The organism is Aeromonas sp. FL131, from assembly GCF_049860615.1.
Classification (GTDB): Bacteria; Pseudomonadota; Gammaproteobacteria; order Enterobacterales; family Aeromonadaceae; genus Aeromonas; species Aeromonas hydrophila.
Genome location: NZ_CP187595.1, coordinates 5,064,589 through 5,175,913, shown reverse-complemented (window position 1 = coordinate 5,175,913; position 111,325 = coordinate 5,064,589). Strand labels below are relative to the sequence as shown.

Annotated in this window: 112 protein-coding genes, 3 tRNA genes and 1 riboswitch (2 of these 116 running past the window's edge); of the genes, 59 read left to right on the top strand and 56 right to left on the bottom strand. The window is 62.5% G+C overall.

The window, feature by feature from the left end; all coding sequences use genetic code 11:
- Both recA and pncC read right to left on the bottom strand, forming a co-directional pair.
- Positions 1-883: the 5' portion of a recombinase RecA gene (gene recA / locus ACPW75_RS24145; RefSeq protein ID WP_011707431.1), read on the bottom strand. It extends 182 nt beyond the left edge of the window; the window shows 883 of its 1,065 coding nt (coding positions 1-883); its start codon is at positions 881-883; the stop codon falls past the left edge of the window.
- 79 nt (positions 884-962) lie between these two features.
- Complete coding sequence (gene pncC / locus ACPW75_RS24140) at positions 963-1,454, bottom strand: nicotinamide-nucleotide amidase (RefSeq protein ID WP_077095157.1); 492 nt, start codon at positions 1,452-1,454, stop codon at positions 963-965.
- A 234-nt stretch (positions 1,455-1,688) separates the two neighbouring features.
- Between pncC and mutS the strand changes: the two genes are divergently transcribed.
- Positions 1,689-4,271, top strand: coding sequence for a DNA mismatch repair protein MutS (gene mutS, locus ACPW75_RS24135; RefSeq protein WP_077095158.1), 2,583 nt, complete (start codon positions 1,689-1,691; stop codon positions 4,269-4,271).
- A 93-nt stretch (positions 4,272-4,364) separates the two neighbouring features.
- Here the strand turns inward: mutS and ACPW75_RS24130 are convergent, their stop codons facing one another.
- Together ACPW75_RS24130 and ACPW75_RS24125 are read right to left on the bottom strand one after the other, a co-directional pair.
- Positions 4,365-5,963, bottom strand: a complete 1,599-nt coding sequence (locus ACPW75_RS24130) for a BCCT family transporter (RefSeq protein WP_077095159.1) — start codon at positions 5,961-5,963, stop codon at positions 4,365-4,367.
- Between the two features lie 9 nt (positions 5,964-5,972).
- Positions 5,973-6,500, bottom strand: coding sequence for a hypothetical protein (locus ACPW75_RS24125; RefSeq protein WP_011707435.1), 528 nt, complete (start codon positions 6,498-6,500; stop codon positions 5,973-5,975).
- A gap of 163 nt (positions 6,501-6,663) precedes the next feature.
- On the opposite strand from ACPW75_RS24125, the gene ACPW75_RS24120 reads away from it, so the two are divergent.
- Entirely contained in the window at positions 6,664-7,143 is a 480-nt protein-coding gene (locus ACPW75_RS24120) for a MarR family winged helix-turn-helix transcriptional regulator (RefSeq protein ID WP_011707436.1), read from the top strand.
- Positions 7,144-7,191: 48 nt separating this feature from the next.
- Here the strand turns inward: ACPW75_RS24120 and ACPW75_RS24115 are convergent, their stop codons facing one another.
- Complete coding sequence (locus tag ACPW75_RS24115; RefSeq protein ID WP_077095160.1) at positions 7,192-7,773, bottom strand: YjaG family protein; 582 nt, start codon at positions 7,771-7,773, stop codon at positions 7,192-7,194.
- 162 nt (positions 7,774-7,935) lie between these two features.
- On the opposite strand from ACPW75_RS24115, the gene ACPW75_RS24110 reads away from it, so the two are divergent.
- Positions 7,936-8,880, top strand: coding sequence for a D-2-hydroxyacid dehydrogenase (locus ACPW75_RS24110; protein WP_017411249.1), 945 nt, complete (start codon positions 7,936-7,938; stop codon positions 8,878-8,880).
- 66 nt (positions 8,881-8,946) lie between these two features.
- Here ACPW75_RS24110 and mepM read toward each other — a convergent pair whose 3' ends face one another.
- On the bottom strand, positions 8,947-10,284 hold the full coding sequence (gene mepM / locus ACPW75_RS24105; protein ID WP_016352056.1) for a murein DD-endopeptidase MepM: 1,338 nt from the start codon (positions 10,282-10,284) through the stop codon (positions 8,947-8,949).
- A gap of 260 nt (positions 10,285-10,544) precedes the next feature.
- Here mepM and ACPW75_RS24100 point away from each other — a divergent pair, with 260 nt between their 5' ends.
- On the top strand, positions 10,545-11,837 hold the full coding sequence (locus ACPW75_RS24100; RefSeq protein WP_077095161.1) for a LapD/MoxY N-terminal periplasmic domain-containing protein: 1,293 nt from the start codon (positions 10,545-10,547) through the stop codon (positions 11,835-11,837).
- Positions 11,837-12,778 (top strand): TAXI family TRAP transporter solute-binding subunit, encoded by a 942-nt coding sequence (locus ACPW75_RS24095; protein WP_077095162.1) that lies wholly within the window; start codon positions 11,837-11,839, stop codon positions 12,776-12,778. Before ACPW75_RS24100 ends, ACPW75_RS24095 begins: the two co-directional genes overlap by 1 nt.
- Here ACPW75_RS24095 and ACPW75_RS24090 read toward each other — a convergent pair.
- Both ACPW75_RS24090 and znuA read right to left on the bottom strand, forming a co-directional pair.
- A complete protein-coding gene (locus tag ACPW75_RS24090; protein ID WP_077095163.1) occupies positions 12,773-13,447 on the bottom strand; it encodes a transglutaminase-like cysteine peptidase in 675 nt (224 codons plus the stop codon). The two genes, ACPW75_RS24095 and ACPW75_RS24090, sit on opposite strands and share 6 nt — an antisense overlap.
- Positions 13,448-13,532: 85 nt before the next feature.
- Positions 13,533-14,447: a zinc ABC transporter substrate-binding protein ZnuA gene (gene znuA, locus ACPW75_RS24085; RefSeq protein ID WP_045525532.1), complete on the bottom strand. Its 915-nt coding sequence runs from the start codon at positions 14,445-14,447 to the stop codon at positions 13,533-13,535.
- Between the two features lie 94 nt (positions 14,448-14,541).
- Between znuA and znuC the strand changes: the two genes are divergently transcribed.
- Positions 14,542-15,306 carry a zinc ABC transporter ATP-binding protein ZnuC gene (znuC, locus tag ACPW75_RS24080; RefSeq protein ID WP_077095164.1) on the top strand — a complete coding sequence of 255 codons (765 nt, stop codon included), beginning with the start codon at positions 14,542-14,544 and terminating at the stop codon, positions 15,304-15,306.
- 21 nt (positions 15,307-15,327) lie between these two features.
- On the top strand, positions 15,328-16,107 hold the full coding sequence (gene znuB / locus ACPW75_RS24075; RefSeq protein WP_011707445.1) for a zinc ABC transporter permease subunit ZnuB: 780 nt from the start codon (positions 15,328-15,330) through the stop codon (positions 16,105-16,107).
- A 92-nt stretch (positions 16,108-16,199) separates the two neighbouring features.
- Here the strand turns inward: znuB and ACPW75_RS24070 are convergent, their stop codons facing one another.
- Positions 16,200-17,117 (bottom strand): LysR substrate-binding domain-containing protein, encoded by a 918-nt coding sequence (locus tag ACPW75_RS24070; protein ID WP_011707446.1) that lies wholly within the window; start codon positions 17,115-17,117, stop codon positions 16,200-16,202.
- A gap of 91 nt (positions 17,118-17,208) precedes the next feature.
- Between ACPW75_RS24070 and ACPW75_RS24065 the strand changes: the two genes are divergently transcribed.
- Positions 17,209-18,066, top strand: a complete 858-nt coding sequence (locus tag ACPW75_RS24065; protein ID WP_425904375.1) for a DMT family transporter — start codon at positions 17,209-17,211, stop codon at positions 18,064-18,066.
- Between the two features lie 10 nt (positions 18,067-18,076).
- Here the strand turns inward: ACPW75_RS24065 and ACPW75_RS24060 are convergent, their stop codons facing one another.
- Positions 18,077-18,658, bottom strand: coding sequence for a uracil-DNA glycosylase family protein (locus ACPW75_RS24060; RefSeq protein WP_077095165.1), 582 nt, complete (start codon positions 18,656-18,658; stop codon positions 18,077-18,079).
- 102 nt (positions 18,659-18,760) lie between these two features.
- Between ACPW75_RS24060 and rarD the strand changes: the two genes are divergently transcribed.
- The gene (rarD, locus tag ACPW75_RS24055) at positions 18,761-19,669 is read left to right on the top strand and encodes an EamA family transporter RarD (protein WP_077095166.1); all 909 of its coding nucleotides are present in this window, start codon (positions 18,761-18,763) and stop codon (positions 19,667-19,669) included.
- Here the strand turns inward: rarD and ACPW75_RS24050 are convergent.
- Positions 19,651-20,385, bottom strand: a complete 735-nt coding sequence (locus ACPW75_RS24050; protein ID WP_077095167.1) for a substrate-binding periplasmic protein — start codon at positions 20,383-20,385, stop codon at positions 19,651-19,653. The genes rarD and ACPW75_RS24050 overlap by 19 nt on opposite strands.
- Before the next feature lie 44 nt (positions 20,386-20,429).
- Between ACPW75_RS24050 and ACPW75_RS24045 the strand changes: the two genes are divergently transcribed.
- A complete protein-coding gene (locus ACPW75_RS24045; RefSeq protein ID WP_077095168.1) occupies positions 20,430-20,831 on the top strand; it encodes a GIY-YIG nuclease family protein in 402 nt (133 codons plus the stop codon).
- A 223-nt stretch (positions 20,832-21,054) separates the two neighbouring features.
- Here ACPW75_RS24045 and pspG read toward each other — a convergent pair whose 3' ends face one another.
- From pspG to ACPW75_RS24025, 4 genes are all read right to left on the bottom strand, one after another.
- Positions 21,055-21,273, bottom strand: coding sequence for an envelope stress response protein PspG (gene pspG / locus ACPW75_RS24040; RefSeq protein ID WP_010636066.1), 219 nt, complete (start codon positions 21,271-21,273; stop codon positions 21,055-21,057).
- A 42-nt stretch (positions 21,274-21,315) separates the two neighbouring features.
- On the bottom strand, positions 21,316-21,522 hold the full coding sequence (locus ACPW75_RS24035) for a PspC domain-containing protein (protein WP_077095169.1): 207 nt from the start codon (positions 21,520-21,522) through the stop codon (positions 21,316-21,318).
- Positions 21,523-21,524: 2 nt separating this feature from the next.
- Positions 21,525-22,187: a phage shock protein PspA gene (gene pspA, locus ACPW75_RS24030; protein ID WP_077095170.1), complete on the bottom strand. Its 663-nt coding sequence runs from the start codon at positions 22,185-22,187 to the stop codon at positions 21,525-21,527.
- A gap of 206 nt (positions 22,188-22,393) precedes the next feature.
- Positions 22,394-23,122 (bottom strand): 1-acylglycerol-3-phosphate O-acyltransferase, encoded by a 729-nt coding sequence (locus tag ACPW75_RS24025; RefSeq protein WP_011707454.1) that lies wholly within the window; start codon positions 23,120-23,122, stop codon positions 22,394-22,396.
- A gap of 176 nt (positions 23,123-23,298) precedes the next feature.
- Between ACPW75_RS24025 and ACPW75_RS24020 the strand changes: the two genes are divergently transcribed.
- The 10 genes from ACPW75_RS24020 (at position 23,299) to ACPW75_RS23975 (ending at position 30,818) form a co-directional block, all read left to right on the top strand.
- Positions 23,299-23,679, top strand: coding sequence for a hypothetical protein (locus tag ACPW75_RS24020; RefSeq protein ID WP_043164617.1), 381 nt, complete (start codon positions 23,299-23,301; stop codon positions 23,677-23,679).
- Between the two features lie 55 nt (positions 23,680-23,734).
- Positions 23,735-25,777 (top strand): protein-disulfide reductase DsbD family protein, encoded by a 2,043-nt coding sequence (locus ACPW75_RS24015; RefSeq protein ID WP_179101290.1) that lies wholly within the window; start codon positions 23,735-23,737, stop codon positions 25,775-25,777.
- A gap of 10 nt (positions 25,778-25,787) precedes the next feature.
- On the top strand, positions 25,788-26,543 hold the full coding sequence (locus ACPW75_RS24010; protein WP_077095172.1) for a DsbA family protein: 756 nt from the start codon (positions 25,788-25,790) through the stop codon (positions 26,541-26,543).
- 3 nt (positions 26,544-26,546) lie between these two features.
- Entirely contained in the window at positions 26,547-27,074 is a 528-nt protein-coding gene (locus ACPW75_RS24005) for a protein disulfide oxidoreductase (protein WP_143238947.1), read from the top strand.
- Positions 27,075-27,353: 279 nt separating this feature from the next.
- Entirely contained in the window at positions 27,354-27,638 is a 285-nt protein-coding gene (gene atcJ / locus ACPW75_RS24000) for a cold adaptation protein ActJcold adaptation protein ActJ (protein WP_005305278.1), read from the top strand.
- A 23-nt stretch (positions 27,639-27,661) separates the two neighbouring features.
- Positions 27,662-28,204 carry a cold adaptation protein AtcA gene (gene atcA / locus ACPW75_RS23995; protein WP_045525544.1) on the top strand — a complete coding sequence of 181 codons (543 nt, stop codon included), beginning with the start codon at positions 27,662-27,664 and terminating at the stop codon, positions 28,202-28,204.
- A gap of 12 nt (positions 28,205-28,216) precedes the next feature.
- Entirely contained in the window at positions 28,217-28,984 is a 768-nt protein-coding gene (atcB, locus tag ACPW75_RS23990; RefSeq protein WP_005343119.1) for a cold adaptation protein AtcB, read from the top strand.
- A gap of 11 nt (positions 28,985-28,995) precedes the next feature.
- The gene (gene atcC / locus ACPW75_RS23985) at positions 28,996-29,898 is read left to right on the top strand and encodes a cold adaptation protein AtcC (protein ID WP_077095173.1); all 903 of its coding nucleotides are present in this window, start codon (positions 28,996-28,998) and stop codon (positions 29,896-29,898) included.
- Positions 29,899-30,134: 236 nt separating this feature from the next.
- Positions 30,135-30,386: a hypothetical protein gene (locus ACPW75_RS23980; RefSeq protein ID WP_026080289.1), complete on the top strand. Its 252-nt coding sequence runs from the start codon at positions 30,135-30,137 to the stop codon at positions 30,384-30,386.
- A 57-nt stretch (positions 30,387-30,443) separates the two neighbouring features.
- On the top strand, positions 30,444-30,818 hold the full coding sequence (locus tag ACPW75_RS23975; RefSeq protein WP_042064827.1) for a hypothetical protein: 375 nt from the start codon (positions 30,444-30,446) through the stop codon (positions 30,816-30,818).
- A 181-nt stretch (positions 30,819-30,999) separates the two neighbouring features.
- On the opposite strand, the gene ACPW75_RS23970 is transcribed toward ACPW75_RS23975, so the two are convergent.
- Positions 31,000-32,244, bottom strand: a complete 1,245-nt coding sequence (locus ACPW75_RS23970) for an MFS transporter (RefSeq protein ID WP_077095175.1) — start codon at positions 32,242-32,244, stop codon at positions 31,000-31,002.
- Between the two features lie 87 nt (positions 32,245-32,331).
- Between ACPW75_RS23970 and ACPW75_RS23965 the strand changes: the two genes are divergently transcribed.
- Complete coding sequence (locus tag ACPW75_RS23965) at positions 32,332-33,240, top strand: LysR family transcriptional regulator (RefSeq protein WP_077095176.1); 909 nt, start codon at positions 32,332-32,334, stop codon at positions 33,238-33,240.
- 93 nt (positions 33,241-33,333) lie between these two features.
- Here the strand turns inward: ACPW75_RS23965 and ACPW75_RS23960 are convergent, their stop codons facing one another.
- The 12 genes from ACPW75_RS23960 to nudF form a co-directional block, all read right to left on the bottom strand.
- Positions 33,334-34,350, bottom strand: coding sequence for an alpha/beta hydrolase family protein (locus ACPW75_RS23960; RefSeq protein ID WP_256821905.1), 1,017 nt, complete (start codon positions 34,348-34,350; stop codon positions 33,334-33,336).
- 122 nt (positions 34,351-34,472) lie between these two features.
- Positions 34,473-36,764, bottom strand: coding sequence for a DNA topoisomerase IV subunit A (gene parC, locus ACPW75_RS23955; protein ID WP_077095178.1), 2,292 nt, complete (start codon positions 36,762-36,764; stop codon positions 34,473-34,475).
- A gap of 160 nt (positions 36,765-36,924) precedes the next feature.
- Positions 36,925-38,820, bottom strand: coding sequence for a DNA topoisomerase IV subunit B (gene parE, locus ACPW75_RS23950; protein WP_077095179.1), 1,896 nt, complete (start codon positions 38,818-38,820; stop codon positions 36,925-36,927).
- A gap of 114 nt (positions 38,821-38,934) precedes the next feature.
- Positions 38,935-40,944 carry an FUSC family protein gene (locus tag ACPW75_RS23945; protein ID WP_077095180.1) on the bottom strand — a complete coding sequence of 670 codons (2,010 nt, stop codon included), beginning with the start codon at positions 40,942-40,944 and terminating at the stop codon, positions 38,935-38,937.
- A 1-nt stretch (position 40,945) separates the two neighbouring features.
- The gene (locus ACPW75_RS23940) at positions 40,946-41,812 is read right to left on the bottom strand and encodes an efflux RND transporter periplasmic adaptor subunit (RefSeq protein WP_077095181.1); all 867 of its coding nucleotides are present in this window, start codon (positions 41,810-41,812) and stop codon (positions 40,946-40,948) included.
- Positions 41,805-42,023 carry a DUF1656 domain-containing protein gene (locus ACPW75_RS23935; RefSeq protein WP_005305321.1) on the bottom strand — a complete coding sequence of 73 codons (219 nt, stop codon included), beginning with the start codon at positions 42,021-42,023 and terminating at the stop codon, positions 41,805-41,807. The genes ACPW75_RS23940 and ACPW75_RS23935 overlap by 8 nt, the downstream gene beginning before the upstream one ends.
- A 117-nt stretch (positions 42,024-42,140) precedes the next feature.
- Positions 42,141-42,542: a GFA family protein gene (locus ACPW75_RS23930; protein WP_077095182.1), complete on the bottom strand. Its 402-nt coding sequence runs from the start codon at positions 42,540-42,542 to the stop codon at positions 42,141-42,143.
- 37 nt (positions 42,543-42,579) lie between these two features.
- Complete coding sequence (locus ACPW75_RS23925; protein WP_077095183.1) at positions 42,580-43,203, bottom strand: NUDIX hydrolase; 624 nt, start codon at positions 43,201-43,203, stop codon at positions 42,580-42,582.
- A 2-nt stretch (positions 43,204-43,205) separates the two neighbouring features.
- Positions 43,206-43,793 carry a YqiA/YcfP family alpha/beta fold hydrolase gene (locus tag ACPW75_RS23920; RefSeq protein WP_077095184.1) on the bottom strand — a complete coding sequence of 196 codons (588 nt, stop codon included), beginning with the start codon at positions 43,791-43,793 and terminating at the stop codon, positions 43,206-43,208.
- Between the two features lie 9 nt (positions 43,794-43,802).
- Positions 43,803-44,621, bottom strand: a complete 819-nt coding sequence (gene cpdA / locus ACPW75_RS23915; RefSeq protein ID WP_011707475.1) for a 3',5'-cyclic-AMP phosphodiesterase — start codon at positions 44,619-44,621, stop codon at positions 43,803-43,805.
- A gap of 26 nt (positions 44,622-44,647) precedes the next feature.
- On the bottom strand, positions 44,648-45,094 hold the full coding sequence (locus tag ACPW75_RS23910; RefSeq protein WP_017409511.1) for a DUF1249 domain-containing protein: 447 nt from the start codon (positions 45,092-45,094) through the stop codon (positions 44,648-44,650).
- Positions 45,095-45,202: 108 nt separating this feature from the next.
- The gene (gene nudF / locus ACPW75_RS23905) at positions 45,203-45,844 is read right to left on the bottom strand and encodes an ADP-ribose diphosphatase (protein ID WP_179101291.1); all 642 of its coding nucleotides are present in this window, start codon (positions 45,842-45,844) and stop codon (positions 45,203-45,205) included.
- 306 nt (positions 45,845-46,150) lie between these two features.
- Between nudF and tolC the strand changes: the two genes are divergently transcribed.
- A complete protein-coding gene (tolC, locus tag ACPW75_RS23900; RefSeq protein ID WP_029302135.1) occupies positions 46,151-47,476 on the top strand; it encodes an outer membrane channel protein TolC in 1,326 nt (441 codons plus the stop codon).
- A gap of 151 nt (positions 47,477-47,627) precedes the next feature.
- Here tolC and hldE read toward each other — a convergent pair whose 3' ends face one another.
- Positions 47,628-49,055, bottom strand: coding sequence for a bifunctional D-glycero-beta-D-manno-heptose-7-phosphate kinase/D-glycero-beta-D-manno-heptose 1-phosphate adenylyltransferase HldE (hldE, locus tag ACPW75_RS23895; protein WP_016352090.1), 1,428 nt, complete (start codon positions 49,053-49,055; stop codon positions 47,628-47,630).
- Positions 49,056-49,360: 305 nt separating this feature from the next.
- Between hldE and lpxL the strand changes: the two genes are divergently transcribed.
- Positions 49,361-50,284: an LpxL/LpxP family Kdo(2)-lipid IV(A) lauroyl/palmitoleoyl acyltransferase gene (gene lpxL / locus ACPW75_RS23890; protein WP_077095186.1), complete on the top strand. Its 924-nt coding sequence runs from the start codon at positions 49,361-49,363 to the stop codon at positions 50,282-50,284.
- A gap of 152 nt (positions 50,285-50,436) precedes the next feature.
- Positions 50,437-50,904, top strand: coding sequence for an energy transducer TonB (locus ACPW75_RS23885; RefSeq protein ID WP_042064773.1), 468 nt, complete (start codon positions 50,437-50,439; stop codon positions 50,902-50,904).
- A gap of 111 nt (positions 50,905-51,015) precedes the next feature.
- On the opposite strand, the gene ACPW75_RS23880 is transcribed toward ACPW75_RS23885, so the two are convergent.
- Positions 51,016-51,975 (bottom strand): inorganic triphosphatase, encoded by a 960-nt coding sequence (locus ACPW75_RS23880; RefSeq protein ID WP_077095187.1) that lies wholly within the window; start codon positions 51,973-51,975, stop codon positions 51,016-51,018.
- A 169-nt stretch (positions 51,976-52,144) separates the two neighbouring features.
- Here ACPW75_RS23880 and ACPW75_RS23875 point away from each other — a divergent pair, with 169 nt between their 5' ends.
- The 3 genes from ACPW75_RS23875 (at position 52,145) to ybaK (ending at position 54,722) form a co-directional block, all read left to right on the top strand.
- Positions 52,145-52,825: a TIGR00153 family protein gene (locus ACPW75_RS23875; protein ID WP_005305357.1), complete on the top strand. Its 681-nt coding sequence runs from the start codon at positions 52,145-52,147 to the stop codon at positions 52,823-52,825.
- Between the two features lie 23 nt (positions 52,826-52,848).
- Positions 52,849-54,114 carry an inorganic phosphate transporter gene (locus ACPW75_RS23870; protein ID WP_016352095.1) on the top strand — a complete coding sequence of 422 codons (1,266 nt, stop codon included), beginning with the start codon at positions 52,849-52,851 and terminating at the stop codon, positions 54,112-54,114.
- 146 nt (positions 54,115-54,260) lie between these two features.
- On the top strand, positions 54,261-54,722 hold the full coding sequence (gene ybaK, locus ACPW75_RS23865; RefSeq protein ID WP_011707484.1) for a Cys-tRNA(Pro) deacylase: 462 nt from the start codon (positions 54,261-54,263) through the stop codon (positions 54,720-54,722).
- Positions 54,723-54,770: 48 nt separating this feature from the next.
- On the opposite strand, the gene ACPW75_RS23860 is transcribed toward ybaK, so the two are convergent.
- From ACPW75_RS23860 to ACPW75_RS23845, 4 genes are all read right to left on the bottom strand, one after another.
- Positions 54,771-56,033 (bottom strand): DUF1479 domain-containing protein, encoded by a 1,263-nt coding sequence (locus tag ACPW75_RS23860; protein ID WP_077095190.1) that lies wholly within the window; start codon positions 56,031-56,033, stop codon positions 54,771-54,773.
- A 223-nt stretch (positions 56,034-56,256) separates the two neighbouring features.
- Entirely contained in the window at positions 56,257-56,979 is a 723-nt protein-coding gene (locus tag ACPW75_RS23855) for a GNAT family N-acetyltransferase (protein ID WP_077095191.1), read from the bottom strand.
- Positions 56,969-57,406, bottom strand: coding sequence for a rhodanese-like domain-containing protein (locus ACPW75_RS23850; protein ID WP_077095192.1), 438 nt, complete (start codon positions 57,404-57,406; stop codon positions 56,969-56,971). Before ACPW75_RS23850 ends, ACPW75_RS23855 begins: the two co-directional genes overlap by 11 nt.
- 17 nt (positions 57,407-57,423) lie before the next feature.
- The gene (locus ACPW75_RS23845) at positions 57,424-57,891 is read right to left on the bottom strand and encodes an OsmC family protein (RefSeq protein WP_077095193.1); all 468 of its coding nucleotides are present in this window, start codon (positions 57,889-57,891) and stop codon (positions 57,424-57,426) included.
- 128 nt (positions 57,892-58,019) lie between these two features.
- On the opposite strand from ACPW75_RS23845, the gene ACPW75_RS23840 reads away from it, so the two are divergent.
- Positions 58,020-59,447: a PLP-dependent aminotransferase family protein gene (locus tag ACPW75_RS23840; protein ID WP_077095194.1), complete on the top strand. Its 1,428-nt coding sequence runs from the start codon at positions 58,020-58,022 to the stop codon at positions 59,445-59,447.
- A 15-nt stretch (positions 59,448-59,462) separates the two neighbouring features.
- Here the strand turns inward: ACPW75_RS23840 and ACPW75_RS23835 are convergent, their stop codons facing one another.
- On the bottom strand, positions 59,463-60,356 hold the full coding sequence (locus ACPW75_RS23835; protein WP_077095195.1) for a LysR family transcriptional regulator: 894 nt from the start codon (positions 60,354-60,356) through the stop codon (positions 59,463-59,465).
- Positions 60,357-60,483: 127 nt separating this feature from the next.
- Here ACPW75_RS23835 and ACPW75_RS23830 point away from each other — a divergent pair, with 127 nt between their 5' ends.
- The 4 genes from ACPW75_RS23830 (at position 60,484) to ACPW75_RS23815 (ending at position 63,533) form a co-directional block, all read left to right on the top strand.
- Positions 60,484-60,885 carry a CidA/LrgA family protein gene (locus ACPW75_RS23830; RefSeq protein ID WP_041216456.1) on the top strand — a complete coding sequence of 134 codons (402 nt, stop codon included), beginning with the start codon at positions 60,484-60,486 and terminating at the stop codon, positions 60,883-60,885.
- The gene (locus tag ACPW75_RS23825) at positions 60,878-61,567 is read left to right on the top strand and encodes an LrgB family protein (protein ID WP_077095196.1); all 690 of its coding nucleotides are present in this window, start codon (positions 60,878-60,880) and stop codon (positions 61,565-61,567) included. Before ACPW75_RS23830 ends, ACPW75_RS23825 begins: the two co-directional genes overlap by 8 nt.
- Positions 61,568-61,663: 96 nt before the next feature.
- Positions 61,664-62,578 (top strand): hypothetical protein, encoded by a 915-nt coding sequence (locus tag ACPW75_RS23820; RefSeq protein ID WP_077095197.1) that lies wholly within the window; start codon positions 61,664-61,666, stop codon positions 62,576-62,578.
- A 76-nt stretch (positions 62,579-62,654) separates the two neighbouring features.
- Positions 62,655-63,533, top strand: a complete 879-nt coding sequence (locus ACPW75_RS23815; protein ID WP_077095198.1) for a hypothetical protein — start codon at positions 62,655-62,657, stop codon at positions 63,531-63,533.
- A gap of 83 nt (positions 63,534-63,616) precedes the next feature.
- Here ACPW75_RS23815 and ACPW75_RS23810 read toward each other — a convergent pair whose 3' ends face one another.
- Positions 63,617-64,855, bottom strand: a complete 1,239-nt coding sequence (locus ACPW75_RS23810) for a multifunctional CCA addition/repair protein (RefSeq protein ID WP_016352105.1) — start codon at positions 64,853-64,855, stop codon at positions 63,617-63,619.
- Positions 64,856-65,127: 272 nt separating this feature from the next.
- Here ACPW75_RS23810 and exeA point away from each other — a divergent pair, with 272 nt between their 5' ends.
- The 5 genes from exeA (at position 65,128) to mltC (ending at position 70,188) form a co-directional block, all read left to right on the top strand.
- Complete coding sequence (gene exeA, locus ACPW75_RS23805) at positions 65,128-66,774, top strand: type II secretion system protein ExeA (RefSeq protein WP_179101292.1); 1,647 nt, start codon at positions 65,128-65,130, stop codon at positions 66,772-66,774.
- Positions 66,774-67,454 carry a GspB family T2SS assembly factor variant ExeB gene (exeB, locus tag ACPW75_RS23800; protein WP_077095199.1) on the top strand — a complete coding sequence of 227 codons (681 nt, stop codon included), beginning with the start codon at positions 66,774-66,776 and terminating at the stop codon, positions 67,452-67,454. The genes exeA and exeB overlap by 1 nt, the downstream gene beginning before the upstream one ends.
- Before the next feature lie 197 nt (positions 67,455-67,651).
- The gene (gene mutY, locus ACPW75_RS23795; protein WP_077095200.1) at positions 67,652-68,713 is read left to right on the top strand and encodes an A/G-specific adenine glycosylase; all 1,062 of its coding nucleotides are present in this window, start codon (positions 67,652-67,654) and stop codon (positions 68,711-68,713) included.
- A gap of 8 nt (positions 68,714-68,721) precedes the next feature.
- Positions 68,722-68,994 (top strand): oxidative damage protection protein, encoded by a 273-nt coding sequence (locus ACPW75_RS23790; RefSeq protein ID WP_005305420.1) that lies wholly within the window; start codon positions 68,722-68,724, stop codon positions 68,992-68,994.
- Positions 68,995-69,087: 93 nt separating this feature from the next.
- The gene (gene mltC, locus ACPW75_RS23785; RefSeq protein ID WP_005305423.1) at positions 69,088-70,188 is read left to right on the top strand and encodes a membrane-bound lytic murein transglycosylase MltC; all 1,101 of its coding nucleotides are present in this window, start codon (positions 69,088-69,090) and stop codon (positions 70,186-70,188) included.
- Between the two features lie 67 nt (positions 70,189-70,255).
- Here the strand turns inward: mltC and ACPW75_RS23780 are convergent, their stop codons facing one another.
- Positions 70,256-70,636 (bottom strand): YgiW/YdeI family stress tolerance OB fold protein, encoded by a 381-nt coding sequence (locus tag ACPW75_RS23780; RefSeq protein WP_011707500.1) that lies wholly within the window; start codon positions 70,634-70,636, stop codon positions 70,256-70,258.
- Between the two features lie 237 nt (positions 70,637-70,873).
- Here ACPW75_RS23780 and ACPW75_RS23775 point away from each other — a divergent pair, with 237 nt between their 5' ends.
- Positions 70,874-71,890 (top strand): SGNH/GDSL hydrolase family protein, encoded by a 1,017-nt coding sequence (locus ACPW75_RS23775; RefSeq protein ID WP_124251899.1) that lies wholly within the window; start codon positions 70,874-70,876, stop codon positions 71,888-71,890.
- A 58-nt stretch (positions 71,891-71,948) separates the two neighbouring features.
- Here the strand turns inward: ACPW75_RS23775 and ACPW75_RS23770 are convergent, their stop codons facing one another.
- Positions 71,949-72,683 (bottom strand): substrate-binding periplasmic protein, encoded by a 735-nt coding sequence (locus tag ACPW75_RS23770; protein ID WP_043160294.1) that lies wholly within the window; start codon positions 72,681-72,683, stop codon positions 71,949-71,951.
- 233 nt (positions 72,684-72,916) lie between these two features.
- Between ACPW75_RS23770 and ompA the strand changes: the two genes are divergently transcribed.
- Positions 72,917-73,975, top strand: coding sequence for a porin OmpA (gene ompA / locus ACPW75_RS23765; RefSeq protein WP_077095263.1), 1,059 nt, complete (start codon positions 72,917-72,919; stop codon positions 73,973-73,975).
- 84 nt (positions 73,976-74,059) lie between these two features.
- Here ompA and ACPW75_RS23760 read toward each other — a convergent pair whose 3' ends face one another.
- The 3 genes from ACPW75_RS23760 to ACPW75_RS23750 are packed head-to-tail and all read right to left on the bottom strand — an operon-like array spanning position 74,060 to position 77,548.
- The gene (locus ACPW75_RS23760) at positions 74,060-74,629 is read right to left on the bottom strand and encodes a PqiC family protein (RefSeq protein ID WP_029304753.1); all 570 of its coding nucleotides are present in this window, start codon (positions 74,627-74,629) and stop codon (positions 74,060-74,062) included.
- Positions 74,629-76,275 (bottom strand): intermembrane transport protein PqiB, encoded by a 1,647-nt coding sequence (gene pqiB, locus ACPW75_RS23755; RefSeq protein ID WP_077095203.1) that lies wholly within the window; start codon positions 76,273-76,275, stop codon positions 74,629-74,631. The genes ACPW75_RS23760 and pqiB overlap by 1 nt, the downstream gene beginning before the upstream one ends.
- Positions 76,268-77,548 (bottom strand): paraquat-inducible protein A, encoded by a 1,281-nt coding sequence (locus ACPW75_RS23750; RefSeq protein ID WP_077095204.1) that lies wholly within the window; start codon positions 77,546-77,548, stop codon positions 76,268-76,270. Before ACPW75_RS23750 ends, pqiB begins: the two co-directional genes overlap by 8 nt.
- 177 nt (positions 77,549-77,725) lie before the next feature.
- Here ACPW75_RS23750 and hfq point away from each other — a divergent pair, with 177 nt between their 5' ends.
- Positions 77,726-78,088, top strand: coding sequence for an RNA chaperone Hfq (gene hfq, locus ACPW75_RS23745; protein ID WP_011707507.1), 363 nt, complete (start codon positions 77,726-77,728; stop codon positions 78,086-78,088).
- A 139-nt stretch (positions 78,089-78,227) separates the two neighbouring features.
- On the opposite strand, the gene ACPW75_RS23740 is transcribed toward hfq, so the two are convergent.
- From ACPW75_RS23740 to dapA, 4 genes are all read right to left on the bottom strand, one after another.
- Positions 78,228-78,818, bottom strand: coding sequence for an HAD family hydrolase (locus ACPW75_RS23740; RefSeq protein WP_016352117.1), 591 nt, complete (start codon positions 78,816-78,818; stop codon positions 78,228-78,230).
- 65 nt (positions 78,819-78,883) lie between these two features.
- Positions 78,884-79,987 (bottom strand): EAL and HDOD domain-containing protein, encoded by a 1,104-nt coding sequence (locus ACPW75_RS23735; RefSeq protein ID WP_011707509.1) that lies wholly within the window; start codon positions 79,985-79,987, stop codon positions 78,884-78,886.
- Positions 79,988-79,991: 4 nt separating this feature from the next.
- The gene (locus ACPW75_RS23730; protein WP_043160301.1) at positions 79,992-81,632 is read right to left on the bottom strand and encodes a GGDEF domain-containing protein; all 1,641 of its coding nucleotides are present in this window, start codon (positions 81,630-81,632) and stop codon (positions 79,992-79,994) included.
- Positions 81,633-81,726: 94 nt separating this feature from the next.
- Positions 81,727-82,599: a 4-hydroxy-tetrahydrodipicolinate synthase gene (gene dapA, locus ACPW75_RS23725; RefSeq protein WP_043127035.1), complete on the bottom strand. Its 873-nt coding sequence runs from the start codon at positions 82,597-82,599 to the stop codon at positions 81,727-81,729.
- Positions 82,600-82,879: 280 nt separating this feature from the next.
- On the opposite strand from dapA, the gene rsmC reads away from it, so the two are divergent.
- From rsmC to ACPW75_RS23690, 7 genes are all read left to right on the top strand, one after another.
- Positions 82,880-83,908 carry a 16S rRNA (guanine(1207)-N(2))-methyltransferase RsmC gene (gene rsmC / locus ACPW75_RS23720; protein ID WP_077095205.1) on the top strand — a complete coding sequence of 343 codons (1,029 nt, stop codon included), beginning with the start codon at positions 82,880-82,882 and terminating at the stop codon, positions 83,906-83,908.
- A 149-nt stretch (positions 83,909-84,057) separates the two neighbouring features.
- The gene (glgC, locus tag ACPW75_RS23715; RefSeq protein WP_011707513.1) at positions 84,058-85,275 is read left to right on the top strand and encodes a glucose-1-phosphate adenylyltransferase; all 1,218 of its coding nucleotides are present in this window, start codon (positions 84,058-84,060) and stop codon (positions 85,273-85,275) included.
- Positions 85,265-86,725 (top strand): glycogen synthase GlgA, encoded by a 1,461-nt coding sequence (gene glgA, locus ACPW75_RS23710; RefSeq protein WP_077095206.1) that lies wholly within the window; start codon positions 85,265-85,267, stop codon positions 86,723-86,725. The genes glgC and glgA overlap by 11 nt, the downstream gene beginning before the upstream one ends.
- Positions 86,726-86,841: 116 nt before the next feature.
- A tRNA-Leu gene (locus ACPW75_RS23705) sits at positions 86,842-86,927 on the top strand.
- 55 nt (positions 86,928-86,982) lie between these two features.
- Positions 86,983-87,068, top strand: a tRNA-Leu gene (locus tag ACPW75_RS23700).
- A gap of 71 nt (positions 87,069-87,139) precedes the next feature.
- Positions 87,140-87,225: transfer RNA gene (locus tag ACPW75_RS23695), tRNA-Leu, on the top strand.
- 109 nt (positions 87,226-87,334) lie between these two features.
- Complete coding sequence (locus tag ACPW75_RS23690; protein ID WP_016352123.1) at positions 87,335-87,607, top strand: late competence development ComFB family protein; 273 nt, start codon at positions 87,335-87,337, stop codon at positions 87,605-87,607.
- On the opposite strand, the gene ACPW75_RS23685 is transcribed toward ACPW75_RS23690, so the two are convergent.
- Positions 87,602-87,811 carry a hypothetical protein gene (locus tag ACPW75_RS23685; protein ID WP_011707516.1) on the bottom strand — a complete coding sequence of 70 codons (210 nt, stop codon included), beginning with the start codon at positions 87,809-87,811 and terminating at the stop codon, positions 87,602-87,604. The genes ACPW75_RS23690 and ACPW75_RS23685 overlap by 6 nt on opposite strands.
- 299 nt (positions 87,812-88,110) lie before the next feature.
- On the opposite strand from ACPW75_RS23685, the gene nhaC reads away from it, so the two are divergent.
- From nhaC to ACPW75_RS23650, 7 genes are all read left to right on the top strand, one after another.
- The gene (nhaC, locus tag ACPW75_RS23680) at positions 88,111-89,520 is read left to right on the top strand and encodes a Na+/H+ antiporter NhaC (protein ID WP_017409482.1); all 1,410 of its coding nucleotides are present in this window, start codon (positions 88,111-88,113) and stop codon (positions 89,518-89,520) included.
- A 106-nt stretch (positions 89,521-89,626) separates the two neighbouring features.
- Positions 89,627-90,550 carry a LysR family transcriptional regulator gene (locus ACPW75_RS23675; RefSeq protein ID WP_043164498.1) on the top strand — a complete coding sequence of 308 codons (924 nt, stop codon included), beginning with the start codon at positions 89,627-89,629 and terminating at the stop codon, positions 90,548-90,550.
- Between the two features lie 191 nt (positions 90,551-90,741).
- Complete coding sequence (locus tag ACPW75_RS23670) at positions 90,742-91,887, top strand: ABC transporter substrate-binding protein (RefSeq protein ID WP_077095207.1); 1,146 nt, start codon at positions 90,742-90,744, stop codon at positions 91,885-91,887.
- A 72-nt stretch (positions 91,888-91,959) separates the two neighbouring features.
- Positions 91,960-92,973, top strand: coding sequence for an ABC transporter ATP-binding protein (locus ACPW75_RS23665; protein ID WP_077095208.1), 1,014 nt, complete (start codon positions 91,960-91,962; stop codon positions 92,971-92,973).
- Positions 92,970-93,938, top strand: coding sequence for an ABC transporter permease (locus ACPW75_RS23660; RefSeq protein WP_024944801.1), 969 nt, complete (start codon positions 92,970-92,972; stop codon positions 93,936-93,938). Before ACPW75_RS23665 ends, ACPW75_RS23660 begins: the two co-directional genes overlap by 4 nt.
- Before the next feature lie 110 nt (positions 93,939-94,048).
- Positions 94,049-94,864: an ABC transporter permease gene (locus ACPW75_RS23655; protein ID WP_011707522.1), complete on the top strand. Its 816-nt coding sequence runs from the start codon at positions 94,049-94,051 to the stop codon at positions 94,862-94,864.
- A gap of 29 nt (positions 94,865-94,893) precedes the next feature.
- On the top strand, positions 94,894-96,324 hold the full coding sequence (locus ACPW75_RS23650; protein ID WP_077095210.1) for a gamma-aminobutyraldehyde dehydrogenase: 1,431 nt from the start codon (positions 94,894-94,896) through the stop codon (positions 96,322-96,324).
- Between the two features lie 156 nt (positions 96,325-96,480).
- On the opposite strand, the gene ACPW75_RS23645 is transcribed toward ACPW75_RS23650, so the two are convergent.
- Entirely contained in the window at positions 96,481-96,813 is a 333-nt protein-coding gene (locus ACPW75_RS23645) for a hypothetical protein (RefSeq protein ID WP_077095211.1), read from the bottom strand.
- 335 nt (positions 96,814-97,148) lie between these two features.
- Positions 97,149-98,015: an EamA family transporter gene (locus tag ACPW75_RS23640; RefSeq protein WP_179101293.1), complete on the bottom strand. Its 867-nt coding sequence runs from the start codon at positions 98,013-98,015 to the stop codon at positions 97,149-97,151.
- A 103-nt stretch (positions 98,016-98,118) separates the two neighbouring features.
- On the opposite strand from ACPW75_RS23640, the gene ACPW75_RS23635 reads away from it, so the two are divergent.
- Positions 98,119-98,577, top strand: a complete 459-nt coding sequence (locus ACPW75_RS23635; RefSeq protein WP_016352133.1) for an Lrp/AsnC family transcriptional regulator — start codon at positions 98,119-98,121, stop codon at positions 98,575-98,577.
- A gap of 119 nt (positions 98,578-98,696) precedes the next feature.
- On the opposite strand, the gene ACPW75_RS23630 is transcribed toward ACPW75_RS23635, so the two are convergent.
- The 4 genes from ACPW75_RS23630 to treR form a co-directional block, all read right to left on the bottom strand.
- A complete protein-coding gene (locus ACPW75_RS23630; protein ID WP_077095213.1) occupies positions 98,697-99,302 on the bottom strand; it encodes a sugar O-acetyltransferase in 606 nt (201 codons plus the stop codon).
- Positions 99,303-99,305: 3 nt separating this feature from the next.
- Positions 99,306-100,967, bottom strand: a complete 1,662-nt coding sequence (gene treC, locus ACPW75_RS23625) for an alpha,alpha-phosphotrehalase (protein WP_077095214.1) — start codon at positions 100,965-100,967, stop codon at positions 99,306-99,308.
- A gap of 68 nt (positions 100,968-101,035) precedes the next feature.
- Positions 101,036-102,466 (bottom strand): PTS trehalose transporter subunit IIBC, encoded by a 1,431-nt coding sequence (gene treB / locus ACPW75_RS23620; RefSeq protein ID WP_179101294.1) that lies wholly within the window; start codon positions 102,464-102,466, stop codon positions 101,036-101,038.
- Between the two features lie 191 nt (positions 102,467-102,657).
- Complete coding sequence (gene treR / locus ACPW75_RS23615) at positions 102,658-103,605, bottom strand: trehalose operon repressor TreR (RefSeq protein ID WP_077095216.1); 948 nt, start codon at positions 103,603-103,605, stop codon at positions 102,658-102,660.
- Between the two features lie 139 nt (positions 103,606-103,744).
- On the opposite strand from treR, the gene ACPW75_RS23610 reads away from it, so the two are divergent.
- From ACPW75_RS23610 to ansB, 3 genes are all read left to right on the top strand, one after another.
- On the top strand, positions 103,745-104,695 hold the full coding sequence (locus ACPW75_RS23610) for an AEC family transporter (RefSeq protein ID WP_077095217.1): 951 nt from the start codon (positions 103,745-103,747) through the stop codon (positions 104,693-104,695).
- A gap of 67 nt (positions 104,696-104,762) precedes the next feature.
- Positions 104,763-104,957 carry a heavy-metal-associated domain-containing protein gene (locus ACPW75_RS23605; RefSeq protein ID WP_024944793.1) on the top strand — a complete coding sequence of 65 codons (195 nt, stop codon included), beginning with the start codon at positions 104,763-104,765 and terminating at the stop codon, positions 104,955-104,957.
- 132 nt (positions 104,958-105,089) lie between these two features.
- A complete protein-coding gene (ansB, locus tag ACPW75_RS23600; protein ID WP_011707533.1) occupies positions 105,090-106,148 on the top strand; it encodes an L-asparaginase 2 in 1,059 nt (352 codons plus the stop codon).
- Between the two features lie 90 nt (positions 106,149-106,238).
- Here the strand turns inward: ansB and ACPW75_RS23595 are convergent, their stop codons facing one another.
- Positions 106,239-107,225, bottom strand: a complete 987-nt coding sequence (locus ACPW75_RS23595) for a sodium:calcium antiporter (protein WP_043126998.1) — start codon at positions 107,223-107,225, stop codon at positions 106,239-106,241.
- 88 nt (positions 107,226-107,313) lie between these two features.
- Positions 107,314-107,421: riboswitch (yybP-ykoY riboswitch) on the bottom strand.
- Between the two features lie 194 nt (positions 107,422-107,615).
- Here ACPW75_RS23595 and ACPW75_RS23590 point away from each other — a divergent pair.
- Positions 107,616-108,203 carry a superinfection exclusion B family protein gene (locus ACPW75_RS23590; RefSeq protein WP_010635988.1) on the top strand — a complete coding sequence of 196 codons (588 nt, stop codon included), beginning with the start codon at positions 107,616-107,618 and terminating at the stop codon, positions 108,201-108,203.
- 60 nt (positions 108,204-108,263) lie between these two features.
- Here ACPW75_RS23590 and ACPW75_RS23585 read toward each other — a convergent pair whose 3' ends face one another.
- The 3 genes from ACPW75_RS23585 to bfr all read right to left on the bottom strand — a co-directional run.
- Positions 108,264-108,722 carry a methylglyoxal synthase gene (locus ACPW75_RS23585; RefSeq protein ID WP_010635987.1) on the bottom strand — a complete coding sequence of 153 codons (459 nt, stop codon included), beginning with the start codon at positions 108,720-108,722 and terminating at the stop codon, positions 108,264-108,266.
- Positions 108,723-108,810: 88 nt separating this feature from the next.
- Entirely contained in the window at positions 108,811-110,916 is a 2,106-nt protein-coding gene (locus tag ACPW75_RS23580; RefSeq protein WP_077095219.1) for a DUF885 domain-containing protein, read from the bottom strand.
- Positions 110,917-111,118: 202 nt separating this feature from the next.
- Positions 111,119-111,325 carry the 3' portion of a bacterioferritin gene (gene bfr / locus ACPW75_RS23575; protein ID WP_011707537.1) on the bottom strand. 273 nt of this gene lie beyond the right edge of the window, so only the last 207 of its 480 coding nucleotides appear in the window; the start codon falls outside the window, past its right edge; it ends in the stop codon at positions 111,119-111,121.

Below are 111,325 nucleotides of genomic sequence, written 5' to 3'. Positions count from 1 at the left end.
CGCCGTTGTAGCTGTACCAGGCACCGGCCTTGTCGATCAGCTTGTGCTTGACGCCCAGATCCACCAGCTCGCCCTCTTTGGAGATACCAGCGCCATAGAAAATCTGGAACTCGGCCTGCTTGAAGGGCGGGGCCACCTTGTTCTTGACCACTTTGACGCGGGTCTCGTTACCGACCACTTCGTCACCTTCCTTGATGGCACCGATGCGACGGATATCCAGACGCACGGAGGCGTAGAACTTGAGGGCGTTACCACCCGTGGTGGTCTCCGGGCTGCCGAACATGACGCCGATCTTCATCCGGATCTGGTTGATGAAGATACACAGGCAGTTGGCGTTCTTGATGTTGGCGGTCAGTTTACGCAGCGCCTGGGACATCAGACGGGCCTGCAGGCCGACGTGGGAATCCCCCATTTCGCCTTCGATTTCCGCTTTCGGGGTCAGGGCCGCCACAGAGTCGACGATGATGACGTCAACGGCGTTGGAGCGCACCAGCATGTCGCAGATTTCCAGCGCCTGTTCACCGGTATCCGGCTGGGAGATCAGCAGGTCGTCGACGTTGACGCCCAGCTTGGCGGCATAGATGGGATCCAGCGCGTGCTCCGCATCGACGAAGGCACAGGTCTTGCCCTTCTTCTGTGCTTCGGCGATCACCTGCAGGGTCAGCGTGGTTTTACCGGAAGATTCCGGGCCATAGATCTCGACGATACGACCGCACGGCAAACCACCGATGCCCAGCGCCACATCCAGCGAGAGAGAACCGGTAGAGATGGCTTCGATATCCATGGTCTTGCTGTCGCCCAGACGCATGATGGAGCCTTTGCCAAACTGCTTTTCGATCTGACCCAGCGCAGCCGCCAGTGCCTTCTGTTTGTTCTGATCCATGCCAATCTCCGCTGGAAATCGTGAGTAAAAATGAAGTTGAGCTAAGTATACTGTCTATTCATACAGTATCAAGCCCAATTTATCTGAGCAGGGCCAACAGACCCGACAAGGCCTGTCTCACCGCCTGCTGGCGCACCTGCCGGCGATCCCCGTCGAAACGGGCCAACAGGGAGTGATGACGGCCGGAGCGGTCCGCCCAGGCAAACCAGACGGTGCCGACCGGTTTGCCCGGTGTCGCACCGCCGGGGCCGGCGATGCCGCTGATGGCAACACTGATGGCGGCAGAGGAGTGCGCCAGCGCACCGCGGGCCATCTCCAGCACCACGGTTTCGCTCACCGCGCCGTGCTGCTCAAGGCTCTCGCCGCTCACCCCCAGCATCTGCTGCTTGGCTTCGTTGGTGTAGGTGACAAAACCGCGATCGAACCAGCCTGAGCTGCCCGCGATGTCGGTGATGGCCGTCGCCACCCCGCCACCGGTACAGGATTCGGCGGTCGCCGCCAGCCAACCGCGCTGACCGAGGGCCTTACCCAGCTCGATGGCAAGGTGCTCTATCTCTGCATCCAGTTTCATCACGGCTCCTGCTGATTCGTTGAAGAGGCACATTATGCGATCCCGTCACTGTCGCCCGCAACCGCCGGGCAGCCCCCCACCGACATCGATGTGCAGCACCAAGACCCGCTCAGCCAGAGACAACCCCGGAACCCGACCTCCCCCGCCGCCCTGCTTATGTGTAGAATGGCGCCATCAAGTTCAAGGCTCATCACCGCAGACACTGGCCCGCAGAGGCCCCTTCTGGAATCGCACATGACCGCACAACACCAATCTACCGGCACCGCGCCAGGTGCCAATCTCAGCGCCCACACGCCCATGATGCAGCAGTATCTGACCCTCAAGGCCGAGAACCCGGAGATCCTGCTGTTCTACCGGATGGGCGACTTCTACGAGCTGTTCTACGACGATGCCCGCAAGGCCTCCCAGCTGCTCGACATCTCCCTGACCAAGCGTGGCCAGTCGGCCGGCAGCCCCATCCCGATGGCGGGGGTGCCCTATCACGCCATCGAGGGGTATCTGGCCAAGCTGGTGCAGCTCGGCGAGTCCGCCGCCATCTGCGAGCAGGTGGGGGATCCCGCCACCAGCAAGGGGCCGGTGGAGCGCAAGGTCATTCGCATCATCACCCCGGGCACCGTCTCCGACGAGGCGCTGCTCAGCGAGCGGCAGGACAACCTGATCGCCGCCGTCTACCACGATGGCCGCCGCTTCGGCTACGGCACCATGGACATCGGCTCCGGCCGCTTCTTCATCAACCAGTTCGAGAAAGAAGAGACCCTGCTGGCGGAGCTGCAGCGCACCAATCCGGCGGAGCTGCTCTACCCCGAATCCTTCGCCTTCCTGCACCATGTCGAGGGTCGCCGCGGTCTGCGCCGCCGCCCGGAGTGGGAGTTCGAGCTCGGTACCGCCCGCAAGCTGTTGTGCCAGCAGTTCGGCACCCAGGATCTGGTGGGCTTCGGCGTCGAGCAGAGCGAGACCGCCCTGTGCGCCGCCGGCTGCCTCATGCAATACGTGAAAGACACCCAGCGCACCGCCCTGCCCCACATTCGCAGCGTGCGCCTCGAGCAGCCCGATCATGCGGTCATCATGGATGCGGCCACCCGCCGCAATCTGGAGCTGACCCAGAATCTGGCCGGCGGCCACGACAACACCCTCTCCGCCGTACTGGATTGCACCGCCACTCCCATGGGCAGCCGCTTGCTCAAGCGCTGGATCCATCAGCCGATCCGCGATCGGGTGATCCTCAAAGGCCGCCAGAGCACCATCAAGGAGCTCATCGAGCAGAACCTCTATGACGAGCTGGGCGGCTTGCTGCGTCAGGTCGGCGATGTGGAGCGGGTGCTGGCGCGCCTGGCACTGCGCTCGGCCCGCCCGCGCGATCTCACCCGGCTGCGGCAGGCCTTCGCCCAATTGCCCGAATTGCAGCGCCTGCTGGCGGAGAGCGAACACGAGGCGGTGCAGCAGCTGCGCGAACGCGCCAGCACCTTCCCCGAACTGCTGGACCTGCTGGAGCGCGCCGTGATGGAGGTGCCGCCGGTGCTGATCCGCGATGGCGGCGTCATCCGTGACGGCTTCAACCAGGAGCTGGACGAGCTGCGGGATCTGGCCAACGGTGCCACCGCCAGTCTGGCCCGCATCGAGGAGCGCGAGCGGCTGCTGACCGGCATCAACACCCTCAAGGTGGGCTACAACAAGGTGCACGGCTTCTACATCGAGGTGAGCCGTGCCAACAGCCACCTGGTGCCGGCCCACTACATCCGCCGCCAGACCCTCAAGAACAACGAACGCTACATCATCGACGAGCTTAAAAAGTACGAGGACAAGGTGCTCACCGCCCAGGCCCAGGCGCTGGCGCTGGAAAAACGCCTCTACGAAGAGCTGCTCGATGCTCTGCTGCCGCACCTCGGTGATCTGCAGGAGTCCGCCGCCGCGCTGGCGGAGCTGGACGTGCTGGCCAACCTGGCCGAGCGGGCCGAGACCCTGGACTACCGCTGCCCGACGCTCATCGACGAGGATCAGATCCTGATCGAGGCGGGCCGCCATCCGGTAGTGGAGCAGGTGATGACCGACCCCTTCATCGCCAACCCGATCCGGCTTGAGCGGGAGCGGCGGATGCTGATCATCACCGGCCCCAACATGGGCGGTAAATCCACCTACATGCGCCAGACCGCGCTGATCGTGCTGCTGGCCCACATCGGCGCCTTCGTGCCGGCCGACAGCGCTCGCATTGGTCCCATCGACCGTATCTTCACCCGCATCGGGGCGTCGGATGATCTCGCCTCCGGCCGATCCACCTTTATGGTGGAGATGACCGAGACCGCCAACATCCTCAACAACGCCACCGCCCGCAGCCTGGTGCTGATGGACGAGATAGGTCGCGGCACCAGCACCTACGACGGCCTCTCGCTGGCGTGGGCCTGCGCCGAACAGCTGGCGAGCAAGATCGGTGCCTACACCCTGTTCGCCACCCACTACTTCGAGCTGACCCGTCTGCCGGAGCTGATGGACGGGCTGGCCAACGTCCACCTCGATGCGGTGGAGCACGGCGACACCATCGCCTTTATGCACGCGGTGCAGGAGGGGGCAGCCAGCCGCTCCTACGGGCTGCAGGTGGCGGCGCTGGCGGGAGTGCCGAAATCGGTGATCCAGCAGGCCCGTCACAAACTGCACGAGCTGGAAAGCGCCACCCCGGTGGCCGCTGGCGAATCTCGCCCGGTCCCGGTGGCCATGGCGCCCCAGAGCCATCCGGTAGTCGATGAGCTGGAAGCGGTGCGCCCGGACGAGCTCACCCCACGGCAGGCGCTGGATCTGCTCTATCGCCTCAAACAGATGCTGTGACCAGCGGCAGCTGATCAGCCATGAAAAAGGGGAACCGCGAGGTTCCCCTTTTGTTTAGCTGCTTGATGGCGGCCGCAACAGGATGAAGCAACGTCAGGCCGGCCCGATCCGCTCCAGCAGGCTCATGTGGGTTGAACCGTCGTGGCGCTTGAGCTTTTGCCGGTATTCGAACTGATGCTGGCTCTCCTGCTTGAGGCCCAGCATCAGCGAGTAGCACATGGCCAGCATGATCACCGAGAAGGGCAGCGCCGCTATGATGCTGGCGGCCTGCAGGGCGGCCAGCCCGCCGGAGACCAGCAGGATGGCGGCCACCAGCCCCTGGCCCAGCCCCCAGATGGCACGGTGCAGCACGGGAGGATCCTGATCGCCGATGGAGAGCAGGGTCGTGATCACCAGGGTGCCCGAGTCGCTGGAGGTGATGAAGTAGGTACAGATCAGCAGGGTCAGCACCCCCTTGGCGATCCAGCCGAAGGTCTCCCAATGCAGCAGTTCCACCGTCTGGTAGAGCGCCAGGGTCACGTCCTGATTGACCGCGGCCACCACGCCGCCACCGCCGAACAGCTCCAGATTCATGGCGGTACCGCCGAACACGGTGAGCCAGAACATGCCGAGCAGCGAGGGCACCAGCAGCACGCCGAGCACGAATTCGCGGATGGTACGCCCCTTGGAGATACGGGCGATGAACATGCCGACAAAAGGCGCCCACGCAATCCACCAGCCCCAGTAGAAGGCGGTCCAGCTCGACTGCCAGGCCGAGGTGCCGTTGGCCTCGGTGTTGGTCCAGAAGCTCAGCTTGACGATGTTTTGCAGGTAGTCACCGATGTTCTGCACATAGGCGTTGAGGATGTAGGTGGTCGGCCCCAGCACCAGAAAGAGGCTCAGCACGAACACGCTCAACCAGATATTGAGCTCGGAGAGCAGCTTGACCCCCCGCCCGACCCCGGAGACCGCCGACAGGGTGGCGATCAGGCTGATGCCGCCGATGAGCCAGAGCTGGTTCGCTTGCGATACTTCCATGCCGAACATCTGGTTGAGACCGGTATTCATCTGGGAGACCCCCAGGCCAAGGGAGGTGGCCACCCCGAACACGGTACCGAACACCGCCAGCACGTCGGCGGCGTGGCCCCAGAAGCCGTAGATGCGATCGCCGAGCAGCGGATAGAGCACGGAGCGGATGGCCAGCGGCAGCTTGCGCCGATAACTGAAGAAGGCGAGCGACAGGCCGACGATCACGTAGATGGCCCAGGGGTGCAGGCCCCAGTGGAAGAAGGTGAGGCGCATGGCGATCTGGGCCGCCTCCGGGGTCATCCCTTCGGTGATGAAGGGGTTGCCCTGCAGGTGGTTCATCGGCTCGGCGATGCTCCAGAACACCAAGCCTATGCCCATGCCGGCGCTGAACAGCATGGCAAACCAGGCGAAGTAGCCGAACTCCGGTACCTGGTCGTCGTCACCCAGCCGGATGCTGCCAAAGCGGCTGAACATCAGGTAGACAGCGAAGAACAGGAACAGGGCGACCACCAGAATGTAGTACCACTTGAACCCGGCAATGATCTGATCCTTGGCGCCGACAAACCAGCTGGCGGCCGTTTCGGGGACGAACACCCCGAACAGCAGGAACAGGGTGATGACGGTGAGCGCCGTCATGGCCATGGTCGGGTTGAGGCCTTTGAATAGCCCTTTGCTTGCTCTCATCTGGCCTCCTTAGTCGTTGTTGAAAAAGTCTTCACCCACGTGATCGCCGGCACCGCCGATGGCGCGGTAGACCAGCTTGCCGGCCGTCTGCACCCGGTGGTCCACCAGGCTGACCGAAGGCTGGCCATTCACCGCATGACGCTTGCCGAGGAAGATGGCCATGGGCACGCCCAGGTTGGAGATGCCGCTGGTGATCCAGAGCCGGTTGAAGTCGTAAGAGCCGCCGATGAACTCCAGCTGGGCCAGACCGGTATCAAGGCCGGTCAGATAGAAGTTCATCGCGCTCTCGTCCGGGAAGAGGTGCACCAGCACATAGGCGTAACGCAATTCATTCACCAACTCCTTTAGGTTGAAAGAACCGGTCTCACTGCAGGAGAGAGGCAGCTCACCATCGTAGTGGTGCACCTTGAGGTTGTTGGGGTCTTCGTCATAGGCAGGCTGGTAACGCACGAAAGCCGAGGTGTCAGGCAGCTCATAACGCACTCTGACCACCCGAAGGTCGGCCGCCAGCGACTTGATGTCCAGTTCGTCACTCATCATCTTGCTCCTCAAAGGTCGGGTCAAAATTCGGAAAATGCCCGCTAACCTAACACAAAAATGATTAGAGCAGAAATCATTACAGTAAAAACCATATTGACCTTGTGACGAATTAGGCGGAGAATTTTGCGCCTCTCAACAGCCCCTCGACGATTCGTTCCCCATGGAAAAACATGATGAAGTGCTGGTCGCCCTGCGCCAGATAATTCGTGCCATCGACATGCACTCCAAGCGCTTGATCAAGGAGGCCGGCCTGACCTCGCCCCAGCTCTTGCTGCTCAAGGGGATCGACGAGCTGGGCCAGATCTCCATGCGCCAACTGGCGGATCACACCAACATGAGCCAGGCCACCGCCACCACCATCATGGACCGCCTCGAGAGCCGCCAGCTGGTGCAGCGCATCCGCAGCGAAACCGACAAGCGCAAGGTGCATGCGACGCTGACTGACGCAGGCCGTGCCCTGCTGGCCCAGGCGCCCACCCCGCTGCAGGAGCGCTTCATCCAGCGCTTTCAGGCACTTGAGGTCTGGGAACAGACCCTGTTGCTCTCTTCCCTGCAGCGCATCTCGGCCATGATGAATGCCGACGAGATAGATGCGGCCCCGGTGCTGAGCGTCCGGCCCCTCACCGAAGAGCGGGCATAAAAAAAGCTCCCGAACGGGAGCTTTTTTTATGGGCCGGGAAGAGTGCGCTCACTCTTCCAGACTGATGCCGATATTGGAGACACCATCCTGGGCGGCAAAGGCCTTGACGGCCAGAATACGGTCGCTGTCGCGCTCATGGGCAACCCGCTTGAGCAGCTCGACCTGGAACTCCAGCTCGGCTTCCATGTATTCGTGTTCGTAGAGCTCCTCGTCGGTGAGGTCGCGCTCTTCCAGCATCTCGATGAAACCGGCCACGGTACCGACCGACGCATGGCTGGCATCGTTGGCCTCTTCACCCACCCGGCAGATCACCGAGTTGTAGGCACAGCCCAGCGCCACGCAGGCATCCAGCGCCGGATAGGCACCGTAGGACTCGAATTTGCCAGGTTCGGGAATATAGACTTCAAACGCCTCCAGGATCGCCCCCAGATTGACGCGGGATCCCTTCACCGTCAGGTAATTCCACATCTGATCCAGGGCGTGGCGAAATGCCTTCGCATCCCCGAAACCGGAGGCCTGGGAAAACAGCGCATAGTTGGGGTACATGCGCTCTGCCAGCGCCAGGGTGTAGACGGTCTGTTGCCAAGGCTGTAGCTCGGCCAGTCGCTTATAAAACTTGTCACCAAACACTGGAGTCGGATCCTTTGCAAAATGTGGGGCAGATTGTAGCCCACGAGGGGCCGCGCGAAAACGAAAAAGCGGCCTGGTCGGCTATGTTGGCCGGTCAACTCGGGTAAGATGAGGACAGAGCGGCCTCTCTCCCGCGCCGCAAATCTGATAAGGAACAAGAGTATGAGTCAACGTACCCTTCTTTTGCTCAGCCAGGACAATGCTCACTACGAGCGCCTGCTCAAGGCGGCCCACCTCCCCCATTTGCGCATTCTGCGGGCCGACAACCAGGGCGAGGCCGAAAAATTGATCGGCGAAGCCCACATCCTGATGGCAGAGCCGGCGCGAGCCAAGCCGCTGCTGGCCAAGGCCGGCAAGCTCAGCTGGCTGCAGTCCACCTACGCCGGGGTCGACGTGCTGCTGGATGCCAGCTGCCGCCGCGACTATCAGCTCACCAACGTGCGCGGCATCTTCGGTCCGCTGATGAGCGAATACGTGTTTGGCCATCTGCTCAGCCTGATGCGCCAGCTGCCACTCTATCGGGAGCAACAGAAGCAGCGGCTGTGGCAAAGCCACCCCTATCACGGTCTCAAGGGACGCACCTTGCTGATCTTGGGTACCGGCAGCATAGGCCAGCACATTGCCCACACCGGCAAGCACTTCGGCATGAAGGTGCTTGGCATCAGCCGCAGCGGCCGCGAGCGGGCCGGTTTCGATCAGGTGTATCAGCTGCCGGCCCTCAACAAGGTGCTGGCGCAGGCCGACGTCATCGTCAGCGTCCTGCCCGCCACCCGTGAGACGCATCACCTCTTCACCGCTCCCCGTTTCGAACACTGCAAACCGGGCGCCATCCTGTTCAACGTGGGGCGCGGCAACGCCATCCACGAAGGTGACCTGCTCACGGCGCTGCGCACCGGCAAGCTGGGCATGGCAGTGCTGGACGTGTTCGCACAGGAGCCGCTGCCCGCCGACAGCCCGCTCTGGGGCCAGCCCAACCTCATCATCACGCCGCACAACAGCGCCTACAGCTTCCCCGAGGATGTGGCCCAGATCTTCGTGCGCAACTACATCCGCTTCATCGACGGCCAACCGCTGGACGGCAAGATAGACTTCGACAAGGGCTATTGATGGCCATCAGCCAATAAAAAGGCCCCGCCAGAGTGGCGGGGCCTTTTTATGTCGGCGAGAGAGGCATCAACCGGCCTCCATCTCCTTGCGATAGCTCTTCACCTTGGCGAGGAACTGGCGCTTCTCCTTGCCGGAGAGCGGTTCAGCCATCGGCAGCTTGACCTTCATGGCATCGACCGGACGATTGTTGATCCGCACTTCGTAGTGCAGGTGGGCACCGGTGGAACGACCTGTGTTGCCGGAGAGCGCAATCTTGTCACCCATCTTCACCTTCTGGCCCGGCTTGACCAGCAGCTTGCTCAGGTGCAGGTAACGGGTCATCAGGGTACGACCGTGCTTGATCACCACATAGGTGCCGGCCAGCGGGTGGCTGGTCGCCTTCAGCACCACACCGTCGCCGGTTGCCATCACGGGGGTACCGACCGGCAGGGCAAAGTCGGTACCCTCGTGGGGACGCACCTGGCCGGTGATCGGGTGACGTCGGTTCGGGTTGAAGCTGGAGCTGACCCGGTAGCGGCTGTGGGTCGGATAACGGCGGAAGCCGCGCTCCAGGCTGTTGCCCTGGCCATCGTAGTAGTTGCCATCTTCAGACAACCAGGCAGACACGCTCTGGCCCTGGCTGAACACTTCCACCCCCAGCAACTGGGTATTGCCGGTGCTCTTGCCCTCGACCGTCTCCTGGCGCACCAGCACCTTGAACTTGTCGCCCTTTTTCAGATCCTTGGCGAAGTTGAGCCGCCACTGGAACAGGTTGGCAATCTTCTGGATGTGGTTGGCCGGGATCCCCGCATTGCGAGCACTGACGTAAAAGCTGCCGTTGATGACCCCGTCATACCCTTTCTTCTGCCACTCCACCTCTTCATTGAGCATGTTGGCGCTGTAGGTGTCGTCGGTGCGCTCCAGGATCAGGGTCTGCTTGATGTTCAGACGAATCTTCATCTGCTGCAGTATGTTGTCCTGATCAATCAGCAGCTCGATGGTTTGACCGGGCTTGAGACGTGCCAGATTGTTCTTGGTATCGGCATCCAGCACCTTGTAGAGGGTGGTGGTGGAGAGACCCAGGTTGTTGAAGATGGTGGTCAGGTTTTCGCCGTTTCGTACCCGATAATCCTGCCACTGGGGGGTGGCATCGGTCGGGATGTCATCTTCCGGGGTCGCGGCTTCCACCAGCTCGTGATCCGGGATGTCGTTGAAGTCCGTATTGTCTTCGTTGGTTGCGGTGCCGTTGGTGGCGATCGGCAACTCCAGACGCAATGGCCGCTCCAGGATGTCACCCGGCGCTGGCAATATGGCTACCGCTGACAGCGTCATGGCGGTCAGCAATAGCATGGCGTAAAAGTGTTTGCGGGGAACCGGGGGTTCCCAATTGGCGGCCTGCGCTACCAAGGGACGGAGACGTTTCATCCGCTATCCTGTCATTAGATCTAAGGGTGTTAGTGGTCAGTTTGTTTGTTATGAAACCGTATAAAACTGATTGTTTGACCTAAATACTCACAATTAGTTCATAGCAATCTGCATGAACCTCACATTTTATGCATAACATTCCTTTATGGGCAGAAATGATCGTCTTTTTTAACCATTTTTTTCCTATTTTTAAGAGCCGGGTCCGCTCGCATCAGACCCAAGGTTTCAGCATGTTGCGATAACTTTTCCATGGAGTGGATATGTCGTTAGCGAAACTGTTAAATCGAATCATCCTGATCTTGTTCCTGGCCGGGGCCATCCTGCTGTTCATGCTGGAGGTCACCACGGTACGCCAGTCCATCCTCGATCAGATGTCTGCCAATCTGGAAACCGCCATCACGGCCCTCGGCCTGGTGCTGCAGGGCACCCTGCTCAACGATGACAAGGTACTGGCCGAAACCATCGTCAACGCCATGTTCGACGGCGGCTTCGTCAGTGCGGTCACCTTGCTGGATCCCGATGGCCAGGTGTTGTTTCAGAAGGTCTTCCACACGGCGCAGCAAAACGTGCCGACCTGGCTTCCCTCTGTTATCGACATGCCGCCGGTAAAAATTGAGCAGGAGCTGACCGATGGCTGGCGCATGCTGGGCACCCTCACCCTGGAAGGGCACACGGGTTATGCCTACCAGCACCTGTGGAATGCCATCAGCCGTACCGGTACGGCGCTGCTGGCCGGTCTGCTGGTATTCACCCTGGTGATCTCCTGGGTCTGCAACCGGCTGCTGCGCCCGCTCGAGCAGATCAACCAGCAGTTGGTGAAGATCCGCAAGCGCCAGTTCAGCGGCAATCTGGCCTCCCCCTGGCTGCAGGATCTCAAGGAGCTGGTGGCCTCGGTCAACCAGCTGGTGTCCGAACGAAAACGGGATCTGCTGCAACAGCGGCTCAAGATAAGCCAGCTCAGCAAACAGGTCGCCATATCAAATCAGCCGCTGCAAACCCTGACTGAGGCGGGCGAAGGCCTGCTGCAGCAACATTTCTTCTCGACCCAGGGCAGCATTCGCCTCTACAGCCGTCTCATTCCAGAGGTCACCCCCTCGCTGGACAGCTCGCCGGACGAGATCCGGCACCTGCTCGATCTCTGGTTGCACCACACGGTCGAGGGACTGCAACTTCCGCTCAGCCTGCTCGGCCACGCTGACTGGACGCAATTTTCCCCCTTGCTTGCCAAGGGCAGAGGCAAGACCCTCGACTGGCGCTGGGATCAGGAACATGTGCCGCCCCTTGCCCAGGAGCGGCTGGCCGCCTTGCAGGAACAGGGCGTGGAGATGGCTTTCAGCGCCATCCCGATGACCAACGAGACCTTCAATCAGCTAGACCCCATCAACCCTGTCTTCATCAGCTGCCAGCCGACCCAGGCCCCGCTCTACTGGAATCTGGTAGCCCAGTGCCTGCACAGCGCGGGCTACACCCTGCTGGCGGAGGCCGGCGACATTCAGGATATCGGTACCCTGCGCAACTGGGGCATCGATGGCTACGCCAGCAAGGAGGCATGATGAACAAGACCGGATTGTTGCTCGCTCTGCTGTGCCCACTGCCGCTGCTGGCCGACACTATGACCATCGCCACCGGCGGTGAGCAGGGGATCTATCACCAGATCGCCAAAGAGTTCTGCCGGCTGGCCAACAAGAGCGATGCCGGATTGCAGTGCAAGCTGCAGGCGACCTCGGGCTCCATCGAAAATTTGCGCCAGCTGAAAAGTGGCGAGACCCGCTATGCGCTGGTGCAGTCGGACTGGCTTTATCAGGCCAGTCACGGCCTGGGTCCGTATGCCAGTCAGCCGCAGCCAGAGCTCAGAGCCATCTTCGCCACCCACGCCGAACCTTTCACTATCGTGGTGAGGGCCGACGGCGATATCACCAGCCTGGAGCAGCTCAAGCTGGCCCCCATCGACATGGGGCTCAAGAGCTCAGGCACCCGCCAGACGGCGCTCGCCCTGTTCAACGTGCTGGGCACCAAGGAGCAGGATCTTGATCTCAAGAGCGTGGCCAATCTGGCCGAGTCGCTCTGCAGCAAGCAGATCGATGCCTATGGCCTGGTGATGGGTCACCCCAACCGCATCGTGCTGGATACAGCCAAACGCTGCGCCGTGCGTTTTCTGCCGATCGAGGGGGCGACCCGAGATCAACTGCTCAAGGGGGTGAAGTATTACCAGCGCAGCCAGGTGCCTGCGCGCATCTATCCGGGCAACCTCAAGGCGACGCCGACCTTTGCCATCGCAGCCACCCTGGTGACCACCGCCAGCACGCCGGAGGCCGATGTTTACCGCCTGACCAAGGCCATGCTGACCCAGCAAACCAAGTTCAATGAGCAGACCTACGGCTACGCCAACCTGTTCCACCAGGCACGCAATAAGACCGGCCCGGTACTGAGCATCGATCAGCATCCGGGCGCGGCCAAATATTTCGAGGAGTTGAAAACCGCGGGCAAGCTATAGCTCGCGGCGGGGGGAGCGCAGTTGCTCGCTGGAGAACCGGGTCTTCATCGACGTCCACTGTGCCAACCTGTCGGCACTGCCTGCCAGCGTCCCTTCACGGCGGGACTTCATGATCCAGATGCTTTTGGCATCAAAGCTGTAAACGGGGATAAGGTCAGTTCGCTTGCTGCCGGGCAGGATCCGGCTGTTGATGTTGTCGAGTACCATTGGATCCGACTTGGGGGTCGCGAAGTAGAGCGTCACCATGTGGAACTGGTTGTAACGTACCGCCTTGACGTAGGCCAGCCGCAGCTTCTTCTCATCCACCCCCAGCTCCATCAGGGTGTAGTACTTGGAGATGCTGTAATCCTCGCAGTCGCCACCGCGGGCGCCGATAAACTCCAGCGGATTGGCCCAATAATCCGTTTCTCCCCACAACCTGGGATCATCGCTATAGGTCAGGTTGTTGAAGTAGTTGTTCACCAGCTCGATCTTCTGCTGATCCGTGGTGCCGGCCCTAGGCGTGAGCAGACGAGAGAATGCCTCGGCCCGCTGAATGGCACGACCACCATACACTTCCTGCAATTTTGCCCGCAACTCGGGGCTGGCGATGTATTCGGAGAGGCGGGATGCCTGCACGCTGGCACAGCATAGTGCCAACGTGCAGGTGGGAACGAGCAGCCATTTCATACAAGACACTCCCTGTCAGATGCTGGAAGTCAGTATAGTTGGCTGTGCTCGTCCCATCGATGAGCACGACGGCTCGGCGGGTCTGTCAGCGGCACTCGGCGAAAGCGTCGGCCAGTTGCTGCATGAACCGGGGATAGCCATCCGGGCCGAGCGGCACCTGCTCACCCACTTCGTCTAGCAGCAGTACCTTGGCACCGGTATTGCGAGCCACCGACTCGATCACCGCCGGCGAGAACTGCGGCTCGGCATAGATGCAGCTCGCCTTTTTCTCTTCCAGCGCCTTGCGGATCTCCACTAGAGTCTTGGCGCCGGGGCGTCGGTCCGGGCTCACGGTAAAGTGGCCCTTGGAGCTCATGCCGTAGTGGCGCTCCCAGTAACCATAGGCCTCGTGGAATACGAAGTAGCCCTTCTGGTTCACCGCCTTCATCTGCTCGGCAATCACCTTGTCCTTGGCCTCCACCTTGGCCTTGAACGCCAGCAGGTTGGCGCGATAACGCTCGGCGTTGGCCGGATCCTGAGCGCTCAAGGTTTCGCTCAGGGCATTGGCAATGACCAGCGCCTGGGTCGGTCCCAGCCAGATGTGGGGATCGACACCCTCGTGGTGGTGCCCCTCATGACCGTCGTGGTCATGGCCTTCATGCCCCTCGTCGGTGTGTTCTTCGTGACCGGCCTGCTTGCTGTAATCGAACAGCGGCATCCCTTCGACCCGGGTCAGGGTCAACACATGGGGATGCTTGGCCAGCGGTTTGGCCATGAAGCCTTCCAGCTCGGGACCGACCCAGACCACCAGGTCGGCCTCATTGATGTTGCGAATATCGGAGGGGCGCAGGGAGAAATCATGGGGCGAGGCGCCGGTCGGCAGCAGCACCTTGGGCTCGCTTACGCCGTCGGTGATGGCGGCCGCGATGAAACCCAGCGGCTTGATGGTGGTCAGCACCTCGAGGGCACGGACAGGCAGACTCACCGCCAGCAGGGCAGTGATCAGGGCAAGAATTCGCATAGAGATCTCGTCAGGAAGTGTGTGTGTGATAATATAACAAACCAACGTTATTGTTATATTATAACTCTCACAGGCTGTAAACCCCGGAGCTGTCATGACCCAACTGGTGGAGCTGAAAGAGGTCTGTCTTTCATTTGATGGACGATCCGTGCTCGACAAGGTCTCCTTTACCCTGAACAAAGGCAAAATCACGACCCTGGTCGGTCCCAACGGGGCGGGCAAAAGTACCCTGAGCAAGCTGGTACTGGGCCTGCTCACGCCGGATTCGGGCCAAATCACCCGCAGCCGCGACCTGCGGGTCGGCTATGTGCCCCAGCGCCTCTATCTGGATCCGACCCTGCCGCTGACGGTGCGCCGTTTCCTGCAGCTTGGCAAGAATGGCCGCCTCTCCATCGAGGAGGCGCTGAACCGGGTCGGTGCGGAAGATCTCTTGAACAACCGGATGCAGAAACTCTCCGGCGGCGAGATGCAGCGGGTACTGCTGGCCCGTGCCCTGCTGGTCAAACCCGAGCTGCTGGTGCTGGACGAGCCGGTGCAAGGGGTGGACATCAACGGCCAGATCGAGCTCTACGCCCTCATCAGCCAGCTGGCCGCCGAGTTCAACTGCGCCGTGCTGATGGTCTCCCACGACCTGCACCTGGTGATGGCCAGCACCCACGAGGTGATCTGCCTCAACCGCCACGTCTGCTGTCACGGCGAACCGGAGAGCGTGGCCCGTCACCCCGAATTTGCCCGTCTGTTCGGCCGACCGGAGCAGGAGGTGCTGGCGGTCTACACCCACCATCACCACTGCGACGGCGAACACCATCATCATGAACCGCAGGCCCCCGTCATTCGCCTGCCCTCCCGCAATCAATAACGTACCCGACAGGATCATCAAGTGGACAGCTTTCTGTTATACGCCCTCGCGGCCGGCCTCGGCATCGCCCTGCTGGCCGGCCCTCTCGGCAGCTTCGTGGTGTGGCGCAAGATGGCCTATTTTGGCGACACCCTCTCCCACGCCTGCTTGTTCGGCATCGCGCTCGGCATCCTGCTGCAGGTGGATCTCACCCTGGCGGTGGTGGTCTGCTGCCTCGCCATGGCCATGCTGCTGGTGATCATGAGCCGCAACCAGCAGGTGGCCACCGATACCCTGCTCGGCATCCTGGCCCACAGCGCCCTGTCGCTCGGCCTGGTTACCTTGAGCTTCATGGACAACGTGCGGGTGGATCTGATGGCCTACCTGTTCGGCGACCTGCTCTCGGTGCAGCCGATGGACCTGCTCTGGATCTATGGCGGCGGCGCCCTGGTGCTGCTCACCCTGTGGCGGCTGTGGGATCCCCTGCTCTCCATGACCATCTCGGAAGAGCTGGCCCGGGTGGAAGGGGTAAGAGTCGATGTACTGCGCTGCGTGCTGATGCTGCTGATCGGGCTGGTGATCGCGGTGGCGATGAAGTTCGTCGGGGCGCTGATCATCACCTCCTTGCTGATCATCCCTGCAGCAACGGCCCGTCGCTTCAGCCGGACACCGGAACAAATGGCCGGCTTTGCCGCTCTCATCGGCTGCCTTGCCGTGCTCGGCGGACTGCTGCTCTCCTGGTATCAAGACACCCCGGCCGGCCCTTCGGTGGTGGTCTGCGCCACCAGCCTGTTTATCTTGAGCCAGTTCAAAAAAGCCTGAACCTAGCGTGGCCTGAGCCTTGCCGTCAGGCCACTCCATCTCTCGACCCTTCGCTGGATCTCCACCACCAGCCCTGCTCGTGCTGAGCCTATTCAAACGCGCCTGAGCGGTTCATTCTCGCCGGGGCGCAGGCTGGCTTGCGCCTCCTGCCAGAGCCACTGGCGCAGCCGGCTGATGGCGGGCTCATGGACACGCGAACGCTTGCAGACGAAATAGAAGTTGTCTCCGGTCTCCAGTGCATGCAGCGGCAGTCGCACCAGACCGGGATCCTCCGGCTGCAGCATATAGTCGTTGATGAGCGCCACCCCCTGATCCCAGTTGGCCGCCTCCAGTGCCAGCAGAATGTGGCTGAAATGATGCATCCTCGCCTCGGGGGCGATCGTCAGCCCGCCCACGTCGGCCCAGCGCCGCCAATCCTCCCCCTTCTCCTTGTAGATCGCCTGGATGGAGAGCAGCGGCAGTTGCCACAGGGCCGCGGGCCACTCCCCCTCCACCTGCTGCCACAGCCGCCGGCTGCACACCGGCATCAGCCGCTCCCGATAGAGCAGATCGTGCATATAACCGGGTCCCTTGGGGGAGACAGTGATGAAGCAGTCCGCCACCCGATCGGAGAGCTCGGGATCCTCCGCCACCATCTCCAGGCTGAGATCCAGCTCTGGATAGAGCTGACGCAGCCCCGCCAGTCGCGGGATCAGCCACTTCACCGCAAACGAGCTGTAGACCGCGAGCCGGATCCGCATTTCGCCACCGCCGCGCAGCTGCTCGCTGCTCTGGGCAATCTGGCCGAGCCCGGCGGAGATCCCTTCGAAATAGACCTCCCCCTGCGCCGTCAACGACAGCAGCCGGCCCTGGCGCAGCAGCAACCGCTCACCCAGAAAATCCTCCAGCAGGCGGATCTGGTGGCTGACCGCACTCTGGCTGACGTTGAGCTCAACCGCGGCGCGAGAAAAGCTGAGCAGGCGGGCAACCACTTCGAAGTATTGAACGGCACGCAGGGGGGGCAGCTTCATTATCCAAAATTCTCATGCATGGTGATTTTTTATCATTTTACTGGATAACATAGCGCGGGCTACCCTTCCCTCATCAAACATGGGAGGTGGTATGAATGCAGTGGGGATCGGCATCCTTTATCTGGTGCTGGGCAATATGGTGGCGGTCTTTTCCGACGCGCTGGTCAAGGTGCTGGAGCCGGACCAGCCGGTGTTCCAGTTCGTCTTCTTCCGCCAGCTCTCCGCCGCCATCCTGCTGGCCCCCTGGCTGCTCTGGTCATGGCGTCGCAACCCGCCGGTGGCGCTCAAGTGGCATCTGCTGCGGGCTCATATCTGGGCGATCGGCGTCTGCCTGATGGTGATCGCCCTCACCCGGCTGCCGCTGGCCACCGCCAACGCCCTCTTCTATGCGGCGCCGCTGATGATGGTGCCGCTGGCGGTGTGGCTGGCGGGGGAAGCGATCTCGCGCCAGAAGGTGCTGACCGCCTTCATCGGCTTTGTCGGGGTGCTGATCGTGCTGCGCCCCACCGAGGTGAACTGGGCGGCACTGGCGGCGCTCGGGGTGGCGCTCTCCATGGCGCTCAACAATCTGCTGATCAAGCGGATCCCGCTCCAGCAGCCCATCGCCCAGACCCTGTTCTTTACCAACGTGTTGAGCATGCCCTTCATCATGGCGCTGGCCTGGTGGGAAGGGGGCGACTGGCAGTGGCAGATGTGGTGGCCCGCCTTCGGCTCTTCGGCGCTGATCATGGTCTATGCGGGATTGTGCGTGGTGGCCTATCGCAAGGCGGAGGCGAGCAAAATAGCCTCGGCAGAGTACACCGGCCTGCTGATGGCGGTCGCCATCGGGGTATGGCTGTTCGATGAGCAGCCGGGCCTGCCGCTGCTGCTGGGGTGTATCTGCATCATACTGCCGCTCATCGCCATGGCCCGCAGCAAGCCCAAACCGCAGGTCGAACCGGCACTCTAGCCAACGAGGGTCACCCCAGCAGCGGGGCGACCCTTTGTTGCAGATGGGGGATCACATCCTGCTCGAACCAGGGGTTCTTCTTGAGCCAGAAGGTGTTGCGAGGTGACGGGTGCGGCAGCGGCAACCAGGCCGGGCCGTAGTCAGCCCAGCAGCGTACCGTCTCGGTCAGCGACCCTTTCGCCGCATCCCGCAGGTAGTAGGCTTGCGCATACTGGCCGATCAGCAGGGTCAGCTCGATGTTGGGCAGCAGCATCAGCACCTTGTCGTGCCAGGTAGGTGCACATTCGGGGCGCGGCGGCAGATCTCCCGACTTGCCCTTGCCGGGGTAACAGAGCCCCATCGGCATGATGGCGATACGGGATTCATCGTAAAAGGTGGCCTTGTCCACCCCGAGCCACTGACGCAGGCGATCGCCGGAGGGATCGTCCCAGGGGATACCGCTGGCATGCACCCGGGTGCCAGGCGCCTGGCCGATGATCAGCAGACGGGCGCGCTCGCTGCCGCGGATCACCGGTCTGGGCCCAAGCGGCAAGTGTGCCTCGCACAGGCGGCAGGCCCGGATCTGTTCAAACAAACTGTCGAGTCGGTTCATGGGCCCGATAGTAGCAGAGTTTTCCGCCTGATCCTGCTTGTGAAAGATTCAGCAGATACTTATCATGCAGCCACATTTGTTTAATTTAATAAACGGAGCGAGATGAAGAACTGGATGGGCACCGGCAGCGCGGCCCTCTCATTCGTGCTGTGGGGCATGCTGCCCCTCTATTACCAGTTCATGCCCGCGGTCAACATGTGGGAGCTGCTCTCCCACCGGGTACTCTGGTCGGCGGTGCTGCTGGGCCTTCTGTTCCTCCTCATCGGCTACCGGGTGCCCTGGGCGCGGCTGCGCAGCGAACCGCGCCAGCTCGGCCTCATCCTGCTGGCCGGCCCCGTCATGTCCATCAGCTGGTGCATGTTCACCTGGTGCCTCACCACCGGCCAGGTGCTGGCCACCAGCCTCGCCTTCTTCATGACGCCGCTGTTCAACATCGTGTTTGCCGTGTTGTTCCTCAAAGAGAAGCTCACCCCGCAAAAACACCTGGCGGTGGCGCTGGCACTGGCCGGGCTGGCCTACATGCTCTTTTCTTACGGCCAGCTGCCCTGGTTCTCTCTCATCATGGGGGCCAACTTCGCCCTCTACGGTCTGCTCAAGAAGAAGGTCCACTATGACGCCGGCGTCAGTCTCTATCTCGAGGCGCTGGTGCAACTGCCCGTCGCCCTGCTGATCATCGGCGCTCTGGCGGTGAGCGGCGCCAGCCAGTTCGTGGCCGGTGACTGGACCGAGCGTCTGCTGCTGATGGGTAGTGCCCCCGCCACCCTGCTGCCGGTGGGGCTGTTCTGCTACGGCATGATGCGCACCCGCATGAGCACGGTGGGTCTGCTGCAGTACATTGAGCCCAGCCTCGCCTTCCTGCTCGCCATTTTCTGGTTTGGCGAGACGCCGGATCCGGTGAAATCGGTGGGGTTTGCCTTCGTCTGGGCCGGCCTGCTGGTGAGCCTTCTGCCGCTGCACAAGCTTGGGCGCCATCTGCGCCGCAACACCGACGCTCAGGGTCTGCCGCGGTAGGATTCCAGGATGGCGTGCCACTTGGGATCCCGGTCCATCTGCTCGGCGATGTCATTCAGCCGGCTGTGCAGTGCGCTGCGGGATTTTGGCAACAGGATGTGGCGGGTATAGCTGGACTGGGCAAAGGGCGAGACGAACAGCTTGCCCTCGAAGGCCGGGTCATGGGTGAAGAAGGCGAGCGCCGAGCCCGGCACCAGGGTCACGTCGATGCGACCGCGCACCAGCAGGCTGAAGTTGGTCTTGACCTTCTTGGCATCGACCCGCACCAGATCGCCCCTGGCCGCCGCCTCGTCGATGCCCTGATAGCGATACCCCTCGATGCCGCCGAAGGTCATCCCCTTCAGTGAGTCGGGCCCGCGATAGATGACCGGCCTGGCAACGCTGGAGATGAGCTCGTTGGTATCGCGCATGATGGGAAAGGTCCAGAGGTAGAGCTCGCGCTGGGGATCTCCCACCCAGGCGGGATTGACCCAGGCCACCAAGCCATCGAAGCCGGGATCCGACATTTCCAGCGCCAGTCTGGCCCGATTCACCAGCCAAAGTTCCAGCCTGGGTTCTCCGCCAAGCTTTTCATTGAGATACTTGACCAGATCCCGGCTCAGACCAGTCTGCTCCCCGGTCATGAAGGGGGGGTGCTGATGATAGTCGTAGAGACGCAGCGTCTCGCCATGAGCCGATATCGACAGCAAACACCACAACCACCACCACGCTCGCATCGCACCTCCTTGAGCTGCTCTTGAGTGTGGCACAGAGAGATCGAATGAGAGAACCCGCTCCCGGCGCCGAACCGGCTGTCAGTCCACCCGCCAGCCACTGGTTCATCTACATGGTGCGCACCGCCAGCGGCCTGCTCTATACCGGGATCAGCACGGACCCGCTCCGCCGCCTGCGCCAGCATCAGAGCGGCAAGGGATCCCGCGCCCTGCGTGGCAAGGGGCCGCTGACCCTGGCATGGCAGCAGGCCATCGGCGAGAAAGGGGCGGCGCTGCGCCTCGAATACCGGCTCAAGCAGCAGAGCAAGGCCTTCAAGGAGCAACTGATCACCCAGCCGGAGCGCTGGCTCGCCTGCAGCCAGTCCTGGCTGGCCGACACCCGCACACAAAAAAGACCGCTGCACGCAGCGGCCAAGGAAGGATCCGGTAACAGGGACTGTCAACGGTAGGTGTTGATTAGCTTGCTTGCGCCGGCTGCTGAAACCAGCACACCGCCCGCACGCAAAAAAGGCCGCGGTATGCAGCGGCCAAGGAAGGATCCGGTAACAGGGAGTGTCAACGGCAGGTTGATTAACCTGCTTGCACCGGCGGCTGAAACCAGCACTCCACCACCCAGACACAAAAAAGGCCGCGGTACGCAGCGGCCAAGGAAGGATCCGGTAACAGGGAGTGTCAACGGTAGGTATTGGCCTGTTTGCGCCGGCTGCTGATGAACCAGCACACCACCAGCAGCACCAGCAACCAGGGCGCCAGCTTGATGATGAGGGCAAACATGCCGGCCAGGGCGCCAAACAGCACGAAGACGCCGCTCACCAGCAACATGGCCAGCACGGTGAATCCGGCCAGCGCCATGCCGACCAGAACCAGCATCAAGACGATAAATTCCAGCATGTTTTGCTCCTCACTGGGTTAATGCGGCTGAGTGACCCGGGGTCAATCCAGCCAGCGCTTCAATTCACGACGGGGCGGCATGATCAGCACCGCCAGCAGATAGGCGGCCAGCGCCAGGGGCGGCATCAGGATCAGCGCCATCAGGGCCGCGACCCGCACCGTCACCCTGGAGAGCCCCAGCCCGTTGGCGATGCCGGCGCAGACCCCGGTCAGCTTGCGATGGGTAAGATCCTTCGGCCAGGGCGTCATGGTTATGCCTCCACCTTTTGACCCTTGAGGCGGGCCAGCTCCCGTTCAATCTCGTCGTTCAGCTCCAGCTCGCGGAACTGGGCCTCCAGCGAGGGGTTCTGCCCCAGGGTTGCGGCCTCCAGCTGAGCTTCCAGCTGATCGACCCGGCCCTGAAAGCCGTCAAAACGGGCCATCAGCTCATGCATGCGCTGGTTGTCCACCTGAGCACGGGCCCGCAGCCGGCTGTGGGCGGTCTGCTCGCGCAGGGTCAGCAGCTTCTGCTTCTCGCGCGCCTCGGTCAGCTTGGCGGCCAGCCGCTCGCTGTCGGCGGTGAGCTGAGCCAGCACCTCGGCGACCCGCGCCTTGTCCTGCTCCAGCTGTTCGCATTTTTTGGCCTCGGCCAGCTTCTCGGTCAGCGCGGCCCGGGCCAGGTCCTCGCGCCCCTTCTGGATGGCGAGTTCGGCCTTGGCCGACCACTCCAGGATCTGGTGTTGCAACGCCTGCTGATGACGCTCCAGCTGCTTCTGTTCGGCAATGACGCGGGCGGCCTGGGTTCTCATCTCGACCTGGACCTGCTCCATCTCCTCGATCATCAGCCGCAGCATCTTCTCCGGCTCTTCGCTCTTGTCGAGCAGGCTGTGCAGGTTGGCATTGATCACGTCGGTCAGGCGGCTAAATACGCTCATGGTCTGGCTCCTTGTTGATGGGATGGCTATCTCTTCTCATGACATTACAAGAGCCGTGCCAAGATAATTTTTCCTTTACTTACATATAGATGAGGTTTTATCAGGTATTTTCAACATCGTCTTGGTGGCGAAAAATACCGTTCAAGTGGTGATTTTTACCAATAAAAAAGGGAGCCGGCGGCTCCCTCATGCAATCAGCGGCGTACTCAGGCGGCCCGGGGATGACCGAGCTGGCTGTCCAGTTCGGCCAGCTTGGCCTCCATCCGGGCACGGCAGTTGTCGGAGAGGTCGCGAATGCCGGCGGCACCGTGCTCCTTGCTGCAGACCGGGGCCATCACTTCCAGCAGCACCTCGCCGTTGTCCCAGCGGTTGAGATCGATCTGGCCGAAGTAGCTGGAGCAAACGATGGGCACCACCGGCACCTCTGCCTGTACTGCGGTATGGAAGGCGCCCGCCTTGAACGGCAGCAGGCCGCGTCCCTTGGAGCGGGTCCCCTCCGGGAACATCCAGATGGAGGTGCCGCGATTCTTGATGCGCTCCACCACCTGGCCAATGGTGCCGATGGCGCGGGAGCGGTTGGAGCGGTCGATCAGCACGTTGCCGGAGAGCCAGAAGATGAGACCGAAGAAGGGCAGCCACAGCAGGCTCTTCTTGCCCACCGCCACCACGCCGGGCTGCACCGCGCCGGTCACGGTGAAGATGTCGTAGTTGCTCTGGTGGTTGCAGACGTAGACCGCCGGCCCCACCGATTTGACCTCGTCGGCCACCGTCACCCGGACCTTGAGGCCGATCAGCGGGCAGACAGCATGATACATGCGGGCGAAGACATAGACGTTGTTGGGATGGCGCGGACGCACCAGGCAAAGCAGCAGACCGAACAGGAACCAGAAGATGAGCAGCAGACCAAGCAGCAGCACACGGGCAAGTTTGAGCATCGAACACCTCGGATTTTGACTCGGCGCAGTATACTGGTCCCCCTTTTAGCGAACAAGCGTTCGCCAAACAGAACCGACCACCCCTGCCACCCGCCCCTCTGCCTTAAAACGGACGGCGGCTTGCCCCACCCGGCGTTGGCCGTTAGGATGTGGCCATCTTGATGAACGGGGCGAGCATGATTCACCAACAACGCGTGGCGAAACGACTCCTGCTGCTGGTCTGCCTGCTGGTGCTCAATTGCGCTGCCCAGCCGCTGGCCCGGCTGGCCCTGCTCGATCACGCTCTCAGCTGTCAGGCCCTGCCCTCCTTCGTCACGGCCGACGACCAAGCCGACAAGGGCACGCCCGCCAGCCCGCAGCCCAACAGCTGCCAGCTCAACGGCAAGTGGCTGAGCGCCACCACCCTGCTCTGCCTCGAGCAGCTGTTCTTTGCGGTGGCCCTGCTCATCGCCCTACTGGCCCCGCTCTGGCGCTACACGCCGCCACTGCCGCCGCCACGGGCCGTCTCCCCTCCCGAACGACGACTTCACCTCACCTTCTGTGTCTGGCGGGAATGAGTTAAGCCGCGCTTTTTTCAGCCTGCTGTCATTCATTTTTTGCGAGACAACATTTATGTCAACTCTCTTCAAGGCGAGCCTGCTGCTGGGCTGCCTGCTGTGGCAATCCAGCGGATTGGCCAGCGATACGGGCTGGCTCACCAGCCCCCAGAACGATCACGCCAAGGTCAGGCTGCAAGCCGACCGCAGCGCCCCTGACCATACCCGCATCCTGCTCGAGGTGGCCCTCGAATCCGGCTGGAAAACCTACTGGCGCAGCCCGGGTGAAGGGGGCATAGCGCCCCAGATCCTGTGGGATCAACCGGTCGGCGACTTCCAGTGGCACTGGCCCACGCCGCGCCCCTTCGAGGTGGCCGGGCTCAGCACCCAGGGTTATCAGCAACAGGTGCGCTTCCCCCTGAGCCTCAACTACCCGGCGGGGCAGCCACTCAAGGGCACCTTGCGCCTCTCCACCTGCAGCAACGTCTGCATCCTGACCGACTACCCCTTCACCCTGGCGGTGGATGGGCAGGCGCCGGCCGGTTTCGACTTCGCCTGGGCCCAAACTATGAGCACCCTGCCGCAGACGCTGCCCGCCGACACCCGGGTCGAGCTCGGCTACCAGCACAACCAGCTGCAGCTGCGCGCCGAGCGGGCAGAGGGCTGGCAGGCGCCTGCGCTCTTCATCGATGCGCTGGAAGGGGCCGAGTTCGGCAAGCCCGCGCTCGAGGTAAGCGGCAACACCCTGATTGCCCGGGTCCCGGTCAGCGATGGCTGGCAGGGGGATGCCCCTGACTTGCGTGGCCAATCCCTCAGCCTGTTGCTTGGCAACGGCGATGAGGCCTGGCAGACCCGCGCCACCATCGCCGATCCCCTCGCCCTGCCGGCACCAAGCCAGCCTCTCATCTGGCTGCTGGGGGCGGCGCTGCTCGGCGGCCTCATCCTCAACCTGATGCCCTGCGTGCTGCCGGTGCTGGCCCTGAAACTGGGTACCGTGCTGCAGCAGCAGGAGAGCGAACAGCGACAGGTGCGCAAGCAGTTCCTTGCCGCCAGTGCCGGGATCATTGCCTCCTTCTGGGTGCTGGCGGCCATGAGCAGCCTGCTGCGCGCGACTCAGGGCGCCGTCGGCTGGGGGATCCAGTTCCAGAGCGCCGGTTTCATCGGCTTCATGGTGGCGGTGACCCTGCTGTTTTGTGCCAACCTGCTGGGGCTGTTCGAAATCCGCCTGCCCAGCAATCTCAACACTCGCCTCGCCACCAGCGGCGGCCAGGGGCTCGGCGGCCACTTCCTGCAAGGGAGTTTCGCGACCCTGCTGGCCACCCCCTGCTCGGCCCCCTTCCTCGGCACCGCTGTGGCCTTTGCGCTGGCGGCACCGCTCGGCCAGCTCTGGCTCATCTTCACGGCGCTCGGCCTTGGCATGAGCCTGCCCTGGCTGCTGGTGGCGGCCCTGCCGCGCCTCGCCCTCTGGCTGCCCAAACCGGGCTGCTGGATGGGGCGACTGCGCATCCTGCTCGGGCTGATGATGCTGGGCTCCAGCCTCTGGCTGGCGAGCCTGCTTGGCAACCATCTGGGCAGCACGGCCACCGGCTGGCTGATGGCCGCCATGCTGCTGGCGCTGCTGATTGGCATCATCTGGCGCTATGGCATGCGCGGTTTCACGCTGGCCCTCTCTCTCTCGGCACTCATCGGCGGCGCCCTGTTGCTGGGGGGCGCCCTCACGGCGCAGGGGTCGGGCAGCGTCGATCGCATTGCCTGGCAGCCGCTCTCCGAACAGGCCATCGTCGATGCACTGGCCCAGCGCAAGCGGGTCTTCGTCGACGTCACCGCTGACTGGTGCGTCACCTGCAAGGCCAACAAGTACAACGTGCTGCTGCGTGACGAGGTGCAGAGCGCCCTGTCGGCCCCGGACGTGGTGGCCCTGCGCGGTGACTGGAGCCGGCCGAGCGATGCCATCTCCGCCTTCCTGCGCCAGCGCGGCGCGGCCGCCGTCCCCTTCAACCAGATCTACGGGCTCGGCCTGCCAGAGGGAGAGATCCTCTCGCCCCTGCTGGACAAGGCCGACTTGCTCGACGTGTTGCATCAGGCCGGCCTCGTCCAGGCCGATGCCCCCCATTTTTAAGGAGAATCCCATGACCCTGCGTACCCTGAAACTGCGCACCCTGACCCTCTGCACCGCCCTGCTTGCCGGCACCCTGAGTGCCCCCTTGTTGCAGGCGGCCCCCTTCACCCCGGAGCAGGAGGCGCGCATCAAGGAGCTCATTCGCGAGACCCTGGTCGCCAACCCCAAGATCCTTGACGAGGCGGCCGAATCCTGGGAGAAGCAGAACGCCGCCGCCCAGGAGGCCCAGCTCGGCGACTTCATCAAGGGCAATCAGGATGTGCTGTTCAACAGCGCCACCAGCCCGCGCCTCGGCGCCAAGCACCCCAAGCTGACCCTGGTGCTGTTCACCGACTACAACTGCCCCTACTGCAAGCAGTTCGACCCCCAGCTGACCAAGCTGCTCAAGGCCTATCCCGACGATCTGGGGCTGGTGATCAAGCTGCTGCCGTTCAAGGGGCAGAGCTCCGCCAAGGCGGCCCAGTACAGCCTGACCCTGTGGCAGCAGGAGCCGGCCCGCTTCCTCGCCCTGCACGACAAGCTGATGAGCAAGCAGGGGATGCTGACCGAAGCGGACATCAACAGGGCACTGGCGGCCACCGGCAACACGGCCCTCAAGCCCGATGCCAAGGCCACCGAGGAGCTGCGCAACAGCCTTCGCATCGGCACTCTTCTTGGTGTGCAGGGCACCCCGGCGACCCTGATTGGCAACCAGCTGGTACCGGGTGCCGTGCCCTATGACGAGCTGGAGCAGCTGGTGAAGGCCGAGCTGGCCAAGCGGAGCTAAACCATGGCGGAGGATGCAGTCGTAAAGCCACCCCGCTGGCGCCGCTGGGGCAAGGAGGCGCTCTGGCTGCTGCTGATGGCGCTGGTCATCTCCACTCTGCTGGATCTGTGGCGCAGCCCCACCCTGCCGGCGGGAGCCATGGAGGCCCCCTTCACCCTGCAGGATGGCACCACCACCAGCCTGGCCGAGCAGAGCCGCGGCAAGCCTCTGCTGGTCTACTACTGGGCCAGCTGGTGTGGCGTCTGCCGCTTCACCACCCCCACGGTGGAGCAGCTCTGGCAGCAAGGTGAAAACGTGCTGACGGTGGTGCTGCGCTCCGGCAGCGATGACCAGTTGCGCGCCGGGATGGCGAAGAGGGGGCTCGCCTTTCCCACCCACAACGATGAGCGGGGGGATCTGGCCGCTCGCTGGCAGGTGGGGGTCACCCCCACCTTCCTCATCATCAAGGATGGGAAGCTAGTGAGCACCACCACCGGCTGGAGCTCATGGCTCGGGCTCAAGGCCCGTCTGCTGTGGGCCAGCCTGCGCTGACCCCTGACCTCGACGCCCGGCCAGTCCGGGCGTTTTTTCAACCCCTGTCACACATGGGTCGCCATGGAACTGACAAAATAGTCACAAACGGCCCCAAACCTCCCCTGACGAGGCCCCGCACGACGCCACCCGCACGCCCATCTGTTCGCTTCCTATCCATGGCGATGGCGGCCTGTTTGCGTTAAAATGTCGGGTTTTTGCCGAGCCTGGTTTGCCAAGAGCCCCGCCGCCAGGCCAGCGCAGGGTCAATTCCACGATGCCAGTGAGGCAGGATCCGTCATGAACAACTACTTCCGGGTGTTGGGCGTCAAGTCCAACGCCAGTGAAAACGACATCAAGAAAGCCTATCGACGGCTGTCGAACCAGTACCACCCCGACAAGCTGCACGGGGCGAGCGAAGAAGAGAAAGAGCAGGCAGCCCTCAAGCTGCACCAGGTAAAGCAGGCTTATGAAGTGCTGTCCGATCCGAAACAGCGGGCCGCCTTTATCAAGGATTTCAACAACGTCATCGTGACCGATCCCGCTGCTGCCATGCAGGAGATGTGGGACCAGTTCTACCCCTGAGCCACCAGGCAAGAAGAGCGACTATGCAAAATAAATGGGACCAGGCACGGCTCAAGGCCCTGCAAAGCGATGCCAGTGAAAACATCGAATCCTACCGGGATCAGGACGACCCCAAGGGACTCGAGCAGTTCACCGACCAGATGAAGGCCCTGCTGCTGGCCGACATGAGCATGCTGGAGTTCATGCCCGAATACCTGCCGCTCGCCCTCTATGGCCGGGTGCAGTTCCCGGCCAAGGCCAAGTCGCAGTGGAACAAGTGGCTCGCCAGCGGCGAGCAGCCTTCCTGGGACGAGTTCAAGGTGAGCGTCGGCTTCAACAACGCCGTCCTGCCGCTGGTCAAGGCGGTGCGGGCCCAGAGCGAAGATCAGCTGATGGAAGCCTGCGCCGTGCTGTTCCTGCTCGACAACCCGCTCCCGCGCGGCAGCCACCGCGGTGATGACGACTATGAGCTGCGCGATGAAGAAGAGGAAGACGGGGAAGATGCCGACGCCGACTACCACGGCGGCAGCGACCGCTATGGTGATGACCAGGGCGAGCAGGATATGTACGACGAAGTCCGTTTCTAATTGGGGCAAGGCATGAGCAACAGTCTGATAGAAATTACCGCCATCGAGATCAAAGAGCTGGCCGTTATCGAGCCGAAGCAGGCCAGCGAAAAGTTCGAGCTGATCGCCAAGACCATGTCTGACGACCAGCTGGCAGAAGTGATTGAAAATATTGATATCGTTACCCTGACCCAGATTAACGGCCAGCACGATATCTCCTTCCCCTCCATCATCTCCGAGCTGATGACCCCGGAGCGGATCCGCGACATCGTCTGCCAGCAGCCGCTCTACTGGGAAGAGGCGATCAAGAACAACGCCGATGAGCTGCAACAGCACACCTTCGACTTCCTCAACTACCTGATCCGCACCCAGGATAGCGAGGCCAAGCAGCGCGAGATCCTCGAGTGCGTGGCCGAAGACCCGGCAGGTCTCTTCTACCTCGCCATCCCCTTTATCGAGTTCTATCGCGGCGATCGCTATGAAGAGGACGAGGGCTATCGCGACGTGCTGCACGCCGAAGAGGAAGACCTTGAAGAGTCCCTGCGCTACAGCGAGCGCCAGCAGAGCGAAGATGTCCACGACTATGCGCTGGACGACCCGCGCAGCCTCTTGATGCTCATTCGCGAGCTGGCCCCCGAGGTGGAGAAAGCCATCAAGGCGCTGCTGCGCAATGAGCACTCCAGCTGGGACGGCATCATCAACAAGTTTGCCGCCGAGCTGGTGATGCAGGCCAAAGAGAAGAACAAGGTCGAGGAAGACGAGTACGGCGACGTCGACGACATGTTCAGCTTTCTGGATTAAGGAGCCCATTCATGCAGTTAGTCATTCGCGATGCCAACCTGGGCCCCTTTCTGACCCAGGTGCTGCGCTTTGGCCGCGACAATGAACGTTTGACCGAGCAACAGCTGGCCGCCATCAAGGGCAAGGCGGTGCTGATGAGCCTCAAATTTGCCGACAAGTACTACAACAAGTACAAGATGCACCTGCTGGAGCAGGCCGCCCACGACGTCATCGGCGTGGTGAGCCTCGGCCTGCAGGAGCTCTCGGCGCGGGATCCGGCCAAGGCGCTGGCGCTGCTGCAGGCGCCGGAAGGCCCCATCAAGCCGTTTCAGAAGGGCTGGTCAATGCTCATCACCGTCAGCCCCAAGCAGGCTGGCAACAGCCTCTACGGTGACGTGGATGCGCGGCTCTTGGACAAGATCTCGAGCCCGCCCGATGTGGAGGAGTGGCAAGGGTGGCAGGAGTACGAGAAGGCGCTGACCGAGCACAACAAGAGTCGCCTGATGGCACTCATCGACCAGCACTTCTTCGCCTGCGAGAGCGACCACCCCACCATGGAGGACAAGCTGGCCGAAGCGCTGCTCTACCGCATCCTCTGCGGCAAGGGCAGTGGCGCCGCCCCGCTCAAGGTGAAGCAGGATCTCAAGCGCAAACTGGCGCGAGAGATTGAGCTCGACGAGAGCTGGTATGACACCGACTACCTCGCCGCCCAGCTCGCCCTGATGCTGAATGCGCTGCCCGCCGACATGGCCGCCGCCCTGCGCCAGGAGCTGAGCCCGGGCTTTGTGCCCAACCTGCTGCACACCCTCGGCTTTGTGCGCCAGTACCAGCTGCTGCAAAAAGAAAACGCCTCACCGGAGAAGCTCGACAACATGGAGATGCGCGCCGGTCTCAAGCACCCGCTGCTCGGCTGGCCGCTCTATCACGACTTCTAAGGGGCCATGCACCCTGCAGGACGGCCCCCACCGCTCCTCCCCACAACGCCCGGCTTGCCGGGCGTTGTGCTATCCGCCATCCCGCTGGCAGCAGAAACCCTTGTCATGGCCGCCGCCCTCGGTAGAAAACTACCCCGTAAGCGTCATTGGCCCCATTTTTGGCAAGGATATAATGACTCCCCCATACCAGAGCCGGGGAACGAGCAGTGAGTAGAAAGCCGGACCGCATTACCGCGATGCAGCAGATCATCGACGCCGTGAAGGCGGAATTTCCCCTCTATCAACCGGATACCTTCAAATGCGGGCCGGACAACACCTGCATCGGCTGCCCCAAGAAGCTGATGGAGCTGGTGGATACGGACCTCTGCTACTGGCAATATCAGATCGATCGCGGCATTCCGCCCTCCTTCGACGAGATCCAGCGCTTCGGCAAGATGTGCAAGAACATCCGCCGGGCCCTGGTGCGCAATGGCCGCATCCCCGCCTGAGCGCCCCATCGCAGCCAAGGGAGAAGCGCCCGCCGGCAACCCCGAGAGGAACAGTTTATGACCCAGGAAAGGATACAGACCCGCTACACCCTGAATGGCACCCTTGCCAGCCACGCCGAGCTGGAGCAGGCCATCGCACGGGCGATAGAGACCCACAAGCAGGATTTCTTCCCCCTGCTGGAGCGGCTGGTGGATGTGGGTGACAGCCGGGTCAAGCTCAGTCAGAAAGACCCGCTGCGGGTACTGGTGGTGGAACTCGACGGGGCTCACACCGGCGGCAGTGCGCGCCTCAGCTACGAATCCAACTTCGCCGAGAGCTGCCGGCTGATCGATGAATATGACCAGCACCAAACCAGCGTGGCCTTTCGCCTCGACGGGGATCAGCTGATATTCGATCTTGAGCTGCCCATACAGTGGAATTTCGACAACTGATTTGCGGCAGTGCAATTCGCCTTGTTGACGGCGCCCAACGGTTACTTTCCTTCACGCTGCCCCTCTCCAAACGAGAGAGGGGCACTAAACATATTGCAGCAACCGGCTTTCACGCTTATCTGATCACGCTTCGCCAATCAAACCTGCGGCCCTGCCACTTCGTTATAAATAAAACATGACGCTAAGCGGTCACCACACATAACCGTTTAAGCAGCCGATAAAGAAAGACGGGTTGCACCAGCGTCAGCGCTATCACCAGCCAGGCCAGGGTAGCCATATTGCCCAAGTGACCATCGACATCCGTCAACAGCATCGAAGAGACGACGGCGGCCGAACCGCTGAATATATGCTGGAACACATTCTGCAATGACATAAACCCTGCTCGTTCCCCGGGCTCTGCGACCTGGCTATTAACAGCAGCAGCCGTGATCGTCCGTGTCGATGTCACCACCATGAACAAGGTAAAAATGACCATGGTCGGCAACAAGGGGGACCCCAAGAAACCATCCCAGACAATGGCGATAATCAATCCCCCTGCCCACAACGTGATACGCACTGCGCCAACGCGGTCCATCAAATAACCACCCAACTGCATCGCGATCACGCTGAGAACACCGCCCATGACATAGTACTGACTCATATCGCTGCGAGGCACACCGAGATTGAACTGAAAATAGGCCGCCATGTTCGGAACAATAAGGAAGGTGCTGAAAATAGCCAATCCGATTGCCATAAATGCATGCCACACCACGGCTCGTTTCAACATAGCCGTGATTGAAAAAACCTTTTGGTGTTGCCCTAAGTGGGAAGTCATATTCGGCAGCCGCATAAATACCATCACGCTGACGCACAAGCCCACCCCCCCGACGACATAAAAAGGTGCGCTCCACCCTTTCAACATGGCCAATTCCAATCCCAAGGGCACACCGGCAATGGCTGACAACGAGAAAGCCCCCATCACTATCGCCATCGCTCGACCACGTTGTGGTACTGGCGTGGCATCCACGACGATCGCCATTGCTATCGACGTTGCCGGACCGGCAAATATACCTGCCAACAAACGGGTAAAGAACAAGCTTTCCATATTCCACGCCAAGGTGCAGGCCCAGGTGGATAGTGTGACGCCCAGCAATGAGAGCAATGCCACCTTTTTTCTATCAAATCGATCAATATATCTGGCACATAATAAAGATGATAATGCGGCGGCAAGTGCATATCCTCCCCCCAAATATCCTATATAGGTTGGACTGATATCTAGCGCGCGAGATAAATCAGGTCCAAGCGGCATGATCATCATAAAGTCCAGCGCACTCACCAATTGAATAAAGGCAGCCAGCCAAACGCTACCCACATCCATCACTGCACCATTAAAATAAGGTGTCTTACCTGCCTTGTCTTTTTCTGACATCATAGTGTCCATGCTCAATATTTGGAGACAGACAGCATACCTACTACCATCATCTATTTTTATCCTTTAGAATGGCACAGACTGTTATCACATCAGGGACAATAGATGCGCACCGGCCTGGACTTTACTTCATCAAGAATATTTATTGCGGTAGTTGAACAAGGCAGTTTTGTCGGCGCATCCAAAACCCTTGAAATACCGACCTCAAACATCAGCAGAAGTATTGCTCAGCTGGAAGAGAGACTGTCACTCCAGCTTATTGAACGCAGTACTCGGCATATGAAACTCACTCAGGCTGGTCAGCTGCTCTATACCCGAGTAAAACCCTTGCTGGAATCACTGGAGCAAACCGAGGCTGAATTGACATCACAGCAGATTCAGCTGAAAGGGCCACTGCGCCTGTGCATTCCCAATGAAGCCGGCCCCAGACTGCTCGGTACCGCGATAGCGGACTTTGCCTGTCAGCATCCCGAAATAAAGATCAGCTGTATTACCAACCTGTCAGGATTTGAGACATTAAGAGAAGACCTGGACATAGCCGTCATCATTCACAGAGGAAAGCTGGATGACAGCGATTATATCGCCAGCCATCTGACCACCATTCCTTGTACCGTGGTTGGCTCTCCGGCTCTTATTCAGCGGTGCGGGCTTCCCAGCCACACGACACAGCTACAAGACCTTCCCTGTATCACCACGGTAAACGCCCTGAAGGGAATGCCTTGGCAGTTCGCTCGTCCCGACGTTGAATTTTCCACCGTTCAGGTCAATGAACATTACCGTGTCAATAGTGGTGAACTGGCGCTAAAAGCCGCGCTCGCCGGGGTCGGATTTGCCATTCTTGCCAAGATGTCTTGCCAGGAGTTTATTGATGATGGCAGCCTGGTTGAGATTGAACTTGAATTACCCGCTGCCCCATTGCAGTTGTTTGCTGTTTATGCAAATCGACAATATCTACCGGCTAAAACGCGCGTATTTATTGACTTTATACGGCAAAACATCATTAGTTATCAGTAACTAATACCGGTAAAGCCTCAGTTGGTAACATCGGCTTTGCAAGATACCAAAACCCGGCGGCCATCGTTCTCGAACGCTGATTACTCTTTCCCATCAGACCCGCGGCTCTTTCACTTTAAGCCACGCTCTGCTGAGAAATTCAGAAATTTTACCGTTAATTATCGTGTGTATATCATCTCTGTTTACTCCTGGTGCATCATTACAAATAGCTGGTGCCAGTTTATTTAATTGAGCAGAGCATGGAGAGAGAAAAACAAAATGACCGGCATTGTGTATTACCTGAAATTCTTTTTCTGCAGCCAACGTGGTGGCCAGGTCTCTGGCATTTTCTTTCCAAGAAAGCTCTTCATCCTTATCACCAGTAAAAATAAGGGTAGGGGCAATCACTCTTCTGAGTGAGCCGGGAGCGAATGCCATGCTCACCGGAGCCATGAAAACCCATGCCTTTATCCTAGAATCGGGGTGCACAACTAGACCAGGATGGTCATTTATCATTACCCCTTTGTTTGAACATATGGCACTCATGTCATATTTACGACAATAATTTTCATAGCGTCCTGCATCAATATCTCCTCCTCTCAACAACAATCCTGTTGCTCCACCGGCAGAGAAACCAATAAATGCTATCTTATCTTTATCAATATATTTAGCTAGTTCAATATCATTGGTCGCAGCAGTAATAACGGCAGATATTTGTAATGGACGACCATACCAGGAACTAATGGCCCCTGCCCCTGTCTGATCCTTGTAGTTATCACCAGGATGCGTGAGGGTAATAACAATATTTCCCTGCCGAGCCAGAGTCGTGGCAAGGTCATGATGACTCCATAAACTACCGGCGTTGCCATGTGAGATCACTATGGCTGGATAGCGGCCTGGTACTATATTCAGCGCCTTTTGTGCCGCTATTTGATAAGGGCCTATCGTACTTGGTGTTTTTTCTGCGGCCACACCGGGATAGAAATATACGGCATCCATAGGCTTTTCACCTACAGGATCAGTCACTATGAGACGCTTAAACCCTGTATATTCAGCCGATACGACGAAGGATGGCAAGGCACTGCACGTACATATTGCACAAAGTAAAAAATAACGAAAAAGAAGCCTCATCAGATATCCTTTCTGATCCAATCGACATTGGGACGACACGCTACCACTATCCCCATGAGGAGTCATTTTTCACAAAAAAATGGGAGCGAATAATTCGCTCCCATCTTGTATAGATCCGTTGACTACCCTTCCTGATTTTCCCCGGCTGCCGGTTCTGCGCCGGCGACGGTTTCAATCTCGATGCGATCGACCCGCTGCAGACCACGAGGCAGTTTGGCACCACGGCGGCCGCGCTCGCCGCGGTAGTAATCAAGGTCAGCTGGCTTGAGGGTCAGCTTGCGCTTGCCGGCAAACAGGGTCACCGACTGGCCCTGCGGAATGACGGCGGCCATCACCACAAACTCCTCTCGCGCCTTCACCCGTGCCGAGGGGATGCTGATCAGCTTGTTGCCCTTGCCTTTGCCGAGCACCGGCAGGGTATTGAGCGGGAACAGCAGCATGCGCCCTTCGTTGGAGATGGCCATGCAGAGATCGGTGTCCGGCGCGCCTATCTTCTGAGGTGCCATCACCAGACCCCCTTCCGGCACGGTGAGCAGCGCCTTGCCGTTCTTGTTCTTACCGATCAGGTCGTCATATTTGCAGACGAAGCCGTAACCGGCGTCGGAACAGATCAGATACGGCTCGCCTTCGTTCCCCATCACCAGATGACGCACCTCTTCACCAGCCCCCAGCGCGAAGCGGCCGGTGAGCGGCTCACCCTGACTGCGGGCGGAGGGCAGGGTATGGGCCTCCAGCGAGTAGGTTCTCCCCAGGGTGGAGAGGAACACCGCCTGCTGGTTGCTGCGGCCATGGGCGTGGGCCAGATAACCGTCCCCCGCCTTGTAGGAGAGACCCTCCACATCCACGTCGTGGCCCTTGGCGGCGCGCACCCAGCCCTTGTCAGAGAGGATCACGGTGACCGGCTCGCTCGGGGTGAGCTCCTTCTCGGTCAGAGCCACGGCGGTGGCGCGCTCCACCAGCGGGGTGCGGCGATCGTCACCGTACTTCTCGGCATCTGCCAGGATCTCTTTCTTCAGCAGGGTGCTGAGACGGCGCTCGGAACCCAGGATCAGTTCCAGCTTGTCGCGCTCTTCGGCCAGTTCGTTCTGTTCGGCGCGCAGCTTGAACTCTTCGAGCTTGGCCAGGTGGCGCAGTTTCAGCTCGAGGATCGCCTCGGCCTGGGTCTCGCTGATGTTGAAGCGCTCCATCATCACCCGGCCCGGCTCTTCCTCGGTGCGGATGATCTCGATCACCTCGTCGATGTTGAGGTAGGCAATGAGCAAACCTTCGAGGATGTGCAGGCGGGCCAGCACCTTGTCGAGGCGATACTGCAGGCGACGGCGCACCGTCTCGCGGCGGAAACTCAGCCACTCGGTGAGGATGGTCTTGAGGTCTTTCACCTGGGGCCGGTTGTCCAGACCCAGGATGTTGAGGTTGACCCGGTAGTTCTTCTCCAAGTCCGTGGTGGCGAACAGGTGGGCCATCAGCCCCTCCACGTCCACCCGGTTGGAGCGCGGCACTATCACCAGACGGGTCGGGTTTTCGTGGTCCGACTCATCGCGCAGATCGGTGACCATGGGCAGCTTTTTCGCCACCATCTGGGCGGCGATCTGTTCCATGATCTTGGCGCCGGAAGCCTGATGGGGCAGCGCGGTGATGACGATGTCGCCATCCTCTTCGCTCCACACCGCCCGCTGCTTGATGGAGCCCTTGCCGGTCTCGTAGATTTTGCGGATGTCGTCGCGCGGCGTGATGATCTCGGCGTTGGTCGGGTAGTCCGGTCCCTGCACATGGGCCATCAGGGCATCCAGGCCGGCATTGGGGTTGTCCAGCAGCTCCACACAGGCGTGGGCCACTTCCCGCGCGTTGTGGGGCGGGATGTCGGTCGCCATCCCCACCGCGATGCCGGTCACCCCGTTGAGCAGGATGTGCGGCAGGCGGGCGGGCAGCACCACCGGCTCCTTCATGGTGCCGTCGAAGTTCGGCGTCCACTCCACCGTACCCTGGCCCAGCTCGGAGAGCAGCAGCTCGGAGAAGCGCGACAGCCGCGCCTCGGTATAACGCATAGCGGCGAAGGATTTGGGATCGTCCGGCGCACCCCAGTTGCCCTGACCGTCCACCAGCGGGTAGCGGTAGGAGAAGGGCTGGGCCATCAGCACCATGGCTTCATAACAGGCGCTGTCGCCATGGGGGTGGTACTTACCCAGCACGTCACCCACGGTACGGGCGGATTTCTTGTGCTTTGACAGCGCCGACAGACCCAGCTCGCTCATGGCGTAGATGATGCGCCGCTGCACGGGCTTGAGGCCGTCGCCGATATGCGGCAGGGCCCGATCCATGATGACGTACATGGAGTAGTTCAAGTAAGCCTGCTCGGTGAAGGTGCGCATTGGCTGGCGCTCTACCCCGTCCAGACTGAGCTCTAGATCGCTCATAGATTTGTTCTCTTTCGGTTATAGAGCCGGTTGGCGCTCTACTTCATCCACAGACTGAGCTCGATAGCATCACTCATGTGATTATCTCTTTCGGTTTGGGAGCCGCCACAGGGCGACTCCGGCTAAATGCTTGCCGGCCCCGACAGGGCCGGTCAACGGCTTAGATGATGGCGAGGTTGCCCTTCTCTTCGAGCCACTCGCGGCGATCGCTCGCCCGCTTCTTGGCCAGCAGCATGTCCATCAGCTGCAGGGTCTCGTCCCCCTCGGCCTCTGGCCCCATGGTGAGCTGCACCAGACGGCGGGTGTTGGGATCCATGGTGGTTTCTCTCAGCTGTTTCGGGTTCATCTCACCCAGCCCCTTGAATCGGGTCACCATCACCTTGCCTTTCTTCTTCTCGGCTTCGACCCGCTGCAGCACGCCGTTCTTCTCGTCCTCGTCGAGGGCGTAGTAGACCTCCTTGCCGATATCGATCCGGTAGAGGGGCGGCATGGCCACATAGACGTGGCCCTGATTGACCAGCGCGCGGAAGTGTTTCACGAACAGGGCGCAGAGCAGGGTGGCGATGTGCAGACCGTCCGAGTCCGCATCCGCCAGGATGCACACCTTGCCGTAGCGCAGGCCGGAGAGATCTTCCGAGTCCGGGTCGAGCCCGATGGCCACCGAGATGTCGTGCACTTCTTGCGAGGCGAGCACCTGACCGGCCTCCACCTCCCAGGTGTTCAGGATCTTGCCGCGCAGCGGCATGATGGCCTGAAACTCGCGATCCCGCGCCTGCTTGGCACTGCCGCCCGCGGAGTCACCCTCCACCAGGAACAGCTCCCCCTGCATGGGGTCGGCGCAGTTACAGTCGGTGAGCTTGCCGGGCAGGGCCGGGCCCTGGGTTATCTTCTTGCGCACCACCGTCTTGGCGGCGCGCATCCGGCGCTGGGCGCTGGAGATGCAGAGCTCGGCCAGCTGTTCGGCCAGCTCGGTGTTGCTGTTCAGATAGAGGCTGAAGGCATCCTTCACCACGCCGGAGACAAACGCCGAACTCTGGCGCGAGGAGAGCCGCTCCTTGGTCTGGCCGGCAAACTGCGGATCCTGCATCTTGATGGAGAGGATGTAGGCGCAGCGATCCCAGATATCTTCCGGGGTCAGCTTGACCCCGCGCGGCAACAGGTTGCGGAACTCGCAGAACTCGCGCATGGCGTCGAGCAGGCCCTGGCGCAAACCGTTGACGTGGGTACCGCCCTGGGCGGTGGGGATCAGGTTCACATAGGATTCGGCGAGGCATTCCCCCCCTTCCGGCAACCAGCACAGGGCCCAGTCCACCGCCGACTGCTCGGTGCTGAAGGCGCCGACAAAGGGCTGCTCCGGCAGGCAGGTGAACTGCTTGACCGCGTCGACCAGGTAATCCTTGAGGCCGTCTTCATAGCACCACTCCAGCTTGATGCCGGTGTTCTTGTCGAGGAACTTGATGGTCAGACCTGGGCAGAGTACCGCCTTGGCCTTGAGCAGGTGTTCCAGCTTGGAGACCGAGAACCTAGGAGAATCGAAGTAGTGGGCTTCCGGCCAGAAGCGCACCCGGGTGCCGGTGTTACGGCGCCCGCAGGTGCCGGTGATGGTCAGCTCCTGCACCTTCTCACCCTTCTCGAAGGCGATGTCGTAGACCTGGCCGTCACGGCGCACCGTCACCTCGACCCGCTCGGAGAGGGCGTTCACCACCGAGATGCCCACCCCGTGCAGACCGCCGGAGAACTGGTAGTTCTTGTTGGAGAACTTGCCGCCCGCGTGCAGCTTGCAGAGGATCAGCTCCACCCCGCACACCCCTTCCTCCGGGTGGATGTCGACCGGCATGCCGCGACCGTCGTCGATCACCTCGAGGGACTGATCTTCATACAGGGTCACCTCCAGAGTACGGGCGTGGCCCGCCAGCGCTTCGTCGACGCTGTTGTCGATGACCTCCTGACCGAGGTGATTGGGCCGGGTGGTGTCGGTATACATGCCGGGGCGGCGACGCACCGGTTCAAGGCCATTGAGGACCTCAATGGCATCCGCATTGTATTGAGTAGACATGGAGGGCCTTGCGAATTGACGTTTGGGGAGAATCTTACTCGTTGGGAGGGTATTGGACAAACCCGGCGGCGGCAAAGCTTGATCCGGACGGGGTAAGTTGCCCCGCCGGCCCGTTCAGCGCGCCTCGGCCGCCACCGGCAGCGCCTGCTGCAACTGGGAGAGCGAGCTGTGCAGCCGCCACACCATGCCGGCCAGCTCCCGCGCCGTCGACTCCCTGTGGTTGGCCAGGGCTGCGCTGATCCGCTGCAGCTCGGCCAGGGTGCGATCTAGGGAGGCGTGCTGCACCCCCTGCTCGGTGAGGATCCCCTGCAGAGAGCGGATGCAGTTGTCGCGCACCAGGTAGAGGGGCTGATCCTCGCCGCGCCACTGGCGCAGCTGCCAGACGATGTGGCTGCAGTTGAGCAGCACCACGCCCCAGCGCAGCACCCAGAGGCGGGCGGTCTGATCCTGACTCTGGCTGAGCTGGCTGATGCAGTGATAGATGAGCGATTCGAACTGGCTCTCGCTCTGGCGCGGGGCCGGCTCCAGCTGATCCATGAAGTGGCGGCGCAGGGAGCGGATGAGGCGGCGGCTCTTGCGCCGATCCGAGCTCGGTCGCAGCAGCTGGAATGCCAGTCCGGCACTCATCACCCCCAGCGCCTGCCCCAGGCTGCCGTTGATGTACTGCAGATAGTCGTAGCTCGGCGGATTGGTGATGGCGAGAAAGGAGCCGAGCAGCACGATGAGCTGGCCCCACAACACCGCCTGCCTGGGCTGTTGCTGCTTGAACAGCTGCATGGTGATGAGCACGGGGAACAGCAGGGCGCAGAAGAGCCAGAAGTCGTCGAGGCGGATCATCAGGCCGAACTTGACCGCGAAGCAGATGAGGCTCAGCAGCAGGATCGCCTTGAGCATGGTGTTGGCCCCCTTGGCGGGCGCCGGGGTGGCCGAGTAGAGCACGCAGCAGATGGAGAGCAGGGTCAGCGCCGAGCTGCCCGCATCCCACTGGCTGTGGATCCAGAAGGCGCAGCCCAGCAGCACGCAGAGGAAGGTACGCCCGCCGTTGTAGGCCGCCTCCAGCGTGTCGGTGTGGCTGGTGAGCGAAGAGTGGCGCGGCGGTGCCGGCCACTCCTGATCGTCGTAATGGGCCAGCCGATCCAGCCAGCGCTGACACTCCAGATAACTCCAGCAGAAGTGGCGCAGCCGTCGCCAGAAGGTGTGCAGCCGGTAATCGCTGGCCGCCGTCGGCACCAAGGGGGCCAGCAGCCGGGCGATGCGGTACTTGTCGCAGCCGGGCTGGCCCAGCTCGACCAGCAGCCGCTCCAGCAACGCCTGCAGCCCCTCCGGTTGCTCCGGCCAGTTGTGCAGCATGCGGCGCTGGCTGGAGATGAGGCTGATGAGCCGCAGCTGGCGGTGCAGCAGGAAGTTGAGCAGCCGGTTGTGGCGACGCAGCCGATGGTGGCTCCAGACCGCCTGGATGCGCAGCACGTTCATGGTGAGGATCTGGCCGATCAGCCCCTCGTGGGCAGTGCGCACCTCCGGGCTCGCCTCCCCCAGCCAGAGCAGCTGGGCATGTTCCAGCAGGCGGGCCTGGGTCTTGTGCAGCGACTGCAGCAGGGTTTCCCCATCCGAGGTGCTGGGCAGGATCATCATCAGCAGGCCACCGCAGAGGATGCCGACGATCACCTCGCTCACCCGCGCCTGGGCGATGTCGAAGATGTGCTGCGGGTCGGTCACGTTGACGCAGGAGAAGGCGATGATGGCGGCGGTGTAGCCCGCCAGCGCAAAGGCGTAGGAGACGTTGTTCTGATGGTGGTTGGAGATGTAGGTACAGAGCGCCAGCCAGAGCGCGATGAGGAAGCTGAACAGCCAGGGATCGCTGATGCCAAGGCCGGTGATCACCACCGCCGCCATGGCACCGATGAGGCTGCCCACCACCCGCCCCAGACTCTTGCTGATAACGCCGCCCACGGTGGGAAAGCTCACCACCGCGGCTGAGGTCATCGCCCAGTAGGGGGAGTCCAGCTCCAGCACGAAGGCCAGCCAGAGCGACAGGCACATCGCCAGGCTGTTGCGCAGGGCGTAGCGCCACTGGCCGCCATTGGCCTTGCCCCAGGGGGTCTGGCGCCAGAGCGAGGCGGCCACCTTACTCCCCTATGGAGATGGTGCAGGTGGTGCCTGCAATCAGCGTCAGCCCGGGCGGCACCTCCAGCAGCTTGATCCGCACCGGCACCCGCTGGGCCAGCCGCACCCAGGGCACATTGGGTTTGACGTCCAGCAGCAGGTTGTCGGCCCCCTCCACGCTCTGATCGTGGATGGCGCGCCCTATGCTCTCCACTTCGCCGCGCAGCCGCTGCTCCCCGCTGTAGAGCACTACCTCGGCCGGTTTGCCCGGCGCTATGTGCCTGAGCTTGGTCTCCTCGAAGTAGCCCTGCACGTAGAAGGAGTGGATGTCCACCAGTGCCACCAGCGGCACCCCGGCGCTGGCATAGTTGCCGACCCGGGTCTGCAGGTTGGTGATGTAGCCATCGCTCGCGGCATGTACCCGGGTCTTGGCCAGCGACCATCTGGCCTGCTCCAGATTGGCCTGGGCCACCTGGTAGGCCGCCTTCATCGCCTGGGCATTGAGGCGGGCCTCGTCCACCGCCTCGGCGGAGATGACGCTGCGCGACAGGCCGCTGCGCCGGTTCGCCTCGTGCTCTGCCTTGTCGAGATCCGATTTGGCCTTGGCCAGCGCCGCCTGGGCGTTGTCCAGCGCGATCCGGTAGGGCTCGGGATCCAGGGTAAAGATCTCCTCCCCCGCCTTCACCAGCTGGTTGTCCTTCACCGCTATCTTGATGATCTTGCCCGACACCTCGGGGGTGATGCTGACCAGCTCGGCGCGCACCTTGCCATCCCGGGTCCAGGGCCCCTGCATGTAGTAGTTCCACAGCCACCAGCCCGCCGCCAGCGCCAGCGCGCAGACCAGCAGGGTAGAGAAGTATTTGAGGGTCGCGAGGGGTGATTTAGCCATGTAGCAATATCCATAGGGCGCCGCTGACGGCGAGGATAAACAGGGAGAGATCCATCAGCAGGGGATGCCAGACATCCCCGCCGTAGAGCCAGTCACGCAGCAGGTGGTGCACGGGCAGCCAGCCCAGCAGGCCGAGCAGAACCGCCTTGAACAGGGGCGGAAAGTAGAGAGAGGCGCCCAGGATCAGATCCGGCAGTGCTGAAGTTGTCACAAGCGGGCTCCCTGTTGGCAAGCGAGATTATGCGGACTCAAGGCCCGCCATGCGGCGGGTCTGGCAAGATTATCACAGCCCCGCAAGGCGCTACAGGAGCAGATGAGACCCTGTCGGTCAGACCAGCCGATCCGCCGGATGGTTGATGCCATCGAGCAGTGGCACCTCGCCCAGTTCGAACGGATTGACGCCTTCGAGGCAGGCGAGGTTGTAACCATACTGGGCCGGATTGGAGCGGCGCTGATGGTGGGTGTAGATGCCGCAGATGCTGCAGAAGTAGTGCTTGGCGGTGCGGGTGTTGAACTGGTAGCAGCGCAGCGCCTCCTCCCCTTGCAGGATGCGGATGCCGGACAGCGGCACCGAGGCGACGATGGCACCCCGGCGTCGGCAGAGGGAGCAGTCGCAGCGGCGCGGATCCACCACGCCGTCCGGCAGGGTCAGCTCCAGCACCACGGCGCCGCAGTGGCAGCTGGCTTTGTGCCGCTCCTGAATGGGGGTATTGCCGATGCGCTTGATCATGCTACCTCCTTGCAGACGGGTTCAGGTTCCGAGCCAATCAATCGAACAGGGTATCCTGCCGCCCCTGTAAAAGATGGTCATACAGGGTGCGCAGCTGGGACGCCACCACCCGATGGCGGGAGAGCGGGGGCAAGTCGTCGATGGGGAAGTACCCCGCCCCTTTGGTTTCATCGGTTTCGCCCAGCAGCTGGCCGCCGGTCACCTCGCACAGGAAGAACGCCTTGTGAGCGTGGGGCAGCTGGGGTGGATGAGGGTGTTTCAGCTTGTCGAACAGTGCCAGCAGTTGCACGGCACGACATTCGAGGCCGGTCTCCTCCACCACTTCGCGCACCACGGCCCCCGCCGGCGAGTCACCGATGTCGCACCAGCCCCCCGGCAGGGTCCAGCAGCCGTCGCTGCGCTCCTGCACCAACAGGATATGGCCCGCATCGTTCTGAATGAAGGCCCGCACATCGAGCTTGGGAGTGGGATAACCGCGATCGAGGGCGATCCAGTCGCTGATGGCTTCCGGTGCCAGCTCGCTCTGGCTGGCGATGAGCGCCACCGTGGCCGCTCGCAGCGCCTCGAAACGGCCGATATCGAAGGGATCGTTGGAGTAGGTGAGGCCCGCTTGCGCCGTGGCCAGCACCTGTTCCAGAAAGGTGGCCAACGGCGGCTGCATGGCTAGAGCCCGAGGAAACGGACGATCTGGGCGGGGTAGCGCTCGAACGCCACGAAGGCGTGGTCGCCGCCGCACTCCAGCGAGAGGCGGGCAAAACGGTATTCGTCCAGCGCCTTGCGGTAGTCGAGCACCTCGTCTTCCTGCTGTTGCAGCACCCAGAGTCGCTCGGGGGCCCTCACCGGCACCGCCAGCGCCCGCAGCTCATTCATGTGTTCAGGCAGCAGTTGATACTGCTCCCCCGTGTAGGGGTTGGTCTGGGGGCCGAGGTAGTCACAGAGCAGCTCGTGCGGGCGCACCGCCGGGTTGATCAGGGCGGCGCGACAGCCGTATCGCTCGCTGACCCGGGTCGCCATAAAGCCGCCGAGGGAGCTGCCCACGGCGCCAAGCTTGAACTCGTTGCCATAACGGCTCTGCAGATCGGCAATGGTCTGCTCGATGGCCGCCCAGGCCGCCGCCGGGGTGTTGGGCTGGGCCGGGATCACCACCTCGATATCGGGTCTGTGCTCAGCCACCCAGGCAGCCATCTGCTGCGCCTTGGCGGAGCCCGGCGAGGAGTTGAAACCGTGCAGGTAGAGGAGTACGGGCTTCATCGCGACTCCTCAATAACCGGTGGCATTGGGGTCGGGCACGAACTGCCCCACCGGCAGACGCCACACCTGGCTGGCGATGCGGCCATCCGGGTAGAGGGTGAGGTAGCGCCAGCCCGGGCCGGATTCGTCCAGCGCGAAGCCATCGGAGAGCGGTTTGAACTGGATGCAGGTGGAGGGGCTGGCGATCAGCCGCACCCCGCGGTGCACCTCGTCAAACTCCTGGTGGACGTGGCCGAACAATATGGTCTTCTGCTGCGGGTGGCGGGCCAGCACGGCAAACAGGTCATCGGCATTCTTGAGATTGTGCTGATCGAGCCAGGCACAACCCACCGGCACCGCCTGATGGTGCAGGGCGATCAGGGCATGGCGCTCGGGATGCTGGCGCAGTGCCTGATCCAGCGCCGCCAGCTGGTGATCCCCCAGCACCCCGTGAGGTTTGCCGCGCACCTGGGTATCCAGCAGGATCACCTGCCAGTGCTCGCCTACCAGCTGCTTGGCCTCGCTGATGCCGGCCGCGTGCAGGTATTCGGTCATCAGGGGGCCGTCATCGTGGTTGCCGGGCAGCCAGTAGATGGGGCGCGCCAGCGGCGCCATCATGGAGGCGAAGCGCTGGTAGGACTCCGGACTGTGATCCTGGGAGAGATCCCCGGTGGCGAGGATCAGATCGAACGGATGGTCATTGGCCTGCACCCGTTCCAGCACGGCAGCCAGGCTCTCGGCTGTGCGCACGGCCAATAGCCGCCCCTCGGCACTCGCGAAGAGGTGGGTGTCGGTAATTTGCAACAGGCGCACACTGCCGTCCTGCGCCTGGGGTAGCTCTGTTTCCAAAATCACGCTTCTTTTTATGAGTTCAACTAGAGGATGTTTATCAGGCTGGTACCATGTCTGAGACAAAATTTTAGCCAATCGGCCAGAAACAGGTTTACCTGCTCCTTTTCATCCCGCTGGTGCATATTTTTATTGGGATAATCATAACGTGGTTGCAACCTTGAAATCTGTTGCGCCGCACACACTTCCGCCATCCGCACGTCATGGTACAAACGAATCTCTATCCGGGCCTGCAAATAACTCGGCAATTCCGGGTTGTGCTGGGCCAGGATCACCTGGCTGGTGAAGCGACTCTCCTCGCTCACCGTGAGCTGAAACTGCAGGCCGTTGCCCACCTGATAGCGGCGTTCGGCACCGACACTGCCGCCCGGGGGCAACAGCTTCATCAGGGTCATGTAGTTGACCTCGCAGGTACGCTGCAAGGACATCAGATCAGGCACATAGCGCTTCATCGGGCTCTGGACTAACGACATTTCTCAGCTCCATCAATCCGAGCACATGGATAGTTGACCTCACAAGTACGCTGCAAGGACATCAAATCAGGCACATAGCACTTGGCCTGAGAACGAACGAGCGCCACCTTAGCGCTCCGCCAGCCAGCGGGCACGCAGCTCGCCGTGATTGAGAGCCAGCCACTGCAGGGCGATGACGGAGGCGGCGTTGTCGATGAGCCCCTCTATGAGCCAGGCATAGGCCTGCTCGCGGCTCACCACGTGAACCCGGATGTCTTCCCCCTCTTCCGCCAGACCGTGGATCCCCTCGGCCTTGCTGGCATCCACCTCGCCCACGTAGACCTCGATACGCTCGGTGCTGCCGCCCGGGCTCACCAGATAGCTGATGGCGTGCTCGCAGCGGCCGACCTCGATGCCCGCTTCTTCCACTGCTTCGCGCCGCACCACCTCTTCAGCGACCTCGCCCGGGTCTATGATGCCGGCCACCAGCTCCAGCAGCCAGGGGGTGGCACTGGTCTCGATGGCGCCGATGCGAAACTGCTCCACCAGCACGATCTGGTCGCGCACCGGGTCGTAGGGCAACAGGGCGGCGGCATGGCCGCGCTCGAACAGCTCGCGGACGATGGGCTCATTCCAGCCACCTGCAAATAACCTGTGCTGCAGACGATAGACGTTCACTTTGAAGAACCCGTTATATCCTGCTGATTTATCGATGATTTTCACGTCATCGGCAGAGTAGTGACGGGTTTGGGGCAAGGCTTGCTGCGACATACGAGACTCCCGCCAGCTTGACTTGGCTCGGTTAGACCATAAAATCCGGGAACATGAATGAACATTCATTCACTCGCTCCCGTCGGAGATGAGGGATGGATTTTAGCAGCCACAGGACATTTGGCTAGGCACGAGGGGGAGAAAACTCACCCTCGTTCTTGACGTTCCTGTCGCTGGAAAAGAGACAGTTATCATAAAATTTTGCTTATAGTAGAGTGATTAAGCTGAAATCAAGCTTGCTCAGTGACAATACCCCTCCTTCATCCAGCGACAGCTTTGGGTTAATACATAAGGTTAAAACGATCTATGAAAAGAACACTCTTGTCAGCCATGGTGTTGCTGGGCGTCAGCGCCGGCGCCCATGCCGAAAACCTGCTCGATATCTACCAACAGGCCCAGATCAAGGACACCCAGCTGCTGGAATCCAAAGCCAAGCGTGACCAGGCCTTCGAGAAGATCAACGAATCCCGCGCCGCCCTCTTGCCGCAGATCAACCTGGGCGCCGGTCTGAACTACCTGCAGAACAAGGGTGATACCCAGACCAACAGCAACGCCACCGGTTCCCTGTCGCTGGACCAATCCATCTACCGCCGCAGCAACTGGGTCAACCTGAGCCTGACCGAGAAGAGCGCCACCCAGTCCGACGTGACCTACAACCTCGAAATCCAGAACCTGATGCTGCGTACCGCCCAGGCCTATTTCGACGTGCTCAAGGCGATGGACACCCTTGAGTTCGTGCGCGCCAACAAGGCCGCAGTGGAACGTCAGCTGGAACAGACCCAGCAGCGCTTTGAAGTGGGCCTGACCGCCATCACCGACGTGCACGAAGCCGAGGCCGAGCGCGATCAGGCGCTGGCGGACGAGATCAACGCCGAGAACACCCTGGACAACAGCTACGAGAGCCTGCGCGAGCTGACCGGTATCGACCACCGTCAGCTGGACGTGCTCAACACCGAGCGCTTCAGCCCGCAGAAGACTCCGTTCAACTCCGACAAGTGGCTGGAGCTGGCGCTGGACAAGAACCTGCAACTGCACAGTGCCCGCATCGGCAAGGACATCGCCAAGGAGCAGATCGATCTGGCCAAGACCGGTCATGAGCCGACCCTGGATCTGGGTGCCGGCCTCTCCAGCACCTACAGCGACTACAAGGACGAGATCCGCAACCCGGAGAGCAACGCCAATCAGGCCAACATCGGTCTGAACTTCAAGCTGCCGCTCTACAGCGGCGGGGCAACCACCTCCCAGGTCAAGCAGTCCCAGTTCAACTACGTGGCCGCCAGCGAACAGCTGGAGCGCAGCTTCCGCAACGTGCAGAGCACGGTACGCTCCTCCTACAACAACGTGAACGCCAGCATCGGCTCGGTGCGCGCCTACGGCCAGTCCGTTATCTCCGCCGACAGCGCCCTCAAGGCGACCGAAGCGGGTTACGAAGTGGGTACCCGTACCATCGTCGACGTGCTGGACTCCACCCGCAAGCTGTACCAGGCCAAACAGAAGCTCTCCGAGGCCCGCTACAACTACATCCTCAGCATCCTCTCCCTCAAGCAGGCCGCCGGCACGCTGGAACAGAAGGATCTGGAAGACGTGAACCAGGGGCTGATGCCCGCCGCTCAGGCCAAGAACAAATCCTGATCCGGTTCATGACGACAAAAAGGCGACCAGAGGGTCGCCTTTTTCATCTCTGTTCGCCGCCGGGAGTGCATTGGTAGGAGTCAGCCAGGCAACATCATGTCACCGGCCCGGCTGCCCCATCAAAAAACCCGGCCTTGGCCGGGTTTTGCGCTTAGCCGCGTTCGCGGATGGTCTTGATGATGTCGCTGGTGGAGCAGCCATCCTCAAAGTTGAGGACCCGCACCTCGCCACCGTTGGCGGTCACCTCGGCGTAGCCGGCAATCTCTTCCGGCTTGTAGTCGCCGCCCTTGACCAGCAGGTCCGGCAACACCTCGGCGATCAGCCGCTGCGGGGTGTCCTCGGCGAAGGGCACCACCCAGTCCACGGCACCCAGCGCGGCCAGCACGGCCATCCGGCGCTCGGTCGGATTGACCGGACGACCCGGCCCCTTGAGGCGACGCACCGACTCGTCGGTGTTGACCGCCACGATCAGGCGATCCCCCAGCTTGCCGGCATTGGCCAGGTAGGAGACGTGACCGGCGTGCAGGATGTCGAAGCAGCCGTTGGTCATCACCACCTTCTCGCCACGCAGACGGGCGGCCTGCACGGCAATCTTGAGCTGGGCTTCAGACATGACGCCAAAGCCGGTCTCCTGCTCGGTGTAGAGGGCATTTGCCAGCTCGACCGGGCTGACGGTGGAGGTCCCCAGTTTGCCGACCACGATACCGGCGGCGGTGTTGGCCAGGGCACAGGCTTCGTCCAGGCTCTTGCCGGCGGCCAGCGAGGTGGCCAGGGTGGAAATGACGGTATCACCGGCACCGGTCACGTCATACACCTCGTGGGCCTGGGCCGGCAGGTGCAGCTCGGGCTGGCCTTCACGGATCAGGGTCATGCCGTTCTCGGAACGGGTGACCAGCAGGGCCTCCAGCTCGAAGCGCTTGACCAGCTCCAGCCCCTTGGCAACCAGCTCCTCTTCACTCTTCACTTTGCCCACCACGGCCTCGAACTCGGACATGTTGGGGGTCAGCAGGGTGGCACCGCGGTACTTCTCGAAATCGGTCCCCTTGGGATCGACCAGCACCGGGATGCCGGCGGCGCGCGCGCGCTGGATCATGCCGGGCACGTCGTTGAGGGCGCCCTTGCCGTAGTCGGAGAGGATCATCACGTCGCTGTGCGGCAGCGCCTGCTCGACCTTGCCCATCAGCAGGGTGGAGTCCACATCGTGGAAGGCCTCTTCAAAGTCCAGACGCAGCAGCTGCTGGTTGCGCGACAGTACGCGCAGCTTGGTGATGGTCGGGTAGTCGGCCAGACGAACGAAGTCACAGGCGACCTTGACGCCGGCCATCTGGCCAGCTAGGGCATCGGCGGCCTCATCCTGACCGGTCAGACCCAGCAGCACGGCGTGGGCGCCCAGCGCGGCGGAGTTGAGCGCCACGTTGGCGGCGCCCCCCGGGCGCTCCTCAATGTGTTCGACCTTGACCACGGGCACCGGTGCCTCGGGCGAGATCCGGCCGGTGGGGCCATGCCAATAACGGTCCAACATGACATCGCCAACGACCAGAACGCGGGCTTTTTCAAACTCGGGCAGGGTGATCTTCATCTGTATCGACTCTCAAAACCTGAAAAATCAGTCGCCGATTTTATCACACTCTTTTATTTGAGGGAGAAAAAGCAAACCTGCGGTTTCCATTTAAAGAAACCGGTAGTGACGATTCCCATCACGCCAGTGAACCACCATCAGCCCCTCTGACCAGCACATAGCCATTCGCTCCCGACCCCGCTTTTCGGCTAGAATCCCCGCTTGCGAATAAAACGATCCGTTCAGGATCCCCACGTGCCTTTATCGCCTTCCCTTATTCGACCGGGCTTGCCCGGTGCATGGCGATTGCGAACAAGAGACTTTTCATGGCCCACGACAATGCTCCCCGCCTCGAACCCCGCCTGTTTCATCCCCGCTACTGGGCCAGCTGGTTCGGCCTCAGCCTGCTCTGGCTGCTGGTGCTGCTGCCCTGGCGCAGCCAGATGTGGCTGGGACGCCAGCTCGGTAGCCTGGCCCGCAAGCTGCTGAAATCCCGCGTCAAGATTGCCCGCCGCAATCTGGAACTGGCGATGCCCGAGCTGACCAAGGATGAGCGCGAGAAACTGCTCAAGCAGAATTTCGAGAGCGTGGGCTGCGCCATCTTCGAAGTCGGCATGGCCTGGTTCTGGCCAGACTGGCGGATGCGCAACCTGATGAAGGTGGAAGGGGAAGAGCACGTCATCGCCGCCATGGAGAAGGGTCAGGGCATGCTGCTGCTCTCCTGCCATTTCCTCACGCTGGAGCTCAACGCCCGCTGCTTCGGCCTGGTACGGCCCGGGGTCGGCGTCTACCGTCCCAACACCAACCCTGTGCTGGAGTATGCCCAGTACCACGGTCGCTGCGCCTCCAACAAATACCTGGTGGACCGGATGGACGTGAAAGGGATGATCAAGGCGCTGCGCAACGGCGATGCGCTCTGGTATGCGCCGGATCATGACTACGGCAGCCATGCCAGCGTGTTCGTGCCCTACTTCGCGGTGGAGCAGGCCGCCACCATCACCGGCACTGCCACCCTGGCGCGGGTGAAAAATACCGTCACCCTGCCCTGCTACAACATTCGCACCAGCGAGGGTTACACCCTGCATATCGGGGCGCCGCTCGCCGACTATCCGAGCGGTGACGACCTGGTTGATGCGACCCGTGCCAACCGCGAGATAGAAGCCGCCGTGCGCAAGGCGCCGGAGCAGTACATGTGGCTGCACCGCCGCTTCAAGACCAGGCCCAACCCGGACGATGCGGGCTATTACTGAGTGGGAAAAAACCGAAAAAGCCGCCGAAAGGCGGTTTTTTGTGGCCTGTTGCCGGTAAAGGGTTTTCATTCGTGGCTGAATATTTTATTAATGGCCCTGCCGAGCGGCGGGCCCCGGCCCGCCAGCAATACCAATAACGAAGGGAAGCGAACATGAAAGCCACTCTTTTGCTGGGCGCCCTGTGCGCATTGACCGGCTGCAGCCAGCAGACCCATAACGTCCATCTGACCTCCCTCCCCTTAAGCGATCTCAAGGAAGTGAACGCCCAGTGGAGCCCGCTCACCCGGATGGAGTCCCGCTACCCCAAAGAGGCCATCCTGGCCGGGCAGACCGGTTGCAGCTCGCTCGAGTACGTGATCAACCCGGCGGGACGGGCCGAACAGATCCGGGTGCTGGACAGCAGCGACCCGCAGTTCAGCGACGCCGCCATCGCCGTGCTGCAGCAGTGGCAATGGCAGGCCACCCCCACCAACTCGCAGCACATCCCGGTCAAATCCCGTACCCGCTTCGAATTCTGCATCGAGCACAACGGCCAGCCCTGCGACACCAGCGAACTGGAACTGCGCTGCCAGGGGGAAGACGTGGTGCGCAGTACCGGGCTGATCTACACCCAGGTCTGAATCAGCCGCGCAGGCCTCCATTGCCAGCCCCGCTGGCCCCATCGACAGCCAAAGAAAAAGGTGAGCCAGGCTCACCTTTTTTAAATTGCAGGCGCGACACAGCTCGGCTCATCACTCTTGCCGATGCAGCCAGGCGGCGATGGCCAGTTGCAGGCGCACATAGTCGGCCTGAAGGAACAGGGCCGGCAACGCCTGCTGCCAGTCGGCCTGTCCGGCGGCCGAGGCCAGCCGCGGCCCGAACCGGGTCAGCTCAACCAACCAGTCCACGGCCGGCAACCTGCCGGCCGCCTCGGCAATAAGGTCCATGCCCAGGCGCAGCTGCTGCAACGCCAGCCCCTGCGCCTCGGCGTCCGTCTGTTCCAGCCAGTACTGCTCGTGATGCTGCCAGTGCTGCAGGCCGAGAGCGATCCGCTCGGTCGCACTCAGGTCGGTCAATGCAGGCAAGGCCTGCAGCGCCAGCGGCTTGCCGAGCCCAGCCAGCCGATAACCGCGCTGGGCCTTGGACTGAGCCCCGAGCCGCAGGCCGCCAAGCCCGGCCAGCTGCTCTGCCAAGCCGAACAGGGCGCTCGCCTCGCCGGATTTGAGCTCCAGCTCCAGCTCGTCGATGCGGCTCTTGCCGAGCACGCCGACGATCTCCCCCTGATCCCAGGCCAGCTCGATCTCAGCCCCCGCGAAGGCGATCAACCAGTGGCGGCGCAGGAAGTCGGTACGAAACTGGGCCACCAGGGCGCTCTGGATTGCATCCCGTGTGGAAAGACTCGGCCAAATCTCGTCAGGAAAAGCGTCAAGCGCGGGCATATCGCCAGCGACCGGGGCATTGTATTCGGGTCTGGCATGCAATCCGCCCACCGCCTGGCCCCGACATTTAATCGTCTGTTCGGCGAAATCATCGCTGCGACGGATCCGCAATCCCATCTCCAGGCGGCGCAAATCCAGCGCTGGCGTATCAAAATAGACATTGCCGAGCTCGGCTTGAGAGTTGGATATAATTTCCAGTGAATTCAGAAGGTTGAAAAAAGGCTGTCGAATATCTCGGGAGACAAAAAACTTTATCTCGATCTCAGTTTGCATAGTCATTCCGGGCTGGCAGGCAACTTTGGGGGGCGTGATGCTAAGCGCGAGGATATAATGCCTGCGATACATCAGGATTAATTCACGGTTTTATTGATGGCGCAGTTCGGTTACCATGCGCCCCTCATAAAATCGTATCGAGTGTTTTTTCACCGACACAGGTTTGGCCATGCCAGTAAATACTATTTTGGGGCTTTTTGCCAAGTCCCCCATCAAGCCGCTGCAGAAGCATATCGTCAAGGTTCACCAGTGCTCCCAGCAGTTGGTCCCCTTCTTTGATGCCGTTGCCGAAGACCGTTGGGAAGATGCCGAGAAGATCCGGCAGCAGATTGCCCAGCTGGAAAAAGAAGCGGACATCCTCAAGCGTGAAATTCGTCTGAAGCTGCCTCGCGGTCTGTTCCTGCCGGTTGCCCGTACCGACCTGCTCGAACTGCTGACCCAGCAGGACAAGATTGCCAACCGTGCCAAGGATATTTCCGGCCGCATGCTTGGCCGCAAAATGGAATTTCCTTCCGAGATGCGTGCCGATTTCATGGCCTATCTCAAACGCTGTATCGATGCGACCGCCCAAGCCGAGAAAGCCATCGGAGAACTCGATGAGCTGCTCGAAACCGGCTTTAAAGGACGTGAAGTTGAAATGGTTGCCGAGATGATCCACCAGCTGGATCTTATCGAGGACGATACTGACACCATGCAGATCGGGCTGCGCCAACAGCTGCAAGCCGTTGAGCAGAAATACAATCCGATCGACGTTATGTTCCTCTACAAGATCCTCGAATGGGTAGGTGACCTGGCAGATCAGGCCGAGCGCGTTGGCGCCCGTCTGGAACTGATGCTGGCTCGTTCGTAATCGACTGACTGGGTAAACACTAAATGGACATTATCGCGAATTACGGCACCACCCTGGTGCTCGTGGCGGCCTTGTTCGGCTTTTTGATGGCCTGGGGTATTGGCGCGAATGACGTTGCCAACGCCATGGGCACGTCGGTCGGCACCAAATCCCTGACCATCCGTCAGGCCATCATCATCGCCATGATCTTCGAGTTTGCCGGTGCATATCTGGCCGGCGGCGAAGTGACCGCGACCATCCGCAACGGCATCATCGACAGCAACGCCTTTGCCGATACGCCGGATCTGCTGGTGCTCGGCATGATCGCCTCCCTGCTGGCCGCCGGCGCCTGGTTGATCCTGGCCTCCTACTTCGGCTGGCCCGTCTCCACCACCCACTCCATCATCGGTGCCATCGTCGGTTTCGCCGTGGTGAGCATTGGCCCGGAAGCGGTACAGTGGAGCAAGTTCGGCGGCATCGTCGGCTCCTGGATCATCACCCCGGCCATCTCGGGCGTCATCGCCTACTTCATGTTCATCAGCGTGCAGAAGCTCATCTTCAACACCGATGATCCCCTCAACAACGCCAAGCGCTACGTACCCTTCTACATGTTCCTGACTGCGCTGGTGATCTGTCTGGTGACCATCAAGAAGGGGCTGACCCACGTCGGTCTGCACCTGACCGACGGCGAAGGCATCCTGCTCTCCATCGCCATCTCCATCGCGGTGGCGTTTGCCGGCTGGCTCTACATTCGTGGCCAGCAGTACAACCCACAGGATGACAGCAAGATGCACTTCGCCAACGTGGAGAAGGTATTCGGCATCCTGATGATCATCACCGCCTGTGCCATGGCCTTTGCCCACGGCTCCAACGACGTGGCCAACGCCATCGGCCCGCTCTCCGCGGTCGCCTCCATCGTGGCGGCCGGCGGCGAGATCGGCGGCAGCTCCCACATCGCTTGGTGGATCCTGCCGCTCGGCGGCATCGGCATCGTCATCGGTCTGGCCACCATGGGCGAGAAGGTGATGGCCACCGTCGGTACCGGCATCACCCACCTGACCCCGAGCCGTGGCTTCGCCGCCCAGCTGGCCACCGCCGCCACCGTGGTGATCGCCTCCGGCACCGGTCTGCCCATCTCCACCACCCAGACCCTGGTCGGTGCGGTCATGGGCGTGGGTCTGGCGCGCGGCATCGCGGCGCTGAACCTGGGTGTGCTGCGCAACATCGTGGTCTCCTGGGTCATCACCCTGCCCGCTGGCGCCATCCTGGCCATCGCCATCTTCTACGTGCTGCAGATCTGCTTCTCCTGAGGCGCGCTGCAATGAAAAGCCCGGGTCATTGACCCGGGCTTTTTTATCTCGGCACGCTCATCCGCACCTTGGGGACGCGAGCAACTTGCATCACCCGCCCCACAGGCGCAGACTGTTTGGCCTTGTTTCGACTCAAGGCACCCATCATGACGCCAGCCATCAACCTGCTGAAGAAGCTCAAGATCCCCCACAAGCTCTACCCCTACGAGTGCGAAGCCCACGACGACTTCGGCAAGCATGCCGCGACCCAGCTCGGCCTGCCGGAGGCCCAGGTGTTCAAGACCCTGATCGCCCATCACGACAAGCAGGCGGTGGTGGCCATCGTCCCCTCGTCCGGCCTGTGCAGCCTCAAGCAGCTGGCCAAGGCCACCGGTCTCAAGAAGGTGGAGATGATGAAGCCGGCGGAGGCGGAGAAGCTGACCGGCTACAAGGTCGGTGGCATCAGCCCGCTGGCCCAGAAGAAGCTCTTGCCCACCGTGCTCGACGACTCGGCCATGCAGTTTGACGAGATCCTGGTGAGCGGTGGCAAGCGCGGCCTCTCGGTGGGGGTGGCGCCTGCTGACATGCTGCGCCTGATGCAGTGGATCGCCGCCCCCATCGGGGAATAGAGGCGTGAGCGGACCTGCCACTGCGCAGGCCCGCCCGGCCACTCTCGTTTACGGGAGCATGCCCAGTGCGCGGCGGCCATGGTCGTTCAGATCGGCCAGGGTGAAGCGCCCCTGCCAGTCGGCCTCGTAATCTTCGCGGGGGAAGTCGCCAGGCGAAGCCCCCTGCTCCAATGCCTGCCGCACCAGGCGCGCATAGGCCAGGTTCTTCTCGCAGCGGGGCGCCGCCGGAATATACATGACGTTGCCCCACCCCTGCTGCTGCTCCACCGGCGCCACGCCGTGGATCAGGTCGCAGTGCCACCAGACCGAATCCCCTGCGGTCACCGCCGGGATCGAGCTCATCGCCCGCAGCAACAGCGGATGCCAGGTCTCGGAGACCGGCAGCACCTTGCCCGGCGCGACACCGCACAACTCATCTTCCGGCACGTCCGGCTGCAGCGGCCGCAGCAGCACGTAGGCCATCGCCTCGGGGATCGGCACCACGTGCAGCAACCCCTGCCCCGGCAACATGTCGGAGAGCGCCGTCCACCCCTGGAAGGTACGAAATACCGAGCACTTGGTGGTGTTCTCCACACTGTACTCCTCGACCTCGGTGCGATGGGCCGCATCCCAGGGATCGTAGGCGGCTATGTCCCCCCGGAAAATCGGTGCGAACACCTGCTGGTAGGCCGGCAGCAACCAGCGCTCGAGGGCCCCCGAGTCGGTATGGGCCCCCAGCCCGCGAGAACTAGTGCCGGGCGGACGGCGGCGAATACGATCGGGATAGATGATGCTCACGTCCGGGTCGAACCAGGGTATCCCATCCGGTCGCTCGAACTGCCACAGGCGGTTCAGGAACGACTGCACGGTCGCCATCTCGTCGCTCTGGCGCGCCTCCATCTGGGCCCGTGACCAGTAGATGGGATAGATCTCGGGGCGCGACGCGGCAAGGGAGCCGAAGAAACTGTCGCCGGGACCGCGATACAGCTCATCAAAACGGTTGAGATCCAGGTAGTCGAGCATGTCGCGATCCCAGGCCAGCGCCCGTTCCCGTGCAAAGTGCCCGCGGATCACCAGGCAGCCGCGCCGCCGTATGGCTGCACGCTCGGCCTCGCCGACCTGGCCCGCCGCCAGCGCCTGGTAATCCAGTTCTGGCCACACCGGCTCACCACGGGCTCGCAACGCTTCCACCTCGGCCACCCGCGCCTCGATGCGGCGGCTGACCTCGGCAAAGACCGCCTCCACGTCGCCGAGTTGTGCGCGCAGGGCTTGTTTCATCTGACGGATGGCCGCCTTGTGATCGGCGGGCAACTGGGTATGGGTGACGCTCATCTTGCCTCCTGGATAATGGACGAAAGCCAGCAAAAACTTTCGTTCGAAACAACATATAATTTCAAAAACAAGATACATTAAAAAAATGTTAATACAATCTTCTCCGCACCCGGGCAGTGAAGACGCAGCGAAGAAGCAGTGCAGAGAGAGAAGCGAAGGGAGATCAGCAGAGAGCAGACAAGACGGCAAAAACAACAGGGCGGCCATGGCCGCCCTGGTTTATTCAAGCGCCGCGCAAGGCGGCCGTGAGGGTCGAGAGGCGCAGGCGCTGGTGCCCCTGCGCATCGAAGTTGTCAGGCGCCAGCCAGCGCGCAAAGCAGGCCTGCAGCGCCGGCCACTCACTGTCGATCACCGAGAACCAGGCGGTATCGCGCGTGCGCCCCTTGTCCACCCGGCTCTGGCGAAAGGTCCCCTCGTAGCTGAAACCAAGGCGCAACGCCGCTTGCCAGGAGGGCTGGTTGAAGGCATTGCACTTCCATTCGTAACGCCGATAGCCGAGGGCAAAAGCATTGGCCATCATCAGCGCCATCGCCGCCGTCGCCAACCGCGAGCGCTGCAAGGCGGGGGAAAAGTGCAGCCAGCCCACCTCGATGCTGCCGGCCAGAGGGTCGATGCGCAGGTAGCTGGCCAGCCCCAGCGGCTGTTCACCATGCTCGTCGAAGATGGTGTAGAACTGGGGGTCGCTCTTGGCGGCGCACTCTCGCAGCCAGACCAGCATGTCAGCCTCTGTTGCGTAAGGGCCTGTGGTCAGGTAGGTCCACATGGCCCCGCTGTCGGCGCTGAAGGCCTGCCACAGGCCGGGGCCATGACGCTCAGGATCCAGCGGCGCCAGCCGGCAACCCCAGCCGTTGAGGGGGCGACGGGGCGGGAACTCGGCGCCCCGCCAGTCGGGCAGCGGCGCACCGACCGGCTGGCCGAACTCATTCAGATGGATGTCAGCAGCCACAGGCAATCCCTCCCGTTTGCAGCACGCCCGGTTCGCTACCGGTGGCGACGGCAAAGCCGTCCTGCCGCCACCAGTGCAGCCCACCGATCAGCTCCTTGACCTGAAAACCGAGCGCCGCCAGCTTGTAGGCACCCCGGGTCGAGCCGTTGCAACCGATGCCGTCGCAATAGCAGACATAGACCTTGTCCCGCGCCAGCGCGGCCGTGGTGGCCGGGTTCATGGTGGCGTGGGGGAAGCTGATGGCACCAGGGATGTGTCCCTCGGCATAGTGACCGGCAGAGCGGGTGTCGATGACGACGATCCGCTCTTCACCGGCCAGCAGATCGGCGGCCAGATCCGCCGGATCAGTGCGCAAGGCCAGCTGGGCCTCGAAGAAGAGGCGGGCTTGTTCGGCACTGGCCAGCCCGCTGCTCAATACATGACTCATAGTGACGCTCCTTGTACTCAAACCCGGATCCGGGTGGTGATGTCGGTGGTGACCGAGTTGGCGATGAAACACTCCTCGTGTGCCTGATGGTGCAACTGCTCCAGCGCGGCCAGATCCGGCTGCCGTTCACCGCCGAACTGCGCCAGCGGCTGCAGGGTGACCCGGGTGATGGCCTGACGACCGCGGGCATTGGCTTCCATGATGCCCACCGCCTCGTCCCGGTAGCTCTCCACCAGGTAGCCCGCCCTGGCCGCCAGCCAGAGAAAGGTGAGCATGTGGCAGCTGGAGATCGCCGCGACGAAGGCCTCTTCCGGGTCGACGTTCTCGGCCACCGACCAGGGCAGCGACACCACGTGGGGAGACGAGGAGGCGGGCACCCTGACGCCGCCGTCGAACTCCCACCAGTGGGCCCGGCTGTAACCTTGATCAACGAAGGGCTCGCTGGCCCCGCGCTGCCAGCTGATGGTGGCGCTGTACTCCGACATGCAGACTCCTTTCATTGCCAATAGTTGTGAATCCCGAACCTTGAGCCTCAATGTAGCGACATAATGGCCTTGCCACGCCGACCAATTTTGCCAATATGAGCAGACCAATTAGCGCCCGGGAGATCCCCATGCCTGCCCTGCCCACCCTGTTTGCCACCCAGCAAGCCAGCGATCTGCCGCTGCACGAACAGCTGGTCCGCACCCTGCGCTCGGCCATGCTGGCCGGCCACCTGCCCCAGCACAGCCGGCTGCCCGCCAGCCGCATGCTGGCCGCCGATCTGGGGGTCTCCCGCAGCACGGTGGAGCTGGCCTATGGCCGGCTGGAGGCAGAGGGCTATCTGGTGCGCAAGGTGGGGGCCGGCAGCTTCGTGGCACTGGCCGCGGTCTCCCCGACGCCGCGCCCACCCCAGTCGGCGGCCGGTCTGTCGCGCCGAGGTCAGGAGATGGCCGACAGCGGCGCCTGTCACGACGTGCCCGAGGTGGGCCGCTCCTTTGCCTCCAGCCAGCCGGATCCCCGCCTCTTCCCGCAGACCCTGTGGGGCCGGTTGATGCAGCAGCAGTGGCGCCGGCACGCCGGTGACTGGATGAATTACGGGGAGCCGCAGGGGCTGGAGGCGCTGCGCGGCGCCATCAGCAGCTATCTGGTGCAATCGCGCGGCGTGGTATGCGAGCCGGACCAGATCCTGATCCTCACCAGCTCCCAGCAGGGGATCCTGCTGGCGACCCAGCTGCTGATCGATGCCGGCGATACCGTCTGGGTGGAGGATCCCGGCTACCCCGGGGCCCGCACCGCCATGGAGAGTGCCGGCGCCCGGGTGCACCCGGTGCCGGTGGATGAAGAGGGGCTCAACCCGCAGGGGGCACACCCGGCACCGCGGCTCATCTACACCACGCCCGCCCACCAGTATCCGCTCGGCGTGCCCATGAGCCTGCCGCGGCGGATGGCGCTGCTGGCCGAGGCCGAGCGGCACGGCGCCTGGATCCTGGAAGACGACTACGACGGCGAGTACCAGTACGATCAGCGGCCGCTCCCCGCCCTGCAGGGGCTGGATGGTCAGGGACGGGTGCTCTACGTGGGCACCTTCAGCAAGGTGTTGTTCGGCTCGCTGCGCCTCGCCTACCTGGTGCTGCCCAGGCCGCTGATGGAGTCCTTCTGTCGGGCCCGGGCCGCGGTCGATGGCCACAGCAACCAGCTGCTGCAGGCGGTGACCGCCGACTTCATCCGCGCCGGCCACTTCGCCACCCACCTGCGCCAGAGCCGGCTGGTCTACCAGAGCCGCCGCGACCTGCTGCTGGCCGAGCTGGCCAACCACTGCCCCGCCCTTACCCCCATCCACAGCGGGGCCGGCCTGCAGTGCGCCGTGCGGCTGCCCCCCGGCGGCGAGGCGCGCTGGACAGAGGCCGCCAACGCACAGGGGCTGGGGCTGCGCCCCCTCGGCCAGTTCTACCTGGCCCCGCCGACGCAGGAGGGGTGGCTGCTCGGCTTTGCCTCCCTCGACAACCAGGCCCTGCGCCGTCTCTGCCGCCAGCTGGGCAGCCTGCTGGCCGCCCGCTGAAGGCGGCCCGTCCACTCAGCCTTGGGAGCCGGTTTGCCCCTGCTCGCGGCAGAGCGCCAGCCAGGCCTCGGCGGTGCGGGAGAGGTAGCGTTCGCTCGGCCAGATCACCCCGAGCCGCCAGCTCAGCTCGGGCACCAGCGGTCGCAACACCAGGCCGTCCGGCGCCAGCCGCCGGCAGATGGGGTCGGGCAGAAAGGCGACCCCCATGCCGCTGCGCACCATGGCGGTGAGAAAGTCCCACTGGCTGCTGCGTGCCGCCACCTGGGGCTCGAAGCCGGCCGCTCGGCACGCCTGCTCCAGCCGCTCGCTCAGGGTGAAGGCCTGGGTGTAGAGCAGGAAGGGCTCGTCGCAGAGCGCCTCCAGCCGGATTTCAGAGCTATCGCGCCAGCGCGGCAGGTCGGGCAGCACCACCTGGATCGGGTACTGGTCCAGCTCCAGCGCACTGAGGGCGCCCCCCTCTTTGGTCGGCAGCATGGTGATGGCGAGATCCAGCTCCCCTTCCAGCACCGCCTGCTCGATGCGCCGGCCGCCGTACTCGACGATGGAGAGCTCGACCTTGGGGTAGCGACTGCGGTAGGCGCGGATCAGATCGGCATAGACGTGGCCCACCATGGGCGGAATGCCGAGCGCCAGCCGGCCGAATTGCAGACTCTGCAGATCGGCGAGCTCCGCCTCCAGCTGCTGCATCTCGGCCAGGATGGTCTGGGCCCGGTTGAACAGCACCCGGCCGCTGTCGGTCAGGGTGAAGCGGCGCCCCGCGCGGCTCAGCAGGGGCTGACCCAGCTCCTCCTCCATGTTGCGGATCATCTTGCTGATGGTGGGCTGGGTGACGAACAGTTTCTCGGAAGCGCGGGTGAAGCTCTGTTCCCGCACCAGTTCGACAAAGTAACGCAGGGCGCGGATGTCCATGGCTCTCTCCTGGCGGACGGCAAAACCTGATCATGCCTCTTTGGCATGATTTTGATAATTTAAATTCATTTTTTGCAGGTTTGGCCTCTCTCTATACTGTGAGCAAGTTCACAGAAAGACCTAGATCATGAAAGCCCTCTGCATTCGCTGGTTCCAGACCCCCTTCCAAATCGCCCTGCTGGCCGCCATCTGGCTGCTGGCCGATCTGGCGGTACGTACCTTCCATCTGCCGCTGCCTGCCAACCTCACCGGCATGCTGGCCCTGCTGGCCTTGATCCTGCTCGGCGTGGTCAAGACCCGCTGGTTCAGCGCCGGCGCCCGCTGGCTGCTGGCCGAGATGCTGCTGTTCTTCGTGCCGGCGGTGGTGGCGGTGGTCAACTATCAGGATCTGCTGCTGCAGGAGGGGTGGCGCATCATGGTGGTGCTGCTGCTCAGCACCATACTGGTGCTCGGCACCACGGCGCTGGTGGTGGACCGGGTCTATCGCCTCGAGTTGAAACTGGCCCGCCGGAGTCGTCGTCATGTCTGATACCCTGCTCGGCCTGCTCTGCTTCGCCCTCACCCTGCTGTTCTACTACGCCAGCAAGTGGCTCTACGGCAAGAAGCGCATCCTGCCCCTGATGCCGCTGCTGCTGGCCCCCACCCTGCTGGTGGCGGTAGTGATGCTGTTCCACATCCCCTATCAGGACTACATGGCCGAATCCCACTGGCTGCTGTGGCTGCTGGGGCCGGCCACCGTCGCCTTCGCGGTGCCGGTCTACGAGAACCGCCAGCTCATTCGCCGCCACTGGCTGTCGCTGTCGGTGGGGGTGGTCGCCTCGGTGGTGATGGCGGTGGGCAGTACCGTGCTGCTGGCCCGCTGGCTCAATCTCTCCGACATGCTGCAGCGCAGTCTGGCGATGCGCTCCATCACCACCCCGTTTGCGGTGGAGGCGACCCGCGCCATTGGCGGCCAGACCGATCTCACCGCGCTGTTCGTGGTGCTGACTGGCGTCATCGGCATGGCAGTCGGCGAGAGTGTGCTCACCCTGCTGGCCATTCGCAGCCGACTCGGCAAGGGGGCAGGGTTTGGTGCCTCGGCCCACGGCGCTGGCACCGCCAAGGCCTATCAGATGGGCAACGAGGAGGGGGTGGTCTCCAGCATGGTGATGATGATCGCCGGCATGGTGACCGTGCTGCTGGCCCCCCTGCTCGGCCAGCTGTTCTGGTAACCAACTCGTCGGTAAAAGCCGGGTTTCCCGGGCCCAGGACCCCAGCCTTGGCACCACAGCCGCTACACTCAACTCAATGTGACAGCAGTGAGCGGTATGATGAACCACAGAGTGATGATCCTCGGGCTGCTGGCCGGCAGCCTGTTCTTCTCCCCCCTTCTGCCGGCCCTGGACATAGTGACCCACGTCAGCCCCGAGAGTGAGCGGGACCTGCGCACCCTCTACGGCCAGCAGCTGCTGCAACTGGCGCTGGAAAAGACCCGCGACAGCTTCGGCGACTACGAGCTGCGACCGGCCCCCCCCATGAGCCGAACCCGGCTGCGTCAGGTGCTGCAGTACAACCTCTACCCCAACCTGCTGGCCATCGACAGCTTCCCGCGCCCGGAGGGCAGCCACGACCTCGACTATGTCCGCTTTCCGGTGGATCTCGGCATCCTCGGCTATCGCATCTGCTTCGTCAGCCCCAAACAGCAGCAAGCCGTGGCCCAAGTCCGAACCCTGCACGAGCTGCAGCAGTTCAGCCATGGCCAGGGCCGCGGCTGGCAGGATGCCGAGATACTGCGCAGGGCCGGTTTCAAGGTACAGGAGGTGGAGGGGTACGAGCGGCTGTTCAAGCTGGTGGTGCGCGGCCGGGTGGATCTGTTCTGCCGGGGAGCCAATGAGCTGCTGACAGAGCTGGATACGCACCGGGATCTGGAAAAATTGACGGTCGACCAGCATCTGGCGCTCTACTACCCCTTCATCCACCTCTTCTACAGCCACAAGGATAACCAACACGCCCTGCGCCGGGTCCGGGCCGGCCTGCAACTGGCCTGGCAGGACGGCTCCCTGCAGGCGCTCTGGCTCAAGACCTTCAAGCCGGCGCTGGATTTCGCCAGGCTGGACCAGCGGCTGCTGTTCAGGCTGGACAACCCCTTGCTGCAAGGGCTCGACTTCGATTACCAGCCCTACCTTTACGATCCCCTCACCCAGCGCTTCGGGCCCGGCGAGCCGGCCAGCGGCAAGCAGTGACTCCGGCTGCTCCCCGCCCGCAGCTGGGGAGAGCCACTACACTCAGAGGAGTCTCAGCTTTTCACAGGAGCTCATGATGCACTGGACCCCGCTGCTCGCCCTGCTGCTGTCCCTGCCCGTGCTGGCCAGCCCGACCCTGTTCACCTACATGAGTCCGGAGAGCGAGCACGATCCCAGAAGCACCTATGATCGAGAGCTGCTGCGCCTGGCACTGGAGAAGACCCGCGCCAGCCACGGCGACTACCGGATGCAGGCCGCGCCCCCCATGACCCTGGCCCGGATGTGGGTCAGCCTGCGCTTCAATGACTACCCCAACCTGTTCGCCATGGACAGCTACCGCTCCGATCGGGACATGAACGGCATCGACTACGTGCGCTTTCCCATCCACCTCGGCATCGTCAGCTACCGCATCTGCTTCGTCAGCCCCGAGCAGCAGAGCGCCGTCGCCGGAGTGACCAGCCTGGAGGGACTCAAGCGCTTCGACATCGGTCAGGGCAAGGGCTGGCTCGACGTGCAGATCCTGCAGCGGGCCGGTTTCAAGGTGCAGGAGGTGGAAGGCTACGAGCAGTTGTTCAAGATGGTGGCGCGCGGCCGTTTCGCACTCTTCTGCCGCGGGATCAACGAGTTGCCCCAGGAGAAACTGAACCATAGGGATGTCCCCGGGCTGGTGATGGATGAGAACGTGGCGCTCTACTATCCGCTGCCCAGGGTCTTCTTCACCCACAACAGCAACCAACAGGCCATCACCCGGGTGCAGCAGGGGCTCAAGGCCGCCTGGCGCGACGGCTCCCTGCAGGCGCTCTGGCTCAAGACCTTCAAACCCTCGCTGAGCTTCGCTCACCTCCATACCCGCCGGCTGTTCCGGCTGGAGAATCCCTACATCGAGGGGATCGATTTCAACTATGAGGCTTACTACTACGACCCCGTACAGGGGCGCTTCGGCCCAGGTGAATAGCCGCCTGCCGTGCAGACGCCGCAATAAAAAAGCCCGGGTCAGTGACCCGGGCTTTTTTATCCATGCCTCGTCTCCACACCTCGTCAATCCTCGAGGAAGGTCCACTCGTCGCGCACCCGGCTGATGGCGTCGAGCCGCCGCTTGGCCAGCTGCTCGCGAATAGCCTCCCCCTTGAACCCGGCCGCCACTATCTCCTTCACCGGCACGGCCTGGGCCGCCGCCAGTGCCTGCGCCACATAGTCGGGCTCGGCATAGACCCGCTCCTCGAAGCCGGTACGGCCGTGGAAATCGGCCCGGCAGGCGTCCAGCAACTGGGCGAAGCGCTCCGGCCTGCGCCAGGCATCGGCCTTGTCGAACACCTTGAGCAGGGTCGCCGGCTTGAGCTCGAAGGCGATGTGGATATGGGTGTGCAGGTCGCTCACCAGCAGCGCCAGATCGCGGCACTCGTTCGGTACCCGGAACCGCTCGCAGAAATCGCGGATCAGCGGCAAGCCCTTCTGGCCGTGGCCGTGGTGGCTCGGCCAGAACTCCGGCGGGGTCAGCCCCTTGCCAAAGTCGTGACACAGCGCCGCGAAGCGCACCGCCAGTTCGGGCGAAAGCCGGCAGGCCTGTGCCAGCACCATCATGGTGTGGATGCCGGTATCGATCTCCGGGTGCCATTTGGCGGGGGCAGGCACCCCGAACAGGGCATCCAGCTCGGGGAACAGCGCCGCTAGGGCGCCGCACTCGCGCAGCACCTCGAAGAACACCTGCGGGGTCGGTCCCAGCAGCACCTTCTCCAGCTCCTTCCAGACCCGCTCCGGGGTCAGGTGAGCCAGTTCGCCGGCCTCGGTCATCTCGCGCATCAGCGCCAGCGTCTCGGGGGCCACCACGAAACCCTGGGCGTGGAAACGGGCGGCGAAGCGGGCCACCCGCAAAATGCGCAGCGGATCTTCGGCAAAGGCGGGGGAGACGTGGCGCAGCAGCCGTTGTTTCAGATCCTCGATGCCACCATAGGGATCGTGCAGTTGCCCCGCCTCATCCTCGGCGATGGCGTTGACGGTGAGATCCCGGCGCAGCAGATCCTGCTCCAGCGTCACCTCCGGCGAGGCGTGGCAGACGAAGCCGGTATATCCCCGGCCCTGCTTGCGCTCGGTGCGGGCCAGCGCATACTCCTGCTGGGTCTTGGGGTGCAGAAACACGGGAAAATCGCGGCCCACCTGGGTAAAGCCCAGCGCCAGCATCTGTTCCACGGTCGCCCCGACCACCAGGTGATCCCTGTCGCCCTGCGGCAATCCCAGCAGGCGATCCCGTACCGCGCCCCCAACCAGATAAGTCTGCAAGCTGTGTCTCCCTTGATAAACCTGTCCCGATTATACCGGTTTGGCCGGTGGAGACTATGGCTGCCCCCATCCCCCGTCGGCGGGAACGAGCCGACGACGGCCCCATGAGAGGCAAAACGCCCCTCGCCAGCAGCCTCGCCAGCCAACCCGGCAGCGCCCTTTCTCCCGCCGGCAAATCAGGGTGCGCGCTGGCCCCCCTTATGGCATCCGGGTCTTTGACATCCCTTTGGGGAGGCTTTAACCTGCCGCCCATAACAACGGAATGGATCCTTATGTACACACAGTTCTTCGGTCTGTCGGAGCACCCGTTCTCCATCTCGCCCAATCCCAAATACCTCTACATGAGTGAACGCCACGGGGAAGCCCTCGCCCACCTCAACTACGGGTTGCAGGATGGGGGCGGCTTCGTGCTGCTGACCGGGGAAGTGGGCACCGGCAAGACCACCGTCTCCCGCTGCCTGTTGCAGCAGTTGCCGGCCGAGACCGAGATCGCCTACATCCTCAATCCATCCCTGACCGAACGAGATCTGCTGGCGGCCATCTGCGACGAGTTCCAGCTGGCCTATGGCCAGGAGGCCGGCCTCAAGCAGCTGTTCGACCTCATTCGCGATCACCTGTTGGCCAATCTGGCTGCGGGCAAGCGCAGCGTGGTGCTGGTGGACGAAGCCCAGCACCTGCTGCCCGGCGTGCTGGAACAGCTGCGCCTGCTCACCAACCTGGAGACCGACGAGAAGAAGCTGCTGCAGGTAGTGCTCATCGGCCAGCCCGAGCTGCAGCAGATGCTGCGCCAGCCCCTGCTGCGCCAGCTGGCCCAGCGCATCACCGCCCGCTACCACCTGCTGCCGCTCTCTTGCCAGGACGTGGACGCCTATGTCCGCTTTCGCCTGCAGGTGGCCGGTTGCGTGCAACCCATCTTCACCCCCAAAGCTATCCAGACCCTGCACCGCCTCTCCGGCGGCATCCCGCGCCTCATCAACCTCATCTGCGACCGCGCCCTGATCGCCGCCTTCGCCCGCGGCAGCCACAAGATAGTCCACGGTGACATCAGCCTGGCGGCCTTCGAGGTGAGCGGCATCCGTGACGAGGGCACCTGGCAGTCCGGCTTGATGGTGGCACTGGTCGGCGCCTTGCTGGTGGCCACCGGCTGGTGGGGCTGGCAGTTCTTCGGTTTCTTCCCGACCCGCCCGGTGGTCACGGTGGAGGTGCCGGTCAAGGTGGACGACACCCCGGAGCAGCAGGAGCAGCTGACCCGCGCCATCAATCAGGCGCTGGAACCGGACAGCGCCATGCAGAATCTCTACAAGGTGTGGGGCTACCAGACCGAGCTGGAAGAGGCGACCTGCGACAACGCGCCGCGCGCCGGCCTACGCTGCCAGGAGGGCGAGGCTTCTCTGGCCGATCTGCAGGCCCTGCAGTATCCCGCCCTTGTCAGCCTGACCGACGAGACCGGCGGTACCTATTACGCCACCCTGGTCAACCTCGGCCCCGACAAGGCCAACCTGCTCATCGGCAACCAGAGCTGGCAGGTGGACAGACAGTGGCTGAGCGATTACTGGGGTGGCAGCTACACCCTGCTGTGGCGCATGCCCAAGGGGGGTGTCACCCTGATCGGCAACAACGCCGGCCCCAGCCAGGTGCAGTGGCTCGACAACGCCCTCAGCCGGGCCCTGCAGCAGCCGGATCGCAAGGTCCGCCGCTTCGATGCCGAGCTCAAGACCAAGCTGCAGCAGTTCCAGCGTGCCCAGGGGCTGAACCCGGACGGCATCGCCGGCAGCAACACCCTGCTGCGTCTCAACGTGATGGCTGGCGAACCCATGCCGAAGCTGGAAGACCCTGCCCAGCGGGCCAGCAAGCCAGCCAGGCTGGACCCGGCCGAGGATGACGATGCCATCAACACACTGTCGGAGGAGGCTTCCTGATGTCCACCCTGCTCAAGGCGCTGCGGCGGGCCGACCAGCCCCAGTTCACCCCGCACATCCCGGCGATGGGGCTGCCGGTCAGCCAGGAAGAGGAACAACCCAGGCGCTGGATCTGGTGGCTGCTGGCCCCGCTGGCGCTGGTGATGGGGGCCGCCGCCAACTACGGCTGGCACCTGCTCAACAACCGCCCCATCGAGAAGACGGTGGAGGTGAAGGAGGTGGTGACGCCGCCCTTCGTGCGAGTCGAGCCCAAGCCGATGATCACCCGTCCGCTGCCACCGCCGCCGCCCGAACCCGTGGTCATCCCCAAAACCGATGCCCAGCCCGCACCGGCACCCGCCGACAGCAGCCAGGGGCTGGCCGAGCGCATTCTCAATGCCCTCAACAGCACCCCGTTGCAGCAGAGCGCGCCACCACAGGTGCCGGAAGAGCTGCAGGCCACGCCGCTCAGCGCCCTGCCGCAGGCGCTCCGCCAGCAGGTGCCACCGCTGGCCTACGGCGCCCACGTCTTCTCCTCCAACCCGGCCAACCGGGCCGTGACCCTGAACGGGCGCACCTACCGGGAAGGCAGCGAGGTCGCCCCCGGCGTCACCCTGCTCGCCATCGCCCAGGATTACATCATCCTGCAGGTGGGCGGCCAGAACGTCAGCCTCAAGGCGCTGCAGGACTGGCGCGGCTGAAGCGCGCCCCTGCCAGCCCGAGACTGGCCACCATTTCAAGAGGGAGCCTGAGAGCTCCCCTTTTTAATCAATAACATGAGAACAACGTGAGCAATCCGAACAACACCACCTTCGCCAACCGGGCGTTGCACTGGTATCAGCGCCAAGACCGCTACACGTTAGTCAATTTAGTTTTAAATCAATAACATGAGCATAATGTGAACAACTCAGATAACGCGACCTTCGCCACCAGGATCCTGGACTGGTATCAGCTCCACGGCCGCAAGACCCTGCCCTGGCAACAGGAGAAGACCCCCTACCGAGTCTGGGTCTCGGAAATCATGCTGCAGCAGACCCAGGTCGCTACGGTTATTCCCTACTATCAGCGCTTCATGGCCCGCTTTCCCGACGTGCTGGCGCTGGCCGACGCCCCCATCGACGAGGTGCTGCACCACTGGACCGGGCTCGGCTATTACGCCCGCGCCCGCAACCTGCACAAGGCGGCCCAGCAGATCCGCGACCTCCATGACGGCCTCTTCCCGGAGCGGCTGGAGGAGGTGATGGCGCTGCCGGGGATCGGCCGCTCCACCGCGGGCGCCGTGCTCTCCCTCTCCCTTGGCCAGCCCCACGCCATTCTGGATGGCAATGTGAAGCGGGTACTCACCCGCTGGCTGGCCCTGCCCGGCTGGCCCGGCCAGAAGCAGGTAGAGAACGATCTGTGGGAGCTGGCCACCCGCCTCACCCCCAAGCTCGGGGTGGCCCACTACAACCAGGCCATGATGGACATGGGGGCCACCGTCTGCACCCGCAGCAAGCCCGCTTGCGAGCGCTGCCCGGTGCGGGAGGATTGCCAGGGGCTGTCGCAGGGCAACCCCACCGCCTACCCCAACAGCAAGCCCAAGAAGAGCATCCCGGCCCGTACCGGCATCATGCTGCTCATCCGCCACGGCGATCAGCTGCTACTGGAGAAGCGGCCACCGCAAGGGATCTGGGGCGGGCTCTACTGCTTCCCCCAGGTGGAGTCGGACGCCGAAGTGGCAGGGCTGTTGCAGCAGCTCGGCCTGACCGGCAGCGAACCCCGTGAACTGGCCGGTTTTCGCCATACTTTCAGCCACTTTCACCTCGATATCCGGCCCATGCTGCTCGAAACCGACGCACCGCCGGCCCCCCTGCTCATGGAAGCGGATAACCGACTCTGGTATAACTTACGCCATCCTGCAGAGGTGGGTCTGGCAGCCGCCACGGCCCGTCTGCTCGCCTATCCGGACTTACAACCATAGAGGTCAACATGAGCCGTACCGTATTTTGCCAGCGCCTGAAAAAAGAGGGCCCGGGTCTCGATTTCCAGCTCTACCCCGGTGAACTCGGCAAGCGCATTTTTGACAACATCAGCAAGGAAGCCTGGACCGAGTGGCAGAAGAAGCAGGTGATGCTGATCAACGAGAAGAAGTTGAACATGATGAACCTCGAGCATCGCCAGCTGCTGGAGAAAGAGATGGTGAACTACCTGTTCGAAGCGGGTGAAGTGGCCATCGACGGTTATACCCCGCCCAGCAAATAATCCGTGAACGGGGCTGGCCTGCGCAGGCCGGCCCCGTCGACTCACGGCAACGACGGAAGTGACGGGCGGCCCGCCGCCCAGTTTGAGGACTCTATGGGCCGAATTTTCTGGCTGCTGTGCACCCTGCTGTTTCTCTCTGCCTGCTCATCCTCCCCCAAGCCCAATGGCAACGAGGATGACGATCTCGTCAACGGCAAGGACATCCGCGGTTTCGAACACATGATCAGCGCGCTCTCCCACAACGTGAACGAGATATGGGGGCGTGAGGCGCTGTTTGCGGGCAAGTTTGACTACGTCAAATACACGGATCAGTACAAGAGCCGGGCCCACATCGACTTCTCCAGCGGCCACATCATGGTCGAGACCGTCTCCGGCATCGACCCGCGCTCCCACCTGCGCCGCGCCATCATCGAGACCCTGCTTACCCCGGACGATCCGGCGGAAGTGGATCTTTACTCCGACGCCGAGATCCTGCCCGGCGGCGAGCCTTTCCTTTACGGCCAGGTGCTGGACAACCAGGGCCAGCCGATCCGCTTCGACTGGCGCGCCGAGCGCTATGCCGACTACCTGCTCAACACGGCGATGAAGAAGCGCACCCTGGGCATTCGCACCATCTTCTTCGTCGACATCCCCATGGTGGCCAACCACGAGGATCGACGGGGCTACAAGTACGCCAGCCTGATCCGGGAAGCCTCCCGCAAGTACGGGGTGGCGGAGAGCCTGATCTACGCGGTGATCAAGACCGAGAGCAGCTTCAACCCCTATGCGGTCAGCCATGCCAACGCCTACGGCCTGATGCAGGTGATCCCGGCCACCGCCGGACGGGACGTCTACGTGCGGGTCAAAGGCAAGAGCGGCCAGCCGACCCGGGAGGACCTGTTCAACCCGGCCTACAACATCGACGTCGGGACCGCCTACCTGCACCTGCTGCAGACTGTCTATCTGGTGGATATCCAGGATCCGCGCTCGCGCCGCTACGCCGTCATCTCCGCCTACAACGGCGGCGCCGGCGGGGTGCTCAATACCTTCTCCAGCGACCGCAAGGCGGCGCCCGGCATGATCAACCAGCTCTCGCCCGAGGCGGTGTACCAGATCCTGACCGAGCAGCACCCCAAGGCGGAAGCCAGACGCTATCTCTACAAGGTCAATCAGGCCGAGAAGGGCTTCAAGCGCACGCTGGCCCGCACCGGCTAAGCAGACCAACAGCAAAAGGGCGCCTCATGGAGGCGCCCTTGTTACGTCTGGCGTAGGGGTTCAGGCCTTACTTGGCGATGAAACCGCCCTTGCTCTGCGGGGCGGCGCCCACCTTCTCCAGGCTCTCCACCTCCACTTCGGTCTTGTTCCAGCTGTGGTCCACCTCGCCACGGATGCGGATCAGATCGTCCGGGCCCACCTCGGTGCCGCGCCACACATCCTGATCCACTTCCACTTCCACCTCGCCACTGGCGTCGCGGAACATGTAGTTCTCGCCGCCCAGGTGCTTGACCAGCTTCCCTTCCAGGGTGGCCCAGCTGTCATCGGCCAGATCCTTCAACTGCGCGACGGACACCTTGTTCTGCTCCTGCGGGCCGGTATAGGCCGCCATGGCGAAAGAAGAGATGGACATCAGGGTCAACAGACCGATTACGCTTGCCTTGTTCATTTCATGCTCCTGTCATTGGGTACGGGAGCAGTGTGCCGGCCGGTGCGTGAAACAAACGTGAAGCCTCCCCATCTGGGGGACAGCGGTGTGACCGTAATCGATTTAATCCATATCGCATACTGCGAAATTAAATTCGGCTAGATACCCTGCAAGATGGCAAAACAGCTTCCCAGCACCTTTGCCTATCGAGGAACAGTCTGCAGGCACCACCTGCTTCCAACCAATGAGAACAACAAGATGAAGAAATGGTTTGTGTGTTTATTGGGACTCTTCGCGCTGACAGTTCAGGCAGCCGACAGTCGCCCCGCCTTCTCCCGGATCGTGATGTTTGGCGACAGCCTCTCCGATACCGGCAAGATGTACAGCAAGATGCGCGGTTACCTCCCCTCCAGCCCCCCCTACTATCAGGGCCGCTTCTCCAACGGGCCGGTCTGGCTGGAGCAGCTGACCCGGCAGTTCCCGGGGCTGACCATCGCCAACGAGGCGGAAGGGGGCGCCACCGCGGTGGCCTACAACAAGATCTCCTGGAATCCCAAGTATCAGGTCATCAACAACCTGGATTACGAGGTGACCCAGTTCCTGCAAAAGGACAGCTTCAAGCCCGATGATCTGGTGATCCTCTGGGTCGGCGCCAACGATTACCTGGCCTATGGCTGGAACACCGAACAGGATGCCAAGCGGGTGCGCGACGCCATCAGCGATGCAGCCAACCGCATGGTCTTGAACGGCGCCAAGCAGATTCTGTTGTTCAACCTGCCGGATCTGGGCCAAAACCCCTCCGCCCGCAGCCAGAAGGTGGTCGAGGCGGCCAGCCATGTCTCCGCCTACCACAACCAGCTGCTGCTGAACCTGGCACGCCAGCTGGCCCCCACCGGCATCGTCAAGCTGTTCGAGATCGACAAGCAGTTCGCCGAGATGCTGCGCGAACCGCAGAACTTCGGTCTGAGCGACACCGAGAACGCCTGCTACGGCGGCGGCTATGTATGGAAGCCGTTTGCCTCCCGCAGTGCAGCCAGCGTCGCCAGCGACAGCAGCCTCTCCGCCTTCAACCCGCAGGAGCGGCTCGCCATCGCCGGCAACCCGCTGCTGGCCCAGGCCGTTGCCAGCCCCATGGTGCGGCGCAGCGCCAGCACCCTCGACTGCGAAGGCAAGATGTTCTGGGATCAGGTGCACCCCACCACCGTCGTGCACGCCGCCCTGAGCGAGCGGGCTGGTGCCTTCATCGAGGCTCAATACGAGTTCCTCGCCCACTGATGAAAAAGGGCCGACGACAGTCGGCCCTTTTTGTTGTGCGGCCCCGGCGGGCCCCCCCTCAGCGGTAGCGCTTGACGATGCCGTCGTAGATGCCGTTCTGCTTGATGGTGGCCAGCGCCTCCTGCAGTCGCTTGATCACCTCGGGCGGCGTCTTCAGACTCGCCGCCACGTACAGATCGCCCCCGGTAAAATCCTCGATGTCGTGCACTATCTTGAGGGTCTCAGGCCCATAGCCCGCCTGGCGTACGTAGTAGTTGGCCGTCTCCTGCGATACCGGCCAGAGATCGATGCGCCCCATCAGCAGTTTGAGCATGTTGGCCTCGTGGTTGTTGTTGCGTTGCAGGTTGGAGAACTTGCGACCGATCAGGTACTGCTCCAGCGCGTCGTTGCGCACCGTACCGATGGACCAGGCCCGTGCCTGCGACAGCTGGCTGAACGGCTTGATGTCGTCCCGCTTGGCCAGGGCGAAGACGTGAAAATTGATCTGCGCTATCGCCCCGATCCACTGGAACTGTGCCTCGCGCTCGGGGAAGCGACTGATGCTGTAGATGAGCACGTTGGGGCGGCTGCGCGCCAGCGAGATGGCCCGCGCCCAGGGGTAGATGTCCAGCGTATATTCGAAGCCAGCCTGCTCCAGCATGGCCTCCACCACCTCGGTGCCGAGCCCTTTGACGTCGGCCTCCTCCAGATAGTTGTAGGGTGCATAGTCCTCGGTCACCACCTGCAGGGTCTCGGCCGCCCAGCCCGGCGCCAGCCACAATGCCCAGCACAGCCCTATCCATCTGATGTTCATGTCCACCTCGCAGCAAATCCGCCTCGGTTAACTATTGCGCTCCCTCGCCAGAGCGCAAACTCCCGCGGCAAATTGCGGCAATGGTAATCACATTATGTTTTATATCAGTTGGTTGAGAACCTGCTTAAAGCGACTACCCTTAATCTGTTGTGGCTGTGCTATAAGCCCCGACCCATAAGGAGAGGCGACCCTATCAACCTCCCCCCGACAATATGAAATTGCAGAGGCTCAACATGAATAAAACACTGATTACCTTGCTGGTTTCAGGCTTGCTTGCGGCCAACGCCCAGGCAGCCGGACAAGACAATACCTGGTATGGCGGTGCCAAGCTGGGTTGGTCCAACTTCTATGGCGTCGATCACAACCAGGACATCAAGGACAACTACGCCATCAGCGAAGAGGACAAGAATGACGTCGGCGCCGGCGCCTTCCTCGGCTATCAAATCAACCAGAACCTCGGCGTCGAGCTCGGTTATGACTGGCTCGGCAAATACAAGTACACGGCGACCGACAAGCTGATCCCCACCGACATCAGCCGGGACGAGATCAAAGCCCAGCTGGCTCAGCTCACCATGAAGATCGGCCTGCCGGTCAGCGAAAGCCTGGATCTCTATACCCGCCTCGGTGGCGCCTACGCCTGGACCGACAGCAAGCAGCTGGACAATGACAACGGCGCCGCCTTCGTCGGTGCGCTGGGCGCCGAATACGCCTTCAACCGCGACTGGGCTGCCCGTCTCGAATACCAGTACACCACCCCGCTCGGTGACAAGGCGCTCGACAAGACCGGGGCCGAACTCGACAACGGCCTGCTGGCGGTCGGCGTGGTCTATCGCTTCGGCCAAGTAGCCCCCGTGGTGGCCGCGCCGGTGCCGGCCCCGGCGCCCGAGCCGGTAGTGGTCGACAAGCAGTTCACCCTGAGCTCGGACGTGCTGTTCGACTTCAACAAGGCCACCCTCAAGCCGGCCGCCGGCCAGGCGCTGGATAACCTCTACAGCCAGATTGAGCAGGCCAGACCCAAGGATGGCGTCGCCACCGTGATCGGCTATACCGACCGCATCGGCTCCGATGCCTACAACCAGAAGCTCTCCGAGCAGCGCGCCCGGACCGTCGCAGACTATCTGGTCGGCAAGGGCCTGCCGGCAGGCAAGGTCAACGTGGAAGGTCGCGGCAAGGGCAATCCGGTCACCGGCGACAGCTGCACCAGCAAGTCCAAGAAAGAGCTGATCGTCTGCCTGGCCCCGGATCGCCGGGTTGAGGTCAAGGTCGAAGGGATCTCGGAAGTTCAGCAGTGATCCTCAAGCGTGGCTGACGGCCACAAATAAAAAACGGGAGGCCAAGGCCTCCCGTTCCATTTTGGGTCGTGCATAGGCACAGCGTCAGGCGCTCTTGCGCACCTCTGCCGCAATCTGATCGAGCAGTTGCTGCCAGCCAGCTCCCAGCTCGCTCACCAGAGTGCCGTAGCCATCGGCCGGCAACACCCGCACCTGCTGGAAGGGGACGTCACGCAGTACCGTGCCCTCTTCGGTCAGCAGGCGCCAGCGGCCGCTCAATACGGCGCGACCGTCGTGGCGCCCCTGGAAGCGCTCCACCGAAATGGTCAACACCGGCCCCTTGCGGGCACCGTCCTGCCGCACCACCCAACCCGGCAAGCGGCTGGAGAGGCCATTCAGGGTCAGCTGATCGAGCTGGGCATCCAACGACCCCGCCCAGCGATGATACTCGGCGAAGTGCAGCTCCTTGCCCTCCAGCTGATAGACCAGGCTCATCCGATCCAGCTGGCCGGAAAGGGACACCGGCTTGAGCACCAGCTGGTGCTGCGGCTGAGCCACCACCGCGGCCGCTTGCTGCGCCTCGGCGTCGAGGGAGTAGTAGTGCAGTTGCGTCGGCGCAGAACTGCAACCCGCCAGCAGGCCCAGCAAGGCCAGCGCCATCATCTGTTTTTTCATCATTGACCTCGCTTGGGCTCGGGATCACGGGGACGAGCCCGATCGAAAATCAACGAGCTCGGCTGCTCGTTGAGCGAATGCACCAGCGGCTGCAACTCGCGCATCAGCTGGTTGAGCGACTGCACCGACTGCCGCAGATCCTGGTTGGTCTGGGAGTTGGCGTCATACTCCTGCAGCGTGCTCTGCAACTGCTTCAGGCTGTCGTTGAGGGACGCCGGCAACTGCTGGGTCGCACTCTGACCGGTGAACTTGTCCAGGTTGGCGCTCACCGCGCTGACGTTCTTCAGGGTCTGCTCCAGGGTCACCAGGGTGTGGTTGACCTGGTTCAGCGTCTTGGCGGTGTCCATGTCGACGAACTTGTCTAGGATCTGGTTCACCTTGCGCTCAATCTGATCCAGCCCGGCCTGCACGGTCGGGAACACCTGATAGCCCGCCAGCTTGGTGGGCTGGAACTTGGGCGCATCCGGATAGAAGTTCAGATCCACCACCTTGCCCCCGGTCAGCAGGCTGGAGGTCTTGAGCGTCGCCCGCAACCCCTCCTTGAACTGCCGGCCGAACAGTGCCCGCCACTGCTCCTTCTCCGCATTGGCATAGCGGTGGGAGAGACGTTGTACCTCGATCCGCGCCAGTACCGGGATCTGCCGGCTCTGGAACATCTGCACCCCTTTCTCGTCGATGAGATAGGGGGCCGAGATGACGGTGCCGACCCGGATGCCGCGATACTCCACCGCCGCGCCCGGGTGCAGGCCGCCGACGCTGTCCTCGAACAGGAACACGTAGTCGATGAACTGATCCAGGCTACCGGCCAGTACGCTGGCCTGATCCTGGAACAGGGTGAAGTCGTCCATCTGCTTGACCGGCTCGCCGGGGGCCCAGCCGGGCGGCAGCCCCATGGTGATGCCGCCGTCCAGCAGGCTCTCCAGCGAATCCATCTTCACCTTCATCCCCTCGCTGCTCATGGAGACTTCGAAACCCGGGGTCATCCAGAAGCGGGAGTTGCTGCTCACCAGCACGTCATAGGGGGCGTTGATGAAGATCTGGTACTGCATCTCGCTCTTCTCGGGCAGGAACTTCGCCTCTTCCACCTGGCCTATGGTGAAGCCCTGATAGTTGATGGGCGAGCCGACCCCGAGCGCCCGGGTGTCGCGGCTGCTCAGCGATAATCGCAGCCCCTTGGCGTCCTGCGAGGCCAGTGGCGGCTTGTCCAGCATGGCGTACTCATCGCGCGCCTTGCCCTTCTTGCCGGGCGCCAGTTCGATATAGGCACCGGAGAGCAGGGTGCCGAGGCCAGAGACCCCCTCCCGACCGACCCTGGGCTTGATCACCCAGAACTGGCTGTCCTTCTTGAGCATGCCGGCGGCGGCATTGGTCAAACGGGCCTTGAGCACCGCATGGCTGTAGTCCTCGCTGAGCTCCACCGCCTCGATGCGGCCCACTTCCACCTCGCGGGAGCGGATCACCGTCTTGCCCGCCACTATGCCTTCGGCCGTCGCCACCGTCAGGGTGAAGCTGGGACCTTGTGAATACCAGTGCTGGAACAGCATCCAGATCCCGATGAACAGCGCCAGCAGCGGCACCATCCAGATAGCGGCGGCCGAGCTCAGAAAATCAGAGCCGGGTTTCCACCTTTTCTTACGCTCACTCACGTTCGCGTTCTCCTTGTTGTAAATCCCAGATCAGGCGGGAATCGAAGCTCATGGCTGCCACCATGGTGATCAGCACCACACCCGCAAAAGCGACGGCCGCAGGGCCCGGATAGATGGTCATCAGGTTGTCGAGCCGGATCAGGCCCGCCAGGATGGCCACCACGAAGACGTCGATCATCGACCAGCGTCCCACGAATTCAGTCATGCGATAAAGCTTGAGCTTGCCAAGGGGCGATGTCCCATGGCCGCGCTGCACCATGTAGCAGAGCCACAGCAGCGCCAGGATCTTCACCAGCGGCACCACCACGCTGGCGAAAAAAATCACCGCGGCAATCGGATAGGAGCCCATGGCCCACAGCAGCACCACCCCGCCCAGAATGGTGGAGGGACTGTCATCCCCGAGGAAGACGGTATCCATGATGGGATAGAGGTTGGCCGGGATGTAGAGGATCACCGAGGTGAAGAGCAGCGCCCAGGTCCGGTTCAGCCCACCCGGTTTACGGCTGTGCAGATGATCGCCGCACCGTTTGCAACTGTCGGCACCGACCTCGCTCAGGGCGCCGCAGATGTGGCAGCCCACCAGCCCGGAGGCCATGGCGCTGGCCTCGTCATCCTCCACCGTCAGCCCGTGCAGCTCGCTCGGCCCGAACAATCGTTGCCACAGCCACATCCGGTCCAGCGACGAGATCATCTTGATCAGCAGTACCGTGTAGCCGACGAAGGCCCAGAACGACAGGCCCATCTTGATGTCGGCCATTCCCATCAGCTTGACCAGCGAGATGAGCACCCCGATGAGGAAGACGTCCACCATCAGCCAGGGCTTGATCCGGCACAGCAGCCGGCCGAGGGAGCGCAGGGCGTTGCTGTGCAGATCCTTGTCGACCCGCCACAGCACCAGCATGATGGAACCGATATAGACCAGCGGCAGGCCGATCAGGGTCAGGCTCAGCACGGCCCCGAGAAACAGGTAGCCCTGATCCACCAGGGTGGTGATGCACTGCAAAAAGGTCATCTCCTGCCCCACCCCCTTGGCGGAGAAGGACATGAAGGTAAAGGAGTTGGAGAGCACGAACATGATGATGGCCGCAAAGCCGTAGGCGATGGGCCTGCGCTCCTGCTCCGGCAGATGGCGGCTCAGGGTGTGACCGCAACGCGGGCAACTGCTCGCCTCCCCCACGGCCAGCGTGGTGGCCGGCACCAGCAGGTCGCACTCTTCGCACGCGGTGGCGTCATGGGTATAGGTGGGTTGGTGTTGGTGTGAAACCGGATGCAAGATGAAACCCCAGCATGAGGCCCGCCACGGGGCCAGAGCCGCCAATTATTACAGCAGCGGCCCGCGTCGACCAGCCCTGTCGTTGCACCATCCGGGTCAGGTGTGAGAATGACTTTGACAAGCTAGTGACCATTTAGCACAATCAAACGCCACTTTTTTTCCGCGGGACAATAATTTATGACAACTGAATCCCCAAGCTACTCCACGATTGAGCAAGCCTTCTCCCTCGGGAACGGGCAAGATTCTGCCCTCAACTGGTTGCGCAAGAATCGCAGTCAGGTCGCCATCTTCCTGGTGAGCGGCATCAAGCTGGAGGGGACCATCAGCGGTTTCGACCAGTACAGCGTGCTGTTGACCGATGCCCACGGCAACCAGCAGCTGGTCTACAAGGCCAAGATTTCCACCATCGCCATGCACTCCGGCCGGCCGCAGGTCAGCATCCAGCGTGCCCGCAAGCCCCGCGTCTCCATGGCGCCGCGCCCCCACGGTGCGCCCGGTCGTTATGACGACAACCAGGGCGGCGGTAGCAGCGAGCAGTAATGCACTTGCCTGAGTCACCCAGACGCCATTGCTGCGTCAAAGGGTGACCGAGTCCATTCTCATGTATCATGTCTGTCCCGTATGAGAATGGACTCCACTCTTCCTCCGAGTGGATCCATCCGTTTTCTCTCTCTTCCCTTCAATACTGCAAGTCGACCGGTCTGCCATCCCTGACCATGCAGGTCTGCATCCCCGCAGCCTGACCGGCCTGCACGCCGATCCCCGTATCCTCGAATACCAGACAGCCTGCCGGCTCGACCCCCAGCCGACGAGCGACCAGCAGAAACGTATCGGGATGGGGTTTGTGCAGCTCCACATCGTCGGCAGTCACCACCACGGGGAAGTAGCGATCCAGCCCGGTGTTGCGCAGCACGGCCTCGGCATTGATGCGGGGCGAACCGGTGCCGATCCCCATCGGGATGCGGCCATGGTAGCGCTCAACCAGTTCCAGCATGGCCGGGAAGACGGTCGCCTTGTGCAGGTTGGCCACGTAGTGTTCGGTCTTGCAGCGGGTCACGATAAGCGGATCCAGGGCGATCTGTTGCTGCTCGGCCACCAGCAGGGCGATTTTGCGGCTCGGCATGCCGCCCAGCTCATAGAACCAGTCGGCATCGAAGTGAAAGCCAAATTCGCGGGCCGTGTGCGCCCAAGCGGCGAGGTGCAGCGGCATGGAGTCCACCAGGGTGCCGTCGAGGTCAAATACCAGGCCTTGAAATCCGGATAGGGTCATGTGCGGAGTCTGTCTCTGAACAAAGGGCCCCCATTCTAGCCAGAGCCATCCCCGCTCGCCACGGCCTAGGTGGCGAGAAACGCTTGCCCCCACATTTGTGCCTGAAAATAGATGGGCGTCAGTCTGGCAGGCTCCAGCTGATAAGTGGGCGCCAGCTGGGCCAGCAAGGGCCAATCCCCCTGTTCATAGCTCTTCACCAGCTGGAACAGGTGAAAGAGCGGCCCCTCGCGAGACTCCAGCGCCCGCCTCACGTCCTTGGGCAGGTGGGCCTTGAGCTGCTCGGAGAGCAGCGAGCCATCCAGTACCAACCCCACCAGAAAGGCCCAGCTGGCAGCCGCCTTGCCGAGCGCATTCAGTGCTATCAGCTCGCAGAAGCGGCCGCGAGCGATGGCCATGCGGGTGCAGGCCTCCGGCATGTGCTGGCTGACCCTGGCCAGCCCGTAGATGAGCACAAACTTGCGGATCTCCTGCTCCCCCAGATAGGAAAGCGCCCGGGTGACCGAGACGATAGGGCTGGCGTGATCGAAACCGGGAGCGTTGACATAGCTCAGCAGCTGCCCCGGCAACCAGGCATCCTGCTCCAGCAGGGTAGCCACCCGGGCGAAGGAGAACTCCTCGCGGCAGATCAGCTGCAATATCTCCTGCACCAGCTTCATGTCTGGCTGGGCGGCGCGCTGGTTGACCAGCTCGGGGCGGGCGAGAAAACCGCCGGCGAAGAAGTCGACCCCCGCCTCCTTGAGCGGCAGGAAGTCTCCCCAGGTCTCGATGTCGAGCGCCATCCGCTTGTGCTCGGTCGGCTGGCGGATCCCCTCTTCGCCCATCCAGAACACCAGCAGCCGGGAGGCGTTGAACCAGCGCGGCTCGCGCTGGGCACCGTGCACCGCCAACCGGCGCCGGTAGTCGCGCCACTGCTCCAGCACGGGGAAGGAGGCGGGCAGCCGATCGGCGGAAGCCTCGACCAGCGGTATGGTGTCCTGATCAAACAGCAGGGGGCGCAGTTCATCGAGCTGCTCGTGGGTGAAGGGCAGCAGGTATTGCCGCCCCTGTGCCAGCAACCGGCACTGGGCCGCCAGCAGCGTCCATTCGGACGGGTCGGCAAGCTGGTAGTCGATGCCATAGGCGACGAGGGCGAGGCGGCGGTTGAAGATGGGATAGCGACGTAACAACATGGGCTCACCGATAGGCTAGCGTACACGCCCTCCCCTGCGATTTGGCATGATAGAGCGCCTGATCAGCCTGTTCGGTCAAGCTCTGCCATGTTCCATCCAGCGAGGGAACCAGATAGCTAAAGCCTATGCTAACCGTAATGAAATCAGCAACTCGGGAGGCCGGATGCGGGATCTTTAATTCGCTGAGCCCCTGGTGAATCTGCTCCGCCAATCGTTCCGCCTCGCCGGGTTGCGGACCGCACAACAGGATCACGAACTCCTCGCCGCCGTAACGGGCCACCAGGTTGGTGCGCCGCCGCTCCGCTTCCTGCAGCAGACCGGCCACCTGTTGCAGACATTGGTCTCCCTTGGCATGACCGAAGTGATCGTTGTAGGACTTGAACTCATCCACATCGATCATCAGCACCGCCAGCAGATTCTGATGGCGGCGCGCCCACTCCCACTCCCGCTGCATGGTGAGATCCCAGTGGCGGCGGTTGGCGATGCCGGTCAGCGGGTCCTCCAGCGACAGCAGCGACAGGCGCTTGTTGGCCTCCTCCAGCGCCCGGTTGGTCTCCGCCAGCTGCATGGTGCGCTCGCTGACCCGCTGCTCCAGTTCACGATTGAAACGCTCAAGCGCCTCCTGGGTACGCTGGCGGATCAGCAACTGGGAGAGCATGGCCGCATACTGCTTGAAGATCTCGCTCTGATAGGCCTTGAGCGGTCGGCGCCACAGCAGGTTGTCGGCCGCAATCCAGCCGATCGGGGTGGCGCCGTCCCACAACGACACCATGGCGTTCCAGCCGCGCCCCACCTCCTGCTTTTCGTAGTAGAGCGGCGCATCCTCCAGCACCAGCACATAATCCTTGCGGCGCAGCGCCTCCTGCACCGTGGGGTGATCGGGAATGGGGCTGATGAAGTGATGTTCGTCGATCAGCTCGCCCGCCTCGTTGGTACCCCAGGTGCCGTGCATGGTCTTGAACTCGGCGTCGACCAGGAAAATGGCGATGCGATCGAACTGAAGCTCCTGGCGGGCCAGCACCACGGCCTCGCGCAGCAGTTGATGCTCGCTGTCGCAGCGGGAGAGTTGAACCCCCACCTGATGCAGCGCCTGCAACATGCTGAGGAAGGAGCCTTGCAGCGCCTGGCTTCGGATGAGGTCGGCCTGGGTATGGCGTCGTTGATCCCGCTCCAGATCGATCTGGCTGGCGAGCAACCGGCTCTCCAGCTCGGCGGCAAGATAGTGCATCAGCAGCTGAATGCTCTGTTGCTGGCGACGGGAGAGGCGATCGAGGCGGCGGCGGGTCTCCAGATAGACCACCGCCTCCAGCCCCTTGTGGCGCTTGAGCGGGAAACAGGCGCGCAGGCGTGTCGTCTGTGGCTCAACCGTCTCCCAGATGTCGTGAGGGTGGGCTAGCTGCTCCACCACCAGCTGTCCCTTGTCGAGGGCATGTTCGATGAAAACGATTGGCAGCTGGAGCGTAGCAAGGGCGTCGGCAGTCAGGCAGACCAGCCCCTGTTCGAGCTGAAAGCTGTATAGCTGGGACTCGGGCGCCCGCAGCCACAAGTAGATCTGTTCGGCTTCGGTTTTTTCCCTGACTGCCGCCAGCGTCACTTCACAGAGATGTTCAAAACTGGTGAAGTGCTCTGGATCCCATTCCTGCATGCCTGCCATCCTTGGTTGTATCCAAGCGAGTATATCGGCAAACTTTGCACTTTAATTGACTAGCCAGTCAAAAGCGCGATCCAGAGCCCACTTTTTATAACAGATTCAATGCCTGCATCGCGTCACGAATGCGGGTGCGCGTCGCCTCGGACAGCGGCATCACCGGCAGGCGGCACTCCTCGCTGCAAAAGCCCAGCAGGGAGACCGCATACTTGGCGCCGGCGGGGCTCGGCTCGGCAAACATCGCCTGATGGAGCGGAATCAGCTTATCTTGCAGCTCACGCGCGGCTTGCCACTTGCCGGCCAGCGTGAGGTTCTGCACTTCGGCCACCAGCTTGGGCGCCACGTTGGCGGTCACCGAGATGCAGCCCTGACCGCCGCCAATGTTGTAGGCCACGGCGGTGGCATCTTCACCGGACAGCCAGGCAAACGGCTTCTTGATCAGCTGGCGTTCGGTCCAGGGGCGGGCCAGATCGCCGGTGGCGTCTTTCACCCCGGCAATGCGCGGCAGCTCGGCCAGTCGGGCCAGGGTGGCCGGCTGCACGTCGACAATGGCGCGCGGCGGGATATTGTAGACGATGATCGGCTTGCTGGTGGCGTCGTGCACCGCCTTGAAGTGGTGGTAGAGCCCCTCCTGATTGGGGCGGTTGTAGTAACCGGCCACGTGCAGGGTGGCATCGGCTCCCGCCTGCTCGGCATGACGGGTGTACTCGATCGCCTCGACCGGGTTGTTGGAGCCGGCCCCGGCGATCACCGGAATGCGCCCCGCCACCAGCTTGACCACCAGCTCCACCACCCGGCAGTGTTCGTCATGGGTCAGGGTCGGGCTCTCGCCCGTGGTGCCCACCGGCACTATGCCGTGGGTACCCTGCTCGATATGCCACTCCACCAGACGCGCCAGCGCCTCTTCATCCAGCTTGCCCTGTCGAAAGGGGGTGATCAGGGCGACGATTGAACCTTTGAACATGGAATTTCCTTCTCCGTTGACTCATGAATGTGGCAATAAAAAACCCCGGTACGATGTGCGCAACCGGGGTTTGAATCTGCTCAGGGATGAGAGGTTACGCGCGAACGTCGGCAGGCCCGAATGTCAGGCTTTTTTTATGCTTTCGTTTCAACCCGTTGAACCGCATTGCGTCATCTCTGCTCAAAAAATGGTGTCTGGGCATATTTCGGGAACACGGCATAAATGTCAAGGCGAAAGCGGCTATGTATAATGGCCGCCCAAAATTGCGTGGAGAGACCCGATGAGCAGCCCGATCAGTGCCGTCAGCCAGATGCTGGAACGAAACCAAGCCCTCTTTGTCGGCAAGCGGCTGCTGGTGTGCGGCGCGCTGGAGGATGACTATCCGCGCCAGCTGGCGACCCTGACCCACTCCCTCACCGTCTTTACCACGGATTACTGCTACTACCGCAGCCAGCAGGCCGCGCTGGGGGATACCATCCTATTCGACCATCAGCTCGGCGGCGCCCCCCGTTTCGATGCCCTGCTGCTGCTGATGCCCAAGGCCAAGGCCGAGGCCCAGTATCTGCTGGCCATGATGACCCCACTGCTGGAGGCCGGTGCCGAGCTGTTCCTCGCCGGTGAAAACCGCGGTGGCATCAATGGGGCCGACAAGCTGCTGGCCCCCTATGGCGACAAGCCAGTCAAACGCGACTCGGCCCGCCGCTGCTCGCTCTATCATGGCGAGCTGAGCAAACCGGTCGCCCCGTTCGAGCTGGATAGCTGGTTCGGCCGCTACCAGTGCCAGGTCGGCGAGACCGAACTGACCGTGCTGGCCCTGCCCGGCGTGTTCAGTGCATCCGAACTGGATCTGGGTAGCCAGATGCTGCTGGCCAGCCTGCCGGCCATGCAGGGATCGCTGCTCGATTTTGGTTGCGGCGCCGGGGTGATTGGCTCGGTACTGGCCAAGCGCAATCCCGAACTCAAGGTCACCATGGTGGATATCAACGCGCTGGCGCTGGAGTCCAGCCGCCGCACCCTGGCCATCAACGGCCTGCAAGGCGAGGTGCGGGCATCCGACGTCTATTCCGACATTCAGGGGAAATTTGACCGCATCGTCTCCAACCCGCCGTTCCACGCCGGTCTCAAGACCTTCTACGCGGCCACCGAGACCTTCCTGGCCAAGGCGCCGGATCATCTGCAGTCCCAGGGCTCGCTGACGATAGTTGCCAACGCCTTCCTACGATATCAGCCTATACTGGAGACGCACTTCAAACGGACTGAAGTGATCAGCAGCGATGCCAAATTCAAGGTCTATCTGAGCAAAGTGTAAATAAGTGTAACCAGTCACCGGAAACAGGTAGAGAGCCCCATACGGGATCTGATAAGGTAATTGTCACACCTCAAACCACCCCTTTAGGGGTGTTTTTTTGCATCAAGCTGAAAACCTTTTCATAGTATGAATTCAGGGAGAGAAATACGATGGCAGGCATACTCACCATGATCCTGGCCGGCGGCGAAGGTACTCGCCTCCAGCCACTCACCACCACCCGCAGCAAGCCCTCGGTTCCCTTCGGCGGCAGCTACCGACTGATCGACTTCGTCCTCAACAACTTCGTCAACGCCGACTTCCTGCGCATCTACGTATTGACCCAGTTCAAGTCCCAGTCCCTCTATTTGCATATGAAGAAGGGGTGGAACATCGTCGGCATCACGGATCGCTTCATCGACCCGATCCCGGCCCAGATGCGGATGGGCAAACGCTGGTATGACGGCACCGCCGACGCCATCTACCAGAACCTGCGCTTCATCGAGATCTCCGACCCCGAGCACGTCTGCATCTTCGGTTCCGACCACATCTACAAGATGGACGTGAGCCAGATGGTGACCTTCCACAAGCAGAAGGCCGCCGCCCTGACCGTCGCCGCCCTGCGCATGCCCATCGAGGAGGCGAGCGCCTTCGGGGTGATCGAGGTGGATCAGGAGGGCCGGATGATCGGCTTCGAAGAGAAGCCCAAGCGACCCAAGCACATCCCCGGCGATCCCACCCAGGCGCTGGTCTCCATGGGCAACTACATCTTCGAGACCGAGGCGCTCTATCGCGAACTCAAGCGCGATGCCGCCGAGGAGAACTCCAGTCACGATTTCGGCAAGGACATCATCCCCAGCCTGTTCCCGCGCGCCCCCGTCTATGTCTATGACTACAGCACCAACGTCATTCCGGGCGAGAAACCCAACGTCTACTGGCGCGATGTGGGGACGCTGGACTCCTACTGGCAGGCGCACATGGACCTGGTGGCCGACGATGCCCCCTTCTCTCTCTACAACCGCAAGTGGCCGCTGCATACCCACTATCCGCCGCTGCCGCCCGCCACCTTCGTCGACACTGACGACTGCAAGGTGAAGATCGCCAACTCGCTGATCTCCGGCGGCTGCTTCATTCAGGGCAGCCAGATCCAGCGATCCATCCTGGGTTTTCGCTGCAACGTGGGGCCTTGCAGCCACATCAGCGAGTCGGTCCTGCTCGGGGACGTGAAGATCGGCGAGGGCTGCTCCATTCGCCGCGCCATCATCGACAAGAACGTTGAAATTGCGCCCGGCACCGTGATCGGTGAAAATCTGGACCATGACAGAGAACGATTTACCGTGTCCGAAGGCGGTATCGTCGTGGTACCTAAGGGAGCAAGAGTTGGCTATTAACCCACTGAAAATCCTGTTCGTTGCCTCGGAAGTTGAGGGGCTTGTGAAGACCGGGGGTCTGGCTGACGTGGCCAGAGCCCTGCCGCTGTACCTGGCCCAGAAGGGGCATGATGTCAGGATCATGCTGCCCTTCTACAAGACGATAAAGCGACGGGATGAGGCCAAACAGCTGGTCTCGCGCTGGCTGCCAACCCACCCGGGCCTGCCGGATATCGGCTATCGCATCTATCAGATGGATCTGGAGGGAGTCTGCGTCTATCTGCTCGACTGCCCGCAGTACTTCGATCGCCCCCAGCTCTACGCCGAGAACAACCAGGCCTATCCGGACAACGGCGAGCGCTTCGCCTTTCTGGCCGCGGCTGCGCTGCACGCCAGCGAACAGCTCGCCTTTGCTCCCGACATAGTGCACTGCAACGACTGGCACACCGGCCTGCTGCCGCTGCTGCTGAAAACCCGTCACGCCCACAACCCCTTCTTCCAGCACACCCGCAGCGTGATCAGCATTCACAACGCGGCCTTTCAGGGGGTATTCGAGCGCCAGCAGTTCTGGGCCGTGCCCGAGATTGCCGACTACGAACAGCGCATCAGCTACGACTACGGCCACGTCAACCTGCTCAAGTGCGGCGTGCTCTATGCCGACAAGATCAACGCCGTCAGCCCCAACTATGCCAGCGAATTGCTGACCCACCTTGGCGCCCACGGCATGGCCAGCATCTTCCAGCAGCGGGCGGCGGATCTGCGCGGCATCCTCAACGGCTGTGACTATCAGGACTGGGATCCGGCGTTCGACGACTTCCTGCCGGCCACCTATGACGTCGACAACCTGGCCGGCAAGCGCATCTGCAAGCAGAGCCTGCAACAGGAGACCGGCCTGCCGGTGGCGGATCTGCCCATCTATGGCATGGTGTGCCGGCTGACCGAGCAGAAGGGAGTTCACCTGCTGCTGCCGGTGCTGGACAAGTTTCTGCATCACAAGGTGCAGGTGGTGATCGTCGGCTCGGGGGATCCCTCCCTCGCAGCCCAGCTGCAGACCCTGGCGCAACAATTCCCGGACCGGCTCGCCTTCATCAACACCTATGACGACCGGCTCGCTCATCTGGTGGAAGCGGGTGCCGACTTCTTCCTGATGCCCTCCCTGTTCGAACCGTGTGGACTCAACCAGATGTACAGCCTGGCCTATGGCACCCTGCCGCTGGTGCGGGCCGTCGGCGGCCTGAAAGATACTGTGGTGGACTGGGATTCCGACCCGGAGCACGCCACCGGCTTCTGCTTCAACGATCCGACCGCCAACATCTTGCTCGATGCCATGCGCCGCAGCCTGCTCTACTACCTGCAGGATCCCGAGCAGTTTGCCCGGGTACAGCGCAACGCCATGAACACCCGCTTCAACTGGCTGGATTCGGTCACTCAATATGAGCAGATGTATCAGGACGCACTGGCCCGCCACTGAGGCAGATTGCTGAAGTTTTGTCCCCTTGATGCTGCTTTGAACGTCAACAGCGAAAAAAGTCCCCTTTGGCTGTTGACGCTCCTTCAAAACTCTATAGAATCCCCCACCGCAGTGATGCGAAGGTGGCGGAATTGGTAGACGCGCTAGCTTCAGGTGTTAGTGTCCCACGGATGTGAGGGTTCGAGTCCCTCTCTTCGCACCATACTGCAACATGCTTTATCAGACAGCATGTCAATCCAGACTGATAACCCGAATGTGCGAAGGTGGCGGAATTGGTAGACGCGCTAGCTTCAGGTGTTAGTGCCCCCCGGGTGTGAGGGTTCGAGTCCCTCTCTTCGCACCATGCTTCTGGCATGTAAAACGCAGAAAATGCGCTCCAACCGCATTTAAAAACCAGCTGGAGAAAATCAGTGTGCGAAGGTGGCGGAATTGGTAGACGCGCTAGCTTCAGGTGTTAGTGTCCCACGGATGTGAGGGTTCGAGTCCCTCTCTTCGCACCATTCATTATGCAAAAGGCCCATCACGAAAGTGACGGGCCTTTTGTTTTTACCCCTTGTTATGACTATGCTTTTGACGACTCACCGCCCATCGTCATGCCAAGGAACGCATATGATACTGGATACCGACATTCACAACTTCTACGAGCATCTGGTGCTCAAGGAGATTGAGAGACAGGGGCTCAACCAGAAGCTGAGCGCCAACCAGATGGCCGATCTCTGCTGCCTGACCCTGAACCAGCTGCCCTCCCACTACATTCGTCACGACGTCGACATGATCTACTTCCTGACCGATGCCAAGCGTACCGAGATGGAGAAAAACGTCATCGAGTCGCTCAAGCTGGCGCAAGAGAAGGTGCAAAGCGCCCCGGCCACTTCGTCATAACCAGGGCTGTTGCCAGATCAGGGCCGCGACTCCCGTCATACCGGCCACCGGCAGCAGGATCAGCGCAGGCCTCAGCCTGGGTTCCAGCATGACCCAGGCGGCCAGCAAGAAGCCCAGACTCCACATACCGTACGCCTTGTCCTGACCCCAGATCAGGATCGCCAGCAGCCCGATCAGCAGCATGGCTCTCACTATCCATCTCATGACACATTCCCCCTCACCAACTGATAACAATTATCATTTGTATTTTAGGAGTATGCAATCGGACTTTTCTATCGGAGTCGAATGTCCCATCGGGGCAAACAGAGCACTCAAAAACGGGTTATGAGATCAACTAATTTGTAAGTTTTTCAATCAAAACTGCATTTTTGCTAAATCAGTTGGGATTTGCCCCCCCAGGTTTGTGGTAGATTGCGGCCTCTTTTTGGGTGGGCCCCTCGGGATACGTGTATCCACAGGACGAGAGGGACTGACCTTGGCGAGCAAGAGTTTAGGAAGTATCTATGCAAAACCAACAAAACCACATCCGATTGCCGGGCATGTCGCAGGTGTTTGCCTGCCTGGCTATTTTCCTGGCCCTGGCCTTCTCCTTCACCAGCGTGCTCGACCTGCCAATCCAGTTGGCACTGTTCATCGCCTGGTTCGTCATCATGGGGCTCGGCATCAAGCTCGGCCATGATTACAAATCCCTGGAGCAGGCGGCCGTCGACGGCGTCGCCAAGGGGATGGGGGCCATCCTGATCCTGGTCTCCGTCGGGGCGCTGGTGGGCACCTGGATTGCCGGCGGCATCGTCCCCAGCATCATCTACTTCGGCCTCAAGGTGATTCACCCGTCCATCTTCCTGCTGGCAACCCTGATCATCTGTTCGCTGACCTCGCTGGCCACCGGCACCTCCTGGGGCTCGGCTGCCACCGCCGGCATCGCCATGATGGGGATCGGCCACAGCCTCGGCGTGCCCGCGCCGCTGGTGGCGGGTGCCGTGCTCTCCGGCGTCTACTTCGGTGACAAGCTCTCCCCGCTCTCCGACTCCGTGGTGCTGGCCTCGACCATGTCCAACGTCGACGTGATGGAACACATCAAGGGGATGCTGCCCATTAGCCTGTTCTCCTATGTCATCACCGCCGCCCTGTTCACCGTGGTCGGCATGCAGTACTCCGGCAACGTCAGCCTGGAGCAGGTCAACCTGGTGATGGAAGCGCTCGACAAGCAGTTCAACATCACCCCGCTGGCCATAGTCCCGGTGGTGCTGGTGCTGGGCCTCTTGGCCAACCGCAAGCCCGCCTTCCCGGTGATCAGCTTCGGCGCCCTGCTGGGCCTTGTCTGGGCCATCCTGTTCCAGGACATGGATCCGGTCAAGGCGATGCACTCCGCCTACAGCCCGTTTGCCATCACCTCCGGCGTCGACTTCATCGACAACATCCTGGGCCGCGGTGGCATGGAGTCCATGCTGGGCTCGGTGGCCGTCATCATCTTCGGCTTGGGCTTCGGCGGCCTGCTGGAGAAGGTCGGCATCCTGGAAGTGATCGCCAGCGCCTTCGAGAAGCGCATCAAGGGTGCCGGCAGCCTGACTACCCACACCATAGGCACCGCCTTCCTGGCCAACGTGTTCGGCTCGGCCATGTATGTGTCGCTGATCCTGACCCCCAAGATCATGGCCAAGAACTACGACCGGCTGGGACTGGCACGCAAGAACCTCTCCCGCAACGCCGAGTTCGGCGGCACCCTCACCTGCGGCATGGTGCCCTGGAGCGACAACGGCATCTTCATGGCCGGGGTACTGGGGGTGGCTACCCTCGACTACCTGCCCTACATGTGGCTCAGCTTCACCTGCATCATTGTGACCATCACCCTCGCCTATCTCGGCAAGGCGGTGAACCGGATCCCGGTGATCGAGGCTGCCAGCTCCCGCTAACCACCGGAAAAACCATGATAAAAGGCGCCAGCACGGCGCCTTTTATCTGGCCGCGATTCGAGGTTAAGCTGGCAGTCACCTTGATCGCACGCGGCAGGACGCCCAGATGAACTTCACCTTTCGCCAGATCCGCTATTTCGTGGCGGTGGCCGACAGCTTCTCGGTGAGCCGCGCCGCCGCCGAGCTGCACATCTCCCAGTCGGCGGTCACCAGCGCCATCCGCGAGCTGGAGACCGAGCTCGGCGCCGCCCTGTTCGAGCGCAATCCGCGCGGCGTCAGCCTCACCACCCAGGGTCACCAGTTTCTGCTGCACGCCCGGCGCATCCTCGGCGCCATGACCGAAGCCGGCCAGTCCCTCAAGGCGGTGGCCCAGCAGGATCAGGGGCGGCTCACCATAGGCGTGACCACGCTGGTGGCAGGCTACTACCTGTCGGAGGCGCTCGGCCGCTTTCGCCGCGCCTTCCCGGCGGTGCAGATCGAGGTAAAGGAGGATGAGCAGCCCTACCTCGAGCACCAGATCGTCAATGGCGAGGTGGACGTGGGGATCCTGATGACCAACCGCACCATCCGTCAGGAGGCGTTCGATACCGAGCTGCTGACCCGCTCGCCGCTGCGGGTCTGGCTCGCCGCCAACCACCCGCTCTGCGCCGAGTCGACCCTCTCTCTCAAAGCGCTCGGCGAGGAGCCCATGATCTCGCTGACCGCCGACCAGCTGGATCAGATCATCGGCGGCGGCCTGCGCCGCTACGGCATAGCGCCGCGCATCGTGCTGCGTACCGCCTCGGTAGAAGCGGTGCGCAGCCTGGTGGCGAGCCAGCTCGGGCTCGCCCTGCTGCCGGACTTTGCCTACCGCCCCTGGTCGCTGGAGCAGGAACGGGTCGAGGCCCGCGCCATCAAGGAGCCCATCCCCGCCATCGACATCGGCCTGGTGTGGCGGCGCGGCTCGCGGCTGGAGTGGACCGCCCGCGAGTTCATCGACATAGTGCGGGATCAGAGCCGGCTGCGGGCCCGTCAGCAGGTTTCTCGCTAACCGTTTCCGGAGACCGTATTGCCATAGAAATTCAGATTCATCTGCACTCGATATCGATTTAGCAGATACCTCTGGCGTTAAAAATTGAAATTCTCATTGCTCACGGCTTCTCCTACGCTCATGACTGGTTAACAGGATGTTAATTGTCAGCGTGGCATCACAACCGTGCCCGCCCCAGCAAGGAGAGCAAGATGAAACTGACCCCCCTCACCCTGGCCCTGATCCCCGCCCTGCTGGCAGGCCAGACTCAGGCTGCCCCCACCACCCTCGGCAAGGGTGAAGGCCAGCTCAACATCGTGGCCTGGGCCGGCTACGTGGAGCGCGGCGAGACCGACAAGAACTACGACTGGGTCACCGGTTTCGAGCAAGAGACCGGCTGCAAGGTCAACGTCAAGACGGCCGCCACCTCGGACGAGATGGTGGCGCTGATGAACGAGGGAGGCTTCGATCTGGTGACCGCCTCCGGCGACGCCAGCCTGCGCCTCATCGCCGGTGGCAAGGTGCAGGCACTCAACCTGGCGCTCATCCCGAGCTACGGCAAGATAGACCCCCGCCTGCAGAGTGCCCCCTGGCACACGGTGGACGGCAAGCACTACGGCGTGCCCTACCAGTGGGGCGGCAACATCTTGATGTACAACACCAAGGTGTTCCCCAAGGCGCCTGACTCCTGGAGCGTGGTGTTCGAGGAGCAGACCCTGCCGGACGGCAAGTCCAACAAGGGACGGGTGCAGGCGTTCGACGGCCCCATCCACATCGCCGATGCCGCCCTCTATCTGATGAGCCACCAGCCGGCGCTCGGCATCAAGGATCCTTACGAGCTGAACGAGGATCAGTACAAGGCCGCCCTCGACCTCTTGCGCCAGCAGCGTCAGCTGGTGGGACGCTACTGGCACGACGCCTTCGTCCAGATCGACGACTTCAAAAACGAGGGGGTGGTCGCCTCCGGCTCCTGGCCGTTCCAGGCCAACACCCTGATCGCCGACAAGCAGCCCATCGCCACGACGGTGCCCAAGGAGGGCGTCACCGGTTGGGCCGACACCAGCATGGTGCACAGCGAGGCGAAGAACCTCACCTGTGCCTATAAGTGGCTGGAGCACTCCCTCAACAACAAGCTGCAGGGGGATCTCGCCTCCTGGTTCGGCTCCGTCCCCGTAGTGCCAGCCGCCTGCGAGGGCAATGCCCTGCTCGGGAAAGAGGGGTGCAAAACCAACGGCATCGACAACTTCGATCGGGTGCGCTTCTGGCGTACCCCCGTCACCCAGTGCAAGAGCCAGGGGACCTGCGTTCCTTACTACCGCTGGGTCTCAGACTATATCGCCATCCTGGGTGGTCGCTGAGGTACCTCAGTAAATGCCGATATGGGGCCGGACAGGAGTCCGGCCCGCTTCCCACACAGACAAGGACGTCCCATGAATGCCGTACAATTTGACCGGGTCAGCCGCCACTATGGCGAGGTGAAGGCGGTCGACGACATCTCCTTCCAGATCCCGGCCGGCGAGTTTTTCACCCTGCTGGGGCCGAGCGGTTCCGGCAAGACCACCTGCCTGCGGATGATTGCGGGTTTCGAATACCCGAGCGAGGGGGAGATCCGGCTGTTCGGCGAGCCTTGCTCCACCGTGCCCCCCTACGATCGTAACCTCAATACCGTGTTTCAGGACTACGCCCTGTTTCCCAACATGGATGTGCGCGACAACATCGGCTACGGCCTGATGCTCAAGGGCGTCGCCAAGGCGGAGCGTTACCGCAAGGTGGACGAGATGCTGGAGCTGGTGCGCCTGCCCGGCGTCGGCAACCGCAAGCCGGGCCAGCTCTCCGGCGGCCAGCGCCAGCGCATCGCCATCGCCCGGGCACTGATCAACCAGCCGCGCATCCTGCTGCTGGACGAACCGCTCGGGGCACTCGACCTCAAGCTGCGCGAGCAGATGCAGCTCGAACTGAAAGCCTTGCAGCGCCAGCTCGGCATCACCTTCATCTTCGTCACCCACGATCAGCAGGAGGCGCTCTCCATGAGCGACCGCATCTGCATCTTCAATCAGGGCAAGATCGAGCAGATTGCCGCGCCGGATACTATCTACGACGCCCCCGCCACCCCCTTCGTCGCCCGCTTCGTCGGCACCGTCAACCTGTTCGAGGGGGAGCAGGCCCGCCGTCTGTGCGGCGATGCTAGCCAGATGATGGTACGCCCGGAGCGGATCCGGCTCGCCAAGGCCGGCACACCAGGCTGGTCCGGGGAGGTGCGCGAAGTGGAGTACCTCGGCCCCTTCGTGCGCTACCGGGTCGATCTCGGCGAGCAGCTCGAGCTCATCGTCAACCACCCCAACGAAGGCCAGGCCCGCCTGCCCCGTGGCGCCCGGGTCAGCCTCAGCTGGCCGGAGCAGGCGATCCATCGCCTGCACACCGCCCCTCTGGGAGCTCAACCATGAGCGCCCCCCACAGTGCGAGCCTTGCCATGAGCCAACCCACTGCCCCCCTCTCCTATCGGCCGCTGCGGCGCCTTTCCACCCTGCTCTACGGGCGGCCGGGTCTGTTGCTGGCCATCCTGCTCGGGCCGCCGTTGCTGTGGCTCGGCATCATCTATGTCGGCTCCCTGCTGATGCTGCTCTCCAACGCCTTCTTCGGGCTGGACGAGTTCAGCGGCCAGATCCGCCACGAGCTGGGGCTGCAGAACTTCGTCGCCCTGCTGCGGGCGGAGAACCTGGACGTGATCCTGCGCACCGTCGGCATGTCGCTGCTGGTGACCTTGGCCTGCGCCCTGCTCGGCTTTCCGGTGGCCTACTACATGGCGCGCTACACCAGCGGCAAGACCCGGGCCCTGTTCTACGTCGGCATCATGCTGCCGCTCTGGTCCAGCTATCTGGTGCGGGTCTACGCCTGGAAGCTGATCCTGGCCAAGGAGGGGGTCATCAGCTGGCTGGCAGATACTCTGGGACTGGACTGGCTGCTGGACGCCATCCTCTCGTTGCCGGTGATCGGCGGGCCGTCGCTGTCGTTCTCCCGCATTGGCACCTTCATCGTGTTCGTCTACGTCTGGCTGCCCTTCATGATCCTGCCTATCCAGGCGGCGGTGGAGCGGATCCCGCGATCCTTGCTGGAAGCGAGCGGCGATCTCGGCGCCACCCCGGCCCAGACCTTTCGCACCCTGATCCTGCCGCTCGCCCTGCCCGGCGTGGTGGCGGGCTCCATCTTCACCTTCTCTCTGACGCTGGGGGACTACATCATCCCCGGCATCATAGGCAACTCCACCATGTACATAGGCCAGGTGGTCTACATGCAGCAGGGTACGGCGGGCAACCTGCCCTTCGCCGCCGCCTTCTCGCTGGTGCCGATCCTCATCATCGCCATCTACCTCACCATCGCGAAACGCTTGGGGGCTTTCGATGCGCTTTGATACCCATGTGTCACTCATCCACACAAGTTCGCGGGTGCCCATCCTGATCATGGCTATTCACCTGACGACAGCGAAACGCTTGGGGGCTTTCGATGCGCTCTAATACCTCCATGAAACGGGACCATGGCAACCAGCCTTCCGGCCTGCTCAAGTACGCTGCCATCGGCGGCCTCTTGTTCCTGCACTTTCCGATCCTGTTCATCTTCCTCTACGCCTTCACCAGCGAGAGCAAGAGCTATCAGTTCCCGCCCCCCGGCCTGACCCTCAAGTGGTTCGAGGTGACCCTCAACCGCCCCGACGTGTGGCGCGCCATCCAGCTGTCGCTGGAGGTAGCGGGGCTGGCGACGCTGGCCGCCATGGTACTCGGCACTCTGGCGGCGGGGGCCATCGCCCGCAGCCGCTTCTTCGGCCAGGAGGTGGTGTCGCTGTTGCTGGTGCTGCCCATCGCCCTGCCCGGCATCGTCACCGGCATCGCGCTGCGCTCCGCTTACGGGGTGATGGAGATCCCCTTCAGCTTCTGGACCATCGTCATCGGTCACGCCACCTTCTGCGTGGTGGTGGTCTACAACAATGCCCTGGCGCGCTTTCGCCGCACCAACCAGAGCCTCATAGAGGCGTCGATGGATCTCGGGGCCGACGGCTTCCAGACCCTGCGCTACGTGATCCTGCCCAACCTCGCCACCGCCCTGCTGGCGGGGGGCATGCTGGCGTTCGCCCTCAGCTTTGACGAGGTGATCGTCACCACCTTCACCGCCGGCCAGCAGACCACGCTGCCGATCTGGATGTATCAGGAGCTGATCCGGCCACGGGACAGGCCGGTCACCAACGTGGTGGCGCTCATCATAGTGGCCTTCACCACCATTCCCATTCTGCTTGCCTACTACCTCACCCGCGACGGCCAGGACGTCGCTGGCAGTGGCAAATAACGACTCAACGCGTGCGCAAGGATGCAACCATGAAACTCTCTACCCAACTCTTGATCGACGGTCAGTTCGTCACCGGTGACGGCCAGGCCGAGCCCATCCTCAACCCGGCCACCGGGGAACTTCTTGCCTCGGTGCCCGAAGCCTCGTTCGAGCAGGTGAACCGGGCGGTGAACGGTGCCCAGCGCGCCTTCGCCCAGTGGAGCCGCACCACCCCGGCGAGCCGCAGTACCCTGCTGCTGCGCCTGGCCGACGCCATCGAGCGCCACGCCGAGGAGTTTGCGGCGCTCGAATCCCTCAACTGCGGCAAACCCTATCTGGCGGTGCTCAATGACGAGCTGCCGGCGGTGGTGGACTGCTTCCGCTTCTTCGCCGGCGCGGCTCGCTGCCTGCAGGGGCCGCTGGCGGGGGAGTACATCGAGGGGCACACCAGCATGATCCGCCGCGACCCCATCGGGGTGGTGGGCAGTATCGCCCCCTGGAACTATCCGCTGATGATGGCGGCCTGGAAGATGGCCCCCGTGCTCGCCGCCGGCAATACGGTGGTGCTCAAGCCCTCCGAGCAGACCCCGCTCACCGCCCTGCGCCTGGCGGAGCTCGCCAGCGAGCTCTTCCCGCGCGGCGTCATCAATATCGTCTGCGGCCGGGGCGAGAGCGTGGGGGCGCCGCTGGTGGAGCACCCGCTGGTGCGCATGGTGTCGCTCACCGGTGACATCGCCACCGGCCAGAAGATCCTGCAGAGTGCCGCCCGCACCATGAAGCGCACCCACCTGGAGCTGGGGGGCAAGGCACCGGTCATCATCTTCGACGATGCGGATCTGGAGGCCGTGGTGGCCGGCATTCGCACCTTCGGCTTCTACAACGCCGGCCAGGATTGCACCGCCGCCTGCCGCATCTATGCCCAAGGCAAAATCTACGACAAGTTCGTCGCCGCCATGACCGAAGCGGTCGCCTCCATCAAGGTGGGAGGTCCGCGCGAGGAGGGGGTGGAGATGGGGCCGCTCATTTCGGACCGGCAGCGCAACCGGGTGGCCAGCTTCGTGGAGCGGGCCCAGAGCAGCGGTCACGTGGAGGTGACGGCGGGGGGCAAGATCCGCCCGGGCAACGGCTTCTTCTTCGAGCCGACCCTGATCGCCCATGCCCGCCAGGAGGATGAAATAGTGCGGCGCGAAGTGTTCGGCCCAGTGGTGTCGGTAACTCGCTTCAACGACGCCGAGCAGGTGGTGCAGTGGGCCAACGACTCGGACTACGGCCTCGCCTCCTCGGTCTGGACCCGGGATCTCGGCCTTGCCAGCAAGGTAGCCAGCCACCTGCAGTACGGCTGCACCTGGATCAACACCCACTTCATGCTCACCTCCGAGATGCCCCACGGCGGCATGAAGATGTCCGGCTACGGCAAGGATCTCTCCCTCTACGCGCTGGAGGATTACACGGTGCCGCGCCACATCATGCTCAAGCTGTGAAACCCGGACAGCCGAAGACGAAAAGCAGAAGGTCCCGCATGGCGGGGCCTTCTCTCTGAGCACTCTGCATCTTTACGTCACTGTGGCGATCATGGCCGGGGACGGTACCGGTCGTACCGGTGCAGTCTGCGGCCATCGCGCCAGGGCGTCGTCAGCTTAGCGCTGCTTGCCGCTGCCGATACCGAACGGAATGCGGTAGTCACTGCTCTGATCACCCAGGCTCACGGTCAGGTTGCCCTGGGTGCGGCTCGGGATCTGCACTTGCTGGGTGCCCATCAGGTTGGCATGGACGGAGGCAACCACATCACCAGACTCGTCACGCACTTCCAGCATGGGGTTGGCCTTGCCTTCGACGGCGGCGGTCGCGTGCCAGTTCACAAACAGCACGCCCGGGGCGGCGTTGAAGTCAGCCGGAACGGAAGCCTGGGCGAGACCTGCGGTCATCAGGCCTGCAACGGCCAGCATCTTGATTACGTTTTTCATGTTCATTAACTCTCTTGGTTTTTATGTCATTGCCTGGGCCGACGGGCCCGAATCAATGCATCCTTGCAAGAGGTTATTCAAATAGTGTGTTGTTCTTTCACCGACATCCGGCACCCTGTTTGAGAGTGCCACAGCCTTGAACGACCAGTTATTTGGCCGCTTGGCGTTCCTGCCTAAGCGTTGAGTGAATATTAAACATCCAGGCCCGCCATTGTTAGCGAGATAAACTGGCCTAGATGTTCAAAAAATCTGAAGTGGCTGTACATCCCGGGTTCAGCGAACGGCAGACCCCCACCGGCGAGGTCATGCGCATAATCCGGCTGTCGTACGGGCCCGGCAGATCACGCCGGCTCGGTGCGCCGGCGCCCGCCTTGCCAGGTGGTGCCCATCGAGGCGACGATGATCGCCGCGATCCCCAGCCACTGGGCCGGGGGCAACTGTTCCCCCAGCAACAGCAACCCCATCAGGGCCCCCATGGCGGGTTCACCGCTGGTCAGAATGCCGTAGCTCTTGAGCGGCAGCCGGCGCAGGGCAAACATCTCGAGGGAGTAAGGGATCGCGCTGGAGAGCAGCCCTACCCCCACGATGGTCAGCACCACGGGCAGGGTGAAGGTCGCCTCGCTCGCACCACCGAGGCCGAAGGGCAGCACCAGCAAAGCCCCCACCCACATGCCCAGCGCCGGCGCCTGCGCCCCCAGCAGGGCACCGGCCCGCTTGCCGGTCAGCATGTAGAGCCCCCAGAACACCCCGGCGCCGAGCGCCAACGCCGCCCCCAGCGGATCGAGGGTCTGTTCGGCCGTCCGCAGCGGCAGCAACAACAGCAGGCCGACGATGGCCAGCGCCAGCCAGAGGAAGTCTGCCCGATGGCGCGAGCCGAGCAGCGCCACCGTCAAGGGGCCAATGAACTCGATGGCCAACGCCACGCCGAGGGGGATCCGCTCGATCGCCAGATAGAAGAGCAGGTTCATTGCTCCCAGCGACAGCCCATAGGGGATGGCCCCCAGCAGAGTGCGTCGATCGAAGGGCATTCGCCAGATGCGAAACACCAGCGAGAGGAGCAGGGCGGCGCATCCCAGTCGGAACAAGGTGGTACCGGCAGCCCCGATCAGGGGAAACAGGGACTTGGCCAGCGAGGCGCCGAGGGTAATCGACAGCATGGCGAGGATGACCGCCAGCAGGGAGGAGAAAGCAGTGGTGTTCGGCGGCATCTTGTTCAAACCTGAGCAGACAATGAGAAGTAAAATATATCTGGCGACGGCCGTAATTTCGGTCTAAAACTGGCCCTATTCGATAATTTTTATCTCTATCCCCATGACCGACAAATTCGATCTGCTCATCCTCGCCGAACTGCAGCAGGATGCCCGCCTGCCGATCCCCGAGCTCGCCCACCGGGTCGGCCTCTCGGCGCCGGCCTGTTACCGCCGCGTGCGGGCGCTGCGGGAGGCGGAACTCATCGAACGGGAGGTGGCGCTGGTGGCACCGGCCACCATGGGCTGGCCCATCACCATGCTGGTGCTCGTGACGCTGGAGCGGGATCACGGCCGCATCGTCGATGAGATGATCGCCAGCCTGCAAGGGGAACCGGAGGTCATGGACCTCTGGTACGTCACGGGGGAGCAGGACTTCGTGCTGCAGGTCGCCGCACGGGACATGCAGAGCTACGACCTGTTTACCCGGCGGGTGCTGCATGCCAGGGAGCAGGTGCGCAGCTTCAAGACCCTGGTGGTCATGAAGCAGCACAAACGCTGCGGAGCCTTGCTGCCTGCCTGAGGTGAGAACGCACTGCCCGGTCGAGCCGGTACGCCCCTGGGAAGAAATCAGATGAAGGATGGCGCCTTTGAGCGCGGTGCCAGATATCAACCGGGGCGGGATTGCCCGCCCCGGCTGGGTCAGACCGCTGCCAGCTCCTCCGCCGTCATCGGCCGCAACACCTTGCAGGGGTTGCCGGCCGCCACCACACCTGCCGGCACATCCTTGGTCACCACCGAGCCCGCGCCGATGACGCTGTTGTCCCCTATGGTGACGCCGGGGCAGATGACTGCGCTGCCGCCAATCCAGACGTTGTGGCCGATGCGCACCGGCTTGCCGAACTCCACCCCCTTGATGCGCGGCGCCACCGCCACCGGATGAGCGGCGGTGTAGATCTGCACTCCGGGCGCCAGCAGCACGTTGTCGCCGATGTGCACCTCGCACACGTCGAGGATGGTGCAGCCCACATTGGCGTAGAAGTTCTCCCCCACGAAGATGTTGGCACCATAGTCGCAAAAGAACGGCGGGTTGATGGCGCACGCTTGGCCACGGCCGCCCAGCAGTTCATGGAGCAGGGCATCCCGCACCGGTTTCTCCTGCCAGCTGGTGTTGAAGGTGTGATAGAGCTTGCGGCAGCGCTCGCGCGCCGCTTTCAGCTCAGGGTCGCCCGCATCATAAGGCGCCCCCGCCACCATCTTCTGCCACTCGGCGCCGCGCACTACCGCCTTCGTCATCACCTCGCTCATCGCCTACTCCACCAGCCAGATCAGGGATTCATAAGGGCGCAGCATACAGGACTGCGGCCGGGCCGGGCTATCGGGGTAGTTGCCCAGCAGCAGGCGCCCCTTGCCGGTGGCCAGTTCGTCCGGCAGGGCGAAGGTGGCCGGCTCGCCGTAGAAGTTGCTCACCACCAGCAATGTCTGGCCGTTGGCGCGGCGGGCATAGGCCCAGATCTGCGGGTGCCCTGCCAGCAGCTCCTGATAATCCCCCTGGGTAAAGATGGGGTGTGCCTTGCGCAGGCGGATCAGATCTCGGTAGTGCCAGAACACCGAGTGCTGGTCTGCCAGCGCCGCCTCGGCGTTGATAAGCGGGTAGTTGGCGGCGGGCTTGAGCCAGGGCGTTCCGCTGGTGAAACCGGCGTTGGCCGCGGCGCTCCACTGCATCGGGGTGCGCGAGTTGTCGCGGGACTTGGCGCCGAGAATGGCCAGGATCTCGGCCTCGCTCATCCCTTCGGCCTGCTTGATGGCGAAGATGTTGCGGCTCTCCACATCTTGGTAGTCATCGATGCGCTGATAGCCGGGGTTGGTCATGCCGATCTCCTCCCCCTGATAGATGTAGGGGGTGCCCTGCAAACCGTGCAGCGTGCTGGCCAGCATCTTGGCGGCCACGACCCTATGCTCGCCCTCGTCACCGAAGCGGGAGACGATGCGCGGCTGATCGTGGTTGCACCAGAACAGCGCCGACCACCCCTTGCCGTGCATGCCGCTCTGCCAGTGGTTGAAGATGCGCTTGAGCTCGAGGAAATCGAACGGCGCCTTGGTCCACTTGTCGCCATTGGGGTAATCCACCTTGAGGTGGTGGAAGTTGAACACCATGGAGAGCTCGGAGCCATCCAGCGCGCCGTAGCGCTGGCAGTGCTCCAGCGAAGTAGAGGACATCTCCCCCACCGTCATGGCACCGACCGGAGCAAAGACGTCGCGGCTCACGTCCTGCAAAAATTCGTGGATACGCGGCCCGTCGGTGTAGAAGCGGCGGCCATCGCCAATCTCGTCGTTCGGGAACGCCTGATCCTTGGAGATGAGGTTGATGACGTCGAGCCGGAACCCGTCCACCCCCTTGTTCGCCCAGAAGTGGATGATGTTTTTGACCTCGGCGCGCACCGCCGGGTTCTCCCAGTTGAGATCCGCCTGCTCGCGGGCAAACAGGTGCAGGTAGTACTGACCGGTGGCTGAGTCCAGCTCCCAGGCGCTGCCGCCAAACTTGGATTGCCAGTTGTTGGGCACGCCGCCGTCCACCGGATCGCGCCAGATGTAGTAGTCGCGGTAGGGACTGTTTTTATCCCCCAGCGCCGACTTGAACCAGGCGTGCTCGGTGGAGGTGTGGTTCACTACGATATCCATCACGATGCGGATGTCACGCGCGTGGGCGGCAGCCAGCAGCGCCTCGAAGTCGGCCATGGTGCCGTAGGCGGAGTCGATGGCAAGGTAGTCGGCGATGTCGTAGCCGTTGTCCACCTGCGGGGAGACGTACACCGGAGTCAGCCAGAGGGCATCGACGCCGAGGGTCTTGAGATAGTCGAGGCGGGCCATGATCCCCTTGAGATCGCCGGTGCCACGGGCAGCGGAATCCTGAAAGCTCTTGGGGTAAATCTGGTAAATCACGGCGCTCTGCCACCAGGGTGTTTGGCTCATGGGTCTTGCTCTTGTCTCGAATGAAAAAGGGAGAGGGCGACCCCTGCGGGTCGCCCTGATGCGTGGAATCAGGCGCTGGCCTGGGCCAGCTTGCCGGCCGCCTGCTGGCGCTTGTAGACCAGCAGAGTCAGCACCACAGGCACTACGATGGCCACCAGCATGGCGAGGGAATAAATGGCCCAGTATTGCGGCTGGATGGAGAGGATGCCCGGCAGGCCCCCTACCCCGATGCCGTTGGCCATCACCCCGGCGAAACCGCAGATGAGGGCGGCAAGGCTGGAGCCCACCATGGCGCACAGCATGGGGAACTTGTACTTGAGGTTGATGCCGTACATGGCCGGCTCGGTCACCCCCAGGTAGGCGGAGATGGCGGCAGGCACCGAGATCTCCCGTTCGTTCTCCTTGCGGCTGATCAGAATGATGCCGACGACCGCAGACGCCTGGGCAATGTTGGAGAGGGCGATCAGCGGCCAGATCGGGGTGCCACCCATGCTCTGCATCAGCTGCAGATCCACCGCGTTGGTGGTGTGATGGATGCCGGTGATGACCAGCGGCGCGTAGAGGAAGCCGAACAGGGCGGCACCGATGGGGGCAAACGAACCTGTCATGGCCGCTTTGGCAGCGAAACCGACGCCGTCACCCAACCAGCGACCGAACGGGCCGATAAAGGCGTGAGCCACGATCACCGCCAGCAGCAGGGAGATGAAGGGTACGATCACCAGATAGAGATAGGCCGGAATGATGCGCTTGAGGTTGGTCTCCACCCAGGCTAGGAATACCCCCGCCAGCAGGGCCGGAATGACCTGGGCCTGATAACCCACCTTCTGGATCACGAACAGGCCGAAATCCCACACCTCGGGGGTCTGCTGACCGATGCCGTAGGCGTTCATCAGTTGCGGGGAGACCAGGGTGATACCGAGCACGATGCCCAGAATCTCGGAGCCGCCCATCTTCTTCACCGCAGACCAGCAGACGCCCACCGGCAGGAAGTGGAAGATCGCCTCGCCCAGCAACCAGAGGAAGGCGTGCACCTGAGCCCAGAACTGGCTGATCTCGGTGAGGGAATGAGTGCCATCGTCGAACATCTTGATGTCGCCGATGACGTTGCGAAAGCCCAGGATCAGACCGCCAGTGATGATGGCGGGCAGCAGCGGCACGAAGATCTCAGCCAGATGGGAGATGCCCCGCTCCAGCGGATTCATGTTCTGGCGCGCCGCCTGCTTGGCGGCCTCCTTGCTGCCACCGCTGACGCCGATCTCTTCGGTCAGCGCCTTGTACCAATGCTCTACCTCGTTGCCGATGACTACCTGGAACTGGCCACCCTGGGTGAAGCTTCCCTTCACCGCCGGGATGGTTTCGATGGCCTTGCTGTCGGCCTTGGCAGGATCGTTCAGGACGAAGCGCAGCCGGGTCAGGCAGTGACTGACGGTGGCGATGTTCTCCTTGCCACCGATCTTGTCGATGAGCGTGGCCAGGTGTTGTGCGTTGATCTTGGACATGAGTCTTCCCTCTGTGACTCCATTGATATTGGTCTGCGTCGCCCTTTTGGGCCAGTCAGTGGGCCCGAGCGTTTTTGGTATCGTTCCCATTTAGCATGCCGACAATCTGGCCAGATCAAAATGGGAACGTTCCCATTTCGTGGCCGAGCTCACAAAAAGCACAGTTTTTGTGCAGGACTAGGTGATGGCAATCACAGAGGGTGGCTGGGGGCTATGGTCGCCAGCGGAGGCAGATCCTGCTCGATCTGGCCGAGCAGCTGACGGGCCGCCTGCTCGCCCGCCCCCTTGTAGCCCAGATCCAGGCTGAGGGCGTTGGGGAAGAGAAAGCTGAGCATGGGGTTGTTGCCAAGACCGGTCACCAGCACCTCGCTGCGCCCCTGCTCCTGCAGGTATTTCGCCGCGCCGATGGCGAGGGTGTCGCTGGCGCAGACCAGGGCGCCGGTAGTCGGGGTGAGCAGCTCCCCCGCCAGCCGGTAGCCGCTCTGCAGGCTGAGATCGCCGAGGGCGCTGCGCGCCGCCAGCCCCTGTTCGGCACAGTAGCCGAGGTAGGCGTCGAGCCGGCGCTGGCCGGTGGTGAGGTCGCTGGTATCCACCCCCAGGTAGGCGATGTCGTGAATGCCGCGGGCGGCGAGTTGCTCCAGCATGGTGTGCACCGCACCGGCGTCGTCAAAACAGACCGAGGAGAAGCCGGGATGATCGCGGGCGACCAGCACCAGCTTATCCCTGAGCGGCGCCATGGCGGCATAGTCCAGGTCGTTGAAGGCGAACAAAATGATGCCATCCACCCCCCGCCGCTCCAGCACCGCCAGATGCTCCTGCACCTTGGCGGGCGAGAACTTGCTCTCCATCAGCACGGCGTCGTAACCGCGCTGGTAGAGGGTCTCCAGCATGCCGCGCACCGCCTGGTTTTCCGAGCTGGAGTCGAGCCGCGAGACGATGATCCCCACCACCTGCTGGCTCTGGCTGCGCATGGCTCGCGCCGACTTGCTCGGCACGAAGCCGTGTTCGGCGATGATCTGCTCCACCCGGTCACGGGTCGCCTGCTTCACCTTGGGATCCTGATTGAGCACCCGGGAGACGGTCGACTTGCCGACACCACTGAGTCGGGCGATATCGAGGATGGTCAGTTTTTTGTCCATGAAGTGGCTCACAGGGGCTCGGCGGTGGAATTGCCCACATTGTTGTGATTAACCCCTGTGAATACAAGCCCATGGCGTTAGAATGCCCCTTTGGCCCCGGCGAACGCCGTGCCATTCGCCATCGCACAGGACGCGTATTATGGATCTGTTGGCAAGTCTGCACTTCTCCCTCTCCATCACGGGCCCCATCTGCGTGGTGCTGCTGCTCGGCATCTGGCTCAAGCAGCTGGGTCTGTTGCCCGACAGCTTTGTCGAGTCCGCCTCCCGCCTGGTGTTCCAGGTCACCCTGCCCGCCCTCTTGTTCCTCAGCATGGTGCGCACCGACTTTTCCACCATGCCGAGCCCCTGGCTCATCCTCTACGGCCTGCTCGGTACCCTCACCGGCTTTCTGGTGCTGGAGCTGTTGGCGGCCCGCTTCATCCCCGAGCGACGCCAGCGCGGCATCTTCGTGCAGGGCAGCTTTCGCGGCAACATGGGGATCATGGGGCTGGCCTATGTACAGAACGCCTATGGCGCCGAGGGGATCGGCGCCGCCGCCCTGCTGGTGGGCTCGGTCACCGTGCTCTACAACGTGCTCGCGGTGATCACCCTGACCCGCAGCCTGGGGGGCAGCAAGGGGATCAAGCCGATCCTCAAGGGGATCGCCAAAAATCCGCTGATCATCGCCATTCTGTCCGCCCTGCCCTTCGGCCTGCTCGGCATCGAGCTGCCCCAGCTGGTGATCACCACCGGCAACTACTTCGCCAACATGACCCTGCCGCTGGCCCTGCTCTGCACCGGCGCCAGCCTCAACCTCAAGGCCCTGCGCGGGGGCGCCCTGCTGACCGGCTGGGCCACCGCCAACCGGCTGTTCTGTATCCCGGTGCTGCTGGTGATGGGGGCCTGGGCACTGGGCTTCAGCCCGCAGGCGCTCGGCATCCTGTTTCTCATCAGCTCCACCCCCACCGCCGCCGCCAGCTATGTGATGACCCGCGCCATGGGGGGCGACAGCGTGCTGGCAGCCAACATCATCGCCACCACCACGCTGGGTTCTCTGGTCAGCACCAGTCTGGGCGCCGCCCTGATGAACTACCTGGGACTGATGGGCTAGCCAGCAGCTTGACCTTGCCGCGGGCGGCAGCTTTACGCTGACTGCTTATCAACAGAGGAGCTATCCCATGACCATCGAACTCACCGTCTCCGGCATGTCCTGCGGTGGCTGCGCCGCCAGCCTGCAAAAAGCCCTGCTGGCCCAGCCTGCCGTCAGCAGCGCCAGCGTCGACTTTGCCAGCAGCAAGGCCGTCATCGAGAGCGAACTGAGCAAGGCCGAGCTGATCGCCCTGATCGAAGCCAAGGGCTTCTCGGCGAGTTAAATTATCTCCATATAGGTATAAAACAGGTTAAAATTCTGTACCCAGCTGTTTTTTGGTGAGAGTCATCACAAACCCCGGCAACAGAAAGCGCAAACTTGCTGCAATTTTTCTCACCTCAGAAGGATTTGCTGCATGACTCTCCCGATCCGCAAGACCCTGCTCGCCGCCGTCCTCGGCCTGACCCTCTCCCCGATGGCCATGGCCCTGCCCAACGTCCATATCCTGGCCACCGGCGGTACCATTGCCGGGGCGGGACAGTCCGCCACCCAGTCCAACTACGAGGCCGGCAAGGTGGCCATCGAGACGCTGATCGCCGCCGTGCCCGAGATGAAGAACGTGGCCGACGTGCAGGGTGAGCAGGTGGTCAAAATAGGCTCCCAGGACATGAACGACGAGGTGTGGCTCAAGCTGGCCAAGCGGGTCAACGAGCTGCTGGCCAAGGATGACGTGGACGGCATCGTCATCACCCACGGCACCGACACCATGGAAGAGACCGCCTACTTCCTCAATCTGACCGTCAAGAGCGACAAGCCGGTGGTGCTGGTCGGCGCCATGCGCCCCTCCACCGCCATGAGCGCCGACGGTCCGATGAACCTCTACAACGCCGTGGTGACCGCCTCTGACCCGGCCTCCAAGGGGCGTGGCGTCATGGTGGCGATGAACGACACCGTGCTCGATGCCCGCGACGTCACCAAGACCAACACCACCGGGGTGCAGACCTTCGCCTCCCCCAACTTCGGCCCGCTCGGCTACATCCACAACGGCAAGATCGACTATCAGCGCAGCCCGGCTCGTCTGCACACCAGCAAGACCCCGTTTGACGTGAGCAAGCTCGACAAGCTGCCGCAGGTCGGCATCGTCTACAGCTACGCCAACGCCACCGATCTGCCGGCCAAGGCGATGGTGGATGCCAAGTTCGACGGCATCGTCAGCGCCGGGGTGGGCAACGGCAACCTCTACCACACCCTGTTCGACACCCTGGCCAAGGCGAGCAAGGACGGTATCCGGGTAGTGCGCTCCGCCCGTGTACCGACCGGTTCCACCACCCTGGATGCCGAGATCGATGACGCCAAGTACGGCTTCGTCGCCGCCGAGACCCTCAACCCGCAGAAGGCGCGGATCCTGTTGATGCTCTCGCTCACCCAGAGCAAGGATCCGGCCCAGATCCAGCGCTGGTTCCAGCAGTTCTGAGCTCATTGCCGGCATCGGCCGGCATGGGATGATGACAACAACAAGGGCGGGACAAGGTCCCGCCCTTTTGCATCTGGTGTGGCTGGTGCCTCAGTTCGCCATCAGCCAGCCGCAGAAGCCAAGATAGATCAGCCCCACCCAGGCGAGCCTGCCCGCCGTCATCCGCTCCCGACTGAACCCCCACCACAACAGCACGACCGCCAGCAGCGTCACCAGCGAGGAGACCATCATGGTGCTGTCCAGCAGCCAGGGGGTGAACAACAGGCAGAACGCCTTGGGAATAGTGCCCTGGATCATCATGGCCCCCGAGATATTGGCCAGCGCCAGCCGGTGCTTGCCCTGCCGCACCCAGATCAGCACGTTCATCAGCTCGGGCATCTCGGTCGCCACCGGGCTCAGCAACAGGGCCGCCAGCACCGGCGAAAGGCCGAACAGCTCGCCCATGCTCTCCAGCTGGTGAACGAACAGCTGGGCCGCCAGCGCCACCACCACCAGCGCCACCAGGGTTTGCAGCAGCACCTTGCCGAGCGCCGGGATCTCGGCGCCCGGATCCAGCTTGAGGGGCTCTGGCAACTCGACCTCGTGGCTGTCGGTCTGTTTCAGCTCGCGCCGCACATAGACCAGATACACCAGCACGAACAGCGGGGCCAGCCAGGTTTTACCGGTGAAGGCCACCATGCCGAGGGCCACCGCCACCAGGAAGATGCCGACGAACCAGGCCTGATCGCGGCCTATCTCGCGCTGCACCTCGCCATCGATGGCCCTGTGCTCGCGGCTCATGCACAGCAGCAGGGTCACGCCGACGGCGGCATAACCAATGGTGGAGAGTACCAGCGGGCCGCCGAGGGCGGCACCTATCCCGATCTGCTGCTGAGCGGGGGCATTCCCCATCAGCAATGCGGTCAGGGTGACGATGCATTCCGGCAAAGCAGTGCCGAGGGCCGCCAGCAGGGAGCCAGTGGCGCTCTGGGAGAACTTGAAGTGGTGGCCGGTCCATTCGATGCCGTTGACGAAATATTCGCAGGCCAGATAGATGGTGACGGCAGAGAGCAGAAATAACAGCAGGGTGATCAGCATGATGAGTAACCGCCAGGCGAGCAGAACAACCAATGGACCCGATACGGCTCGCCCGGCTGGCTTGCATATCGAGGCCAAAGGTCTTGCAGAGCGATGGATATCATCGCCGCCCATGCCATGGATCTGAGGATCCAAGAATGTTGACATGAGCCCTGCCCGGATCACGGGCGGGTTGCTACTCCCCTATGACAGTGCGGGCTTTTTACCAAGTTGAGCGCCGCCTCACAAGGCAAACTAATGATCATTCGCTCAACAAGTTGTAAGGGAATGTAACCGTCCCACCACCGGCTTTGCCGTCCGGATCCACTCCCCTGTCGCTGAACGCTTCGCCTTGGCACACCGTTTGCTATGAGATGACTACTGTCCACACTGATTTGGGAAGGGTGAACGATGAAACGGTGGATCCAACATTTCTATCAACTGAACCGCCTCAACTGGCTGATGGTCTGGCTGCTGCTCTGCTGCAGCATCATCCTGCTGTTTCCGGCCGGTTTGATGAAGGGGGCCGTCAGCCAGTGGGCCGCCACACATGCCGCCTGGCTCGGCGTCGGCATGCTGATCGCCATCTCCTACTTCTGCAGTCAGGGCTTCCTGATCGCCTGGGAGTGGGCCTGCGACGAGTGGCAATCCCGCCGCCAACAGGATCAGCTGGCCCAGATGATCTCCTTTCTCGACTTCAACGAGAAGGCAGTGCTGCGCGAGTTCGTGCTGCAGCGCAAAAGCGTCATAAACTTGCCGATCACCGAGCCCGCCGTCAAAAACCTGATGGATGCCGGCGTACTGACCTATGCCTATGGCAAACCGGTGCGCGAGAAAGAGGACGAGAACCAGATCCGCGCCCTGATGATCGCCCTGCCGGCCCGGCCGCTGCTCACCTACAAGGTATTGGGGCTGTCGCGCGGCAAGATGAGCGACGAGCAGGTAGAGCAGATCATGAATGCCAGACCCAAGTTCGCGCAAAAAAGCTTCCAGCGCTGATCTTCGTTCCCGCCAATAAAAAGAGCCGGCCCCTTGGCCGGCTCTGTCGTTTCTGCCCCGTTACTGGGTTCTGGCCTTGAGATAACCGGCGTAGTCCGGGATCTGCACGCTGAACGCCTGGCGCATGTGGGGGCTGTCCATGATGAAATCGGCGGTCGCCTCGTTGGTGGCGACCGGGATGTTCCAGACTGCCGCGAGGCGCAGCAAGGCCTTCACGTCCGGATCGTGGGGCACCGCATTGAGGGGATCCCAGAAGAAGATCAGCACGTCGATCTTGCCCTCGGCGATCAGGGCGCCGAGCTGCTGGTCGCCCCCCATGGGGCCGGAGAAGAGACAGGTGATGGGCAGTTGTGCCTGCTTGCCGAGCATGGTGCCGGTGGTGCCGGTGGCATAGAGGTGGTGGAGCTTGAGCTCCTCCTTGCGCCGCATCACCCAGTTCAGCAGAGGGGTCTTCATGTTGTCGTGAGCCACCAGCGCCACTCGCTTGTGGGCCGCCATCTCACGGGCGATCTGTTCCATGGACATCATCCGTAGCAGTGTTGTTTGAATAGAGCCGTATCCTAATCGAAAGCGGCGCCCGTTGCCTTGCCGGGCGCCGTAACTGTGATCACTTCGACTGTTCAATCCACTGCTTGTTCTTCTGCTCCAGCACCGAGATGGGCAGCATGCCGTATTCCAGCACATGGTGGTGGAACGCCTTGAGGTCAAAGCCTCCGCCCAGCGCCTGCTCGGCCGACTCCCGCATCCGGATCAGCGCCAGCTGGCCCGCCTTGTAGGAGGTCGCCTGGCCGGTGTAGGCCATGTAGCGCGGCACTTCGGAGCTGATGTCCCCCGCCCCCAGCGCCGAGTTCTCCTTCATGTAGTTGACGGCCTGGTCGTGGCTCCAGCCATACCAGTGGATGCCGGTATCCACCACCAGCCGCATGGCCCTCAGCATCTCCTCGTTGAGGCGGCCGAAGTACTGCAGCTGGTTGTTGAAGGCGGACGATCCCTCGACCTTCACGTCCCCCACCGCTGGATCATAGAGACCGCGCCCCTGATAGAGCCCCATGTCGTGATCCGCCAGGTATTCGGTGTAGAGCGCCCAGCCCTCCGCATAGGCGGTGTAGGAGGCGTTCGCCACGTACTGCGGGAAGTCGGGATCCTTGGCGGCCAGCTCCTGGGCGATGGTGATCTGGAAGTGGTGGCCCGGCGCCGCCTCGTGGGCCAGCAGGGTGCTGATGTTCCAGCTCTGCAGACCATAGGGGTAGTAGGTGTTGAGGAAGAACTGCCCCTTGCGACCGGTCTGCGGGTTGCCGTCCTGATACCAGGCGACCCCGCCGTATGGCGCATCCGCATAGGAGACGGGCACCACCTCGTAATCCAGCTTGGGAATGGTGCGCTCGACATCGAAGAAGTCCGGCAGCACCAGTGCCGCCTTGCTCTTGAAGGCGTTGTACTCCTGCAGTGCCCGCTCGTGTTCGGCCAGCGCCTGCTGCTGCGGCCCGCTCAGGGTCGCCCCGGCTGCATTGTCCGGGTTGAGGCCGGCGGACCAGACCGCCAGCGGGTTCTGATAGAAGAAGGCCGGCTCGTTCAGATAGCGGAAGAAGACGTAGATCTGGCCGCTCTGCTTGCTCTGGGCCACATCGTCGCTGTCACACTTGCCGACGGTATGGCACACCTTGACCATGGCGCCGAAGATCCGCTCCACCTCGCTCAGCCCCAGCGCATGCACCTGCTCCGGCGTCATGTCGGTGGTGGTGTGCTTCTTCAGCAGCCAGCGATACCAGTCGCGCCCGTTGGTCATGCCGCAGAAACCGTCGTCGCACTCGCCGCTGCCAAGGCGCACCGCATAGGCGCCACCGTGCTGGTAATCCAGGTAGTCGCGCAGCGCCAGATAGCGGCCGTTGATGCTGTCCAGCACCCCCTTGTACTCGCTGCGCAGCGCCTCGTCCGCCTCTCCCGGCAGTTGCTGCCAGCCGAGATAGGCGCCGGCGATCGCCTCCCCATCCAGCTTGCTGTTGAGCTGGGCCAGCAGCCGGTCCACCAGCTCGTCCGGCAGGGTGTTGCCCTGGGCGCTGCCCAGTTCGAACTGGTGCTTCACCTCGGCAAGGTAGCCGTCATAGGCCTTGAGCCAGGTGAGGTGCTCCTGATACCAGGCCAGTGGCGCGGTGGCGGCCCTCGCCTTGCTCGCTGGCACCGGTGCCGCGGCCGGGCGATCGATGTCGCGCCGCCAGGCTGCATCCCCCGGTGCGACCCGCTCGGCCGAGCTCTGCTCGAAGTAGTCGAAGCCACCCTCGACGGTGCGGGCGGCCCTGCCACTGGCCGGAGCGGCGCCCACCTCATCGGCCAGATCCACCACCCGGTTGCGGAAGTGATGGATCGGGATCTGGGACTGGGGCAGATCGTAACCCGCCAGGTTGATCTGCAGATCCCAGCGGATCATGTCATAGAACAACCGGTCCCGTTCGCTCAGCACGCTCGAGTCCAGGGCATCCAGCCGTTTGAGCAGGGAACTATCGAGGGCCTTGCGCTTGGCGATACTGGCGGCATCGATGGCAAAACCGTAGGGGTCGAGCGCCTGGCCTTCGCGCAGGGCCTCGTCCATGGTCTGCATCAGAGAGGCCTTGGTGGCGGCGGGATCCGCCGGGGCGTTGGAGCGGTTGTCATTGCAGGCAGCGAGCGAGAGTGCGATGGCGCAAGCCAGCGCCAGCTTGTTGGGCAAGAAGTGCATGGTGTAGTCCTTTAACCGTTGTTATTGTTTGTCCCCAATAAGGGGTTCCAATAGTGCATCTCTCCCGCGTACTTTTTTGCGACCTGATTAACAAAAATAAGCTTACTTTTCATGATGATAAGCCTCATGAAAAGCTATGCAGCCAGACATTAAAAAACCCGCCGCAGCGGGTTTTTTAATCGTTTTTTCATGCCATAACTATTCAGGATCCGCCGTGATGCAGCTGGGACTGCTGATAGTTCTCCAGTCCGATGCGATCGATGAGATCGAGCTGGGTCTCCAGCCAGTCCACGTGCTCCTCCTCGTCTTCCAGGATCTCCTGGAACAGGTCGCGGCTGATGTAATCCTGCACCGACTCGGCGTAAGCGATGGCGACCTTCAGATCCGGGATGGCATCCATCTCCAGCGA

Coding starts and splice junctions, on each gene's coding strand:
- ACPW75_RS23830 (WP_041216456.1), top strand. CDS start 60,484: ATGAAAGCCCTCTGCATTCGCTGGTTCCAGACCCCCTTCCAAATCGCC.
- pncC (WP_077095157.1), bottom strand. CDS start 1,454: ATGAAACTGGATGCAGAGATAGAGCACCTTGCCATCGAGCTGGGTAAG.
- ACPW75_RS23650 (WP_077095210.1), top strand. CDS start 94,894: ATGAAACTCTCTACCCAACTCTTGATCGACGGTCAGTTCGTCACCGGT.
- mltC (WP_005305423.1), top strand. CDS start 69,088: ATGGGCCGAATTTTCTGGCTGCTGTGCACCCTGCTGTTTCTCTCTGCC.
- ansB (WP_011707533.1), top strand. CDS start 105,090: ATGACTCTCCCGATCCGCAAGACCCTGCTCGCCGCCGTCCTCGGCCTG.
- pspA (WP_077095170.1), bottom strand. CDS start 22,187: ATGAGCGTATTTAGCCGCCTGACCGACGTGATCAATGCCAACCTGCAC.
- ACPW75_RS23610 (WP_077095217.1), top strand. CDS start 103,745: ATGGATCTGTTGGCAAGTCTGCACTTCTCCCTCTCCATCACGGGCCCC.
- mutS (WP_077095158.1), top strand. CDS start 1,689: ATGACCGCACAACACCAATCTACCGGCACCGCGCCAGGTGCCAATCTC.
- pspG (WP_010636066.1), bottom strand. CDS start 21,273: ATGCTGGAATTTATCGTCTTGATGCTGGTTCTGGTCGGCATGGCGCTG.
- treR (WP_077095216.1), bottom strand. CDS start 103,605: ATGGACAAAAAACTGACCATCCTCGATATCGCCCGACTCAGTGGTGTC.
- ACPW75_RS23875 (WP_005305357.1), top strand. CDS start 52,145: ATGCCAGTAAATACTATTTTGGGGCTTTTTGCCAAGTCCCCCATCAAG.
- rarD (WP_077095166.1), top strand. CDS start 18,761: ATGAAGAACTGGATGGGCACCGGCAGCGCGGCCCTCTCATTCGTGCTG.
- parE (WP_077095179.1), bottom strand. CDS start 38,820: ATGTCTACTCAATACAATGCGGATGCCATTGAGGTCCTCAATGGCCTT.
- treC (WP_077095214.1), bottom strand. CDS start 100,967: ATGAGCCAAACACCCTGGTGGCAGAGCGCCGTGATTTACCAGATTTAC.
- ACPW75_RS23780 (WP_011707500.1), bottom strand. CDS start 70,636: ATGAACAAGGCAAGCGTAATCGGTCTGTTGACCCTGATGTCCATCTCT.
- ACPW75_RS24095 (WP_077095162.1), top strand. CDS start 11,837: ATGAACAAGACCGGATTGTTGCTCGCTCTGCTGTGCCCACTGCCGCTG.
- ACPW75_RS23775 (WP_124251899.1), top strand. CDS start 70,874: ATGAAGAAATGGTTTGTGTGTTTATTGGGACTCTTCGCGCTGACAGTT.
- ACPW75_RS23595 (WP_043126998.1), bottom strand. CDS start 107,225: ATGCTGATCACCCTGCTGTTATTTCTGCTCTCTGCCGTCACCATCTAT.
- exeA (WP_179101292.1), top strand. CDS start 65,128: ATGTACACACAGTTCTTCGGTCTGTCGGAGCACCCGTTCTCCATCTCG.
- ACPW75_RS23825 (WP_077095196.1), top strand. CDS start 60,878: ATGTCTGATACCCTGCTCGGCCTGCTCTGCTTCGCCCTCACCCTGCTG.
- ACPW75_RS23640 (WP_179101293.1), bottom strand. CDS start 98,015: ATGCCGCCGAACACCACTGCTTTCTCCTCCCTGCTGGCGGTCATCCTC.
- ACPW75_RS24025 (WP_011707454.1), bottom strand. CDS start 23,122: ATGCTCAAACTTGCCCGTGTGCTGCTGCTTGGTCTGCTGCTCATCTTC.
- ACPW75_RS23980 (WP_026080289.1), top strand. CDS start 30,135: ATGCAGCAGATCATCGACGCCGTGAAGGCGGAATTTCCCCTCTATCAA.
- ACPW75_RS23920 (WP_077095184.1), bottom strand. CDS start 43,793: ATGAAGCCCGTACTCCTCTACCTGCACGGTTTCAACTCCTCGCCGGGC.
- ACPW75_RS23885 (WP_042064773.1), top strand. CDS start 50,437: ATGAAAGCCACTCTTTTGCTGGGCGCCCTGTGCGCATTGACCGGCTGC.
- atcC (WP_077095173.1), top strand. CDS start 28,996: ATGCAGTTAGTCATTCGCGATGCCAACCTGGGCCCCTTTCTGACCCAG.
- hfq (WP_011707507.1), top strand. CDS start 77,726: ATGACAACTGAATCCCCAAGCTACTCCACGATTGAGCAAGCCTTCTCC.
- ACPW75_RS24020 (WP_043164617.1), top strand. CDS start 23,299: ATGATTCACCAACAACGCGTGGCGAAACGACTCCTGCTGCTGGTCTGC.
- atcJ (WP_005305278.1), top strand. CDS start 27,354: ATGAACAACTACTTCCGGGTGTTGGGCGTCAAGTCCAACGCCAGTGAA.
- ACPW75_RS24090 (WP_077095163.1), bottom strand. CDS start 13,447: ATGAAATGGCTGCTCGTTCCCACCTGCACGTTGGCACTATGCTGTGCC.
- ACPW75_RS24070 (WP_011707446.1), bottom strand. CDS start 17,117: ATGAAGCTGCCCCCCCTGCGTGCCGTTCAATACTTCGAAGTGGTTGCC.
- ACPW75_RS23635 (WP_016352133.1), top strand. CDS start 98,119: ATGACCGACAAATTCGATCTGCTCATCCTCGCCGAACTGCAGCAGGAT.
- ACPW75_RS23930 (WP_077095182.1), bottom strand. CDS start 42,542: ATGATCAAGCGCATCGGCAATACCCCCATTCAGGAGCGGCACAAAGCC.
- ACPW75_RS23840 (WP_077095194.1), top strand. CDS start 58,020: ATGCCTGCCCTGCCCACCCTGTTTGCCACCCAGCAAGCCAGCGATCTG.
- glgC (WP_011707513.1), top strand. CDS start 84,058: ATGGCAGGCATACTCACCATGATCCTGGCCGGCGGCGAAGGTACTCGC.
- hldE (WP_016352090.1), bottom strand. CDS start 49,055: ATGAAGATCACCCTGCCCGAGTTTGAAAAAGCCCGCGTTCTGGTCGTT.
- ACPW75_RS23685 (WP_011707516.1), bottom strand. CDS start 87,811: ATGAGATGGATAGTGAGAGCCATGCTGCTGATCGGGCTGCTGGCGATC.
- ACPW75_RS23665 (WP_077095208.1), top strand. CDS start 91,960: ATGAATGCCGTACAATTTGACCGGGTCAGCCGCCACTATGGCGAGGTG.
- ACPW75_RS23790 (WP_005305420.1), top strand. CDS start 68,722: ATGAGCCGTACCGTATTTTGCCAGCGCCTGAAAAAAGAGGGCCCGGGT.
- ACPW75_RS23630 (WP_077095213.1), bottom strand. CDS start 99,302: ATGAGCGAGGTGATGACGAAGGCGGTAGTGCGCGGCGCCGAGTGGCAG.
- nhaC (WP_017409482.1), top strand. CDS start 88,111: ATGCAAAACCAACAAAACCACATCCGATTGCCGGGCATGTCGCAGGTG.
- ACPW75_RS24100 (WP_077095161.1), top strand. CDS start 10,545: ATGTCGTTAGCGAAACTGTTAAATCGAATCATCCTGATCTTGTTCCTG.
- ACPW75_RS23770 (WP_043160294.1), bottom strand. CDS start 72,683: ATGAACATCAGATGGATAGGGCTGTGCTGGGCATTGTGGCTGGCGCCG.
- nudF (WP_179101291.1), bottom strand. CDS start 45,844: ATGTCGCAGCAAGCCTTGCCCCAAACCCGTCACTACTCTGCCGATGAC.
- ACPW75_RS24120 (WP_011707436.1), top strand. CDS start 6,664: ATGGAAAAACATGATGAAGTGCTGGTCGCCCTGCGCCAGATAATTCGT.
- ybaK (WP_011707484.1), top strand. CDS start 54,261: ATGACGCCAGCCATCAACCTGCTGAAGAAGCTCAAGATCCCCCACAAG.
- ACPW75_RS24015 (WP_179101290.1), top strand. CDS start 23,735: ATGTCAACTCTCTTCAAGGCGAGCCTGCTGCTGGGCTGCCTGCTGTGG.
- znuC (WP_077095164.1), top strand. CDS start 14,542: ATGACCCAACTGGTGGAGCTGAAAGAGGTCTGTCTTTCATTTGATGGA.
- ACPW75_RS23580 (WP_077095219.1), bottom strand. CDS start 110,916: ATGCACTTCTTGCCCAACAAGCTGGCGCTGGCTTGCGCCATCGCACTC.
- ACPW75_RS24125 (WP_011707435.1), bottom strand. CDS start 6,500: ATGAGTGACGAACTGGACATCAAGTCGCTGGCGGCCGACCTTCGGGTG.
- ACPW75_RS23675 (WP_043164498.1), top strand. CDS start 89,627: ATGAACTTCACCTTTCGCCAGATCCGCTATTTCGTGGCGGTGGCCGAC.
- ACPW75_RS23965 (WP_077095176.1), top strand. CDS start 32,332: ATGCGCACCGGCCTGGACTTTACTTCATCAAGAATATTTATTGCGGTA.
- ACPW75_RS23690 (WP_016352123.1), top strand. CDS start 87,335: ATGATACTGGATACCGACATTCACAACTTCTACGAGCATCTGGTGCTC.
- ACPW75_RS23670 (WP_077095207.1), top strand. CDS start 90,742: ATGAAACTGACCCCCCTCACCCTGGCCCTGATCCCCGCCCTGCTGGCA.
- atcB (WP_005343119.1), top strand. CDS start 28,217: ATGAGCAACAGTCTGATAGAAATTACCGCCATCGAGATCAAAGAGCTG.
- ACPW75_RS23660 (WP_024944801.1), top strand. CDS start 92,970: ATGAGCGCCCCCCACAGTGCGAGCCTTGCCATGAGCCAACCCACTGCC.
- ACPW75_RS23880 (WP_077095187.1), bottom strand. CDS start 51,975: ATGCAAACTGAGATCGAGATAAAGTTTTTTGTCTCCCGAGATATTCGA.
- ompA (WP_077095263.1), top strand. CDS start 72,917: ATGAATAAAACACTGATTACCTTGCTGGTTTCAGGCTTGCTTGCGGCC.
- ACPW75_RS23815 (WP_077095198.1), top strand. CDS start 62,655: ATGCACTGGACCCCGCTGCTCGCCCTGCTGCTGTCCCTGCCCGTGCTG.
- ACPW75_RS23735 (WP_011707509.1), bottom strand. CDS start 79,987: ATGTTGTTACGTCGCTATCCCATCTTCAACCGCCGCCTCGCCCTCGTC.
- ACPW75_RS23910 (WP_017409511.1), bottom strand. CDS start 45,094: ATGTCGTTAGTCCAGAGCCCGATGAAGCGCTATGTGCCTGATCTGATG.
- ACPW75_RS23940 (WP_077095181.1), bottom strand. CDS start 41,812: ATGGCTAAATCACCCCTCGCGACCCTCAAATACTTCTCTACCCTGCTG.
- ACPW75_RS23605 (WP_024944793.1), top strand. CDS start 104,763: ATGACCATCGAACTCACCGTCTCCGGCATGTCCTGCGGTGGCTGCGCC.
- ACPW75_RS24130 (WP_077095159.1), bottom strand. CDS start 5,963: ATGAGAGCAAGCAAAGGGCTATTCAAAGGCCTCAACCCGACCATGGCC.
- rsmC (WP_077095205.1), top strand. CDS start 82,880: ATGAGCAGCCCGATCAGTGCCGTCAGCCAGATGCTGGAACGAAACCAA.
- dapA (WP_043127035.1), bottom strand. CDS start 82,599: ATGTTCAAAGGTTCAATCGTCGCCCTGATCACCCCCTTTCGACAGGGC.
- ACPW75_RS24110 (WP_017411249.1), top strand. CDS start 7,936: ATGAGTCAACGTACCCTTCTTTTGCTCAGCCAGGACAATGCTCACTAC.
- tolC (WP_029302135.1), top strand. CDS start 46,151: ATGAAAAGAACACTCTTGTCAGCCATGGTGTTGCTGGGCGTCAGCGCC.
- ACPW75_RS24050 (WP_077095167.1), bottom strand. CDS start 20,385: ATGCGAGCGTGGTGGTGGTTGTGGTGTTTGCTGTCGATATCGGCTCAT.
- lpxL (WP_077095186.1), top strand. CDS start 49,361: ATGGCCCACGACAATGCTCCCCGCCTCGAACCCCGCCTGTTTCATCCC.
- ACPW75_RS24060 (WP_077095165.1), bottom strand. CDS start 18,658: ATGAACCGACTCGACAGTTTGTTTGAACAGATCCGGGCCTGCCGCCTG.
- ACPW75_RS23845 (WP_077095193.1), bottom strand. CDS start 57,891: ATGTCGGAGTACAGCGCCACCATCAGCTGGCAGCGCGGGGCCAGCGAG.
- ACPW75_RS23585 (WP_010635987.1), bottom strand. CDS start 108,722: ATGGAACAGATCGCCCGTGAGATGGCGGCCCACAAGCGAGTGGCGCTG.
- ACPW75_RS23730 (WP_043160301.1), bottom strand. CDS start 81,632: ATGCAGGAATGGGATCCAGAGCACTTCACCAGTTTTGAACATCTCTGT.
- ACPW75_RS24005 (WP_143238947.1), top strand. CDS start 26,547: ATGGCGGAGGATGCAGTCGTAAAGCCACCCCGCTGGCGCCGCTGGGGC.
- parC (WP_077095178.1), bottom strand. CDS start 36,764: ATGAGCGATCTAGAGCTCAGTCTGGACGGGGTAGAGCGCCAGCCAATG.
- ACPW75_RS23960 (WP_256821905.1), bottom strand. CDS start 34,350: ATGAGGCTTCTTTTTCGTTATTTTTTACTTTGTGCAATATGTACGTGC.
- znuA (WP_045525532.1), bottom strand. CDS start 14,447: ATGCGAATTCTTGCCCTGATCACTGCCCTGCTGGCGGTGAGTCTGCCT.
- ACPW75_RS23850 (WP_077095192.1), bottom strand. CDS start 57,406: ATGAGTCATGTATTGAGCAGCGGGCTGGCCAGTGCCGAACAAGCCCGC.
- ACPW75_RS23925 (WP_077095183.1), bottom strand. CDS start 43,203: ATGCAGCCGCCGTTGGCCACCTTTCTGGAACAGGTGCTGGCCACGGCG.
- ACPW75_RS23975 (WP_042064827.1), top strand. CDS start 30,444: ATGACCCAGGAAAGGATACAGACCCGCTACACCCTGAATGGCACCCTT.
- ACPW75_RS23655 (WP_011707522.1), top strand. CDS start 94,049: ATGAAACGGGACCATGGCAACCAGCCTTCCGGCCTGCTCAAGTACGCT.
- mepM (WP_016352056.1), bottom strand. CDS start 10,284: ATGAAACGTCTCCGTCCCTTGGTAGCGCAGGCCGCCAATTGGGAACCC.
- ACPW75_RS23590 (WP_010635988.1), top strand. CDS start 107,616: ATGAAACGGTGGATCCAACATTTCTATCAACTGAACCGCCTCAACTGG.
- ACPW75_RS23820 (WP_077095197.1), top strand. CDS start 61,664: ATGATGAACCACAGAGTGATGATCCTCGGGCTGCTGGCCGGCAGCCTG.
- ACPW75_RS23760 (WP_029304753.1), bottom strand. CDS start 74,629: ATGAAAAAACAGATGATGGCGCTGGCCTTGCTGGGCCTGCTGGCGGGT.
- ACPW75_RS23645 (WP_077095211.1), bottom strand. CDS start 96,813: ATGAACATGAAAAACGTAATCAAGATGCTGGCCGTTGCAGGCCTGATG.
- atcA (WP_045525544.1), top strand. CDS start 27,662: ATGCAAAATAAATGGGACCAGGCACGGCTCAAGGCCCTGCAAAGCGAT.
- treB (WP_179101294.1), bottom strand. CDS start 102,466: ATGTCCAAGATCAACGCACAACACCTGGCCACGCTCATCGACAAGATC.
- ACPW75_RS24010 (WP_077095172.1), top strand. CDS start 25,788: ATGACCCTGCGTACCCTGAAACTGCGCACCCTGACCCTCTGCACCGCC.
- ACPW75_RS23835 (WP_077095195.1), bottom strand. CDS start 60,356: ATGGACATCCGCGCCCTGCGTTACTTTGTCGAACTGGTGCGGGAACAG.
- ACPW75_RS24035 (WP_077095169.1), bottom strand. CDS start 21,522: ATGACGCCCTGGCCGAAGGATCTTACCCATCGCAAGCTGACCGGGGTC.
- ACPW75_RS23740 (WP_016352117.1), bottom strand. CDS start 78,818: ATGACCCTATCCGGATTTCAAGGCCTGGTATTTGACCTCGACGGCACC.
- ACPW75_RS24045 (WP_077095168.1), top strand. CDS start 20,430: ATGAGAGAACCCGCTCCCGGCGCCGAACCGGCTGTCAGTCCACCCGCC.
- ACPW75_RS24065 (WP_425904375.1), top strand. CDS start 17,209: ATGAATGCAGTGGGGATCGGCATCCTTTATCTGGTGCTGGGCAATATG.
- ACPW75_RS23870 (WP_016352095.1), top strand. CDS start 52,849: ATGGACATTATCGCGAATTACGGCACCACCCTGGTGCTCGTGGCGGCC.
- ACPW75_RS23860 (WP_077095190.1), bottom strand. CDS start 56,033: ATGAGCGTCACCCATACCCAGTTGCCCGCCGATCACAAGGCGGCCATC.
- exeB (WP_077095199.1), top strand. CDS start 66,774: ATGTCCACCCTGCTCAAGGCGCTGCGGCGGGCCGACCAGCCCCAGTTC.